Genomic DNA, 115,343 nt, shown 5'->3' with positions numbered 1-115,343 from the left:
TAAAAAGAGGGGTTATCGATGCCCTGAGCGAAAGCGGATTCCGTGAGATCCCCGGTGTTTTTGCCGGCGGTGACTGTGTGACCGGCCCCGCTACCGTTATTCGGGCCATTGCTGCGGGTAAGGTCGCCGCAGCTAACATTGACGAGTATCTGGACTATCATCACATCATTAGCTGTGATGTAGAAATCCCTCAGGTGAATTACGAGGATAAGGAGCCCTGCGGCAGAATCAATCTGAGGGAGCGCGAAGCGGGCAAACGAAAGAATGACTTCGATGAAATAGAATGTACCATGACGGAGCAGGAAGCGGAACAGGAAGCGGGCAGATGTCTGCGCTGTGACCATTACGGTTATGGAAATTTGAAAGGAGGCCGGGCTGCGATATGGTAAATTTGAAAATTGACAATCGGAATATCTGTGTGGAAGAAGGAACCACTATCATGAAGGCAGCGGCCCATGCAGGAATTATGATTCCGCACCTGTGTTATCTGGAGGGAATCAATGAAATCAGCGCTTGTAAAGTCTGCGTGGTAGAAATGCAGGGGAAGGGGAAGCTCATCACAGCCTGCAATAACGCGGTAGAGGAGGGAATGGTAATCTATACCAACTCACCTAAGGTGCGTGCAGTCAGAAGCATCAATGTAGAACTGGTTCTTTCCCAGCACGATTGCCATTGTGCGACCTGTGTCAGAAGCGGCAACTGTAACCTTCAAAAGATGGCTAACGACTTGGGGCTTACTGAAATATCCTATCCGAAAGTAGTAGAGGATGCGCCCTGGAATCAGGATTATCCTCTGATAAGAGATTTTAAGAAGTGCATTAAATGTATGCGCTGTGTACAGGTTTGTGATAAAGTTCAGGACTTACATATCTGGGATGTGCAAAATACCGGTTCCCGTACTACGGTTGATGTGTCCGGTCATCGCAATATCGAGGATACCGACTGCAGCATGTGCGGTCAGTGCATCTCACATTGTCCCACCGGCGCACTTAGAGAGCGCAATGACATTCCAAAGGTGTTCGATATCCTGGCCGATCCGGAGAAAATTACCATAGTCCAGATTGCTCCCGCAGTGCGTACCGCATGGGGGGAGTCGCTGGGATTGCCGGAGGATGTGGCAACTGAGAAGAGAATGGCGGCGGCTTTGAAGCAGGTGGGCTTCGACTATGTATTCGATACCAACTTTGCTGCCGATCTGACCATTATGGAAGAAGCCAATGAGCTGTTAAAAAGGCTGCCCGAAATCAAGGAAAGCGGACTGCCTATGTTCACCTCCTGCTGTCCGGCATGGGTACGTTTTATGAAAAGCCAATATCCTCAAGCGGCAGGCAGACTTTCTACTGCAAAATCTCCCCAGCAGATGTTCGGTGCGGTGGCGAAGACATATTTTGCACAGAAGCTAAATGTGTCGCCGGATAAAATATGCTGTATCTCCGTCATGCCATGTGTAGCCAAAAAAGGAGAGGCAGCGATACCGGCAATGGATGTGACAGGGACAGGTCCGGATGTGGATATCGTGCTGACGACCAGAGAGCTGACGCGGCTGATTACGGCAGAGCATATCAAGCCGGAACTGTTAGAGGAAGTAGAATTCGATTCCCCGCTTTCAGAGAATACGGGAGCAGGGGTTCTGTTCGGAACTACCGGAGGTGTAATGGAAGCGGCGCTTCGGACTGCGGTATTTGCCTTGACAGGGAATAATCCTGACCCTAAGGGCTTTGGTGAGGTACGGGGCGGAGAGGGACAAAAGGAAGCGGTCTATTTCGTGGACGGCACTATGGTTCGGACCTGTACGGTAAGCGGGCTCAAGAATGCCAGACTTCTAATGGATGATATTATGGAAAAAAGAAAGGATTACGATTTCGTAGAGGTCATGGCTTGCCCTGGTGGCTGCGTAGGAGGCGGAGGACAGCCTATTTGGGAAGACGTAAAGATGACACCGCAGCGTTCTGCCAAGCTGTATGAGCTGGATGAGGAAAGGAGTCTTAGATATTCCCACGAGAATCCTACCATACAGCGGCTGTATGAGGAATTTTTGGGAGAGCCGCTATCGGAGAAGTCTCATCATTTGCTGCATACTAATTAGTATACTCATACTTAGAAAAAACATATGACAACCTATGCCCGGCATATACTGTAACAACAGTTATGCCGGGTGTTTATGCGTATGAAGCGATATGTGGAACGAATCAAAAAGAAAATATGGAAGATGCTTCCGAAACGAGAAGAGGGACAATCGGAAGAAGCGTATAGAAGTATGCTGATTATAAAAGGAGTGGAGGCGGCGGTTTTTGTGCTGGCGGCATTGGCTATCATAAAAGGAGCAGCAGCAGTCCTGCCGGGTTCCGTTACTGTCAGCAGCAGTGTGAATGGAAGAGAGCTTCCTATTTACTGTGTAGAAACGCAGAAGAAGGAGCTCGCACTTTCTTTCGATGCGGCATGGGGAAACGAGGACACGGAAAAAATATTGGAAATTTTAGAAAAACATGGTATTTATGCCACCTTTTTCATGACGGGCGGCTGGGTAGATGCTTATCCTGATGATGTGAAAGCAATTCTTGCGGCAGGGCATGATCTGGGAAATCATAGTGACAGTCATAAAAATATGTCTCAGCTATCAGAGACCCAGTGCGAGGAGGAAATCATGGAAGCCCACAGGAAGGTTCAGGAGCTTACCGGCTATGAAATGAATCTGTTCCGCCCGCCCTACGGAGACTATAATAATGAAGTTATAAGCAGTGCGGCAAAGTGCGGCTACTATTCCGTTCAATGGGATGTGGATAGCCTTGACTGGAAAGATTACGGTACAAACGCAATTATTAAGGAGGTTACACAGAACAAGCATTTGGGAAACGGCAGCATTATCCTGTGCCATAACGGAGCGAAGTATACCGTGGACGCTTTGGATAAATTAATAACGGAGCTGAAAAACCAAGGCTACGAATTCGTACCGGTTTCTCAGCTCATTTACAAGGACCATTATCATATGGATATAGAAGGCAGGCAGATTAAAAATTGATGACGGTATGACGCTTTTTGTCCACATTTTTCATGTGGGAAATACCTCTTCAATTTTTCGGGCCGGCCTCAGTGAATGATATATATGCAGGCGGTATCCCCTTTTGTATTCTTGTATGGTGCGATAATGTATGGTAATATGGTAAATATTGCAGCTGAATTATGGAAGAAAAAACCGGCGCCGTGCGGAGGAAACACTACATATGAAAAAGTTTGTGAAGATTTGGAAGAGATTGTTTATAGGCATATTCCTTTGCAGCGTTTTGGTCGGTATCTTATTGTTTTATGTGAATATATTGGAAAAAGAACTGAACGATGAAATCATAGGAGTTTTGAAAGAAACATCCGAGCAGAGTGTGGTCATACTCAATAAGGAGGTAGAGGGAGAATTCATTCTGCTGGAAGAGGTGTCTGACAGGCTCTCCGTAAGGAACGGCTTTAATCCGGAAGAAGCGGTTGCAGAGCTTGAAAAGGTGGCTAAGCGCTATTCCGTAAAACGAATGGGAATCATTATGCCCGATGGACAAGCTTATACTACGGATAAAAAGAATCTAAATCTGGGCGACAGAGAATTCTTTATGGATAGTTTGCGGGGAAAAAGGGGGATATCGGGACGGCTTCAGGATAAGGACAACGGAGAGGACATCGTCGTATTCAGTATGCCGATTTATGAGGACGGAAGTGTATGCGCGGTAGTTTTTACTACGCATAGAATTGCGGAGATACAGAATCTGTTCACTGTTTCTATTTTCGATGGAAAAGGATATTCCTATATCATAGAAGAAAATGGCGACATTGTGATGAACACCACCAATTCTACCGGATTTAAGGGATATGATAACATATATGAGGCGTTAGGCGCAGCTTCCGGTTCCAATGCGGAAGCGGTGGATGAGATGCACGCGGATCTGGAAAACCAGGAACGCGGATATATCCGGTTTCATAATAAGATAGATAAATACATGTATTATTCGCCGCTTCAGATTAAGAACTGGTATGTTCTGAATGTGGTCCCCTCCGGCGTAATGGACTCCACCAGAGATTTCATTATGCTTCTTACTTATGCCCTTTGCGGGGTGTTGGGGGCTATCTTCGCCTCCTTCATATTATATATCATAAAGACGGAGCAGAAGAAGAAAAAGGAGCTGTCCAATATTTTGTATGTGGACAATGTGACCGGCGGCTATTCTTTTGCGCGCTTTAGTGCCGAAGCCAAGAAACGATTGAAGGAGGCAGACACCAATACGGCGTATATCGTAATGGATGTGGATCAGTTCAAGATAATCAACGAGCTGTTCGGTTATGAGGAAGGGAATGAGACCTTGCGCTATATATGGCAGATGTGCAGAAGGTACAGCAAGGAAAATGAGATTTATGCGAGGCGTATAGCTGACAAGTTTGTGGCACTTTGGTACTTCGACAGCAGAGAAGAACTGGACGGGCGCATTAAGGGATTTTTGGAGGCCTTGCAGAAAAACTATCCCGATACGATAAATGATTATATACTGAAGGTTTCCTTCGGCATTTATATCGTGAAAGACAAGACTGAGGATATCCAGCACATGATGAACTATGCGACCATGGCTCATTCCTCTATAAAAGGGCAGGACGATGTGCAGTATGCTTTTTATGACGATGATTTCAGGCAAAGGATGCTTCAGGAAAAGCTGTTGGAGGACCAGATGAAGCTTGCTCTGCAGCATGAGGAATTCATTGTTTATTATCAGCCTAAGTACAGTGTGACGACGAAAAAACTGGTGGGAGCCGAGGCCCTGGTGCGGTGGCGGAAGGCGGACGGTTCTACCGTTATGCCGGGCAAATTCATACCCTTGGCAGAAAAGAAAGGCTTCATCAGTTATCTGGATAAATATATATTCGCGGAGGTATGTAAAAAGCAGAAGGAGTGGCTGGAGGCAGGTAAAGAGGTGGTTCCTGTTTCCGTCAACCTTTCCAGAAGGCATCTGTACAACGACAGCTTTATTGAGGAATATGTGCAGATGGTGGAGGATGCAAAGGTGCCTGCGAAGTATATGCAGCTTGAGCTGACGGAAAGTGCCATCTTTGAAAATCAGGAAGCGTTATGCCAGATCATCGACAGACTGCATGCGATGGGGTTCCGCATACTGATGGACGATTTCGGTACGGGCTACTCGTCTCTTATGATGCTAAAATCTATTTCTATCGATGTCTTAAAGCTGGATAAAAGTTTTGTGGATGATTTCGATGACCCTAAAGGGCAGAAAATCATTACCAGCGTTATCGAGCTGGCACAGGCCCTTCATATGGAAGTAACGGCGGAGGGGGTAGAAACTGAGGAACAGTATGAATTCCTTAGGAAACTGGGCTGCAACACTATTCAGGGCTTTTATTTTGCTAAGCCGATGCCGGAAGAGGAGTTTGAGAGGCTGTTAAATTAGCGATCTGTTTTCTCGTCTGTAAGCGATTGTTTTCCGAAGAAATAATGTTGTGGCCAATATATGGAATCAGGGGGATAGGGATGGAGAAGAAGAGAGATAATGATACATTTCGTATTCTTTCCGCTATAGGAATCATCTTAATAGTAGCGGGGCATGCGGACTTTCAGATATTTGATTTGGGAGGATTGTTCCCATATTATTCGTATCATGTGGCGATATTTCTGTTTGTTTCCGGCTATTTTTATAATGAAGACGACGAAGTGCATATTGGAGCATATATAAGGCGGAAAGCCGCACGGCTGCTTGTGCCCTATTTTTTATGGAACCTTTTTTACGGCTTTCTGGCAGCTGCGCTTAAGTATTTCGGGTTTATTATCGGAGACGGAATCAGCTTTAAGACGCTTTTTCTTGATCCGTTTCTCACCGGCCATCAGTTCGGTTATAATTTTCCGGCATGGTTCGTTCCTGCGCTGTTTCTTGTGGAGGTAATCAATGTTTGCATGCGCAGGGTTCTTACCGCTATACGGCTTAACAAGGAATATCTGATTATGGCCGCTGTTCTTCTGGCAGGAATACTGACAGTATGGTTTGCCATAGGAGGGCATGTCTGGGGATATTATAAATTTCCGGGAAGAATCCTTTTTATGCTTCCGGCCTTTGAACTGGGGAAGTTATATAAGAAAAAGCTGGAACGGAAGGATACGCTGCCAAATGGTATTTACTTTTCCGTTTTATTCATTGTACAGCTTGTTGTGGCGTTCTCTTGTGCAGGATTAGCCTATAGCACGGTATGGTGCGCGAGCTTTGCCAATGGACCGGTCATTCCCTTTGTGACGATGGTGACAGGTATTGCGTTCTGGCTGCGGGTATCAAAGATTCTGTCGCCCCTGCTGCCTCAACTTAGGGGAATCCGGCAAATAGGGGAAAATACCTATGGGATTATGATGCACCACATCTTAGCGCTTTTTCTCGTAAAGGAGGCGTTCTTTGCGCTATCCTTATTCACTCCGTGGTGCGCGGATTTCGATAAGGCGGCATTTTTAACGGACGTTAATTATATTTACCTATTGAATGGTATGGATGTGAGCAGATGGATTTATATGGCGGCGGGAATTGTAATACCGTTATTGATTGGTAAGGTATCTGAAAAGGGATACCATCGATTGATAAGGTAAAATATTTATTTATGTTTTAGTAGACGGTGGACCGCATACTGTGTTATATTTGTTCTATAACTATGTGCGGGATAAATTATAAACATTGTGAACCTATCTATTGGGAAATCAACTCCTGTAGATAGGTTTTTTGCGCCTATAAATATAGAAGTAAGCCAATGCGGCTCAGGAGGAAATAAATACCATGAAAGGATATATAAGATTAAGATTCATAGGGTTAGGAATTGGAACATGTTTTTTGGCAGCAGTGTTGCTATGCGCTTTACCAGTTCAGGTAAGAGCGGAGGAGAAGGAAAGGGTTACAAAGGAAATCCATCACATACACACGGGAGATGCTAAGGAGGGAACCGGTTGTTACAGGGAGCCGGTAAGTCATGTGCATGTGGGAAGTGCAGCAGAAGAAGGAGGGTGTTATACTGTCCCCGTATTTCATGTCCATACGGGGGATACCACGGCGGAAGGAGGCTGTTACAAGGAAGCAGTTTTTCACATTCACAGCGGCAGCTCTCAGACAGGAGGGGCATGCTATGCTACTCCGGTAAAGCATGTACATAGCGGAACGGCTGTTTCAGGAGGAGGCTGCTATAGTATTCCCGCCTACCACATACATTCCGGCAATGAAGGAAACGGCGGAGCATGTTATGAACCGGTATATCATCAGCATACCGGCACATGCTATGCTACGGAGGAATGTACGATGACCTTTGTGGGGAATCAGCAAGTTCTTCGGACGCAGAACGACTACTGCAGCCATCACGGAAATACGCAGTTCGCGGAAATAAGCGGAAATTACAGACATTCCTCATGCGGAGAGGGAATTACCAGCGCAACCCATTACATGTGCTGGACCTGCCAGCACTTCAATAAGTCCCATAGCTATCAGAGAGTGGTGTGCAGCAAGAACGAGGGCACAATAGAGGGTTACCGGCTGGTCTGCAGCAAGACGGCTCAGACGGTAGACTCGTGGGCTTTAGGATGCAGCAAGACGGAATCGACGGTGGAAAGCTATCAGAACAGCTGTGGAAAGACCGAAAAAAGTATAGACTCCTATAAAAGAAGCTGTGGAAAGGATGAGAAGAGTATAGACGCCTATACCCTTGGCTGTAAAAAGACAGAGGATACAATAGAGCATTATGTTAAGAGCTGCGGTAAGGAAGAAGAAACGGCCTATGCGTTTCTATCAATTATAAACAGCAGGAGCGGCTGGACCACAGAACCGAAGAAGTTGGAAGCATCCTGCATAGAGCTGGGAGAAGAAGGCTTTCTTCAGTGGGAGGAACCTCGGTTTATATGGGAAAAGAACGGAGTGAAGTTTAAAGAGGGCAGTTCCATTGCAGTAAGAGAAAATGGTGACTATACGGTCAGGCTGCAGGCATGCAATGAGGATATCGAACTTTCGGAGCTTAGCCTGTCCATACATATAGAAAAAATAGATATTACGGCTCCCATCATAGAAAGTGCCTGTTATGACAGCAAAACTAAAGTAGTGAGTATAAGCGCAAAGGATTTGCAGCCAGATGGAAATGAGGGGAGTGGCTTGGCAGATGAGGCGTATTCTTATGACGGCGGGAGAACGTGGAGTGCTGCGTATGAGAATGAGATAAGTGAAGAGAATGAGAAAGAGCGGAGCGAAGAAAGGAACCTTACAATAGCAGTTCGGGATGTCTGTGGGAATACTTCAAAAAAGGTGCTTATAATTGAAAAGAGTGAATCGGAGAAGCCGGAAGAGGAAACAGAACAAGGCGGTGATCAGGAAAATGGTAAAGACGATCACGGCAGTAGCAGCGGAGATAAAGCGAACAGCGTAGAAAATAAAGAAGAGATAAAGCCTCATGCCGAAATAAGAACTGCCGAAATTCCCGGGAAGAACAAATCAGGATCTTCCGGTGTGGCGATAAAAAAGAAGGCATCCTCTCAAGGTGAAAATCTTACAAAGCCTTTAACGAGGGAACTTCCGAAGGTACAAAAGAAAGAGGAAATCATAAAACAGGAACCTCTTGCTGCTGAGCCTGAAGAGGAGGAAATGGAAATTCAAACAATAAAGGATAAAAATACCGGCATGCCCGTTATAAAAGCAGCGGCATTCACTATGGGAAGCGTGGCAGGCACTGCAGGAATCCTATGGCTGATGTACCTTCTTATGGGAACTATCAGGATATATCACAGCGATGGAGAGGAAAAAATGCGCTATGCAGGAAGCTGCATCGTGAAAAAGAAGGAAGAGGGCTTTGAAGTAACCATTCCCCTCATGATATTGGAGCAATCCAATACCGGACAGTACAGCCTCAGACCGGGACATCTGTTTACCAAAAGGAATAAAGGCAAGGAACTGCTCGTTACAGCAGGAGGGAAGAGGATTTCTGTCTGGATCGATGAGGAAATACCTCTTAGGCTGCCAACGTATGTATAAAGATGCAAAAAAATCATAAAATACGCATATTAATTATTGATTTTAAGGAGTGAACATGCTATGCTGACGTATAGTTAAAGTGAAAATGTAGTCGCAGTGAGGAGTCTGCGGGCTACGGGAAAGGTGAGGTTATATTATGAAAAAATGGTTAGCAGCAATGATGGCAGCAGTACTTAGTATGTCCCTTTTGACCGCATGCGGAAGCACGGCGCAGGAAGCGGCTCCGGAAGAAACGGCACAGACTGAGCAGGCTGAAGAAACAGCGCAGGAGGAGACTCCCGCAGAGGATACAGCACAGGAAGAGACTTCCACAGAGGATACAGCAGCAGTGTCCGAAGCTTTAGCGGACGGAGTGTTAAATGTAGGTACTAATGCAGAGTTCCCGCCCTTCGAGTACGTGAATGATGCCGGGGAACCGGATGGTTTCGATATTGCGTTGATTAATGCAATCGGTGAGAAGCTGGGCGTTACGGTTCAGGTTGACAATATGGAATTCGCTTCCCTTGTTTCTTCCATCGGAAGCAAGATAGACGTATCTATCGCAGGCATGACGGTAACAGAAGAGAGAAAAGCCAGTGTGGATTTTTCCGATCCTTATTATACCGCCGTTCAGTATGTGATTTTGCCGGAAGGCTCAGCGATCGCAACTGCGGATGATTTGAAGGGTAAGGCGATTGGCGTACAGCTTGGAACTACCGGCGATTTCATTGCGGAGGAGATTGAGGATGCTACGGTATCCCAATATAACAAGGCAGTGGACGCTGTCAATGATCTGATTAACGGAAGACTTGACTGCGTTATCATCGACAAGAATCCTGCCATGGTATTCGAATCCAAATTCGAAGGCCAGGTAACGGCAGTGGACGGGGTGCAGTTCGGCTTTGAAGCAGAGGATTATGCGATTGCTATGCCGAAGGGAGATACCGTGTTAGTAGAGCAGATCAATAATGCATTGCAGGAATTGATTGACGACGGCACCTTCGATTCCTTAGTAAGCCAGTACATAGAAGAGAACTAATGTACCGGATAGGGCGGCAGATGTTGTATGATTTGGAGGATAGCGGAATACCCGCTATCCTCATTAAAATATAGAGTAGGTTAAAGGGGTACTGGATAAAATATCCGATAGGAAAGGATAAAGAGAAAATATGCAGGCATGGTTCGAGAAGGCTTCAGCAATGTTTGAGGCCGCATTTGTCACCGGAGACCGGTGGAAATTATATTTGAACGGATTGGGAGTTACGTTGGAAATCGCCTTTTTTGCGGCGATATTGGGTATGATTATCGGCACGCTATTAGCTTTTATGAAGCTGTCGGTCAGAAGAAATGGAAAGAAATCGATATTGGCAGTGATTGCCAATGTTTATATAGATATCATCAGGGGAACGCCTTCGGTGCTCCAGCTGATGATCATGTGGTTCATTATAATGGCGAATAGTAAGAATGGCGTAATTGTTGCGATTTTGTCTTTCGGTATTAACAGCGGCGCTTATGTGGCGGAAATCGTGCGCGCAGGAATCCTTGCCGTGGATAACGGACAGATGGAAGCAGGCCGTTCCCTCGGCTTATCAAAAGCGAAGACGATGATATACATCATCATTCCGCAGGCGGTAAAGAATGTGCTTCCGCCAATCGGAAACGAATTTATCGTGTTATTAAAGGAGACGGCAATCGTCGGTTATGTGAGTCTGACCGATTTGACAAGGGCAGCCAATCAGATCGCTTCCAGAACATACGAAGCGTTCATGCCTCTTATAGGTGCGGCGGTGATTTATTTTATCGTAATTAAGATATTGACAATTCTGCTCGCCAAATTTGAGAGGAGGCTGCGTAAAAGTGATAATCGTTAAGGACCTGCATAAAAAATTTGAAAATAATCACGTGTTAAGAGGAGTGAATTATCACGTGCACCAAGGAGAAAAGGTTGTGGTCATCGGACCGTCCGGTTCCGGGAAAAGTACCTTCCTTCGTTGTATGAATCTGTTGGAGACTCCTACCAGCGGAGAAATATGGGTGGACGGAGTTAATATTACCGATACGAAGACCGATATAGATAAAGTAAGGCAACATCTGGGGATGGTATTCCAGAATTTTAATCTGTTCGATAACCTGACGATTATGAATAACATTACTCTTTCTCCCATTAAGCTGAGGCTGATGAGCAAGGAGGAAGCCTCGGAGAATGCGCTGAAGCTCCTGGAGAGAGTAGGATTGACGGAAAAGGCGGATGCCTATCCCAGTCAACTTTCGGGAGGACAGAAGCAGAGAGTGGCAATCGTGCGTTCTCTCGCAATGAACCCGAGAGTGATGCTTTTTGACGAGCCTACCTCCGCACTGGACCCTGAGATGGTCGGCGAGGTTTTAGATGTTATGAAGGGGCTGGCGGACAGCGGCATGACGATGGTGGTCGTAACCCATGAGATGGGCTTTGCCAGAGAAGTAGGCACGAAAGTACTTTTCATGGATGAAGGAGTTATAATGGAAGAAAACACACCTCAGGAATTCTTCAATCATCCTAAGAGTCCGAGACTGCAGGAGTTTCTGTCAAAGGTGCTATAATGTGTAAAGAATACACACGGTCGGATAAGGGCAAATTTTTGTTCCTGCTACGTTACTTTCGTTCCGCGTACGCTCAGTACGCGTCGGTCAAGTGCCTTGCAGGGAGGGGAATTTGTCCCTTTCCGATTTTCCGCCCCTGAACGGTAAATTATATTATGTAGAAAATGGAGGAGGAACTGATGATAACGATAAGCCTTTGTATGATAGTAAAAAACGAAGAGAAGATTTTGGACAGGTGTTTGTCATGCGTTGCTGACTTAATGGATGAAATCATCATAGTTGATACCGGTTCCGATGATGGGACGAAGGAAATCGCGGCCAGGTATACGGATAAGATATATGATTTTACGTGGGTTCATGATTTTTCTGCTGCCAGGAATTATGCATTTTCCAAGGCTTCGAAGGAATATATATATTCTGTGGATGCGGATGAGTTGTTAGACGAGATCAATAGGGAAAGATTCCGTATTTTGAAACAGGAGCTGCTGCCGGAAATTGAAATCGTTCAGATGTATTATACCAACCAGCTTAAGCACGGATCGGTTTATAACTACGATAAAGAATATAGACCTAAACTGTTTAAAAGAGTGAGGAGCTTCACCTGGATCGACCCGATTCATGAGACTGTGCGAACGGAGCCGCTGGTTTTTGACAGCGAGATAGAGATCATTCATGAGCAGGAGGAAAGTCATGCGGCGAGAGATTTGGAGGCTTTTCGAAGAGTGTGCGGAGAAGGGCATTTATCGTCGCGTCTCCATAATCTTTACGCAAGGGAACTTTTTATCGCGGGCAGCGAAGAGGATGTAATTCTGTCAGGGCCTTTCTTTGAAGCCTCCTGTGAAGATACGGGGCGGTCTGTGGAAGAAGTACGAGAGGCGGCCTGCGTGGCGGCAAGAGCGGCACGGTTTAGGGGCGATAGGCTGAAGTTCCATAAATATGCGATGAAGGCGGTAGCCAGTAACGGGTGTGCGGAAATCTGTCTGGAGCTTGGATATTTTTATATGTCGGAGGAAGATTACCATGAGGCGGTGGTATGGTTCTATAATGCTGCTTTTGAATCGGAAAGTCTGTTGGACATCCGATGCAGAGGAGACAAGCCTTTGAATGGAATGGCGGAATGCTATAAGCGCATAGGAATGGAGGAGCAGGCCGCAGAGTATGCCCGTATGGCGAAGGAATGGACGGCCGGCTCTTGCGAATAACTGTTTGAGAGCATATAATAACTAAGGGCCCCCCAAAGTCATGTTTTTTCATGCAAGCATGAAACACATGACTTTTTGCCCCTTGTATCATATAATAGAAAAAAACGAGGTTGACAGAATATGAAATGGGAAGAGAATGTTAGAAGGGTGGAGCCCTACGTGCCGGGCGAACAGCCCAAACAGGCGAATATCATTAAATTAAATACTAATGAGTGTCCTTATCCTCCGGCCCCAGGTGTTCGGGAAAAACTGCGGCAGATTGATACCGACAGCTTCCGCTTGTATCCTGATACTTCAATAGGAGAGCTTGCCGGGGAGCTGTGTGCCTATTACGGCGTCTTGCCGGAACAGCTTTATATTGGGGTGGGAAGTGATGATGTGCTCGCCATGGCGTTTCTGACCTTCTTTTGTTCAGACAAACCGATTTTATTTCCCGATATTACTTATTCCTTCTACGATGTATGGGCGGAGCTTTACCGTATACCTTATGAGCTTCAGCCTTTAGATGATGAGTTCTTTATCCGTAAGGAGGATTATTTTAAGCCAAATGGGGGAATCATTATACCGAATCCCAATGCTCCTACCGGTGTTTTTGAAGAGGTGAGCACAATGGAGGAAATCATTGAGGCTAACAGGGACAGTGTGGTCATCATCGATGAAGCGTATATAGATTTCGGCGGGGAAAGCTGCCTTAAGCTGATCGATAAATATGATAATCTTTTGGTCGTACAGACTTTCTCGAAGTCTCGGGCGATGGCGGGAATGCGCATCGGCTTTGCCATGGGTAATCCGAAGCTCATCAGCTATCTTCAGAATGCGAAATTTTCCTTCAATTCCTATACGATGAATACTCCCGCTATTCTGCTCGGTGCGGAAGCTGTGAGGGATAAGGCATATTTTAAAGAAACTACGGAAAAGATTATAAATACACGAGAGAGTATAAAGCTGAGATTGAAGGAACTGGGCTTTTCTTTCCCTGATTCCAAAGCTAATTTTATTTTTGCGTCACATGAGAGAATACCGGCAAAAGAGATTTTCAATGATCTCAAAGAAAAGGATATTTTTGTCCGTTACTGGGACAAGCCGCGAATTGGTAATTATCTGCGTATAAGCATAGGTACGCCGGAGGAAATGGATATTTTGATGGAGAATCTGAAAGGCATGGTTGAGCATGATGGGGACATATACTGATTTTGCCGGCGTGTACGATACCTTTATGGACGATACTCCTTATGAGGAATGGGCGGCGTATCTTTTGGAGCTGCTTGGAGAATATGGAGTCGCTGTTCCGAAGATAACGGAAGCGGCTGCAGCGGAGCGCAGCATCGTGGTGGACCTGGGCTGCGGAACAGGTACGCTGACACAGCTTCTTGCAGAGGCGGGATACGACATGATAGGAATCGATAATTCGCGGGAAATGCTGAATATCGCTCTCACGAAAAGGGAAAAATCAGGGAAGGATATCCTGTATCTTCATCAGGATATGCGGGAGTTCGAATTGTATGGAACCGCGGGCGCAATCATATGCGTATGCGATTCCATGAACTATCTGCTGGAGGAGGATGAAATAGAGCAGACTCTTCGATTGGTGAACAATTACCTTTATCCGGGCGGTGTATTCATTTTTGATTTTAATACGATATATAAGTACGAGACAGTTATCGGCGATGCAACAATAGCTGAAAATAGAGAGGATTGCAGTTTTATTTGGGAAAATTATTTCGATTGCGACAGCGGAATCAACGAATATGACCTTACGGTTTTTGTGAGAGCAACGGAGCGCGGCGTTACGGAGGAGGACGGCGAGAGCTTTCGCCGTTTTACGGAGACTCATTATCAAAGGGGTTATACCTTAGATATGATGCGTTCTTTGGTAGAAAAGGCGGGAATGGAATTCGTGGCTGCCATCGATGCAGATACACGCGGCGATGTATGGGAAGAGAGTGAACGCATTTATGTAATAGCCAGAGAATGCGGAAAGGAACATGTTAATGAGTGACTATATGGTAAGAGCGACGGCAGCGGATGCGCAGATACGCGCCTTTGCGGCAACTACGAGAGAACTCGTGGAGGAAATGAGACAAATACATAACACTAGCCCGGTGGTGACGGCAGCTCTGGGACGGCTTCTAACGGGAAGCGTGATGATGGGAAGTATGCTAAAGAACGAAGATGATCTGCTGACGATTCAGGTAAAAGGAGACGGTCCATTACAGGGGATGACGGTGACGGCCGACGGGGAAGGAAACGTGAAGGGCTATGCTAATGAACCACAGGTCATCCTGCCCGCCAATGCAGTGGGAAAGCTGGATGTAGGCGGCGCGGTAGGAAAGGGCTATCTGAGCGTGATCAAGGATATGGGCCTGAAAGAGCCCTATATCGGTCAGACGGCACTGCAAACAGGCGAGATTGCGGACGATTTGACCTATTATTTCGTTACTTCCGAGCAGGTGCCTTCTTCCGTAGGACTCGGAGTTTTGATGGAAAAGGACAATACGGTAAAGCAGGCGGGAGGATTTATCCTGCAGCTGATGCCCTTCGCTTCCGAGGAAGTGATCCGCATATTGGAGGATAATCTATCGAAATTCAGCTCGGTTACTGCAGCCCTGGATGCCGGAAATACGCCGGAGCAAATGCTCCAAATGCTGTTAGCTGACTTGGATGTTCAGGTGACGGATACTATGGAGGTCAGATATTCCTGTGATTGTTCTAAGGAGAGAGTGCATCGTGCGATAGTGAGTATTGGGAGAGAAGACATTCAGGAAATGATTGAAGAGGGAAAAGAAGTAGAAGTGAATTGCCATTTCTGCAATAAGACATATTCGTTCTCGGTGGACGAGCTGAAGAAGATGCTCGATTAATATTTCATCAGACTGAGGTGTAAAGAAAAGAGAGGTGCGCTATGAAGCACGGTTTTATTAAGGCGGCAGCAGCTACGCCGCGGATTAAAGTGGCCGATCCCGCATACAATACTAAGCAGATTTGTGTGATGATGGATGAAGCAGTAAAGAGCGGAGCGAAGATCATTGTATTCCCGGAGCTTTGTATTACGGGTTATACGTGCGGAGACTTATTTATGCAGGAGCTTCTCTTACAGGAAGCAAAGGCTCAGCTTATGACTCTTGCTGACCATACGGCGGATAAGGATGCCCTTGTTTTTGTGGGACTGCCTTTAGTTAGAGACAATAAGCTGTATAATGTGGCGGCAGCGTTGCACCGTGGGAATGTAATAGGGCTGATTCCGAAGGCGAATATTCCTACTTATGCGGAATATTACGAGGGAAGGCATTTTGCACCCGGAAATGAAGAGGCGGTTCCCTTCATTCTGCAAAGCGAAAAAGGGGAAAAAACAGTTCCCTTCGGCACGGATATCTTATTCGATGGGGTCGCTATCGAGGGACTTTTGATTGGCTGTGAAATCTGTGAGGATCTGTGGGTCCCTGGGGCTCCGGCAGCTGAACATGTTATGGCGGGGGCAACTATTATCGTGAATCTGTCCGCATCCAATGAGACAGTAGGTAAAGGGGAATACCGGACGATGCTGGTGAAGTCTGCCAGTGCGAGAATGATTTCGGGTTATATCTATTCCAGCGCAGGTGAAGGAGAATCCACGCAGGATATAGTATTCGGCGGACATAATCTGATTGCGGAGAATGGGACTCTTCTGGCGGAGTCGAAGCGTTTTAAGAACGGAATTATTTACGCCGATATCGATATACACAGAATAGTTAACGAGAGGCGGAGGATGAGTACGTATACTCCGGAGAGCAGCAGAAAACATACGATAATTCCCGCAAAGTTTGAGAAGGAGGAGATTTCCCTGACTCGTTCCTTTGACAGCGCGCCCTTCGTTCCAAGCGATAAGGCACAGAGGGATACAAGATGTGAGGAAATTCTGTCCATTCAGTCTTACGGACTGAAAAAACGTTATGAGCACACGGGCTGCCAGAAAGCGGTAGTGGGGGTCTCGGGCGGATTAGATTCCACTCTTGCACTTCTCGTCACGGTGCGTACCTTCGATATGCTGTCATTTGACAGAAAGAATATTCTGGCGGTAACGATGCCTTGTTTCGGAACCACGGACAGAACATATGACAATGCGTGCAAGCTGGCAAAGGCTCTTGGAGCTGTTTTGGAAGAGATAAATATAAGGGAGGCTGTGACCTTGCATTTCAGGGACATCGGGCAGGATATGAATAACCATGATGTGACCTACGAGAACGGTCAGGCCAGGGAACGCACACAGGTACTTATGGATATCGCTAACAGAGAGAATGCTCTTGTCATCGGTACCGGAGATATGTCGGAGCTGGCGCTTGGATGGGCCACATATAATGGAGACCACATGTCCATGTATGGAGTGAACGCAGGAGTACCTAAGACTCTTGTCAGACATCTGGTGCAATATTATGCAGATACGTGCGGAGACGAAGGTTTGAAGAGAATATTACTGGATGTCCTTGACACTCCGGTCAGCCCGGAGCTGCTGCCGCCGGTGGACGGTATTATTTCCCAGAAGACAGAGGATTTGGTCGGACCTTATGAGCTTCACGATTTCTTCTTATATTACATGCTGCGATGCGGATTTGAGCCGGAGAAGATATATAGGATCGCGAAGGAGTCCTTTGCAGGACAGTATGATAAAGGGACAATTTTAAAATGGCTAAAGGTTTTCTACAGGCGGTTCTTTGCGCAGCAGTTCAAACGTTCCTGCCTGCCGGACGGGCCGAAGGTGGGAAGCGTTGCCGTGTCGCCGAGGGGTGATCTGCGCATGCCGTCTGACGCAAGTGCAAAATTGTGGCTCGAGCGATTGGAAAAAATGGACTAGGAAGAAATCCGTTTCACCGGATTCCTTCCCGGATTTTTATTGCTCCCCCAAAGCATTAGCTGCGGCAGCCGATTCGGCCTTTTGCAGAGAAGCTTTAATGGCATCCAACAGCACCATGGAGGTATATTTGTTATCGTCGGAATATGTAATGCCATCCAAAGACTGATTTTTGCATATCTGAGTTACGAGGTCTTCGAATGCCGGCTCGATAAGAGGGTACATGGTAGCAACCGCTTCGTCCAGGTTGACAATGCGGATACTATTGATATTGGTTTCGTCTACGGTAACCTCAATATCGACTATGTTATCGTTGAGCACGAGAGAAGTCGTATAAACGCCGGGCATATAAGAGTTCGCCGGCTTTATGATATTGGAGTCGTTATCCTTGTTCTTGGGGAGGAACATGATGATCAGAAGCACGATAAAGAGAATCCCCAGAACGGCAAAGATGCCGGTGTATATCAGTTCTTTCAAATGGAGCACAACTATTTTTGTTTTGGAACTCATAACAATATCCCCGTTAAAATTCTTTTTACTATCTTATTATTATGTGGTATATTTTATGCCACTTGTATAATAGAAAATTCCTAAGGAATTCGTTATTATACAAAAACTCTGCGGGCAATGGTGCGCAGTTTGTAATAGCTCAGCTGAAGGCTGAACTGCAACCGCATCTTCGCGCATGGATGTATTTGGGTATTGACAAAGGAGAGAAGCAGTTGTTATTATTAAACGGAACAAGGGCGTTCTTTTAGCAAAGGATTGCCTTTTTTTGTATTCAGACAATAGTAAAGGAAGGGAAGAAAGCATGATGAAAAATTACACGAAGGAAGATATTATAAAATTGGTAGAAGATGAAGATGTGGAATTCATCCGCCTGCAATTCACCGATATGTTTGGCAATATGAAGAATGTGGCAATTACAGCGAGCCAGTTGGAAAAAGCATTGGATAATAAATGTATGTTTGACGGTTCCTCTATTGAGGGTTTTGTACGTATTGAGGAATCGGATATGTACTTGTACCCCGATTACAATACTTTTCAGATATTTCCGTGGAGACCTCAGCAAGGAAAGGTTGCAAGGCTTATCTGCGATGTATACCGTCCGAATGGAGAGCCCTTTGAAGGCGATCCGCGGTATATATTGAAGCGCGCGGTAAAAGAAGCTGAGAAGCTGGGCTACCGTTTTGAAGTTGGACCGGAGTGCGAATTCTTCCTTTTCCATACGGATGAAAATGGGCTTCCCACTACGCTTACTCACGAGCAGGCAGGTTATTTCGATTTGGGACCGGTGGATTTCGGGGAAAATGCCAGAAGAGATATGGTTCTTACTTTAGAGGAGATGAATTTTGTCATCGAAGCCTCTCATCACGAGGTGGCTCCGGCACAGCATGAAATTGATTTCAAATATGACGAAGCTATGAAAACGGCGGATAATATTATGACCTTCAAGCTGGCGGTAAAGACGATCGCAAAACGCCATGGTCTTCATGCAACGTTCATGCCAAAGCCCAAGCATGGAATAAACGGCTCCGGCATGCACATTAATATGTCCTTGTCCAAGAACGGCAAAAATATTTTTGCGGATGCCTCCGATGATTTCGGTCTGAGTAAGGAAGCATATTATTTTATCGGTGGAATTATGAAGCACATGAAAGGGATGGCGGCGATTACCAATCCCCTTATAAATTCCTATAAGAGACTTGTTCCCGGTTACGAAGCGCCGGTATATATTGCGTGGAGCGCTACGAATAGGAGCCCTCTCATCCGTATTCCTGCCTCTAGAGGGGAAGGTACTCGGGTGGAGCTTCGGTGTCCGGACCCTTCGGCAAATCCCTATCTGGCGCTGGCAGTATGTCTGCGCGCAGGGCTTGACGGCATTCAGAACAAGATAATGCCGCCTGAGAGTGTAAGCCGCAATATCTTCGCCATGTCTGAAGAGGAGAGAGAAATGGAGAAAATTGAAGCGATTCCGGGAACTTTGATCGAGGCGGTACATGAGCTGGAAAAGGATGAGTTCATCCAAGAGGTTCTGGGTGAGCATATCTATGAAAAGTATATTAAGGCGAAGAAAGCAGAGTGGGCGGAATACAGTTCGCAGGTTACCGATTGGGAAATAGAAGCTTATCTGAATAAATATTAAATATTTCCGGAGGAAAGAATGTAATTGGACCGATGGAAATATAATAAGAAACAGCATAAGGAGGAGGTGAGTATATGACAAGCATTATCGTTGCGTTTCCTAAGCTGGAAGATGCGAAGAACATGAAGAATCTTCTGGTAAGAAACGGATTCTCCGTTGCAGCGGTCTGTACCACCGGTTCGCAGGCAATCGGTCATGCAGACCATCTGAACAGCGGTATTGTTATATGCAGCTACAAGTTGTCAGATATGATTTACTCACAGCTGCACGAATATCTTCCTCCCGGATTTGAAATGCTTCTGATGGCGTCTCCCCATATACTCGCTGGCTGTCGCAACAACGATATTGTTTGCCTGGAGATGCCGCTTAAGATTTATGATATGGTAAATACGGTAGATATGATGATACAAGCGTCGGAGAGACGCCGCAAGCATCAGAAATCCAGGCCGAAGGAGCGGGATGAAAAAGAGGAAGCCCTGATCGGGGAAGCGAAACAGGTTCTCATGCACCGTAATAATATGACGGAGGAAGAGGCTCACAGGTATATACAGAAGTGCAGTATGGACAGCAGCACGAATATGACGGAAACGGCACAGATGATTTTATTCATGAATGAGTGAAAGCAGCTAATGATCATAAAACGCTCATATAAAAACATAAAAAGCGGATTCGGATTTATGCCGGATCCGTTTTTAATATAATAGGAAAGTGATCCTATTACGTTTGATCCAAAAGCGTTTCGGTGGACATGAGAGCATTTTTTGCACAATTTTAGGCAATGATTACAATATATATGGTAAAATACATGTGTTATACTAATAAAAACTTTTGAGGTCTGTATGATAAGTTTCTGTGATGGGATGAAAGATAGAAAGCGGTGGGTCTGCCTGCCGGAAGGGAGCGGAAGCATGGAATTTACGAAGATGCACGGATGTGGCAACGATTACATTTATGTGAATGGTTTTACGGAGGAAGTACCGGCAAGGAAAAAGCCTGAGCTGGTGAGAAGACTGAGCGACAGACACTTTGGAATAGGCGGAGACGGGGTTATTTTTATTAACCGTTCGTCGCAGGCGGATTTCGAAATGGAAATGTACAACGCAGATGGCTCCAGAGCGGAGATGTGCGGAAATGGCATTCGCTGTGTGGCGAAATATGTTTATGATAAAAGTCTGACCGATAAGAAGTCCGTCAGTGTTGTCAGTTCTGGAAAGATAAAATATTTGGATTTACTCATAAAGAACGGGGTAGTGGATGCTGTGAAAGTTAATATGGGAAGCCCTATACTCAAAGCGACTGACATACCTGTCATTTCGGAAAATGAGGAAGTAATTTCCGAAACGATAGAGGTAGAAGGCAATGTTTACGAAATGACATGTGTGTCGATGGGGAACCCCCATGCGGTCGTCTTTATGGAAGATGTGGAGAATCTGGATATAGAGAAAATCGGGCCTTATTTTGAGAACCACGTTCGTTTTCCCAAAAGAGTCAATACGGAATTCGTAAAGGTAATCGACAGGAATACGGTTCAGATGCGGGTATGGGAACGCGGGACGGGAGAAACGCTGGCCTGCGGTACAGGAGCCTGTGCCACGGTAGTGGCATGCATATTAAATGGTTTGACGGAGGAGAAAGTTACTGTTAAACTATTAGGTGGTGAACTGCATATACGATGGGACCAAGCAGAAAATCTCGTATATATGACAGGGCCTGCAGAAACTGTTTTCGAAGGTGAAATCAAGATATAAAATAAGAGATATGGAATGCGTGAGAGGAGAAACATAATGTTTAAGATCAATGACAATTATTTAAAGTTGCCGGGGAGTTATCTTTTTTCTACAATAGGTAAGAAGGTGAATGCTTATTCACAGGCGAATCCGGATAAAAAGATCATACGTCTCGGTATCGGCGATGTGACCCAGCCTTTGGCGCCGGTCATCATCGAGGCGCTGCACGGGGCAGTGGAAGAGATGGGAAATGCAGAAACCTTTAAAGGCTATGCACCGGATCTGGGATATGAATTTTTGCGAAGCGCGATTGCAGATAACGATTATAAAGCGCGAGGTTGTGATATAACGGCAGATGAAATTTTCATTTCGGACGGAGCGAAATGCGACTCGGGAAATATTCAGGAAATCTTTAGCTTGGACAATAAAATCGCGGTATGCGACCCGGTATATCCGGTTTACGTGGATACTAACGTAATGGCTGGAAGAACAGGTGTTTACGATGAGAAAAAGGAGACGTGGAGCGATGTGATTTATATGCCATGTCTTGCAGAGAATAATTTCGCTCCTGAGATTCCAAAAGAGACACCGGATCTTATTTATCTCTGTTTCCCGAACAACCCTACCGGTTCCACCATCACGAAAGCACAGCTTCAGGAGTGGGTGGACTATGCGAACAGAGTAGGAGCGGTCATTATCTATGATGCGGCATATGAAGCTTATATCTCGGAAGCGGATGTGCCCCACACCATCTATGAATGCGAGGGTGCAAGGACTTGTGCCATCGAGCTTCGTTCTTTCTCCAAGAATGCCGGATTCACGGGTGTACGTCTGGGATGTACAGTGATCCCTAAGGATCTGAAATGTGGTGATGTGATGCTTCATTCTCTCTGGGCGAGACGTCACGGAACCAAATATAACGGAGCGCCTTATATCGTGCAGCGCGCGGGTGAGGCTGTTTATTCCAGAGAAGGCAAGGAGCAGCTTAAAAAGCAGGTCGCTTATTACATGAACAATGCGAAATACATTATGAACGGGTTAAAAGAGGCCGGCTATACGGTATCCGGTGGTGTGAATGCCCCTTATATCTGGCTTAAGGCTCCGAATGGAATGACCAGCTGGGAGTTTTTTGATTATCTTTTGGAAAACGCTAACGTGGTCGGGACGCCCGGATCAGGCTTCGGACCTAGCGGGGAGACGTATTTCAGACTGACTGCTTTCGGCAGCTATGAGAATACGGTTGCGGCGGTAGACCGGATCAAAGCGCTGTAGAAAAATGCAGGAATTGGAAAGGGCATGGATATAGTTATGAAGATTTATGATATTTCTCAGGAACTGTTCACAAGCCATGTGTTTCCGGGAGATCCCGTACCCTCCTATGAGAGGCGTTTACAGATTAAGAACGGCGACATCTGCAATTTGACCGAGTTTTCCATGTGCGCGCATAACGGTACTCATTTGGATGCACCGTATCATTTTTATGATGACGGTAAGAGAGTGGATGAACTGGACTTAAGCCGCTGCGTAGGAGAGGCCACAGTGACCGCTATGGAAGGGGATATAACTGCCGGACAGATACGCGAGGTAATGGAAGGCGCTAAAAGCCACAAGCGCCTGCTCATAAAGGGGAAAGCGACTGTAACCTTGGAAACGGCGGAGGAAATGAACCGTCAGGGAATCCTTCTCGTAGGAGTGGAATCCCAGACTGTGGGCCCTGAAGATGGACCTGCCAAAGTGCATTATGAGCTGTTAAAAAAAGAAGTGGTTCTGCTGGAAGGTTTAGTGTTAAAGGATGTGCCTGAGGGCAATTATTTGTTGAGCGCGGCCCCAATTAATCTGGGCGGTGCAGATGGAGCCCCCTGCCGTGCGATACTTATTAAGAGTGAATAGAACAATAAAAAAGCAGTACATTCATCGGTGAATAACCGATTATGTACTGCTTTTCTGAACAACGAACAATTCGCGAAGTATGCTGCCCGTTGTTCACATTCAACTAGTTATTATTATTCGGTCCCACATATTGAGCCTTGCCGAAGCCAAGAATCAATACAAAAATGGTGTTTAAGAACAATAAGCCGAAGCCGAAGGCAACACCCTGCCCAAAGGCTTTTGCCAGCTTGAAATACATCATGATACCTACTACGATGTTAACAATCGGAATAAGCATAAGTAAGAACAACCAGCCGTTGCCGAAAGAAATGTCGAATAAGCAGTAAATATTGTAAATTGGAACGATTGCAGCCCAACCCGGCTTACCTGCTTTTGCAAACATTTTCCACATTCCTACCAGTGTTATAACCGCGATTACCAAGATAACTACAAGGTACGCTGAAATAAAAGCCATGGCTGCTGCGTAGGATGCCTGATCATAATACAATTCATTATTCATTTTTATATCTCCCTCTCATAAGTATTCCTTATTATATTAATTGAACAACGCTATAAAGTCAATCCAATTTATGGTAAAGTTGAAAAAATAGTTATAATAAACTCTGTATTCAGTGCAAAAAAATATTTTTTGATATATTTTATCAATTGAATTATTATGAATAATGTGATAAACGATGCTATATAAAAAAATATTTGATAAATTTGTCGAAAGGATTATAATGATGTCGGGGCTAAAATACCTTTTGACCCCGACATCATTGTATAAACATAAAACAGGATTATAAAAACCTAAGCTAAGACAGGAGTGCCGATGATGAATGAAAATATGATGATTAGGGCGGCGAAGCCGGAAGACGCAGCACGGTTGCTGGACATATATGCGCCTTATGTGGACAATACAGCGATAACATTCGAATACGAAGTGCCGACTGTGGAAGAATTCAGGAATAGGATGGCTCATACTATGGAAAAATATCCTTATCTTTTGCTGCAGCAGGGAGAGGAAATCATGGGATATGCTTATGCGTCCGCATTTAAAGGGCGTTCTGCTTACGACTGGGCAGTGGAGACTTCCATTTATGTAAAAGAAGGAACACATGGGAAAGGCATTGGTAAGAAGCTGTATGCGGTGCTGGAGGAGATTCTTGCGGCTCAGCACATCATAAATGTCAATGCATGCATCGCTTATCCCAATCCTGAGAGCATTGCTTTTCACGAGAAATGCGGATATAAAACAGTGGCTCATTTTACGAAGTGCGGTTATAAACTGGGCAAGTGGTACGACATGATCTGGATGGAAAAGATGTTGGGCCCGCATCCTGAGAAGCCTCAGACTGTTTTAACGGCATCGAATGTTGAACTGTTATACAATAATACAAAAATTTGATAAAAGGTATTGCAATTGAACAAAAGTTATGATAGTATGTGGCTATTAAAAAATTTATTGAAATGCGTTGAAAGAGACTCTTGTTATGAAAAGCGACAGGAATACGGCGTCACCGACTGAGAGCGCTGTTTGTGGGAAGTAACAAAGGGAACACTCTGGAGCAGATTTTCCGAACTGCTGATGAAGGCACTAGGGAGATACGTTAACACGCGTTAAGTGTAAGAGTGGGCAAGGCGGTTCACACATCTTGATAGAGATGTCGGCTTGTCAATGCGGGTGGTACCGCGGATTATTATAATTTTAATTATCCGTCCCGGAATGCAGGAAACTGTGTTCCGGGACTTCTTTGCGCGCATAAGCAGAGTAAGGTTGCCGGAGAACCGCTGAACTGCTTGCAGCTCAGCGGTTCTCCGGCAATCTTACTAGCAACGCGAACTTTAAATTTCTCTGCCGAGAAATTTAAAGTCTGCTTATGACTCAGCCAAAGAGATTGGCTTATGACTCAGCCAAAGAGATTGGCTTATGACTCAGCCAAAGAAATTGGTCAATCCACAAATAAGCAAAGAAGTCCCGGAACGTCAAAAAAGAAAAATGAGCAAAGAACACTCATAAGGAGAGAGTAGTGTGAAAAATGGATTTTTCACACGCAAATTTGTGCCTGCGGCCCAAAGTTTGCAGGCTTTGAGAAAGGCATGGAGAGTATTATGATGACTAAAAACATTTACAGAGACATCACAGTAAAAGAAATCGACGAATCCTACATCGGAAAAACAGTAAAAGCGGCGGGATGGGTAGAAAATATTCGGGATCACGGAGGAGTATCCTTTGTCGATTTGAGGGATATGTATGGAGTATTACAAGTAGTAATCCGGACTCCTGAGCTTATGAAAGAGATTACAAAGGAAGCTTCCATATCGGTGGAGGGTCTCATAGAAAAAAGAGATGAAGAAACATACAATCCCAAGCTACCTACCGGAACCATAGAGCTGGAAGCTAGGTCCATTGTCATTCTGGGCAAGGTATACAAACAGCTTCCTTTTGAAATAATGACTTCCAGGGAAACAAGAGAAGATGTCCGGCTGAAGTATCGTTATTTAGATCTTAGAAACGCCAAGGTAAAAGAGAACATTATTTTCCGATCCCAGGTCATCTCCTTTCTGCGGGAGAAAATGACGGAAATGGGATTTCTGGAGATACAGACTCCGATTTTATGCGCTTCCTCGCCGGAAGGAGCAAGGGACTATATCGTTCCCTCCAGAAAATATAAAGGAAAGTTTTATGCGCTTCCTCAGGCTCCTCAGCAGTATAAGCAGCTTTTGATGGTGTCGGGATTCGATAAATATTTTCAGATAGCGCCCTGCTTCCGCGATGAGGATGCCAGAGCAGACCGCTCGCCCGGCGAATTTTATCAGTTGGATTTTGAAATGAGCTTCGCCGAACAAGAAGATGTTTTTCGTGTAGGAGAAGAAATTCTGAGCGCTGCTTTTGAAAAATTTGCTCCGGAAGGTTTTGAGGTAACAAAGGCTCCTTATCCCATTATCAGCTATAAGCAGGCGATGCTTGAGTTTGGTACGGATAAACCGGATTTGCGCAATCCACTCAGAATCATGGATATGACAGAGTTCTTCCAGGAATGCACCTTTAAGCCATTTATTGGAAAAACAGTGCGGGCCATTAAGGTACACGGAGAGATGACTAAGGGCTTCCACGAAAAGCTGCTTAGTTTCGCAGTGTCTCTCGGTATGGGTGGCCTCGGATATCTGGAGGTGGAGGAAGGCCTGACCTATAAGGGGCCTATCGACAAATTCATTCCGGAAGATAAGAAGATGGAACTGCTGGAAAAAGCCGGTCTAGCCGTGGGAGATACTATTTTTTTCATAGCAGACAAAGAGGAGAGAGCTAATTATTATGCCGGACAAATTAGAAATGAACTGGGCATTAAACTCGATTTGTACGAAAAGGATGCGTATCGCTTCTGCTATGTGAATGATTTTCCGATGTTTGAGCGGGATCCTGAGACGAAACGGATTGGATTTACACACAATCCCTTCTCCATGCCGCAGGGCGGGTTGAAGGCGCTTGAGGAGGAGAATCCTCTGGATATATTGGCATATCAATATGATATCGTATGTAATGGCATCGAACTATCCTCGGGAGCGGTGAGAAATCACGATATGCAGATAATGGTAAAAGCTTTCGAAATTGCAGGATATGATGAAGAAACCTTGAAAAATAAATTTGGAGCGCTCTACCAGGCATTTCAGTTCGGTGCGCCTCCCCACGCAGGAATGGCGCCGGGGATCGACCGCATGCTTATGCTGCTTCGAGGCGAGGAGAATATCAGAGAGGTGATTGCTTTCCCTATGAGCGGCTCTGCGCAGGATTTAATGTGCGGTGCACCTAATGATGTGACGGAAAAGCAGCTTCGGGAAGTGCATATTAAAGTCAGAGACTAAATGTGAAGTGGTTTAGGCGGGCGTTTGAGAAACTGTCAGGTTGTAAAATTTGATGTGCCCTTTGGAGTTTACTGGTAACTTTCCACGGTGGATTTGTTTTTTCTCCTACGCTTACGACGTTTCCCTAAGTATCATTGGTTTCTTTAAGAAAATGCAAATCCTTCGCTAAAAAAACTGAAACCTAATGCACTGAGGAAAGTCCTTGGAAGGCCGTGAAACTGTACATGAAATTAATGAAAGTAACGAGTTTCGCAATTACCTAAATGTACTGGGATTTGAAAGGAGCAAGTTCAAAATGACAAATATAATAAATGATGAAACAATTGAATATGTAGGCATTCTCGCCAAGCTTGAGCTTTCCGAAGAGGAGAAGGAGCAGGCCAAAAGGGATATGGGCAGAATGCTCGATTATATCGATAAGCTTAGCGAACTGGACACTTCCGGAGTGGAGCCGATGTCTCATGTCTTTTCCGTTCAGAATGTTTTTAGAGAAGATGTAGTGACGAACGGTGATATGAGGGAGGAAATCCTGAAAAACGCACCGGGGGAAAAGGATGGCATGTTTATGGTTCCCCCGACATTCGATTAGGAGGCGCTGATATGGATATTTTACAATGGACAGCCGTGGAGCTGTCAGCTGCGATAAAGAAAAAAGAAGTGACGGTAATGGAGGCGGCAGCTGCGGTGATAGACAGTATCGAAAGCCGCGAAGGGCGATATAACTGCTACATTACGGTGGACAGAGAAGGAGCATTGAAAAAAGCCGGGGATATTCAAAGAAGGATTGAAAACGGAGAACTGACCGGACCGCTGGCGGGAGTACCGATGGCAATTAAAGACAATATGTGCACGGAGGGAATCTTAACTACCTGCGCATCGAAGATTCTTGGTAATTTTGTTCCTGTTTTTTCCTCGGAGGCGGTTTTAAACCTGGAAAAGGCCGGTGCACTTATGATAGGCAAGACAAATATGGATGAATTCGCCATGGGTTCTACCACAGAGACCTCCGCTTATGGGGAGACGAAGAATCCTTGGGATGAAAGCAGGGTGCCCGGAGGTTCCTCCGGGGGCTCAGCCGCTGCGGTGGCGGCACAGGAATGCTTTTTTGCATTAGGCTCGGATACCGGTGGCTCCATTCGTCAGCCCTCGTCCTACTGCGGCGTGGTGGGAATGAAGCCCACCTATGGAACCGTATCCCGTTATGGCCTGATCGCTTATGGCTCTTCTTTGGATCAAATCGGGCCTATCAGCAAGGACGTAGCGGATTGTGCGGCAATTCTCGAGGCAATCGCTTCCCATGATGAGAAGGATTCGACTTCTGTATCCAGGGAGGCCGATTTCACCAGTGCCCTGATAGAAGATGTGAAAGGCATGAGAATCGGTGTGCCCAAGGATTATTTCGGAGAAGGACTGGATAGCGAAGTGAAGGAAGCTGTTTTAAAAGCGGCGCAGTTACTGAGAGAGAAAGGTGCTGTAGTAGAAGAATTCGATTTGAGTCTGGCAGAATATGCTATTCCCGCCTATTATACCATTGCTGCGGCGGAAGCCAGTTCTAACCTGGAGCGCTTTGACGGCATCAAATACGGACACCGGGCTCAGGAATACGAAGGGCTGCACAGCATGTATAAGAAATCCCGCTCCGAGGGCTTTGGGGCAGAGGTGAAGCGGAGGATTATGTTAGGCTCCTTCGTACTGAGCTCCGGCTATTATGATGCGTATTATCTGAAAGCGTTGAAGGTGAAGGCTCTTATTAAAAAGGCTTTTGACGAAGCCTTTTCCAAATATGATCTGATTCTCGGTCCTGTTGCACCCACCACGGCTCCACGGCTGGGAGAGAGCCTGGCAGATCCTATCAAGATGTATCTGGGAGATATTTATACGATTTCGGTAAACCTTGCAGGACTTCCTGCCATCAGCGTTCCCTGCGGGATGGATTCAAGAGGGCTTCCGATAGGGCTGCAGCTTATCGGAGATTGCTTTCAGGAGAAGAAAATCATTCAGGCGGCTTACACCTATGAAAAGGCCAGAGGTGTCTTTGGCGCTCCCACTATAAAAAACGTAGAAAAATAAGGAAAGGTGGTCTAGGATATGGCTAAGCAATATGAAACGGTCATTGGTCTGGAGGTTCACGTTGAGCTTTCTACCAAAACAAAGATTTTCTGCGGCTGCTCCACCGCCTTCGGCGGCGCGCCGAATACACATACCTGTCCGGTCTGCACCGGTATGCCGGGATCTCTTCCGGTGCTGAACAAGCAGGTATTAGAATATGCCATAGCGGTAGGGCTGGCTACCGAATGCACGATTACACAACATTGTAAATTTGACAGAAAGAATTATTTTTATCCCGACAATCCACAGAATTATCAAATATCCCAGCTCTATCTTCCTATTTGCAGAAACGGCAAGGTGGAAATCGAAACAGAAGGCGGAAGTAAAACGGTAGGAATCCATGAAATCCATATGGAGGAAGATGCGGGTAAGCTGATTCACGATGAATGGGAGGAATGCTCCCTCGTGGACTATAACCGTTCCGGTGTTCCTCTTATAGAGATCGTATCCGAACCGGATATGCGAAGCGCAGAGGAGGTAATAGCCTATCTGGAAAAACTCCGCCTGACGCTTCAGTATCTTGGCGTTTCCGACTGCAAGCTTCAGGAGGGTTCCATGAGGGCTGACGTGAACCTGTCCGTTAGAGAAGTTGGTGCGAAAGAATTCGGAACGAGAACAGAAATGAAAAACATGAATTCCTTCCGTGCAATAAAACGTGCCGTGGAGGGCGAAAGGGAAAGACAGATAGACCTTCTGGAGGCAGGAGCTGAAGTGATTCAGGAGACGAGAAGGTGGGATGATAATAAGGGAGAATCCTATGCGATGAGAAGCAAGGAAGACGCTCAGGATTACCGGTATTTTCCTGATCCTGACCTTGTCCCTATCAGGGTCAGCGATGAATGGATAGCCCGGATTAAAGAAACACAACCGGAAATGCGGGCGGAGAAGATAACACGTTATAAAAAGGAGTACGATATTCCTGATTATGATATAGATATTATTACCGGATCCAAACACATGGCGGATATTTTCGAGAGGACTGCAGCTCTTTGCGGGCAGCCGAAAAAAGCGGCGAACTGGCTTATGGTAGAAACCCTTCGTTTGCTGAAGGAGAATGGCATGGAGCCGGAAGACATCCGCTTTTCTCCGGAGAATCTGGCAAAGCTTATCGGGCTCACGGAAGAAAAGGTGATCAACAGCTCCGTAGCGAAGGAAGTATTCGAGATAATGTTCGATACCGATATTGACCCGCAGTTATATATAGAAGAAAAGGGCTTGAAGACGGTAAACGACGAAGGCGCACTGCGCAGGACGATAGAAGAGGTAATAGACGCCAATCCTCAATCTGTCGAGGATTATCGAAACGGCAAAGAAAAGGCGATCGGATTCCTGGTGGGACAAACGATGAAAGCGATGCAGGGCAAAGCGGAGCCGGGTATGGTGAATAAACTTTTGAAAGAACTTTTGTAGGACGAAATAATAAAAAAGCTGCCGATTGGTTAAAAAACTAATCGGCAGCTTTTTTATTATAACGGCATAGAACTTATAGCTATCGTGTTGATAGTGCCTTATATACATGCTAGAATATTGTATATATATTTACCATTTACCACATCAAAAAGGAGCAGGAGAAAGCATGGACTTAAAGCGTGAGCTCGTATTACCCAACGATGACCTCCCATTTAAAATGTTCATATTTGAGGGAAGAAACGGCAATTACCGCGTGACGAAGCACTGGCACGACAGTATAGAGATATTCCTCGTTTTCGAAGGAGAAATTGATTTTTATATCAATACCTCTTATTACGGGCTGTCCAGAGGAAAATTTATTATCGTCAATTCCAACGAGGTGCACTCCATTGACGTATCGAAGGAGAATTTCACGATTGTATTGCAGATTCCTCCGGAGGAATTCCACAAATATAAGGAAGAAGAATATCTTCTCTTCCGTCATACCTCTGAGGGCTACAAGGAAGAGGACGCGCAGTTCGTGAGGCTCATTCGCCGGATGTACACGGCATATGCGGAAAAAAGGTATGGCTATGAGCTGGAGGTGCTGAGCGATTACTATAAAATGATGCATTTCCTCCTGACACGTTATCGGGAGACAAATGTGGACAAGGAGAGGATGAAGCAGAGCAGACAGATGGAAAAACTGTTCAAGATCACTTCCTATATACAGGATCACTTCAGGGAAGATATAACACTCGAACATGTGGCGGAAATCTTCGGATTTTCCTCTACCTACCTGTCCCGAATCTTTAAAAAATATGCGAATGTGAACTATAAGACCTATGTTTTAAACGTGCGGGTGGAGTATGCTTTTAAGGAGCTTTTGAATACGGACAAATCGGTAAATAAGATAGCGGAGAACAACGGATTCCCCGATGCGAGAAGCTTTGCGAAGGCCTTTTCATCCCGTTTTGGAATATCTCCGGACAAATATAGAAGAGAAATGAGAAAAAGGCAAGAAAGTGCTATGAAATAGACAAGTTATTGGTAGAAAAGAGCAAAAAAAAGTCCTATAATAAAAACTATAATAAACATCTTTATAGAAGAATAGGAGGAGTGATACAAGGTGAAGATTCAATCGATTATGGATGAGGCATATAAAGCCTACGGACAGGTTTTCGATGGATTTGACGTCGCACAGCTGATAAGCGCCATGAAAGAGACAGATGCGCCGGCAGATGCGGTCGTATATTATCCGTCAATTGCGGAGCTTGAAAAACTGCCTGTAGCTGACGACATCAAGAACAGTCTCTTCGGAGGGCTGGAGATACAGCTTGGATATTGCAACGGCACGAACAACAAGCTGAACGCGATGGAGTATCATCGCAATTCAGAATTCGGAGTTGCGGCATCTGATCTTATTTTATTGCTTGGAAAACAGCAGGATATAGAAGAAGACTTTTCCTATGATTCCGCAAAAGTGGAAGCCTTTTTCGTTCCCGAAGGCACGGTATATGAAATGTATGCGACGACGCTGCATTATGCACCGTGCAGCGCCTCCGGAAAGCCCTTCCGCAATGTAGTGATTCTGCCCGCGGGCACCAATACGGAATTGGAGGCTTCCGACCGTGTATATCCGGAGGATAAATTGCTCACGGCAAAGAACAAATGGCTGATTGCTCATGCCGACGCCGCTATCGAAGGAGCGGTAAACGGCATCAGGGGCGAAAATATTGCGCTGTAAAAGCAGCAGAAAGAATGGAGGATAAGAATAATGTTTGATAATTTACCCAAAGTGAAAATCGGTATCGTAGCGGTAAGCCGCGACTGCTTCCCGGAAAGCCTCTCTGTGGAGAGAAGAAAAGCGCTCATTAAGGCTTATGAAGACAAATATGGAAAGAATGATATTTATGAATGTCCCATTTGTATCGTAGAAAGCGAGATCCATATGGTACAGGCGCTGGAAGATGTTAAGAAAGCGGGCTGTAACGCTCTCGTCGTATATCTTGGCAACTTCGGACCGGAAATTTCCGAGACCTTACTTGCAAAGCATTTTGACGGACCGGCAATGTTCGTAGCGGCTGCGGAAGAAAGCGGAGATAATCTGATCGGCGGAAGAGGCGACGCTTACTGCGGTATGCTGAATGCAAGCTACAATTTGAAGCTTCGCAATATCAATGCTTACATTCCTGAATATCCTGTTGGTACGGCGCAGGGATGTGCGGATATGATCCGTGAATTCGTTCCGATCGCACGCGGCATCATCGGCTTGTCCGACCTTAAGATCATCAGCTTCGGCCCCAGACCGTTAAATTTCCTCGCATGTAATGCGCCCATTAAGCAGCTTTATAATCTCGGCGTAGAAATCGAAGAAAACTCCGAGCTGGACTTGTTCGAAGCTTTCCATAAGCATGACAACGACCCTCGTATTCCCGATGTAGTTAAGGATATGGAGGCGGAACTGGGTGCAGGCAACCAGAAGCCTGAGGTTCTTCCTAAATTAGCTCAGTACGAGCTGACTCTGCTCGATTGGGTAGCGGAGCACAAGGGCTATAGAAAATATGTTGCTATTGCAGGAAAATGCTGGCCGGCATTTCAGACCCAGTTCGGATTTGTCCCTTGTTATGTAAACAGCCGTTTGACGGGAATGGGTATTCCGGTATCCTGCGAAGTAGATATCTACGGAGCACTCAGCGAATTCATCGGTACATGTGTGAGCGAAGATACAGTTACGCTTCTCGATATCAATAATACCGTGCCTGCGGATATGTACGAAGAAAGCATCAAGGGCAAATTCGCCTATACACATAACGATACGTTCATGGGCTTCCACTGCGGAAACACGAACTCTAAGAAGTTGTCTTCCTGCGCTATGAAATATCAGATGATTATGGCCAGAAACCTTCCCGAAGAAGTAACGCAGGGAACCCTGGAGGGAGATATCTTACCCGGTGAGATCACTTTCTACCGTCTGCAAAGTACGGCAGATTCCAAGCTGCGCGCTTATATTGCGCAGGGCGAAGTGCTTCCGGTAGCTACAAAATCTTTCGGCGGCATCGGCATCTTTGCGATTCCTGAAATGGGACGCTTCTACCGCCACGTATTGATCGAGGGCAATTATCCTCATCACGGCGCTGTTGCATTCGGACATTTCGGAAAGTCACTGTATGAAGTTTTCAAATATATCGGCGTGCCGGTAGAAGAAATCGGATACAATCAGCCAAAGGGAGTAAGATATCCTACGGAGAATCCTTTTGCATAATATTTAAATATTGCTTGGGAAGCTTAAAATCGGGCTTTCCAAGCAATAATTGATGCTTTGGCATCGTATTTAGATCGTATAGGAGGAAATAAAAAACATGTTTTATATAGGGATAGATTTGGGAACCTCCGCCGTTAAGCTTCTGCTTATGGCAGCGGATGGAAAAATAGAAAATATCGTATCCAAAGAATACCCCCTTTTCTTCCCGCATCCCGGCTGGTCTGAGCAGAATCCGGAGGATTGGTGGATCGCGGTTGTGGAAGGATTGAAAGAGCTGACCGTCTCTTGCGACAAGTCGCAGGTGGCGGGAATAAGCTTTGGTGGACAGATGCACGGGCTCGTTATTTTAGACGAGAAGGATGAGGTCATCCGCCCTGCGATTCTTTGGAATGACGGAAGAACGACGAAGGAGACGGATTATCTGAATCAGGTAATCGGCAAGGATAAGCTTTCTAAGTATACGGCGAATATCGCGTTTACCGGCTTTACGGCACCGAAGGTTCTCTGGGTCAAGGAAAACGAACCGGAGAATTTTGCCAGGATAAAGAAAATTATGCTGCCGAAGGACTACATCGCATATAAGCTTTCCGGCACATTCTGTACGGACGTATCCGATGCATCCGGCATGCTTCTCTTCGATGTGGAACATAAATGCTGGTCTGAGGAAATGATGGGAATCTGCGGAGTGACGAGCGAGCAGTTAGCGGGTATTTATGAAAGTGCGGATGTAGTAGGAACATTAAAGGCTGATGTGGCGAAGGAGCTGGCTCTTCCAGAGACGGTAAAGGTCATAGCGGGTGCCGGAGACAATGCGGCTGCTGCGGTAGGTACGGGTACGGTAGGAGACGGAATGTGCAACATTTCTCTCGGAACGTCAGGTACGATATTTATCTCCAGCAATCAGTTCGGCGTAGATAAGAACAATGCGCTGCATGCCTTCGCTCATGCAGACGGCTATTATCATCTGATGGGATGTATGCTCAGCGCAGCTTCCTGTAACAAGTGGTGGATGGATGATATCGTGGGCGAACACGATTATGCCAAGGAGCAGTCGGCGATTACGAAGCTGGGAGAGAACAATGTGTACTTCCTGCCGTATTTAATGGGCGAGCGTTCCCCGCTCAACGACCCTTATGCGCGAGGCACTTTCATCGGTCTTACCATGGACACGACCCGGGCGGATATGACACAGGCAGTGCTTGAGGGTGTTGCTTTTGCTATTCGCGATTCTTTCGAGGTGGCACGTTCTCTCGGAATCAATATCGAGCGCTCCAAAATCTGCGGGGGCGGTGCTAAGAGCCCTCTTTGGCGTAAGATTATCGCTAACGTATTGAATATAAAGATCGACAGGATAGAAAGCGAGGAAGGACCGGGATACGGCGGAGCTATGCTGGCGGCGGTAGGCTGCGGAGAATACGCGACAGTCGAGGAAGCGGCAGCGAAGCTTGTGAAGATCGTGGATACGATAGAGCCGGAACCGGAGATCGCAGCGAAGTACGAGGAGAAATACAGCAAATTTGCAAAAATATATCCGACGGTAAAAGAATTATTCCGTCAGATATAAGTGTATAGTGTAAAAATAATGAGCAGTGCGTCTGGCGGATTGCTCTCATATTCAATAAATAATATTCCGGGGATTAGAACATTTTCGTTTCTAGTCCCCGGAGTTTTTGTTCCGCACGCACAGTTTCGCATTGTTCGCCCGAAGGGCTTTTGTGTAACAGGCGCATTTTCCTATTACATAAAAAAGCGAATTACGTCTTCCATCCGCGACGTCATACTGGAAAAGAGCATATCTGTGACGGTCAGTGCAGCCATGGATTCAACCACTACCACAGCTCTCGGAACAATCACAGGATCATGGCGCCCTTTTATGTTTATGGAAATATTTTCTTTGCTTTTATTCACGGTCTGTTGGGTGGCGGCGATGGAGGGAGTAGGTTTTACTGCTGCCCGGAAAATAATATCGCAGCCGTCGCTCATTCCTCCCGTGATGCCTCCGGCATGATTGGTGATTTTACTGATGTTTCCTTGTTCATCCGCCTGATAGCTGTCATTATTTGACAGGCCGGTGGCGGTGGAAACTAAAAAGCCGTCGCCGATTTCAAAGCCTTTTACGGCACCGATAGAAAGAATGGCTTTTCCCAGATTGGCGTTCAGCTTTTCGAATACCGGATCGCCTATGCCCGCAGGCATGCCGTGAATAACACATTCAATAATACCGCCGGAAGAATTCTTCTCCTCCATACATTTCTCGAGATACCTGGCAGCCTTTTCGGCGGCAGCCATATCCGGCATGTAAAGAGGATTGCGCATGATGGCATCCTTATCAAAATTGGTTTTGTCAATGGAGACGGGACCGATAGACAATGTGTAGGAGGACAGGGTAATGCCCAGCTGCTTTAAAATCTTACAGGCAATGGCCCCGGCTGCCACACGTCCGACCGTTTCGCGTCCCGAGGAACGGCCTCCGCCCCGGTAGTCCCGAAAGCCGTATTTGGTATCGTAATTAAGATCCGCATGCCCCGGGCGATAGTACCCGGCAATCTCATTGTAATCGGCAGTATGCTGATCCTTGTTATAGACAACGAGCGAAATGGAAGTCCCTGTAGTCTTTCCGTCAAAAACCCCCGATAGAATTTCTACGGTATCGGATTCACCCCGCTTTGTAGTGTATCTGGATTGTCCGGGTTTTCTTCTGTCAAGGTACACCTGGATATCCTCCTCCGAAAGAGAAAGACCGGCAGGGCAGCCGTCAACAATAACGCCCAGACCTTTGCCATGGGATTCTCCCCAGGTGGTTATTTTAAATATATTGCCGAATGATGAACCAAACATAAAACATCTCCTTTGTATTATATATTATACACTAAAACTTCTCTAACCTTAGGGAAGTTGTTTGGTATTTTGTCCTAATATTTTTGTTGATATAATGTCAATATAGTAATAATAAACAACTCTATTTAAACTAAGAGGTTAAGATAAATGAATAATTTGAGTAAAAGAGAAGTGGATTTTATCTACTTGCTTCTTGGAGAAAGTGAATATCAGCCTATTTCATATTATGCCAAAAAATTGAATGTTTCAACTAAAACATTGCAGTCGGATTTAAAAAATATAAGAAATTATATGAAAAGGTATGAAATAAAAATAGATGCGCGGCCGGGCAGAGGCCTTTTGACTTGTGCCAAAAAAGAAAACAGCGAAAAGTTATTGAATGAGATAAGCCTGAAGATACCAAAGGCAGGAGAAGAATCGTCTACGGAAAGAAGAGAATTGATTTTAAAAGATATGCTTCTTAAAACGAATGAGATGACCTCCATACAAAAGCTTTCGGACTTGTATTATGTAGGAAAAACCAGCATCGTCAATGACATGAAATATATAGGGGAATGGATTCAGAAATACAATCTCACTTTTAAGAAGACAAAAGAGGGTACTTGTATTAATGGGAGCGAAACAGATATCAGGAAAGCGATTGCCGGCATTGCCATCCGTGAAAATACGAGAAATGGCCTGCTTGAATTATTTGGGAAGGAGGACATTGATTTTATAGAGAAGCTCCTTTCCGATATCGGGAAAAAGAATCTGGATATCGGTGATATCTATTACGCAAATTTGCTGACACATATTTTGATCTGTATTAAAAGGGTCAGGGAGAATATTCATATCGATGATAACGAAGAAAGCAGAATGATTCATGTCCATACACTGGAACAGTATGGAAAGGCGAAAGAAATAGCAGGGAAAATCAATGAGCATTATAACATTCAGATAGGGGAAGCAGAAACCTACTATATTTACCAGTATCTCATTTCTTCCGGTTTCGAAGGAAGAGGGGTAAAGGAAGGCAGGGAGCGGGGAAATGACGATAAGTGTACAGAATTTGCCAGTAAATTGACCAAACGCCTGTCGGAGAAATTTGGAATACGTTTTGAACAGGATACGGATATGATGCAAGGCCTGATCCTTCATATAAGACCGATGTTAAATCGATTGGAATACAACATCCAGATACAGAACCTGCTGAAGGAAGAAATAGGCAGGCAATACCCGCAAATGGTTGCACAATGCGGAGAAGTACTGAAAGAGCTGGCAAAAGAATATGGATTGCCTGAAATCAGCAGCGACGAAGTGGTCAATATAGCCATTTACTATCAGACTATGCTGGAAAAAAAGGCAATGAGAAAAAGGGTGCTTGTAGTATGCCACAGCGGATACGGGACATCGCAGCTGCTGGCAGCCAAGTTAAAAAATGAGTTTGCTTTTATTCAGATTGCGGATGTTGTTTCCGGCAGAAAAGTGAAAGATATGGATATTACAGGCATTGATTATATCATAGCGACCGTACCGATTGAAAGGGACGATGTACCTTATATCATAGTTTCTTCATTGTTGTCTGAGCAGGATATCAAAGCGATCAGAAACAGTTTCATGAATAGGGAACAAAATGAAGGGGAGTAGGTTGGCACATGGATATACGGGAAATTTTACTGGAAGAAAATATACAATTGAATTCAGATGCCGACACGAAAGAGCAGGCATTGAAGGTAATGGCCCAAATGCTCTTTCGAAGCGGAAAGATTGAAAATGCTGATATATTTTTACGCGATGTATGGGAACGGGAAAAAATGGGATTCACCGGGGCCGGCAATAAAATAGCTATTCCTCACGGAATATCCATGCAGGCGAAAAAGGTAGCAGTCTCTATCGTAAGGACCAAAAGAGATATATTCTGGGAATCGGAACAGGAAAATATTCCAAAAGAAGCAAAAATGGTGCGGTTCATAGTTCTTTTTGCAGTTCCCGGGAGGCCGCCTAAGACCGGGGAAATTAAATATATAGAAGCTTTAAAAGCTGTTTGCCGGAAGCTGGCAGACCGTCAGGCGACAGAAGGATTGCTGAAGGTGCAGGACGCATCGCAAATAATCGAAATCATAAATAATGATAAATAATAAACATACAGAAAGGAGAAGGGATGGTTGAAGTAATCGTAGTATCTCATGGCAGTTATGCGAAGTCGCTGGTAGAAAGCAGTGAACTTATCATGGGTGAGCAGGAGCATGTGCATGCTTTTGGATTTTTCCTGGGAGAAAATGTGGAAGAACTGCGGGAAAAGGTGGAGCAGAAAATCAAGGAAATCAGAGAGGAGGATCAAAATAAAGAAATTTTGATTTTGACGGATATGAGATCGGGAAGTCCTTTCAATGCAGTAACCCTGCTTATGCAAAATTATCATTTTTATCATATCGCAGGGGTAAATCTTCCGATTTTCCTTGAAATTCTCGGAACAAGAGAATTCCAAAAGGGGCAGGAATTGAAAGATATGGCAATGTCCATTGGCAGAGATACAATTGTGGATGTGAACAAAATGATGGAGGATTAATGTGGAAAGGATAGGTTATTAAGATGAAAAATATTGTACTTTGCAGAATTGATGACCGGCTCATTCATGGACAGGTTGTGACATCCTGGGTCAAACAGACAGGCGGCAATAAGATTATTGTAGTGGATGATGCTCTGACAAAAGATTTATTTATGCAGAAAATATTAAAAGCAGCGGCGCCTCCTGATGTGAAAGTGGAGGTTCTGGGCACGCTCGATGCAACGGATGTATTAAAGGAAGATGCGGCGAACGGGGAAAAGGTTATTATTCTTGTGAAAATACCGCAGATTCTGGAAAATTTAATAAAAGGAGGTGTAGCATTACCTAAAATTATTTTGGGGGGAATGGGATCCAAAGAAGGAAGGAAAAAGTTTAACAGGAATGTTTCCGCCAGCAGTGAGGAAGCGGAATCTATGAAAAGGATCATAGAATCAGGAACAGAAATCCTCTATCAGTTGGTTCCTACGGAAACCCCTACGGATGTACGTAAACTATTATCAGAATGATTATTATCAAACATGATAAGGGAAAAGGAGAAGGTAGAATATGAGTGTATTTCAAGCAATGCTATTGGGAGTTTTGTACTATTTGGGAAATAGTTCTATAGTGGCGGGACCGGTGGGTTATTATACCATTTACAGACCGCTCATCGGAGGCTTTTTGACAGGACTTGTACTGGGAGATCCTGTAACAGGAGTTATTGTAGGCGCAACAATTAACTTGATGTATATCGGTTTTATATCCGCAGGAGGTGCCCTTCCCGGAGATATGTGTCTTGCAGGTATTTTGGGTGCGGCGCTCGCTATTACGGGAGGACTTGATACAGAGGCGGCTTTGGCAATTGCAGTTCCGATAGGTTTGATCGGCACATTGCTTTGGTTTGGAAGACTGACACTGGATTCTTTCTTCGCACATTTGGCGGATAAGTATGTGGAAAAAGGAGAATCCGGAAAAATATGGATTGCCAGCGTGCTGCTGCCACAGTCCATGCTGTTTGTTATGACCGCTATCCCGTGTTTTCTGGCAGCATATTTTGGAGCCGGATATATTCAGGGAGCAATTAATGCGCTGGGCGGAACAGTACTGGGAGTACTGATTATTATCGGAGGTATGATGCCTGCGCTAGGTATTGGTCTGACATTATTATACATATTTAAAGGAGAAGCAAGAATATTTTTCTTCGTGGGATTTTTACTGGCGGTTTATTTTGGACTGAGTATGATTGCTGTCGGTTTCCTGGCACTTTGCAGTGCGGTTGTTTATACACAGCTTAGAAATGCAAAAGGAGGAGAAGCAAATGTCTAATATGAATCATAAAGAAATAAAAAAAGAAACTGAAGGTTCTTATATCTTATTATCGGATAAAGAAGTGAAACGTTCCTGGATCAACTGGTTATTTAATAATCAGGCAAATTACAACTATGAGCGAATGATGGGAACAGGTTTCCTTCATGCGATGGTTCCGATCGCAAAGAAATTATACAAGGACGACATGGAAAAACAGCGGGAAATGCTTAGGCGCCATACAGGCTTCTTTAACTGTGAACCCTGCCTTGGTTCGGCGATTGCCGGACTTACGGTAGCCATGGAGGAGCAAAAGGCTGCCGGAGGAGAAATCGAGGGCGAAGCGGTCACTTCCATTAAAACAGGGCTTATGGGACCTCTCTCGGGTATCGGCGACAGTATTATTCAGGGTGTTATTGTTCCCCTGCTCCTTGCATTTGCCATCGATATGGCAAGCGGAGGAAGCGTTGTGGCACCTATCGTATATTCACTTGTCATGATTGCGGTTGTGTTCGGTATTTCTTATACCTTATTTATGACCGGATATAAAAAGGGAAGCGGCGCTATTTTAAATATCCTTGAGAACGGTATTGTCAATAAAATCATTGCAGGCGCAAATATCATGGGATGTATGGTGCTGGGAGCTCTTGTAGCTAACTACGTATCCATGAGCTGCGGTATCCAGATCCAGCAGACAGCAGATAGTGTATTCAGTGTGCAGGAGCAGCTGTTCGATACGATCATACCGAAATTGCTTCCCCTTCTGCTGACGCTGGGAAGTTATAAAATGCTGAAAAAAGGCTGGTCATCCGTTAAAGTATTGCTGCTTATCGTTATCATCGGTGTGATTGGCGGCGTAACAGGAATTTTAGGTTAAACAAAAAGACAGGGAGGCATAAAAGATGCAGTATAAAATGTTTAAAACCACGCAATATGTGCTGGGAAATGGAAGTATCGAAAAATTAGGAGAGTACATAGACAAAAAGATAGCTTTCGTGGTAGACGAAGGAATCATGCGGGCATTGGAGCTTGATAAGATGATTTTCGACAATATGCTAAAGGAAGCAAACTATAAAATAGTATGTAATATGAAGGCAGAACCTCATATGTACATGCTGGAAACTCCTATAAATGAAATACGAAAATTTGAACCGGACGTAATTGTAGGAATCGGCGGCGGATCCGTAATGGATACTGCAAAAGCATTATGGCTGTTTTATGAACTCCCTGATTACGATTGGGAAAAAGCAACAAAAGCTTACGAGGTGGAGCCGTTCCCCGGTAAAGCAGAACTTATTGTAGTACCGACAACGAGTGGAACGGGATCTGAAACAACCGGCTGTGCCGTCATAAAAGATGAGCATAAGAAAAAGCGCATGATTTTGAGCGATGAAATCATTCCTGACCTGGCCATTATGGATTTTGATTTATTAAAAAGTCTTCCTTCCGGAAATATTGTATTTTCGGGAACGGATGCTCTGGCTCATGCGCTGGAAGCCGGCGTTAGCAAACTGGCGAGTACAATGGTCAGGATGCAGTGTATTCAGGCTGCGGTAACAATTATAAAAGAACTGCCGAAGTCTGTGCGAGGAGATATGGAGGCCAGGGAAAAAATGCATGTGGCCGCGACCATGGCGGGAGCGGGAATCAATAATTCTATTACGGGAATGGCACACGGTATGGATCAGGCGGGAGGGGATTTTGGAAAGCCTCATGGTCTGATGACAGGACTGCTGCTGCCTTATACGATGGAATATCTTATTCCGCAGCCTGTTTATGAAGAGGTGGCAGATCAGCTTCAGATAACCGGTTCTTCGGAGGAGAAACAAAAGAAGCTGGTAAAAAGAATTTGGGAAATGTATGAGGAAATCCAGATGCCTTTGACTTTAAAAGAAACGGGAATTTCCGAGCAGGAATATCTGGATAAGATTCCTTCTTATATAAAGGCGGCCTCTAAGGATGCAAACATTATGTTTGCGCCGAGAGAGCTTGCAGAAGAGGAACTCAATAATTTGTACCGTTCCTTTTATTACGGAAAATAGGGTCATATTTCATAATACAAAAAAGAAAAAGGAGATTAATCATATGGGTGAGAAAATGAGAGTAGTAGCAATCACAGAGGAAAGGAAAGTGGAGGTAAAGGAAGTAAGAATGCCGCAGCCTAAGGAGAACCAGATTCTGATGCGGATAAAAGCGTGCGCAATCTGTACATGGGAACAGAGAACCTTTACACGGGAATCACATATGCCGCTGCCTTTCGTGGGAGGACATGAAATTGCAGGAGAAGTTGCACAGTTAGGAAAGGGTGTTAGTCCGAAAGAGTTTCCTGTGGGAGGAAAAATTGTCGCGAGATTGATTAATGTATGCGGAAAATGCTATTTCTGCCGTAGAGGGGAAGAAAACCTCTGTGTGGAATTAAATAATCTGGACAGCTCGGAGATGGAAATTATGGGAACAGGCGGTATGGGAGAATATCTTGCCATTAATGCTTCTCAGGCTTACCGCATTCCCGATGAACTGCCGGATGTAAAAGCAGCCTTTGCCGAGCCGCTTGCCTGTGTTCTTAACAGTATTGAAAAAGGAAGAATTGAGCTTGGCGATGATGTGGTAGTTATTGGCGGAGGTATCATGGGTATGCTCCATGTTATGAGCGCCAAGCTGAGCGGTGCCAGAGTTATATTGAGCGAGCCTGATCCGGAAAGAAGAAGAATTGCCGAGGAATTGGGCTGTGATATCACTTTTAATCCTTTGGAAAAAAATCCGGTAGAGTATGTCCGCTCATTAACTGAGGGAAGAGGAGCAGAGGCGGTATTTAACACCACACCTATTTCGGCGGTTGCCAAACAGGCAGTGGAAATGACCGCACCTATGGGCCGCTGCATTATGTATAGCTCCCAGCATCCTGACAAGCCTTTTGAAATAAGCCCGAATTGGCTTCATAATTCGGAGACCATCGTTACCGGAGCGGTCAGCCCCAGCGTTCGTTCCTTTAACCGGTCGGTCAATCTGCTGGCGAAAAAGATTATCGATCCGGAGAAACTTGTGTCGGGAACCTATTCGTATGAAAACGCTCAGGATGCTTTTGAGGCTGCCGTACGTCCGGATACATACAGAATTATTGTAACCTTTTAATGGGAGGATGAAGTTATGGAAAAAAGAAAAGTAGTAGTAGTTGCAAAAGCAGGACTGCATGCCAGACCGGCGAACTTATTAACAAAAGAAGCACAGCATTTTCATTCCTCCGTTGAAATATCTGTAAGGGGTACACGTTACAATGCAAAATCTCTGATTGGTATTTTGGCGGCAGGTGTCGACTGCGGTACGGAAATAGAAGTGGTATGTGAAGGAACAGATGAAAAAGAAGCTTGTGAAGCAGTTACGAAATTGATTGCCGGCGGAATGGGCGAATAAGGGATAAAGGGGGCAAGTAGGTATGCACGGATATGGGGTTTCTAAAGGCTTATGCTACGCAAAAATTTTGGTACTGAATGAAGAAGCCATTGCGTTCCCCGTAGAAATCGGGAGTCCTGCGGAAGAAGAAAGAAAATTCCTGGATGCGCAAGCTGCTGTGCTCGAAGAAACGATCAAGCTTAGGGATAAGACAAATGAGACAGCGGGCGGAAATGCCGCAGATATTTTAGATGTTCATTGTTCCTTGCTAAGGGACAGCGGGTTAATAGAGCCGATTAAGGAAGAGATTGCCAATCAAACGGGTGCGGCACTGGCCGTAGAGAAGGTAATGAATGGAGTCATCGCACAGTTTGAAGCGATGGAAAATGAGTACTTTGCCCAAAGAGCATTGGACATGAAAGATATTAAAGATAATTTGATATGTAAAATATTGAATATAAAAAAGCCGGATGTCAGTTCATTGCCGGAACCTACGATTATTGTAGGAAGCGATATCGCACCTTCCACCACAGCCGGAATGGATTTGAAAATGGTTTCGGGCATGCTGATGGAATTGGGAGGAATCACTTCACATACTGCGATACTGGCAAGAACACTTGACATCCCGGCAGTTGTGGGAGTAAATGGCCTTCTGGCGAAAGTAAAAACCGGAGATTTGATCGGTTTTGACGGTGAGACAGGAGAAATATTCCTTAATCTGAAGGAAAATGAAATAAAATCTCTGAAAAAGAAAATTGAGGAGCAACACGAGGAAAAATCCAGATGGAATAAGTTCTCCGGAGAACCGGCTGTTACCAGCGACGGGAAAAAGTTTGATATCTTCGGAAATATCGGATCGCCTGATGATGTGGAAAAAGTATTGGAAAGAGGAGGGGAAGGGATAGGATTGTTCCGGTCGGAATTTCTGTATCTTTCCTCGAAGATTCTGCCTGATGAAGAAAAGCAATATGATGCTTATAAAAAGGTACTGGAGAAAATGGACGGGAGACCGGTCATTGTCAGAACTCTGGATATAGGAGGAGATAAGGATGTTCCGGCGCTTCGGCTGGCCAAAGAAGCCAATCCCTTCCTCGGACTTAGGGCGCTTCGGCTGTGCAGGCGGAAAGAAGATGTATTTCATACTCAACTGAGAGCTCTTCTTAGGGCATCGATATACGGTAACTTGAAAATCATGTTCCCCATGATATCTTCCATGGAAGAATTAATCTGGGCAAAAGAAAAGCTGAGACAGTGTCAGGAGGAACTACAGGAGGAACAGGTTCCGTTTAAAGAGAAAATAGAGATAGGCATTATGGTAGAAATACCCGCAGTGGCAGTGATGGCGGAGTGTTTTGCAGGAGAATGTGATTTTTTCTCCATAGGAACTAATGATCTATCCCAGTATTCACTGGCTGTGGACAGGGGAAATGAGACGGTTGCAGATCTTTATACGTATTACCATCCCGCAGTTATCCGCTTGATCAAAATGGCTATTGACGGAGCTCATAAAAATAACATTATGTGCGGAATGTGCGGTGAGGCTGCAGGCGATCCGAAGATGATTCCCCTGCTTATGGGGATGGGATTGGATGAATACAGTATGGCGGCGGCATCCATACCGGAAGTGAAAGAATGGATCGGTAAGCTAAACACGGAAAAATGCAAAGAACTTGTGGAACAAATTCTCAGGCTGAGTACAGCAAAGGAAATAGAAGAGATGCTGCGCAAATTCTATATACAAAATAAGTAAAGGAAAAGGAGAGATAAGATGTTAGTATCAATGGCGGAAATATTAAAAAAAGCAAGAAAAGGCGGGTATGGAGTTCCTGCCGTGGCAGCAGTAAACGAATTGTCTGCGAGAGCGTGTGTGGCGGCAGCAGAAGAAACGAATTCTCCGTTGATCATGCTCTGCGGCTATGGTCATAACCCTGATATGGATTATTTTGGAAGAATCCTGAATGATATGGCAACGAAAACATATGTGCCCGTGGCATTGATTTTAGATCACAGCGCTACTTATGAAGAAGCGGTAAAAGGAATACGTGCCGGATTTAATACGATTATGGTTGACCGCTCCAAGCTTCCGTATGAAGAAAACATAGCACAGGTAAAAGAATTGGTTCAAATAGCTCATGCTGCAGGTATTGGTGTAGAAGCCGAACTCGGTCATGTAGGAGTCGGGGAAAACTATAAAGTTGACGGAATCTCTGCCCTGACTGTTCCTGAAGAAGCGGTGAGATATGTGGAAGAAACCGGTGTTGACTGCCTCGCTGTTGCAATCGGTACGGCGCATGGTGTATATAAAGGGGAACCGAAATTAAGATTTGACTTATTGGAAGAATTGGCAGAGAAGGTACCCGTTCCGCTTGTTCTCCACGGCGGTTCCGGTACCGGAGATGCGAACCTTGCACTTGCATGCAGAAAAGGTATCAGCAAAGTGAATATAGCCAATGATTTGTTTAAGGGAGCATACGATAAGATTCAGGAAGTAGGAATGGAAGGCAATAATATCTATGCATTGTTTCCAATGCTTGAACTGGGATATAAGGAAACTGCAAAACACTATATGAAGACGTTCGGATGCGCCGGACAGGCATGGACGGGCAAACAGTACGTTTCCACGGATTCCATTCCTGACTTAAACGAAGCAAAGTAAGAGAAAGAATGAGAAGAACTGCCCTGCTGATTGAATTTAAGTCAGCGGGGCAGTTCTTGTACCGATAAAATGCGGCGGCTTATACGGCTGCTATTCATTAAGGCCGCCCGCCATAAGATTTTTCCACAATTCTACTAGTTCCGAATAAAGCTCCTGTGATAGTATTGAGTACCAGCCGTCTTTACCAGACTGCAAGACAGCCCGGCCATCCTCCAGCAGATAGGCATAGTAGTCATGGCTTTCATTTGCTTTCGGGAATGTCTGGTTAATTCGAAAGCACTCCTTCAGAGTGGAAATATCAACTCCATCCCATGCTGCTGACTTTACCATAACATCCATAATGACTGTGTCCGCAAGCTCGTTGCTCTCAAGTGTATACTCTGATATAATCTTTCCGTTTTCCAGCTTTGCCATGCTGTACAGTGGTGTCTCTGTTATAGAAAAGTTAATAAGTATCTGAATGTGCTCCGGGCTTTCAGCATATTTCCGCACGTCGCTGCCGACAAGTTCATCGGCCTGCTGGCGGGTATAATGATAGACGGTGTCGTCATCTGACAGATTGTCGATCGTCACATAAAAATCCTCCAGATTGTCGATCAGAGCAAAAAGGAGCAACGCATTTTTATCAAGCTGCTGAAGGCTATAGGAGGTATTGTCCTCTTCTATTAGAACCCACTCTACACCGCGTTCATTTCCAGCGGTGCGCAGTTCAAAGCGTTCATGAAGCAAACCGCTCGGGAGAGAAAGCAGACCGAGCAGCTTGCCCACCGCGGAACTGTCCCCCACATAGAGCGTTCTGGATTCCCATAGCTCTTGTGCATTTGTGGAGACACTACTATTTGCAGTGTAAATCTTTACGATGGCAGTGCTAGCTTCACGGGTTGTCTTATAAATTCCGACATAAGGCTCTTCAATATAGTATTTTTCATTATCGTTGTACAAGTAAAACCTGCGGTCGCTTGTGCTTTCGATGTTGATCTGAAAGTAATCGTTCCGGTTAGGCGCGTCATTGACGGACTCTTGAAGCGTCTTATCGGTGTTCGTCAACGCATTCAGTACGGCTTTCACATCCGCCTTTCGGGAGGTGTGGATCGTGCCGGAACTTTCTCCCTCGTTTATCTGTTCAATCGTAATGTTCGTTACTTCGCTGCTTTGCGGCAGGGGAACAGGAACCTTCCTCGCAGCGCCCCCAAAGGTTAAGGCAACTGCTGCCACGGCTATTATCACGACGACGAACAACGTTATCACAGGCGTATTAATTTTGTTTGCCATTATAAACCTCCACTGCACGACATCACCATCGTTTGACAAGGTCACACACGGCCGGATAAGACCTTGTCAAACGATGGCCGCCGTTCTTGTTAGCATAATATCACTTTGCATGGCTGCTGTCGAACTTTATATTTATTATATTTAGATACTGCGAACCAATATTGTTTAGTAGATAAATAATATTGACTTTTTGTTTGTTTGGACATATACTAAAGTCGAGCAATGGAACAGGAGGTATCGCAATGAACTGTAAAGTGACAGAAAAAATATTTGAGGTAATGAATATGCTTTTGGATGAACAAAAAAAGCCCAGAGAGTATGGCGGACAGCTATTGTATCATTCGGAGGTTGGTTTTTTAAATGTCGTCCACCGGTTTCCGGAACTGAATGTCAGCGAAATGTCCAGCCTTTTGCGAATTACAAAAGGAGCCGTCACTCAAATTTCTGTGAAGCTTTCCAAAAAAGAGCTTTTGGAAATTTATACAAAGGCCGGCAATAAGAAAGAAAAGTATTTCCGTCTGACAGAAGCAGGAGAAGAAGTTCGCAAAGAACATCTGCGTTTTCACGAAAACTCAAATAGAAATTTGTGTAATTATTTGAAAACTTTAGATGCGGATAAAACGAAGGTGATTTTTGATTTTTTAAGTCATTTAAAAGATTGCGTACCGTTTTGCGAATTTGATTGTATGTGCAGTTCTGGAAATGATAAAGGAGGAGAGAACGAAAATGAGTCAAACACTGTTGAACATAAACAATTTATATGCAACGCTTGAATCGGACATAGAAATTATCCGCGGACTGGATTTAAAAATAGGTCTTGGCGAAACTCATGTAATCATGGGTCCTAACGGCGCAGGAAAGTCGACTCTTGCCAATGTAATTATGGGGCATCCTGATTACGTTGTGAAGTCCGGCAGCATATGCTGGGAAGGCGAAGATATTGTCGGTCTGGCGACAAATGAAAGGGCCAAGAAAGGCATTTTTCTGTCATTTCAGACGCCGGAAGAAATCGACGGTATAACTATGAGAGATTTTTTGAAATCGGCGAAAGCGGCCGTGGAAGGAAGGCCGATGCCTATGCTGGCATTTAGGAAACAGCTGGAAGATACATTAAATCTGCTGCAAATGGATAAGGCTTATGCCGACAGGTATGTAAACTTTGGCTTTTCCGGCGGTGAAAAGAAGAAAAGTGAAATTCTGCAGCTTTTGATGATGGATACCAAACTTGCCATTCTGGATGAAACTGACTCAGGTCTTGATGTAGATGCGGTAAAAACGGTAAGAGAAGGGATTGTTCATTACAAGAATCAGGATAAGGATCCTTCTCTTTTAATTATTTCTCATAGTACGAAGCTGCTAAGGGATTTGCCGGTGGATTATGTTCACGTTTTGGTAAATGGTAAAATAGTCTATACCGGGGGAAAGGAACTCATACAGAAAATTGACCGAGAGGGATTTGCAGATTTCCTCCAAAAGTGAGGTGAATTAGGTTGGAAAAGAAAAAAACGCAAATAGAAGAATTTGAACGGAATATCTATGACATATATGATTCGGATAGTATTGATTATCAGGTAAAAAAAGGACTTACCGAAGACATCGTGACTGAAATTTCAGAAAGTAAAAATGATCCGGAGTGGATGCTAGGGCTTCGCAAGAACTCATTAAAGATATATAACGAAATGGAACTTCCGAAGTGGGGTCCTTCCCTGCACGAACTCGATATGGACAATATTGTAACTTATGTACGCCCTAAGGCTTCTATGACCGATGACTGGAGAGAACTGCCGGATGATATCCGGAATACGTTTGAACGTCTGGGTATACCGGAAGCGGAATGGAAATCTCTTTCGGGTGTCGGAGCACAATATGATTCCGAAGTGGTTTATCATAGCATGAGAGAGCAGCTGCTCGAACAAGGGGTAATTTATACGGATATGGAAACTGCGCTGCGCGAATACGAAGACATTGTAAAAGAGTATTTTATGAAACTTCTTCCGGCAACAGAACATAAATTCATGGCCTTACATGGCGCTGTATGGTCGGGCGGTTCTTTTGTATACGTTCCGGAGGGAGTTAAGGTAAATATGCCTTTGCAGTCATATTTTCGCCTGAATGCGCCGGGGGCCGGGCAGTTCGAGCATACCTTAATCATATGTGAGAAAAATTCCAGCCTGCATTTTATCGAAGGATGTTCCGCCCCGAGGCACAATACGATAAACCTTCATGCCGGCGGTGTGGAGCTGTATATAAAGGAAGGAGCGACACTTCGGTATTCCACTATAGAAAACTGGTCTAAAAATATGCTTAATCTGAATACGAAGCGTGCGCTTGTTGAAAAAGACGGGAAGATCGAGTGGGTTTCGGGAACGTTTGGTTCACACATCACCATGTTGTATCCGATGAGTATACTGAAAGGAGAAAACGCCAAGAGTGAATTTACCGGAGTCAGCTTTGCAAGCAGCAACCAGTATCTCGATACGGGGTCAAAGGTAGTTCATGCGGCACCCAATACATCCTCTACGATTTCTTCCAAGTCTATTTCCAAGAACGGCGGAAATACTACTTACCGCAGCGCGGTAACCATAATGCCGCAGGCGAAGAACAGTAAATGCAGCGTCATTTGCGAGTCCCTCATGATGGATGATTTGTCGCGTTCGGATACGATTCCTGTTATGGATGTGCGTAACGATAAGGCAGATATAGGGCATGAGGCTAAAATAGGAAGAATAAGCGAAAAGTCCATATACTATCTTATGACTCGCGGATTGAGCGAAGAAGAAGCGAAGGCCCTTATTGTAAGGGGATTTGTGGAACCCGTAACTAAAGAACTGCCGCTTGAATATGCGGTGGAAATGAACCGGTTGATCGGTCTTGAATTAGAAGGAAGTATTGGATAAAGGAGGAAGGACGTTGGGAATTTCATTTGAAAAAATTAATCAGCTGCAGGTGCCTACATGGAACTGGCTTAAAATAAACAGCGTTTCTCTCGATGTCGCAGAGAATGGCTTATACAGTTATTCGAAGGAAGCCAGGTTGACTTTACCGGAAAATGTGCGGGCAGAGCGTCTTTTTGTCCAACCTAAGTCCGCTAAGATTCCCAGTTCGATGAAACAAAATTATGATTTTATCTCAGAAAATCACAATAGCAGCGTTGCATTGACTATCCCGGAAGGTGCATTGCCGGACTCGCCGATTATCATAGATTATTTTTTGGATAAAGACAACAGCTTATTGAACGATTATATATACATCAAAGCGGAAAAGGACAGCGAGGCCACAGTGATCATAAAGTATGGCGGCGATAACTGCGAGGATGCTTTCCACTCCGGCTTTACATTTGTGGAGGCGGGAGAAAACGCGAAGGTTAAATTAATAAAAGTCCAGATGCTGCCTAAGAATGCCCTTCATATAGATGCGGTGGCAGTATGGTCAAAAGACCGGGCGGCCGCAGAAATCATACTGAATGAATTAGGGAGCGCACGGACAGTTGCTTCTTGCAATATCCTTCTGAAGGGAGAGCAAAGCAGCGGGAATCTTGGCGGAATATACATCGGTAAAGGTCAGGAAGAAATGGATTTCAATTATCGCATTGAACTGGCGGCGAAGGAAACAGAGGGTGACATAACGGTTAGAGGCACTTTGACGGATTCTTCAAAAAAGACACTGAAGAGTACTCTCGATTTTATGACCGGAGCCTCCGGCTCAAAAGGAAGTGAAGAGGAAACCGTGCTTACACTCAGCGATAAAGCAGTCAATCTTTCTGCACCGCTTCTGCTTTGCGGCGAAGATGATGTGGAGGGACGGCATGCAACTTCCACAGGAAGACCGGATTCGGGCAAGCTGCATTACCTTATGTGCAGGGGATTTGACAGAAGGGAGGCAGAGCAGTTGCTGGTAGAAGCTTCTTTTACACCGCTGCTAAGTAAAATTGAGATACCGGAAATCAGACAGGAAATCAAAGAGTATATTGGAGTGAGTATTCATGGATAATAATTATAGAATGGATTTTCCTTTGCTGCTTACGCGTAAAGAAAAGGACAAGAGGCTTGTATACCTGGACAGCGCAGCAACCAGCCAAAAGCCCCTTTCCGTGATAAAGGCAATAGAGGGATATTATAACAACTATACGGCAAACCCCCACAGAGGAGCCTATACTCTGAGCGAGGATGCAACAGGACTGTATGAAAAAGCAAGAGAAAAGGTGGCTCATTTTATCGGCTGCAATAATCCACAGGAAATTGTATTTACTGCAGGAACAACTGAGTCCATTAATATGGCAGCTCTGTCATTCGGCAGAGCAAATATAAAAGAGGGCGACGAGATATTGCTTACTGTTGCCGAACATCATAGCAACCTTTTGCCCTGGCAGCGTCTTGCAAAAGAAAAAAATGCGGTTTTGCGCTATGTATATGGAGACGAACAAGGACAAATATCCGTTAGGGAATGGGAAGAAAAAATAAACAGCCGTACAAAAATTGTGGCGCTTGGGCATATATCCAATGTGCTCGGAGGGATTAATCCGGTAGAAGAGATCGCCCGCATGGCCCACAGGCATGGAGCCGTTGTCGTGCTGGATGGAGCGCAGAGTGTTCCCCATATAAAAATAGATGTAAAAGAACTGGGTGTGGACTTCTTTGCATTTTCAGGGCATAAAATGCTGGCACCCGCAGGAATCGGCGTATTGTATGCCAGGAAGGACCTTCTGGACGCCATGGAGCCTCTTATGCTGGGAGGCGGGATTGTCGAAGATGTACAGGAGCAGTCGGTGGCTTTCATGGATGCACCATGGAAAATGGAGGCGGGAACCCCTAATGTAGAAGGTGTGGTCGGACTTGCGGCAGCGATAGATTATTTGAACCAAGTGGGATGGACCAATATCCATAACATAGAAAAACAGCTGCTTCAATATGCGCTGGAAAGATTAAACGGATTGAACGAAGTGGAGATCTATGGTTCGAGGCATCCGGAAAACCGGGCGGGAATCCTCTCCTTCAATGTCAAGGATGTGCATCCCCACGATGTCGCCAGCGTTTTAAACAGCTATGGGGTAGCAATTCGCGCCGGACACCATTGCGCTCAGCCGCTGATGAAGCATTTAGGTGTTTATTCGACCTGCAGGGCCAGTTTTTATTTGTATAATACGTTGGAAGATGTGGATATTTTTATAGATGCTTTATCAAAGGTAAGAGAGGTGCTTGGATATGGAACTTAGTGAATTATATTCTGAGGTAATAAAAGAACACAGCATTTCTGCCCATAATAAAAAGCATCTGCCGCATGCGACTATTGTGATGCCCGGCAGGAATCCCAGCTGCGGAGATGAAATAGAGCTTGAACTACAGGTGGAGGATGGTATAATAAAGAATGGAGCTTTTACCGGAGTAGGATGTGCGATCTCACAAGCATCTGTTTCAATCATGATAGATTTGGTGCGCGGCAGAACTGCCCAGGACGCCAGGAGACTGGCGGAGCTGTTTCTAAAAATGGCGCTTAGGCAGCCTCTTTTGCCCGAAGAATTGCAGGAGCTGGAAGATGCGGCTGCGTTACAGAACATTTCCGATATGCCGGCACGGGTGAAATGTGCCACTATGCCATGGCATACTCTGTTAAAAGTATTGGACAATATTTGACAATATGCGATAAAACCTACAGAAGGAGATTACAGAAAATGGAAGTGGTAAGAAATATTACACAGGACACAATATGGGTAGGCGGCGGTGATGTACGTCTGGCTTTGTTTGAAAATATGTTTCCGCTGGAAAACGGAGTGAGCTACAATTCTTTTCTTATATCGGATGAGAAAACGGCGCTGATTGATACGGTAGATGAATCGGTAGGAAGACAGTTTATTGAAAATATAAAGGCGGCATTGGACGGCCGGACGCTTAATTATCTTATCGTAAATCATATGGAACCCGACCATTGTGCTAATATAGATGAAATTTGCCGCTTGTTTCCTGAGGCTCAGATTGTAGGCAATAAAAAAACATTTCAAATGATACAACAGTTTTATGATATAGATATAGAGGGACGTACACTGGAAGTCAAGGATGGAGACAGCCTTACACTGGGTGTACATACTCTTCGTTTTATCTTTGCTCCGATGGTTCATTGGCCGGAAGTCATGTTTACCTATGATGCTTATGACAAGATGCTTTTTTCGGCGGATGCCTTCGGCACCTTCGGCGGATATACAGGAAATCTGTTCAGCGATGAAACCGATTATGAGGAAGTCTATTTAAGTGAAGCGAGAAGATATTATACAAATATTGTCGGTAAGTACGGAGTGCAGGTACAGGCCGCGATGAAGAAAACGGCAGATTTGGACATTCAAATGATCTGTCCGCTGCATGGACCTGTACTGCGCGGAGCGCAGATGAGAAAGCTGCTGGATAAATATGCTGTTTGGAGTTCTTACCGGCCGGAGGAAAGAGGCGTATTGCTGACGTATGCTTCCATGTATGGCAATACCGAAAATGCGGTAAGGCTGCTGGCGAATTTTCTCGCAGGGAACGGTGTCAAAAATATAAGGATTTACGACGTGTCCAAGACACATTTTTCTACGATCGTAGCCGATGCGTTCCGTTTCAGTCATCTGGTGTTCGCATCGCCCACCTATAACCTGAAGCTTTATGGAGCTATGGAAAATGTGATTAAGGATTTGGCCGCCTTAAATCTGCAAAACAGAGATGTCAGCGTTCTGGGCAACGGTTCGTGGGCGCCGGCAGCAGGCAAAGCCATGGCAGGTATGCTGTCTGAAATGAAGGACATGAGGCTTATCGGCGATGTCTTCGAAATAAGATCTGCACTTAAAAAAGAGCAGTATTCTGCGCTGGAGAACTTGGCAGAATTAATTTCATCATCAGTTTTATGTGTGGATGTGGAGTCTGCATAAGCCGGCAATATATATGTTACTGTTCACTCCGTTCACACCGCGATCAAATATATCAATTTAGTATTGATATATAGGACATTTTTTGATATAATGAAGTTAGTTATAACTAACTTGTGCATTATTAATTATTAGTATGTAAATTATAAAGGAGGTAACTTATGTATAAACAATACGAATTAACTTATGATTTTAATTCTTTGGAACCTTATATTGATACGCTGACCATGGAAACGCATTATTCCAAACACCATGCAGCATATACGAAAAATCTCAATGATGCTGTTGAAAAAGCAGGCATTGAAAATAAAAGCATAGAGACGCTGCTTGCTTCTCTCGGGCAGATCGGCGATGATAAGCTGCGTACTGCAATCCGCAATAATGGCGGCGGCTTTTATAATCATAATTTATATTTTTCAACGATGAGTCCTAACGGAGGAGGAGAGCCTGAAGGCGATTTAGCCGAAGCGATAGCTGACAATTTTGAGAATTTCTCTCTATTCAAAGAAAAGCTGACGGCTCTTGCATTAGGTCAATTCGGCTCCGGATGGGCATGGTTATCTGCAGGACCAAATGGTGAGCTGAAGCTTTCCGCCAGCCCGAACCAGGATAATCCGATAATCGAAGGAAGCAATCACATTCCTATTTTGGGAATTGATGTCTGGGAGCATGCTTATTATCTGAAATATAAGAATGTAAGGGCTGATTATGTAAAAGAGTATTTTAATGTTATTGATTGGAAGAGTGTAGCGGAATATTATAAACGTGCAAGAAATATCTAGAACAGTTTGTGTAAAACATTAAAACCTAAGGAGGTATGAATATGTCAAATAAATTATATGAAAAAATGAATTTGTATCTGGCTAATCAGGAAGTAAATTATATAAAACTTTTAAATTTACATTGGTATGTGAAAGGTCGTAGTTTCTTTACATTACATTCTAAGCTGGAAGAGCTTTATAATCATACAGCATCTGTGATAGACAGTGTTGCCGAACGACTGCTGGCTTTAGAACAAGCCCCTGTTGGAAACATGCAATCGGCACTGAAGATAGCGACTATCAAAGAACGCAGTGATACTCCTATTTCATCCGATGAGACGGTCGGACTCTTAATTACAGATATCCGGTATTGGATCAACGATACACAGGAAATTGTAAAGCTGGCAGAGGAAGCCGGTGATGGTGTTACGGCAGATCAGTTTAATGATTATTTGGGTGAATACCAAAAGTTATTGTGGATGCTGGAATCCTATGTTTCATAAGCAAATAAGTGCAAGCCTGATGCCCCGGTACATACCGGGGCATCAGGTTTCTATTACTTTATTTGGACTTTATTTTTAGAAAAAGTTCATATTTTTTATTGCCTTATTTTGTGTAATGTGCTACAATATCCTTCGTCGACACACAAGTGTCCGCGATAGAAAAACACTTAAATACAAGTGTGCATGGAAGGCGGACATGAGATTGGAAACGAAGGATGAAAGGCGTTTGTATGGATACGGCAAATGGGTATTTTGTTGTTAAAAAGAAAGCAATCCCGGAAGTGCTTCTGAAGGTGGTAGAAGCGAAACGTCTTTTGGAGACCGGAAAGGCACAGAGTGTGCATGAGGCTACCGAGCAGGTAGGTATCAGCAGGAGTTCATTCTATAAGTATAAGGACGATATCTTTCAGTTCCACGACAATGCGCAGGGAACGACGATCACGCTTACGTTTCAGATGGATGATGAACCGGGACTGTTATCGGATGTGCTGAAGGTAATCGCGGATTTCAAGGCGAATATCCTTACGATTCATCAAAGCATTCCCATCAATGGGGTGGCGTCCTTAAGCATCAGCGTACAAGTGCTTCCGGCAACCGGCGATGTATCGGAGATGCTGGAGTCGCTTGAAAAAAAGCAAGGAGTCCATTACGTGAAAGTATTGGCGAAAGAATAAAAGTCCGAAGACAGGACAGAGCGGAGGAAATTGTATGATAAATGTAGCGGTTTTAGGCTATGGCACGGTAGGCAGTGGGGTTGTAGAGGTAATTGGTAAAAATAAAGGGGAAATAAGCAAAAAAGCGGGAGAAGAACTGAACATCAAATATATTCTTGACCTTAGAGATTTTCCCGGAGATCCTTATGAAGACAAAGTTGTACACGACGTAGATATTATTTTGAATGATCCGGAAGTTAACATTATCTGCGAGACGATGGGAGGCATAGAGCCTGCATATACTTTTTCCAAAAGGGCGCTTACGAGCGGTAAGAGCGTATGTACTTCCAACAAGGAGCTGGTGGCGAACCACGGTCCGGAATTGATCCGTCTGGCGAAAGAAAACAACTGCAATTATTTGTTTGAAGCCAGCGTCGGCGGAGGTATTCCGATTATCCGTCCGATGAATTACTCCCTTACGGCGGAGAAGATCGATGCCATTACCGGTATTTTAAACGGTACGACGAACTATATCCTCTCTAAGATGGCGGCAGAGGGCGCTGATTTCAAAGACGTATTAAAAGAGGCACAGGAAAAGGGTTATGCAGAGCGCAATCCCGAGGCGGATGTAGAAGGCTATGACGCATGCCGAAAAATTGCAATTTTATCTTCCTTAATGACTGGAAAAAATGTTAGATATGAAGATATATATACGGAAGGCATTACGAAAATAACAGCGACAGACTTCGTATATGCCAGGGCTATGGGGCGCTCTATTAAGCTATTGGCCCTCAGCAGGGAAAATAGCGGTGATTTTTATGCGATGGTGGCACCCTTTATGATTCCGGTAAGCCATCCCCTTTACAGTGTAAACGACGTGTTCAATGCGGTGTTCGTTCATGGCAATATGCTCGGGGATTCTATGTATTACGGACGCGGCGCAGGCAAGCTTCCTACGGCGAGTGCGGTGGTATCCGACGTTGTGGACTGTGCACGGCATGCGGGTAAGACCATTATGTGCTTCTGGGATACGGAAAATGTGAAACTTATGGATGTAGCTCAGGTGAAGCATAAGTTCTTCGTCCGTACAAAAGCGGAGCTCGAAGAAAAGGCACTGGAGATATTCGGCTCCGTGGAGGCAATAGAAGCGGATGTGGCAGGAGAGTTTGCATTCGTTACGGACGAAATGACGGAGAAAGATTTTGCGGGAAAAGCGGAAGATTTAGGTTTTGTGCTTAACAGAATCCGCATAGAAAGTTAATAAGCACAGTGCTTGCCGCAATACGTAGAGAAAAGAGGATTTAGAAATGAAATATATTATCGTGCTGGGAGACGGTATGGCGGATGAGCCGATAGAATCTTTAGGAAACAAGACTCCGTTGGCTTATGCGAACACGCCTGTTATGGACAGACTCAGTAAGAAATCGGAAATCGGAATGGTACACACGATACCGGAGGGAATGAGCCCCGGCTCGGATACGGCGAACCTATCAGTACTTGGCTATGATCCGAAGATTTATTATTCGGGCAGGTCGCCGTTAGAAGCTTTAAGCATCGGCGTTCCTATGAAGGATACGGACATAGCGCTCAGGTGTAATATCGTAACGATATCGGAAGAGGACATTCCCTTCGAAGAAAGAACGATTATTGACCATAGCTCCGGCGAAATAAGCACCGAGGATTGTGCGGTTCTGCTGGAAGCCATAAGGAAGGAACTGGAGACGGACTTTTATAAATTCTATGTAGGAACGAGCTACAGGCATTGCCTGATTTGGGATAAAGGAGAAGTGGTGGAGCTGACGCCTCCCCACGATGTGCTGACTCAGGCCATTGGCAAGTATTTGCCGGAGGATGCGGTTCTGCGTGAAATGATGGAGAAGAGCTACCATATCCTGGTAAACCATCCTATTAATATAGAAAGAAAAAAGAAGGGGTTGAATCCAGCTAATTGCTGCTGGTTCTGGGGAGCCGGAACGAAGCCTATGCTCGATTCCTTCGAGGAGAAGACAGGGAAAAAAGGAATGATGGTATCCGCTGTGGATTTGCTCAAGGGAATTGCAGTGGGTGCAGGAATGGGAGTCAGCATTGTGGAAGGAGCTAACGGCGGGTTACATACGAATTATGAGGGAAAGACGCAGGCTGCGCTGAAGGCTGTTCTTGAAGACGGCTATGATTTCGTATATATCCATATTGAAGCGCCTGATGAAATGGGGCATCAGGGAAGCACGGAGCGTAAGGTGACGGCGATTGAATATTTGGATCAGAAAGTGCTTAAGCCTCTGACGCATAAACTGGACGAAGAAGGAACCGAATACCGTCTTATGGTGCTGCCGGATCATCCAACTCCGGTCCGCATAAGGACTCATACATCGGACAGTGTGCCTTATCTGCTCTATGACAGCAGGAGGCCCTGCAGTTCGAACTGGAATTATAATGAAGCGGAGGCGAAGGCCGGCGGTATATATATCTCGAAAGGGCATGAGCTGATAAATCATCTCTTTGAGCAATAAAAAGAATACATTATCAGGATAAATGCACATAGGTTTATCCTGATATTTATGAGATATGAGCTTTATAATAAGCATGAAACGAGGAGAAGAAAGAATTATGACGAAGGTAGTGAAGTTTGGCGGAAGCTCTTTGGCCAGTGCAGAGCAGTTTATGAAGGTAGGGGATATCATCCGTTCCGATGCAGAGCGGAAATTTGTGGTGCCGTCCGCACCCGGCAAACGCAATTCCAAAGACACCAAGGTGACGGATATGCTCTATGCCTGCTATGCGGCTGCCGAGGCGGGGGAGGATTTCAAGGCTCAGCTTAAAGCGATAAAGGCGCGCTACGAGGAAATTATTAAAGGACTGGGACTGGATTTGTCTTTGGAGGAGGAGTTCAAGACAATCGAAAAGCAGTTCAAGGAAAAGGCGGGCGACAACTATGCGGCTTCCAGAGGTGAATACTTGAACGGCATCATCATGGCAGCTTATCTTGGCTATGAATTCGTGGATGCGGCAACGGTGATTTTTTTTGGTGAAAACGGCGAATTTGACGGAGAAAAAACTAAAAAGATTTTATCAGAACGCTTAAAGAAAACGGAAAGAGCTGTTATTCCGGGATTTTATGGGGCATATGAGGACGGACGGGTAAAGACGTTTTCAAGAGGCGGCTCCGACATTACGGGCTCTATCGTAGCGGGAGCGGTAAAAGCGGATGTATATGAGAACTGGACGGATGTATCGGGATTCCTCGTGGCAGACCCGAGAATTATCGATGCGCCTCCCGGAATCGATACGATTACTTACAGGGAGCTGCGAGAGCTTTCTTATATGGGAGCTACCGTTCTTCATGAAGATGCTATTTTCCCGGTAAGAAAGGAAGGTATTCCGATCAATATCCGTAATACGAATGCACCGCTCGATGAAGGAACCTGGATTGTGGAAAGCACTTGTCAGAAATCGAAATACGTAATTACAGGTATTGCGGGAAAGAAAGGCTTCTGTGCGGTTAACATCGAGAAGGATATGATGAACTCGCAAATTGGCTTCGGAAGGAAAGTTTTGCAGGCTTTCGAGGATAACGGGATTTCTTTTGAACATGTTCCTTCGGGAATCGATACGATGACGGTATTCGTCCATCAGGATGAGTTCGTGGATAAAGAGCAGAAGGTGGTATCGGCGCTTCATAGGCTGGCAGATCCGGATATGGTCGATATCGAATCGGATCTGGCCTTGATTGCGGTAGTTGGTCGGGGAATGAAATCAATGAGAGGAACTGCGGGCAGGATATTCTCTGCACTTGCACATGCGAATGTGAATGTCAGAATGATCGATCAGGGGTCCAGCGAGCTGAATATTATTATCGGAGTTTCGGATGAGGATTTTGATAACGCGATACGGGCTATATATAATATTTTTGTAGAAGTGCAGCTGTAAAAAAGATATCATAAAGAGTGTCCGGGGAAAGCAGATTTTGTGGTCTGCTTTCCCCGGATATTATTCTTCCATTAAGTATTGTAGAAAGAGGTGGGAGTTTTCTTTTTTCTCGGAGGAGTAGACGAAGCCCAGGACAGGGGGAATTTCGTCGGTAACGTAGCATTGATACCCGGCCAGCTTGGGTGAGTCCTTGAGATAGATACCTACAGGTATCGGGTCTGCCATGGCGGAAGGATCCGAGTGGTCAATGGATTCATCGGTGACTACAGGCATTCCGTTTTCGTCATAGACGAGTTCATCGTCGGAGTCCAGAGCGGCGGCATCGATGTAGAAGAAATAGGGCTCGTATTTTTCGTATTCCGCGGCGGTCAGTTCTTCGCGCAAGTCGACGAACATCATTCCCTCCGCGAAGTTTGTGAAGGGGGCAGTGTCGCTGATGAGAACATCGAGGCCGTCAGTCTGGGACATAGCTGTTATTTTTTGGGAGACGGCGAGGTCCATCTGGGACATAGAGTCGTAGGATAGGGTGGAAGCGGTATCGATGTAGCAGTCGTACGTATTTAAATCGATATTCGCATACCCGGCGAATTCTGTTTCAAGCATTTCCTGGCTGTCGCTGCCGAAGGAGTTGAGAAGAATGGCGGAAAAAGCATGGTCTTTGGCAGTTACAGCATCATGGATAAAGACACCCCCGACAATGACTACGACAAGGGTTACAATTGTGTGAACCTTGTAATAATCCCAGAAATAACTGAGCTTTTCTTTAAAGGTCATATCTTTCAGTTTCTTTTGCTGATCCCGGATTTCTTCATGTATGGACATAACATACTCCTCGCTTTTTATATATTCTCGTAATTACCGTCGATATACCAGGGCGTGTCTGAAAACTCATTGTACCATTCTGAACGCCCTAATAAACTTGTCACTTTGATAATGATAACGTTTTGGAAAATGAGTGTCAATGAGGCTGTGCCAATAATGTATGAAAAAAGAATAAACAATTTATAAACGTTAAAAAAACTGGAAGGGATGCGGGTATATCCCTTGAAACTTTAGGGAATTTGTAATATGATATTAGCTAATAATAGAAAGAGGATGGTAAAGATAATATGATAAGTGATACCTACGTAGAATGTCTCGTTAAGAAAAAAACAAGTACGCTGTTTCTGCTGCTTCGGATTCTTTCGGTTATGCTTACCGTCGTTTTCATACTGCTCGGACTGATTCTTTGGCCGGCGCTGATCATCGGGGTATTGACCGGAGTTGCTGCATATTTCATCTATCTTAATTCTGATTTGGAATATGAATACCTTTATCTGGATAAAGAAATTACTATAGATAAGGTTATGGCTAAGACGAGAAGGAAAAGAGTGGCAAAGTACGATGTGCAGCGCATGGAGATTCTTGCGCCCATGAACTCTTATCATTTGGGCGATTATAAGAATAGAACTGCTAAGACCAATGATTACAGCTCCGGCGAAGTGAAGCAGCCGGAGGTCAGATACGTGATGTATTATGAAGGCGGGCAAAAGGTTATTCTGGAGCCTGGCAGCGAATTAGTGAAAGCGATTAAAAATGTGGCGCCCAGAAAAGTATTTACTGATTGACATAACGATGTAAGTTTGGTAAACTTTTTCAAACTTACATCATTTATTATGAGTTTTTTGCTCATTGATTACTGCACAAATAAAGTTACTGTGAACGGAGTGAACAGTAACCAAATAAAAAAACAGGAGGAAGAAAAATGGGTCAGATAATTGGCGAAGGAATTACATTTGACGACGTACTGCTGGTGCCAAGCTATTCGCAGGTAATTCCCAATCAAATCGACTTAACAACATGGCTAACAAAGAAAATCAAACTCAACATTCCGATGATGAGTGCCGGAATGGATACCGTTACCGAACACCGCATGGCAATCGCTATGGCAAGGCAGGGAGGTATCGGCATCATTCATAAGAACATGTCTATCGAAGAGCAGGCGGAAGAAGTAGACAAAGTAAAACGTTCGGAAAACGGCGTTATTACGGATCCCTTTTCATTGACTCCAGATCACACGTTGGCAGACGCGGATGCGCTCATGGCCAAATTCAGAATATCAGGTGTGCCTATTACCGAAGGAAGAAGGCTGGTAGGTATCATCACAAATCGTGACTTAAAATTCGAAACAGATTTCACCAAAAAAATTAAAGAATCCATGACCTCTCAGGAGCTGATTACGGCCAGGGAAGGCATTACATTAGAAGATGCGAAGCAGATTCTTGCAAAGGCGAGAAAAGAAAAGCTGCCGATTGTAGATGAGAACTATAATCTGGTAGGGCTTATTACTATAAAAGATATAGAAAAGACGATCAAATACCCTCTGGCGGCAAAAGACGGTCAGGGAAGACTTCTTTGCGGAGCCGGTGTAGGAATTACGGCGAATGTTTTGGACCGCGTAGGCGCGCTGGCCGATGCGAAGGTGGATGTGGTCGTACTGGATTCCGCACACGGGCATTCTGAAAATGTGCTCCGCTGTCTGCGCATGATCAAGGAAAAATATCCGGACATGCAGGTAATTGCGGGTAACGTGGCGACGGGAGAAGGCGCGAAAGCGTTGATCAAGGCAGGAGCGGACGGCGTAAAGGTCGGCATCGGACCGGGCTCCATCTGTACTACCCGCGTTGTAGCCGGTATCGGTGTGCCGCAGATTACGGCGATTATGAATGCATATGAGGTGGCAAAAGGGTACGGCATCCCGATTGTGGCCGATGGCGGCATCAAATATTCCGGGGATATGACGAAGGCCATCGCAGCCGGCGGCAATGTCTGTATGATGGGCAGTATTTTTGCGGGCTGCGATGAAAGCCCGGGAACCTTCGAACTGTTCCAGGGAAGAAAATATAAGGTATACCGTGGTATGGGTTCTATCTCAGCTATGGAAAACGGAAGCAAGGACCGCTATTTCCAGTCGGATGCCAAGAAGCTCGTACCTGAAGGAGTGGAGGGAAGGGTCGCATATAAAGGGACCGTGGAAGACACCGTATTCCAGCTTCTGGGGGGCCTGCGTTCCGGTATGGGATACTGCGGCACGTCTACAGTAGAAGATTTGAAACAGAACGGAAGATTTATCAAGATATCTGCAGCATCATTAAAGGAAAGCCATCCGCATGACATTCATATCACGAAGGAGGCTCCGAATTACAGCGTGAATGAATAGAGGAGAGCGAAATGTATTGAGGCTTGGGAGGTAACATGTGCAGAACTTAATCGATGAGAAGGCACTGAAGAGATGGCAGGATAAGTTTTGTAGTGCAACGAATGTATACGCTTATTGCATTGATTCGGATGGACAGCCAATTACGGAAATATCGGGAAGAGATACGGATATAGAGCAGATAAAGCGGGCGGTTTCGGAGGAAGCGCTTCGCAGCATTTTTAAGAGAGTCACGGAAGGCGGCCTGGAGGAGCAGGCAGTGGAGGAAACCGCCGCCGCGAATCTGCGCCTTGCGGCAGTTTCTATCATGCTGGAGGGAAAGGTTGCGGCGGTCTGGATTGTCTTCGGGATTCTTACAAACGAGGAAGAAAGCGGCGGCGAGAACGAGCCCTCCTATGACTTCGAATATGGAGTGACGGAACGAGAATTTTACTATGCGTTGGATTTGCTGAGAGATACCACATATGCTCTTTTGAAAATCAGATTTTCCATGCTGGATGCGGAAGCGGAGACGAGAAGAAGCCGCTACTCGGAGCATGAGATGAGCGCTTCTTTAAAGCGGGGTGAAGCGATAGCTGATGTGGTGCAGCTTCTCGAAAGCGACGACACGATTGAGGCGATTATGACAGACGTGCTTAGAATATTGGGAACCTATCTCGATATCAGTACGGCTGTTCTTTGTCGTATTCATAAAAGTGGAGGACTGATGGATATCGCCGGGGAATGGTGTAACAAAGGGGTCGTGTCGAATTTCGACAAGACGAAGGACCTGTCCTGCGGCGAGGTGCTGAAGACGGACAAAGTGCTGGTACTCTCCGCCGGCAGCGTGTGGGATGCAGCGGAACGGGACAAAATGAAGTTTTTCGGCGTAAAGGCGTTGATCGTTATTCCTATCGTCGTTGGCGGAACGATAAACCTCTATGCATGCTTCGGAGAAAATGCAAAGGAAAGGCAGTGGCGGGTGGAGGAAGTCAAGTTCCTCAATGACGGCGTTAAAATATTGCAGGGCATTATTACCAAGAGGATACAGAAGAATTCTCTTGCGGGCTCCTATGCTTCATTAGAGATGATTCTGGACAATGTAGGAAGCTCTATTTATGTAAGGGATATGCATACGAGGGAGGTGTTGTTCGCAAACAGAGGCCTGCGCAACAACTTTTCAAAAGAAATTAAGAACCAGACGCTCGACCTTCTCTTTGAGAAGGATCTGATTAAGGGCAACAGAAGGGGAAAGCAGGAGGTTTACCAGGAGGAGCGGGAGCGCTGGTACGACTTGTACTATACCCATATCACATGGGTGGACGGCAGACCGGTCACTCTTTTTGCTATTTATGATATTACGGAGAAAAAAGTATATCAGAAGAAGATCGAACAGCAGGCCTACACGGATTTCCTTACCGGTCTGTACAACAGATTGTGCTGTGAAAGAGATTTGGCACGTCATATCGATGAGGCGAAAAAGGACGGAAGTAAGGGAGCGCTGCTCTATTTGGATCTGGATGATTTTAAGCATATCAACGACGGTTTGGGCCATCAGTACGGAGATGTCTTGCTTAAGGCGATTTCCCACAGCCTTCAGCGTGTGGAGGAAATCGAGAATTCCTGCTATCGTGTAGGCGGAGACGAGTTCATCATCATCATTCCGCCGGAAAGCCGGAGCAAATTCGATCAGATTATCGCAGATATCAAGCAGATTTTCGTTAAGCCCTGGTTTTTGAAGGATGCAGATTATTACTGCACCATGAGCATGGGTATCGTAGACTTTCCTGATGAAGGGGAGAGCGTCCACGAGCTCATAAAAAAAGCCGATATTGCCATGTATGAGGCGAAGAAGTTAGGAAAGAACAGGGTGGCGCTGTATTCTGACAAGATAGATTCCAGCTCCAACAGACGCCTGGATATGGAAAAGAATATGAGAGACGCGGCCGTCTCCGGCTATAAGGAATTCGAGGTTTATTTCCAGCCGATCATGGATATACAGCTGCCGGGAACGCCCTGCACGGGCGCAGAGGCGCTCATCCGCTGGAACAGCGAGGAGCTGGGGTTCATTACCCCTGCTGAATTCATTCCTTTGGCGGAATATCTTGGGCTCATCAATCCTATCGGCAACTATGTGCTGAGAGAATCCTGCTTTTTCTGTAAACAGTGGAATGATAACGGGCACCCCAACTACAAGGTGAACGTGAATTTATCGGTGGTGCAGCTGCTGCAGACGGACATTGTGGAAATCGTCGCTCAGACCTTGAAGGATACCGGCATTAACCCGAGGAATCTTACCTTGGAGGTGACCGAAAGTCTTGCAATCAACGACATGGAGCGTATGAAGTCTATACTCGCTAAGATTAAGAAGCTGGGTGTGCGCATCGCTCTGGATGATTTCGGCACCGGCTACTCGTCTTTAAATCATATAAGAGAGATCCCCTTTGACGTAATAAAGGTAGATCAGAGCTTTGTGAAGGATTTGGCGGGTGATGCTTATTCTCAGTCGTTTATCCGCATGGTGGCGGAGCTTGCTGATGCCATAGATGTGTCCATTTGTGTGGAGGGCATCGAGACAAAGGAGCAATATAAAGTTTTAGAAGGCATGAAGGTACGTCTGGTGCAGGGCTATTATTTTGACAAGCCATTGCCGAGGGCGGAATTCGAGAATAGATATGTGAAGATTGATAAATACGAGGAGGAGAAGAAATGAGAGCATTGATCAGTGTTTCGGACAAAACGGGCGTGGTGGAGTTCGCCAAGGAGCTTGCGGGCTTGGGAGCTCAGATTATTTCCACTGGCGGTACCTATGCAAAGCTGAAAGAGGAGGGGGTTCCAGCGGTAGAAATTTCAGAGATTACCGGTTTTCCGGAGTGTCTGGACGGAAGGGTAAAAACGCTTCATCCGGCGGTACATGCAGGACTTTTGGCGATGCGTTCCAATCCGGAGCACATGAAACAGCTCGAGACTTTGGACATCCGGCCCATAGATATCGTGGTCGTGAATCTCTATCCCTTTAAGGCGACGATTTTGAAAGATGGAGTGACAAGAGCGGAAGCGGTAGAAAATATTGATATCGGCGGGCCGACCATGCTTCGGAGCGCAGCAAAAAATTATCAGGATGTTGCGGTAGTGACGGATCCCTCCGATTATGAAAAGGTGCTTTCCGAGCTTAAGGCGGAAGGCAGCGTATCTCTGGATACGAAGTTCTGTTTGATGCAGAAGGTGTTCATGCACACCTCCAACTACGATACGATGATTGCGGATTATTTGAAGAAGGAGAGAAATGATCACGGATTCCCGGAGACGCTGACCATGACCTTTGAAAAGGTGCAGGAGATGCGATACGGTGAAAATCCTCATCAGAAGGCAGCTTTTTACCGGGAAATCGGCAGGAAGAAGGGCTCTCTCGTGGATGCGAAGCAGTACAACGGAAAAGAACTTTCCTTTAACAATATTAACGATACAAACGGTGCACTGGAGCTTTTGAAGGAGTTCTCGGAACCTACTGTGGTAGGCTGCAAACACGGCAATCCTTGCGGCGTAGCCAGCCGCGACAATATTTATGATGCGTGGGCCGGCGCTTACAGCGCGGACAAGACATCCATCTTCGGCGGTATCGTAGTGTGCAACAGAGAAGTGACGAAGAAAATGGCGGAGGAGATGAACGAAATTTTCCTTGAGGTGGTGGTAGCGCCCTCATATGAAAAGGAAGCTTTGGAGACACTCTGCTCCAAGAAAAACATTCGCGTGCTCGAGCTGAAAGATATTGAAATTAGCCAAGACCCTAATGCATATGATATGAAGAAGGTAAACGGCGGTTTGATCATCCAGACCATAGATTCAGAGCTTTACAGAGAAGAGGATTTCAAGGTAGTTACGAAGACACAGCCGACCCAGAGCCAGCTGGAGGATATGAAGTTCGGCATGAAGGTAGTAAAGTTCGTCAAGTCCAACGGTATCGCCGTAGTGACGGATAAGCAGAGCATCGGCATCGGCCCCGGTCAGGTGAACCGCATATGGCCTACGAAGCAGAGCTTCGAGCATGCAGAGGAATTAATCGGACCGGACGCGACCAAGGGAGCGGTACTTGCTTCGGATGCCTTTTTCCCTTTTGACGATATCGTGGAGGCGGCTCACCAGGCAGGAATTACAGCTATCATTCAGCCGGGAGGAGCGATGAGAGATCAGCTCTCTATCGATAAGTGCGACGAATATGGCATCGCCATGGTATTTACAGGAATGAGACACTTTAAACATTAATAAAAATGAATAAATCTAGAGGAGAGAACATGCGGCTGAGGGAATTGGAGGGGTATGAGCACATCGCGATACAATGTCACGATAACCCGGACGCGGACGCCATCGCTTCGGGCTATGGCCTTTACTGCTATTTCAGGAGCATAAATAAGGACACGGCTCTCATTTACAGCGGAAAGAACCGGATACAGAAGAAGAATCTGGAGCTTATGATAGAAAAGCTTCAGATTCCCATTCAATATTGGGATAAGGACGAGGCGGTGGAAGGGCTGCTCATCACGGTGGACTGTCAGTATGGAGCCGGTAATGTGACGAAGCTTAAGGCTTCGCAGGTAGCGATTATCGACCATCATCAAATTGAAATCGAGGATGTCCGCCTCAGTGAGATCCGTTCCAACCTCGGAAGCTGTTCTACCTTAGTATGGAAAATGATGAAGGACGAAGGCTTTGATTTTGCGGGACAAAAGAGCCTTGGAACTGCTCTGTATTATGGTCTGTATTCCGATACGAATCAGTTTGCGGAGGTCTACAACCCGCTGGATATGGATATGAAGGACAGCGTGCCATATGAAAAGAGTCTGATTAATTTATTCCGGAATTCCAATCTGTCGTTAGAGGAGCTGGAAATAGCGGGCATTGCTATGCTTCGCTATATCTATAACGATGATTATCTGTACGCCATTATCAAATCCCAGCCCTGTGACCCGAATATTCTCGGTTTGATCAGCGATTTTCTGCTTCAGGTGGATGGGGTGAATACCTGCGTTGTCTATAACGAACAGGAGGAGCGGTATAAGATTTCCGTAAGGAGCTGTATCAAGGAGGTTAACGCCAGCGAGCTGGCAGCTTTTTTGACAGAAGGTATCGGCTCCGGCGGCGGACATAGAGAGAAGGCGGGAGGAGTCATATCCAAGAAGCTGTACTGCGAGCATTTTCCCACCCTTCATTCAGAGGCTTATTTCGGCCAGCGGATGAACGAATATTTTAAAGACTGCGAAATTATAACGGCAGGAAAAGTGTCCGTGGATTACGGCCTAATGAAAGCCTATAAGAAAAAGAGGATTCCGGTGGGGTATGTGAAGGCCGTATGGATATTGCCCGAGGGCACTCCTATCATGATCCGCACGCTGGAGGGCGACATAGATATGGTGGTGGAGCCGGATTTGATCATTATGATAGGCGTTAAGGGTGAGGTTTATCCCATAAGAGAAAAGAAGTTCCTGAAGTGCTATCAGGCACTTGATGAAAAATACAATGCTTCGATGTATACGGCAGGAAATGAATACGTCCCTACCGTTAGAAATATACTGGACGGAAGCAGTAAGATTTTGACCGATTATGCGAAGACCTGTATTACCAGCGGAGAGACCTACATCCATGCAATGGCTTTAGACCATAGGGTGAAGATATTTACAGCATGGGACAGTGAGAAATATATTCTGGGAAAGCCCGGTGATTTTCTGGCAGTCAGAAGCGAGGATGAGACCGATATTTATATTGTGGAAAAGGATTTGTTCCACAAAAGCTATGAGGAGATAATGTGATTTATTCCCGCGAAAGCGGGAATTATTACATTTAAAAGGGGAGTTTTTACATGGAGAAAAAAACGGACGAAATATGTGGTAATATTTTGGAGGTTCAATTGTTTATTATTTTTATTCTTAGAGCAGTATGAGCAGACGGAACAGGCAGAGTTTCCTCCGTTTGCAGGCGGGGGGAAAAGGACTGTTTAAACAGACAAAACAGTCCTTTTTTCATTACTATACAGCCTTAAATACCGCGAAGCCAAAATTGCGTCTCTATGCAATTATGCGAGGGCTGCAAGCGCCAAAATGCAGTTCTATCGCATTTTGTGTGCATACATGTTACAGTTTAGCCGAAGGTTGAACTGTAACCTTTTTTCGTGTGGAAGAAGGAAAGTCCTTTATTATTTCTTTTTTTTGTGCTAAGATAGGTGTGTTAGCAATTTTGCTTGCAGTCAGCATTGAGGAGGTAGCCTGTTGTAAATATTTATATCATAATATTTTTATAGGCAGAGAGTGAAACATGAGCGAAATAATAAAGGCAGAAAGTAAAGACAACAGTTCCAGAAATTTTATCGAACAGATTATAGATAAGGATCTAGCGGAGGGCGTTTACGATACCGTACACACAAGATTTCCTCCCGAGCCTAACGGTTATCTGCATATCGGACATGCCAAGAGCATTCTTTTGAATTACGGACTGGCACAGCAGTATAACGGCAAGTTTAACATGCGCTTCGACGACACGAACCCTACGAAGGAGAAGACGGAATTCGTAGAATCCATTAAGGCGGACATCGCATGGCTGGGAGCGGACTGGGAGGATCGTCTGTACTTTGCCTCCGATTACTTCGAGCAGATGTACGAAGGCGCCGTGAAATTAATTAAAAAGGGAAAGGCATATGTTTCCGATTTAACTGCGGAACAGATGCGTGAATACCGAGGTACTCTTACGGATCCCGGCAAGGACGACCCCAACAGGGACAGAGGTGTAAGTGAGAATCTGGAGCTGTTTGAAAATATGAAAAACGGCCTTTACAAGGACGGAGAAAAGGTGTTGCGCGCGAAAATCGATATGAAGTCGCCTAACATCAATATGCGGGACCCGATCATTTACAGGGTGGCACACATGACACATCACAATACGGGAGACAGATGGTGCATCTATCCGATGTATGACTTCGCTCATCCCATCGAGGACGCTATCGAAGGCATTACTCATTCCATCTGTACGCTGGAGTTCGAGGACCACAGACCTCTTTATGACTGGGTGGTGAGAGAACTGGAATATCCTAACCCTCCCAAGCAGATTGAATTCGCGAAGATGTATCTGACCAATGTGGTAACGGGAAAGAGATATATCAAGAAGATGGTGGAGGACGGCATTGTGGACGGCTGGGACGACCCGAGGCTTGTATCCATCGCAGCTTTAAAGAGGAGAGGTTTCACGCCGGAGTCCATTAAGATGTTTGTTGACCTGTGCGGCGTTTCCAAGAGCAATTCTTCTGCTGATTACGCGATGCTGGAATTTTGCATCAGAGAAGATTTAAAGCTTAAACGGCCGAGGATGATGGCGGTGCTGGACCCCGTGAAACTGATTATCGATAATTATCCGGAGGGTCAGACAGAGATGATGACCGTTCCGAATAATTTGGAAAATGAAGAACTGGGAACGAGAGAAGTTCCTTTCGGCAGAGAGCTCTATATTGACCGTGAGGACTTTATGGAGGAACCGCCGAAGAAATATTTCCGTCTGTATCCCGGCAACGAGGTACGTCTGATGAACGCTTACTTCGTTACCTGTACCAGCTTTGTCAAGGACGAAAGCGGCAAGGTGACAGAGGTTCACTGTACCTACGATCCCGAGACGAGAAGCGGCTTGGGCTTTACCGGAAGAAAGGTAAAGGGGACCATTCACTGGGTACCGGCAAAGCAGGCGGTAAAGGCCGAGGTTAGATTATATGAGAACATTATAGATGAAGAAAAGGGCGTTTATAATGAAGACGGCAGTCTCAATCTGAATCCTAACTCCCTCACCATATTGAAGGAATGCTATTTGGAGCCGGCATTAGCGGCGGCGAGGCAATTAGAAAGTTTTCAGTTTGTGCGTCAGGGGTATTTTTGTGTGGACCATAAGGATTCAAAGCCGGACGGTCTTGTATTTAATAGAATTGTATCCTTAAAAAGTTCTTATGTATTGCCTAAAAACTAAAGGAAAAATGGATATTGGAGGTTGAGTATGTCTGGATTATTATCGGGATTGGAACAATTTGGTCTGAGCGGCTTGGAGAATATGGATCTGTATGAGAAGCCGAAGCAGGAGGAAGAAGCGAAGGCGGATGCCCCGCAGGTCGTTCAGGAACAGGACTTTTTATTTGATAAGACCTTTACCTGTCCTATTTGTGACAAGGAGTTTAAGACGAGGACTGTTAAAATAGGTAAGGCTAAATTAATAGGAACGGATATGGACCTGCGTCCAAAATATGAGCATGTGGATTTGCTCAAATATGATATTATCATGTGCCCCAGTTGCGGCTATGCGGCGCTCAGCAGATATTTTAAATTTATCACATCACCGCAGGCTAAGAGAATTAAGGAGGCGATTTCCAGCAAGTTTAAGCCGATTACGGAATATAAGGAGATCTATACCTATGATGAAGCGTTAGAGCGCTACAAGCTGACGCTGGCTAATGCGATCGTAAAGGTTGCTAAGCCCAGTGAAAAGGCGTATATCTGCCTGAAAACGGCATGGCTTCTGCGCGGAAAGGGAGAATGTTTGGATAAGGGGTCTCCGAATTATGTTGCGGAGAGGAAGAAAGCAGACACAGAAGAGGCTGAATTCTTGAGAAATGCGTTGGATGGTTTTCTGGCAGCAAGACAGACGGAAAGCTTCCCGATGTGCGGTATGGATGAGCCTACGGTAGACTACCTGATTTCAGTAATCGCTATTAGATTTGAGCAGTTCGATGTAGCGTCGAAGCTGATTTCTCAGATTATCGCGTCTCCTACTACGAACCCTCGAATGAAGGAGAAGGCACGTACCCTGAAAGATCAGATTGTAAAGCAGATCAAGCTGAAAAATGCAGGAAAGTAGTAAGAAAGACAGGAAACGATGAACGATTTGACCATTGAACTTCGTCAGGACGGCGAAACACATTTATATGAGCAAATCTATGAACATATCAGGCAAGAGATAAGAAAAGGGAAGCTTCTCAAAGATGAAAAGCTTCCCTCTACGCGTTCTTTGGCGGAATTTCTCGCAGTATCGCGAGGTACGGTGGAAATTGCCTACGGACAGCTTCTGTCCGAGGGATATATAGAGTCCAAACCTTACAAAGGCTATTTCGTATGCGGGATGGACGAGATATTTTTTCTGGAAGGAGAAAGCGGAAGGAGGCCGGGAGAGCTGCCTAAGGCGAGATTCGAACAGGATGAGAAGAAAATGCACTATTTATTTGATTTCTCGCCTAATGCTATCGACATGACGGCTTTTCCATTCGCCACCTGGAAGAAAATAACGAAAAATATTCTTGTAGATGCCAACAGTGAGATGTTCGCTTCCGGCTCCTCTAAGGGTGATTGGAAGCTGAGAGAAATCATCAGCCGCTATCTGCATTCCTCCAGAGGAGTGAACTGCATGCCGGAGCAGATTATTGTGGGTGCGGGCAATGATTACCTGCTCATGCTTTTGGAGAAGATATTAGGGCGGCATGTGAAGATCGCCATGGAGAATCCCACTTATAAGAGAGCGTACCGCATCTTCGATTCCTTTGCGTACCAAATCAGCCCTGTAGAGCTGGACGGTGGAGGAATGAGCGTGGAGAGGCTTAGGGAAAGCGATGCGCAGGTGGCTTATGTAATGCCCTCCCATCAGTATCCTACGGGAATCGTCATGCCCATCGGGCGGCGTATGGAGCTGCTTAAGTGGGCGGAGGAGAAAGAGGAACGATATCTGATTGAGGACGATTACGACAGTGAATTTCGATTCAAGGGCAAACCGGTACCGTCTCTTCAGGCTTCTGATTGGGCTGGAAAGGTGATTTACATCGGAACGTTTTCTAAGGCTATCGCACCTGCCATTCGTATCAGCTACATGGTTCTCCCGCTGCCCCTGCTGGAGAGATATGAGAAAAAGTGTTCTTTTTATTCCACCACGGTGTCCAGAATCGACCAGCGGATATTGAGTGAATTTATTGAAAAAGGGCATTTCGAGCGCCATTTGAACAAGATGAGGAAAATATACAGGGAAAAGCACGATTTGCTTCTTAGTGAATGCAAGGATATGGAGGAACGCTTCCAACTATCCGGAGAGGGAGCAGGGCTTCATATTCTCCTTAGCGATAAGTCCGGACGGGGGGAAATGGAGCTGTTAAAGTTGGCAGCGGCAGAGGGCGTGAGAGCATATGGGCTTTCAGAGGCTTATATAGGCCAGGATGTGCCGAAAGGAAAAGAGGATATGGTGATCTTGGGATATGCTGCCCTAAGCAAGACGCAGATTAGAGAAGGGCTTGAGTCATTAAAAAAAGTCTGGATGTGATACGAGACTTTTTTGTGTAATAGGATTAGGGTGTCAAAAGGTCCTTTTTACGAACAGCCCTAGACAATATGTCCAAAACAAAAAGACTCCTGCGCCGGATTCCAATATATAAGAAGTTCTGATTCTCAGTCCATCCCCGCCAAACATAGCAGAAAACATATATCCGGAGAAAGAACTTCTAAATATTTTCATGGGCGCAGTCGTTATTTTTGTTTTAATTATATGGAATTTTCACTGTCGTCGTCAAAAAATTCTTCTACCTTGGACTCGGCAGTTTCAACCGCGTCCTTCACAGTATCCTTTACGACCGTCTTAGCGGTATCAGCAGCAGTGGCAGCGGCGTCACTCAAATGGTTTACGGCATCGGAGGCTGCATTTTCCGCTTTTTCCAAATGAAGGTCAACATAATTGCGCTTGCTGTCCTCTTTTTCTGTATCGCTGTCAAGGTCGTCGCTAAAGTCATCGAAATCATCATCATCCAAATCGTCGGAATAAGAAGAATTCTTATTCTGTAAATAATAATAAACACCGGCTGCGGCAGCTCCTGCGACAGCAGTAAACATCAAAAATTTACCGAATTTTTTTGCCATATAAGTACTCCTTTCAATTTCGAGGTTATAGAAACATATTAATACTATTTTGTCAAATTGAAAAGAGAATATGTATAAAAAAACCATAATTTTTTTGTTAAATATAAAATATCAAACTTTATTGTATCTATTGTGAAAATATGTTATATTAAAAATCGACCAATAAAGTCAATAACTGCGGAAAAAGGACCTGGAAAATACTGTGAATGAGAAATTTTTTGATCTAAAAAAAGAAAAACAAGATAGAATGATAAACGCTGCTTTGAAAATATTTGCGAAGAACGGCTATAGGCATGCCAGTACGGACGATATCGTGGCAGAGGCTGGAATAAGCAAGGGATTGCTGTTTCATTATTTTACGAGCAAGCTGGGACTTTATGAGTTTCTCATAGATTACAGCGTACGCTTTATGTCTTTGGAACTTTCAACCCGCGTAGGTAAGAAAGAAGAGGACTTTTTTCTCCTGTTGAAGCAGATAGAAGCGGCTAAATTCCAAGTGCTCAAGAATTATCCTTATATGCAGAAGTTTATAGATCGTACCGGATGGGAGGACGTGAAGGAGGCGCTGTTAGCTGCCGAAGAGAAGAAGAACGTCCTTAAGGAGGCGAGGGAGGCTATTATGAATAGGGCAGACCTATCTCCCTTTAAGCATGGCGCGGACCCGGCAAAGCTTTCATGTATGATCGAATATACGATTCAGGGTATAATGAACAGGAGCTTTTTTGAGGGGGCCTTCCATCCCGATATGTTAAACGAGGAGATCAACGGCTATCTGGACATGATAAAGCAATTAGCCTGCAAGTAGGTGAGGAACCCTGCTGGAATTACTTGTTACTTGTTCATTTTATAGGGTGGGTCGGCCGGATAGCCCCCCTTTAATTTCTGCATTCCCCTTTGGACAGCATCTTTGGAAGCCTTCCAATCCGCATCCTTATTCCTGTAATCGAATTTTTCTACGAGCCAAGCTACGTCATCAGCCATGCGCTTCATGTTTCTCTCCATGAGAGAGAACATCGCAGGGTAGAATGACGTTTTTTCTTTATTGCTGAGCTTGCTTTCAGCAGCCTCGCACAAATCTCCGAAATGGTGAAGGCAAAAACCTTTGCTGTGTTCTATTTTTTCGCGAAAAGCACTGTCTTTCTGATATAGAATGAAGAAGGTATCCATGTATCTGCCATAGGTTTCGTTAAACTGCTTGCAGATATAGCAGGAATTCTCTTTTTCCGCCGCCCAGATGCCGATGGAATTCTGACGGCCCTCGCCTTTCCCCCGCTTGTTTAAGAGAGAGGATTTTTTGGGTGAGAAGGCTTTGAACTGCTCCGACATCTCCTGATTCATGCGAACGTAGTGAGTCTTCAGGATCCAGCCGTTTCCGAGAGTGTTTCCATATTCGAACATTTTCTTGAAATGATTTCGGCAAAAGCCTTCCTTGTCCGTCATGCCGCGCACGTCACTTTCCATATAGGAAGAGCCGGAGCCCAGTACGAAATCCAATAAATCCTGTTCAACATTTCTTTCGATAATGCAAAAGGGGCATTCGTCATTTGCGTTTACCGCATCGTTTAGGGGGATCGTATATAGTTTTTCTTTCATATGTTACAGCCTCCAGCTATATTTTCAGACCTAAGATGTCTGCTTTTTATAATAAATGGAATTGTATATAAATTATATTTTGATTATATATTTTCAATTATACATGAAAAATTCGTTCTTTGTCGACTATATTTGGAACATATGGTATAATATTTATAAAATGTGTAGCGGAGAAGGGGCAGGTATGAGTAAATTTTTAGTGGCGGGAATTGTACAGAAAGAGACGATCATTAAGGTGGATAAGATTCCGATCGAATACTGTGGAGTGACGAATAAACCTGGTACCATCTTTATAAACGCCGGAGGGGATGCTTATAATGAATCCCTAGCGTTAAAGTGGCTGGGAAACTCAGTGGATTTCATGTCCATGGTGGGCGTCGATGAAAGCATGGAGCTGATTAACCCCAAGGGAAGCGAAGTAACACTGGTAACCGATTATATATTACCCCTGCTTCAGAATACACCTACTGCAGCAGTATTTTATGATGAAGAGAGGAAACAGCAGATTTTTGAGGATATTAAGGATTTGAGGGAGACTTCTTATGATTTGCATTTATTCGAGGAGCGCGCAGCGAGAGCGGAGATGCTCGTATTGTCCAACGCTAATTTCTGTCGGCCTCTTATTGGAATCGGTAAGGAACTTCGCAAGCCTATCGCAGTAAATATCAGAGAATATCAGGAAAGCAAGATCTGCTATAACGAGGATTATTTGAAGGCTGCCGACATTCTGTATGTCAGCGACGATCATCTGATTGAAGAACCCTATGAATTCGTGAAGTCTCTTGCGGCAAAATATCGGCCGGAAATCATTATCTTAGGTCAGGGAGCGGAAGGCCTCATATTATATGATAAGAACAAAAACATCATCGCTCATTATAATACGGTGAGGACCCACGGACTGGTGAATACGGTTGGTGCCGGTAATGCGCTGTTTTCCTGCTTCCTTCATTTTTATAATAAGACACAGGATTCAGTGTTCGCGGTGAAGAACGCGCTCCTTTTTGCTTCCTATAAAATAGGTTTTATGGGAACCTCTAATGGATTCTTGACAGAGGAGCAAATTGTACAATGGCGCAATTTGATCTGGAGGGACGGAAGATAGGAATAAGGCAGAAGTGAGGGAATAGGAAAATGAAGGCTGTAGATATGCACTGCGACACGATTTCCGAATTATATAAAAGGATAAAAGAAGGTCAGGACGAGAGCCTGCGCAGAAACAACTGCCACATCGATTTGACGAAGCTGAATAAGGGTGATGCCCTTTTGCAGAATTTCGCCATCTTCATCCATAAGGAGAGGGCTGAGAATCCTTTGGAAGAATTCCTGCGGATGGCGGACCTGTATTATAATGAATTGGGAAAAAACAGGGACATGATTGCTCCTGTTTTTTGTTGGAAGGATATTGAGAAAAATATTGCAGAAGGCAAAATATCAGCGCTGCTCACGGTAGAAGAGGGCGCTGTCTGTAAAGGAAACCTCGCCTATCTTAGAGATATGTACAGACTTGGTGTGCGCATGATGACTCTGACGTGGAATTATCCTAATGAAATAGGCCATCCCAATGTGCGTGCGGGGAACTATGAAGGCCGTCAGATAGAGGGTGAGAGTGTTCCCTTCTATAAGATTGCGGATACGGAGAACGGACTGACTGAGCAGGGGGTAGAAATCGTGACGGAGATGGAACGTATCGGAATGATCATCGATGTATCTCATCTGTCCGACAAGGGCTTTTACGATGTGCTTGAGACTACGAAAAAGCCTTTTGTGGCCAGTCACTCCAATGCCAGAGCAGTTTGTCCATGGGTAAGGAATCTAACGGATGAAATGATACGTAAGATAGCATTGCGCGGCGGAGTGATAGGGCTTAATTTCTGCCCCGATTTTTTGACAGAGGTGTCAAAAGGGGAAAAGAATACAGGTACAATTGCTTCAATTGTAGAGCATGCGAAATATATCACTAATGTCGGAGGCATTGACTGCCTCGGTCTTGGAAGCGACTTTGACGGGATAGAAGGGCATGAAGAGCTGCCCGACTATTCGCATCTTCAGGAACTCTCGGAAGCCCTTTGCATGGCGGGATTTTCTAATGACCAGGTAGAGAAGATCTTCTATAAAAATGTTCTGCGGCTTTACAAAGAGTTATTGTGAGCGGTAAAGCAATCGAACAACAAAATACAAATATTAACATACTTAGCAATGTGCCCGTTCTCCTTGGCGATATATAATCTAAGCATAGAAGGTTACGGATATATCCTCTGACTCTGCTTGGAGGTATACCGATTAGATTAGGAGGATGAAGTGGATGCAGTACGGACATTTTGACAACGAGAAGCGGGAATATGTAATCGACAGAGTGGATATACCCACATCGTGGACCAATTACCTCGGCGTACAGGATATGTGCGTGGTGGTGAACCACACGGCCGGAGGCTATATGTTCTATAAGACTCCGGAGTACCATCGAGTAACGAGATTTCGCGGAAACAGCATACCCATGGACAGACCGGGTCACTACGTATACATAAGAGATAATGACAGTGAGGACTACTGGAGCATATCATGGCAGCCGGTAGGAAAATCACTGGAGGAAGCGAAGTACACATGCCGCCACGGTATGTCTTATTCGATTTACGAATGCGGCTACAGCAAAATAAAAGCGACACAGACCCTGGTCGTGCCGCTTAATGATTCGGTGGAGCTATGGGATGTAACAATTAAGAATGAGGACGATAGACCGAGAGATTTAAGTCTGTTTTCTTATTGCGAATTCTCCTTTCACCATGTAATGATCGATAACCAGAACTTCCAGATGAGCATGTACTGCGCCGGCTCCTCCTATGAGGACGGCATCATCGAACATGATTTATTCTATGAAGAATTCGGGTATCAATATTTTGCGTCCAATTTCGAGCCGGACGGTTATGATTGCTTAAGAGACAAGTTTCTGGGGCTTTACCATACGGAGGACAATCCGGCGGCAGTGGAGAGAGGTAAGTGCAGCGGCTCTCATGAGCTTGGCAATAATCACTGCGGCTCCTTACAGAAGAACATCGTATTGCAGCCGGGAGAAGAAGTCAGAGTGGTATTCATGCTGGGGGAAGGCAGAAGGGATGAAGGAAAGAAAGCGAAGGCAAAGTACAGCGACTTTTCCGCAGTCGATAAGGTATATGAGGATTTAAGGAAATACTGGAACAATAAATTTGAGAAGCTTCAGATCAATACTCCGAATGAAGGCATGAATACGCTGATCAACACATGGACCTTATACCAAGCAGAAATCAACGTAATGTTTTCCCGGTTCGCATCTTTTATCGAAGTGGGAGGACGAGTGGGATTGGGATACCGCGATACGGCGCAGGATGCCATGACGATTCCCCACTCCAATCCGGAAAAATGCAGACAGCGTATCGTAGAACTGCTGCGCGGTCTCGTATCGAAGGGATACGGACTGCACTTGTTCCAGCCGGAATGGTTTGAACCGGATCATGAAGAAAAGCCGTTCAATTCGCCTACGGTCATTCCTTCTCCGGATAAGGATAATATCATACACGGCTTAAAGGACGCCTGCTCCGACGACGCGCTATGGCTGGTATCCTCTATTGTGGAATTTATAAAGGAAACGGGAGACAAGGCCTTTGCAGATGAAGTGATTACCTATGCGGACGGCGGCGAAGGCACTGTTTATGAGCATATGATGCGGATTCTGGACTTTTCGGCCGAGCAGGTAGGAGCTACGGGAATCTGTAAGGGACTTCGTGCGGACTGGAACGACTGCCTGAATCTCGGCGGCGGTGAAAGCGCCATGGTATCCTTCCTCCATTACTGGGCTATCGAGAACTTCCTGGAGCTGGCAAGATATTTGGGCAGAGAAAAGGAAGTTGTAAAATATACCGAAATGTCAGAAACGGTTAAAAAGGTATGTAATGATGAGCTGTGGGACGGAGAATGGTTTATACGCGGTATTACTAAGAACGGCAAAAAAATTGGCACTCATTCCGATAAAGAAGGAAAAGTTCATCTCGAGTCCAACTCATGGGCGGTTCTTTCGGGAGCGGCTGATCATGAGAAGGGAATCCGCGCCATGGACAGCGTAGACGAATATCTTTATACGCCTTGGGGAATCATGCTGAACGCTCCTTCCTATACAGTGCCGGATGAGGACATCGGTTTTGTAACGAGAGTATACCCTGGCGTTAAGGAAAACGGCGCAGTATTCTCCCATCCCAATCCCTGGGCATGGGCGGCGGAATGCAAGCTTGGACGAGGCGATCGTGCCATGAAGTTCTATAATGCATTATGCCCTTATTACCAGAACGATAAAATAGATATAAGGGAGGCAGAGCCCTATTCCTATTGCCAGTTTATTATGGGACGGGACCATACTGCCCACGGACGCGCGAGACATCCGTTCATGACAGGCACGGGCGGCTGGGCCTATTTCTCGGCAACCAGATACATACTGGGCATAAGGCCGCAGTTCGAGTATTTGGAAATCGACCCTTGTATTCCTGCTGAGTGGAAGGAATTCTCTATGCTAAGGCAGTGGAGGGGCGTGGATTATCATATCGAGGTGGTAAACCCTGATGGTGTCATGAAAGGGGTAAAGGAGCTTTACCTGGACGGTGAGAAAGTAGAGTGCATTCCGCTCGTGGATAAAGGAACGGCCCATCGGGTAAAAGTGGTGATGGGGTAACAAAAGAAGGGAGAGACGAAATGATTAAATTCGGAACGGGCGGCTGGAGAGCTGTTATTGGGGATGAATTTACAAAAGCGAATATTCAGCTTCTGGCAAAAGCGCTTAGTGATAAGATGAAGGCAGAAAATGCGGCGGAGGAGGGAATTGTCATCGGATATGACAGAAGATTTCTGGCAAAGGAAGCGATGCAGTGGGCTGGCCGTGTATTTGCCGCGGAGGGCATTACCGCTTATCTGATCAACAAATCTTCGCCGACGCCGCTTATCATGTTTTATGTGATGAAGCATGAGTTCCCTTATGGAATGATGGTTACCGCCAGTCACAATCCGGCCGTTTATAACGGAATAAAGGTGTTTACGGCGGGAGGCAGAGATGCTAACGAGGAACAGACTAAGGAAATAGAAGAATATATAGACAGGCTTTCACCGGAAGATGTGAAGGAAATGGAATATGACGAGGCTGTGGCGGCAGGCTTGATTCGAGAGATTTATCCGTTGAACGAATATCTGGATGATATCATCGCGGCAGTAAATATGGAGGCGATCAGAGGCTGTGGTCTGAAGGTAGTGCTGGACCCGTTATACGGCGTAAGCGAGACCTCTCTTTCTACCATACTCCTTACTGCAAGATGTGAGGTTATCACGATACACGATAGGCACGATACATTGTTTGGCGGAAAGCTCCCCTCGCCTTCTGTTGCGACGCTGCGCCCTTTGCAGAACGCAGTTATCGATAATAGGGCGGATATCGGAATCGCTACCGACGGTGATGCCGACCGCATTGGCGTTATCGACGATACGGGCCGTTTCCTCCACCCTAATGACATTCTTGTACTGCTTTATTATTATCTCGTAAGATATAAGGGCTGGGAAGGACCGGTAGTAAGAAACATCGCGACTACCCATATGTTAGATAAGGTGGCTGAGAAATTCGGGCAGAAGTGCTACGAGGTTCCCGTAGGTTTCAAGCATATTTCCTCTAAGATGTATGCCACAGGCGCCATCATCGGAGGAGAATCCTCCGGCGGTCTGACGGTGCGCGGCCATATCAACGGCAAAGATGGCATCTACGCGGCGGCGCTTTTAGCAGAGATGATTGCGGTCACAGGAAAGAAATTGTCCGATATTTATAAAGAAATCGAAGAGGAATGCGGCAGCATTTTCATGGAAGAGCGGGATTATAAATTTACGCAGGAGAAGAAGGAACAGATGCACAAGCTTCTCATGGAGGATAAGCAGCTTCCCAAATTGCCTTTCGAGGTGGAAAAGGTGTCCTATCTGGACGGAAGCAAGGTGTATTTCAAGAATGGCGGCTGGGTAGTGGGAAGGTTCTCAGGAACGGAACCGCTGATTAGAGTGTTCTGTGAGATGCCCAATTTAGAGGACGCTAAGAAGATATGTGATATTTATGAGGATTTCCTTGGATTGAAATAAAAGGTCTGCTCAGAAATTAAGAAGGGATTGCTCGAAAGAGCAGTCTTTTCTTGCTCTATGAAAAATGGCATGTTACTGTAAAGGAGTAGGCGGAATTTGCACGGGTAATATAGCTGGAATAAGGAGTGCGGGATGGGCGTTTCATCGGGTAAGAATATAAATAAAAAAGCGGAAAAGAAAGCAGAAAAGAATGCACGGCGGGAGCAGAAGAATACACCGCTTAAATGGAGCATGATCATGATCCTTATTTTGTGCTGGATACTGCCGCTTTCTATCATAGCGTATGCAATGCTGTATGTAACGACGAGCAAGATCAATAAGCAGATTGAGAGGACGATCGTCACTTCCGCGGATAATGCGATAAAAATAAGCGAGATGCAGATGAACGCTGCGATTACCGCGTCGAAGAACGCTTCTTATCTGCCTACGATAAAGGAAAGCTGGCGGCAGTATATGACGGATGGGAATAAGACGGCGCTTTACGGAGAGGTAATACGATTTTTGGAGCAGCATTACCGATATGATGAGCACTTTCTATTCACTACCTTGATGTTCACAGAGCAGCCCTACGAGCCCTATTTTACATCATTTTCAGGAAGTGCCAACAACGTCGCCTACCGGACGAATCTGTATTTTATGGAAAAGGTGCATCCGTTAGTCATGGAGATATATCCTGATCTGGATACGGATGTGAAGCTGCTCAATGTGGAAGGACATATTTATATGATCCGCAATATGATGGATTCGTCTTACCATCCTTTCGCGGTGCTTGTCATGGAGCTGGATAAAGACAATATTTTCGGGAGTCTGGAAAGTGCATGGGGTTATACCGGCAGTCAGGTCTATGTGGACGGAGAATTGCTGGTGGAAGATGAAAACAACGAAATAGAAGCGGATACTGAGAATTTTCAGACAAACAGCAGAACGTCGCGGTTGATTCAGGAGGATGGAGAATATAATGTTTATACGGTGAGAAAGCCGGACATACATTATATGGGATATGTTATATCGCTGAACAAGCAGCTCATCATCGATGAGACGGCAGCAATCAAATATGTCTGCGCGTTCTTTGTTATTTTCATGATACCGCTGACGGCCATCGTATTCATCTTCTTCCATAGGAAAGTAACGAGGCCCATAGAGGGCATGATTAAGGCCTCCCATATCATAGAAGAAGGGGAATTCGGTTATCAGATAGAGAGGGCAGGGAACAGTAAGGAGTTTAAATATCTGACAGAAGCGTTCAACAGTATGTCAGAGAAGCTGAAGCATCAGTTCGAAACCATATATTCGGAGGAGCTGGCTCTTAAGGATGCCAGGATAATGGCGCTGCAGTCGCAGATTAATCCTCATTTTCTCAATAACACTCTGGAGATCATCAACTGGGAAGCGAGAATTAACGAAGACTATAAGGTAAGCCAGATGATAGAGAATCTGTCCATCATGCTGGAGGCTACTATGGACAGAAGACACAGACGATTTGTCACCTTGGTGGAGGAGCTGTCCTATGTGGATGCCTACCTGTTTATCATTTCTAAACGCCTCGGAGAGCGTATGCACGTTGAGAAGAATACGGACGATACGCTGTTTAACGTGAGAGTTCCGAGGCTGATCATACAGCCTATCATCGAGAACGCGGTGGAGCATGGAATCATCGGTCAGCCAAACGCGAAGGTGACCTTAAATGTATTTGCGGATGGAGATAAGCTGGTAATAGAGGTGCGCAATACCGGTATGATGTCAAAGGAAGATGAAGAGAAGATAGAACTGCTTTTAGGAGATGAGCAGGAGATGGACGAACTCAGCTCCACGAGCCTGGGGATAAAGAATGTGAACAGGAGAATCCGGATCATATACGGAGAGGAGTGCGGACTTACTGTAAAAAACGACGAAAATAACGAAACAGTGAGCAGAATTACTGTCAAATTGGATATGACAACAATAAAAGACAATAAATAGCAATTCTGGCAATTTTACTATTTCTCAAGTTTTAATAGAATAAATAGTGTAGGGAAACTGAAATTTGCTATGAATAAATCAAAAAAATCATCGCATATCCATATATATATGGGGGGTTTCAGATATGAGAAAGGTATTAGCAGCGCTAATAGCAGGAGCAGGTATTTTGGGGGTGACGGCCTGCGGTACGGGTTCGGCAAAGACAGCACAGGCGCCTGCCGTAGAGCTTCCGGTTACCCTTAATGTGGTTACCACGTTTGCAGGTGAGGATACCAATGCGGCGAACTATCAGGAAGCGATTGCCAAATGGCAGGAGGAAACCGGAAACTCTATCAACGATGCTTCCGGAACTGTAACAGAGACTTTGAAAGCCAGAATAATATCGGATTTTGAAATGGGCTCTGAACCGGATGTGCTGTTCTATTTTAATGGTATGGATGCCAATCCCTTCGTAGAAGGAGGAAAGGTAATTTCTATCGATGAAATCCGGGAAACATATCCCGATTATGCGTCCAATATGAAAGATGGCATGATGGGGGCGTCGCCGGTGGACGGCAGGAATTACTCCGTACCGATGAACGGCTATTGGGAAGGCTTATTTGTTAATAAAGCGGTATGCCAGGCGGCCGGGGTCAAAGTGCCTGCCGGAGATACCACATGGGAGGAATTCATGACGATATGTCAGACCATCAAGGATGCAGGATATACTCCGATTGCAGCTTCTTTTGCGGAGGTTCCCCATTACTGGTTTGAATTCTGTATTTATAATTATTTGGACACGGCATCGCATAACATACTCCCGAAGAGTATTGATGACGAGCAGGGGACGGCATGGGTTAACGGTATCATGGATATGAAGAACCTATATGACAGAGGATTTCTGCCTGCTAATACATTGTCTGCTACCGACGGGGAAACTTTTCAGCTATTTGTGGACGGAAAGGCGGCATTTTTGATCGACGGCTCATGGAAGGTGGGAGGAATCGAGGAAGCGACGGATGATATCGACAATTTTACGGTTACATATGTACCTGCTAAGGATAAGCGCAAGTCTACGGACATTGTAGGAGGATTGTCCTCCGGTTGGTATATTACGAAGAAAGCATGGAACGACCCGGAGAAACAGAAGGCATGTGTGGATTTTATTACTTATATGACCAGCGATGAAATGGTAACCAGATTCGCATCGGTGGCTGCCACCGCTTTGAAGGAAGGTACGCAGGTGGATAAGAGCAGGCTGTCTTCTCTTGCAGTAGCCGGATTGGAAATGGTGGAAGGCGCTACCGGTATGGCTTCGGCGCTTCAGGACCAGCTTACACAGGAACAGCGGGCTCCGGTATTCAACGCTATGGCGGACATTCTGACGGGCAAGGAGGAAGTGACCGATGCTGTGGCCCAGCTCATCGATTTGGTGGCGGCGGCGCAGAGGGAGGAATTGCTTTTCAGATAACACTTTTTCGTTTTTATGGGTGCTTTTCTTGCCGTATTTTTTGTGATAGAATCCATATATGATTATGGAGGTATCGCATATGTATAAAGTAGTGATTATTGATGATGAACCCATTATTGTAAGGGGTCTTAAGAAAGCGGTAAAGTGGGAGAGTCTTAACTGTCTGGTAGTAGGAACTGCGGGGGACGGTGCGGAAGGCTTGGAAGTAATCAGAAGAGAAAAGCCGGATATACTCATATCCGATATTTCCATGCCTAAAATGGATGGGCTTAGCATGATAGCTGCCTTGAAATCGGAGTTTCCCGATATGGAGGTTACAATTCTTACGGGCTTTCGTGATTTCGATTACGCACAGGAGGCGATTCGGCTGGGGGTATGCCGTTTTTTGCTGAAGCCTTCCAAAATGGAAGAACTGGATGAAGCCCTTTCCACTATGCTGAGTAACCTGAAGAACAATCCTTCGGTAGCGAACCGCCTGCCGGAAGGCCAGGATGAGACAGCGGATGAAAATGAAGAGGTGTTAGACAGTGCGGCCAGCAGCTTTATTGTCAGAAACGCCCTCGCATACATAGAGAAGAATTATAAAGAGAGGCTCAAGCTGGCGGACGTTGCGGACAATGTATACGTGAGCCAGTGGCATTTGAGCAAGCTGCTAAATAAATATACCGGACAGAATTTTTCCGAGATACTGAACAATGTCCGGATGGAGCAGGCGAAGAGGCTGCTTACCAATCCATCTTTGCGGATTGGGGATATTGCGGAAGAGGTGGGCTTTTTAGATATGGCTCATTTTTCCAGAGTGTTTAAAAAGCAGGTGGGGATATCTGCAAATGAATACCGCAATACGGTATTGTGTGAAGGCAAGGATTCATAAAAATTCCTGACGCGAAGGATTTCCCCCAAGCCGTAAGATTACTATTGGGAGGAAGCAAAATGCGTAAAATTTCTACATCGATTATTGTTTCTATCATCGCTTGTATTCTTGTGGCGTCCATCGCGGTGGGGGCTATCAGCACAAATGTAGCGGTGAAGGAGATCAATACGGAAGCAAGAGAAAAGCTGAATGCGATGTCTCTGCAATATGCGGGCGACATCAATATGAAGTATCAGAATCTGGAAAGCCTTGCGGAGAGCATCTCTTCGTATATCGTGGGTACCTACGAGCCGATAAGGCTCAGCGATAAGGCGTATAACAAAGCATACATGAAGAAGCTGGGCGGATATCTGGAGCGCATTACCCAGCTTCATCCCGAGGTTGCGAGCATGTATGCCTACAGCGACCCGGAGGTACAGCTAGGGGTTACCGGAACATGGTATAGCCAGGGAAAACTGGTGGAAACAGATGCCGTTTCGGAGTATGAGAATTATTTACAACGCGCTGCGAACTGGGAATGGTATTATCAGACGAAGGAAGCGGGAGAAGCGATTTGGCTGGATCCTTATGAGAAAGAGATTTTCGACAAGTCCTGTGTGAGCCGCTGCGAGCCGGTATATGTAGAGAATAAGCTGGTAGGCATCGTTGGTGTGGATGTGGATTTTAATGAAATATCAGATATGATACGCGGGATTTCCGTATATGATACGGGAAGGGCGTTTTTGCTCAATACGAAGCAGCAATTTCTTGTGGATGAAAGCTATACGATAGCGGATACGCTGGAAAGCGTAGGCTATACCGGGCTGACGGAGGCTCTTAAAGAGAGCAGCACCGGGGTAGTGGAGATGGATCTGGGCGGCACCAAGTCGTTAGTGAGCTTCGTAAAGCTGAATAACGGATATACGCTGGTTCTCCTGGCGCCGGTTTCGGAAGTGGAAAGCGGGATTGCCTCTATGCAAAGAAGTGCAGTCTTTGTCGTACTGTTCGTGAGCCTGTTCATATGTATCTTTGCTTTTATGATAGGAAGCAGAATATCCAATCCTCTGAAAAAGATGGTGGTGGACCTGAAGAAGATGCAGGAAAGCGATTTTACCGGCAATGAATATGTGAAATACTTGAATAAGAAAAATGAGATCGGCAAGATTGCCATCACCATAAACAAGGTGCAAAGATCCATGGGACACGTTATTGAAACGATGTCCGGGGAGGGAAAAGGGATTAGAGAAGCGTCGAGCAATCTGGGCAGCATTATCGACGATTATAATAATATGGTCACAAATATTTCCTCCGTAGCGCAGGAATTGGCAGCAGGTATGGAGGAAACCTCTAACATGGCGGACCATCTTGGAGAGACCTCCAAACGCATGGAGGAATATGTTGCTGTCATGGGCAGGAAAAATGAAGAAGGTATTGAAAATATAGCGGCGATTTACGATAGAGCCAAGAGGCTGAACAAAGAGTCGAAAAATGCAGAAAAAGAAAATGAGATTCTAATCGATACGACCAAGAAACGCTTAGGAGAGGCAATCACGGATTCAGGTCAGGTAGAGCAGATCAACGAGCTGACCAAGGCTATTCTCAGTATCTCCGATTCCACCAATCTCCTCGCCCTCAACGCATCCATTGAGGCGGCCAGAGCGGGGCAGGCAGGAAAGGGTTTCTCGGTGGTTGCCGAGGAAATCAGGAAGTTGGCAGAGAACTCCAAGAATACTGCTGGAGAGATACAGCGTATTACCCAAATGGTAACGGAGAGCGTAAAGCATTTGTGTGACTGTGCTACGCAGGTCCTCTCCTATATGGATACTAACGTTAGAAAGACATATCAGCATCAGGTGGAAATCAGCCAGCAGTACCATGAGGATGCGGAAAATATTGACGGCATTTTAAAACAGTTCTCTGAAGTGGCAAGTAAAATAAGCAGAGAGAACGACATTATTATGGAGGTTATCAATAGCTTACAGAGGGCCACCTCGGATGGGGCTGCCGGTACGGAGGAAGTGGCTCACAGCGCGGAGAGAATGCTCCACGGTACACAGGGTCTGCAGGAAGCGGGTGTGAAGCTTCAGGAAATAGTACATGAGATGGAAGAGACTATTGCAGCCTTCCATGTGCCGAGCATCGAAGCGTAATATTGCTTGTGAAGATACAAACCGGACATCCTAAATAATAAGAAATACATAATTAAATAGCAGGAAACAGGTAAGAGGGTGGTGTCACCCTCTTACTTGTTTTTTGGGGCAGGGGAACGTATAATGAAGTGTAGCGGTGCAAAATGTTTATATTTGGCGGTGGGTGAACGTAGGGTGAATTTTATGTACAAGCTGGAAGGTTATGGGTCTTATAATGATCACAAAAGGCAGGAGATAATAAGAGATGAGCGATTTGACGGTACTTCCCGAGGTAAACAGGGATGAAGAGGGAATTCTTGCAGGCATTGAATGTTTTGCGCTGGATATGGATGGAACGGTCTATTTAGGAGAACGCTGGATAGATGGGGCGAAGGAATTTTTGAGGGAAATTGAGGATTCGGGAAGGAGCTATGTGTTTCTGACTAATAATTCCTCCAAGAATTCTCAGGTATACGTGGAAAAATTGAGCCGCATGGGTCTTGTGGTAAGCAAAGACAAAATAGTGACATCGGGGCAGGCGACCATATATTACCTTAAGAAGAGCTTTCCGGGGAAGCGGGTGTTCTTGTTAGGGAACGATATGCTCACCGCGGAATTTAAGGAGGAGGGAATCGTGCTTGTGGATGAGAACCCCGAGGTGGTAGTAACCGCCTTCGATACTACCCTCACCTATGAGAAATTGTGCAAGGTATGTGATTTTGTGCGGGAGGGACTTCCTTACATCGCTACCCATCCGGACTACAACTGTCCTACGGAAACGGGATTTATTCCAGATGTGGGTGCGGTTCATGCGTTTATTCATGCCTCCGCGCTGCGCTATCCTGACCGCATTATCGGCAAGCCGAACGCAGATATGATGGACTATCTGATAGAGCGGACCGGAGCCGACAGAGGAAAGACTGCCATGGTAGGGGACAGGCTCTATACGGATATCGCCGCGGGAAGAAACAACGGCTTATGGAGCATTCTCGTCCTCAGCGGTGAAGCTACCATGAAGGACGTGGAGGAATCGGAAGTAAAGCCTCATCTCATTTTCGACTCAATAAAGGAGATCATGCGGTATTTGTAGTCAGTGCCAAATTGCGTTACCGAGAACGGAGTGAACAGTAACAACAGGAGAGGAGTGTGGCGGATGGGATTACGTTTTTATTTCGGTGCTTCGGGCGGAGGAAAGAGTACGAAGCTGCATGAGGAAATAGTGAGGCGCGGGATGGAGGAGCCCGACACTAATTTCCTCATTATTGTGCCGGATCAGTTTACCATGCAGACGCAGATGGACCTGGTAAAAGCTCATCCGAAGAAAGGAATCATGAATATCGATGTCCTTAGCTTCGGAAGGCTTTCCCACAGGATATTAGAGGAGGTAGGGGCGGACAGGCGCGCGGTGTTAGACGACACCGGAAAGAGTCTCGTCCTTAGAAAGGTAGCGGAGAATATACAAGAGGAAATGCCGGTCATCGGAAGCAATCTTCGTAAAATAGGGTATATTCACGAGGTAAAGTCCGTAATCTCGGAGCTCATGCAGTACGGAATCGGAGAAAAGGAACTTGGCGAGCTTGCGGCCTACGCTGAAAAACGGGGGGCGCTCTATCATAAGCTGAAGGATTTGGAGCTGCTTTATAAAAACTTTCTCGAATATATACAAGATAAATACATCACCACAGAGGAAACTCTGGATCTGCTTTGTGGGCTGCTGCCAAAATCCAGGATGATAAAGGGGAGCGTGATAGCTTTCGACGGCTTTACGGGATTTACACCGATTCAGAACAGACTGATCCAGCGTTTGATGATGCTGGCGGGGGAGGTAATCGTTACGGTGGTGCTGGATGCCGGTCTGGATCCTTATAAACTGGACGGAGAGCAGAAGCTCTTTTACTTGAGCAAAAAGACCACGGCGGACTTAAGGAAGCTTGCGGCTGAGGCGGGCGTACCCTTTGGAAAGGACGTGTTTTTAAAGGAAGAGAGGCTGCCCAGATTTCAGAACAACGAAGAAATGCAGCATTTGGAGAAATATTTGTTCCGGTATCCTGCTAAGGTATATGGGAAGGATAATGAAGCGCTGCATCTTTTCGAGACCTCTTCGCCGGGAGAAGAAATGAGGCAGGTATGTATAGAGATAAAACGGCTTATTAGAGAGAAGCATTATTGCTATCGGGATTTCGCTATCGTGACGGGAAATATGGAGACTTATGCGGGACATGCCCAGACGGAGGCGGCGAAATTCGAAATTCCTGTATTTATCGATCAAACGAAGGGAATTCTTCTGAATCCCTTTATCGAATATATCAGAAGCGCACTCAGGATCGTTATGGAGAACTTTTCCTATCAATCCGTATTTCATTACCTGCGCAGCGGTCTTGCCGACTTTACGAGGGAGGAAACGGATCTGCTGGAAAACTATGTGATTGCCCGGGGAATCAAGGGCAAAAAAAGGTGGACTGACATTTTCACGGGGAAGGACGATGAAGGGGGAGCAGAGGAGCTTGCCAGACTAAACGGCATACGGGAGAGGTTCGTGGAGCAGTTAACTCCTCTTACCCTGAAAGCGGGCACTGCCGGGGAAAAAATAAGGGCGTTGTACGGGTTTATAACGGAGAACAAGGTTCAGGAAAAGCTGGCGGCATATGAAAAAATGTTCGAGCGGAGAAATGATGCTGCCAGAGCCAAGGAGTACGGCCAAATTTACCGTTTGGTCATAGATCTGCTGGATCAGATAGAAAGCCTTCTTTCGGATGAAAAAATGAACATGAAGGAGTTTGCCGATATTTTAGACGCAGGTTTTGGAGAAATAGAAGTAGGAATGATTCCTCAAAATGTGGACCGGGTGGTGGTAGGCGACATCGAGAGAACCCGCCTAAAGGAAATAAAGGTGCTCTTTTTCATAGGGGTAAACGACGGAAATATACCCAAAAATGCGGGAATGGGCGGAATTATATCCGACATCGACAGAGAATTCCTTCAGGAATCGCCTTATGCGCTGGCGCCTACGCCAAGGCAGCAGATGTACATACAAAGGCTGTATCTATACATGAATATGACGAAGCCTTCGGAGCACTTATATCTTTCCTACTGCAAGGTGGGAGGGGAAGGAAAGAGCCTGCGCCCTGCATATCTGATCGATACGGTAAGCAAGCTGTTTCCCCGATTAAAGGCGCAGAAGCCGGAGCTTAAGCATCCTGAGGAGAAGCTGGAGACGAAGCGGGCAGGGCTGGACTATCTGACGGCCATGTTAAGGGAATATGCGGCGGGAAGGCTTGGAGAGGAAGACAGAAGACGATTCTTTACGGTTTACCGCGCTTACCTGGGGGATGAAGCATATAAAAGCCGTACCGGCGAGCTCATTGAAGCTGCGTTTACTTATTACCGGGAGAAAGGGCTTGGCAGAGAAATTGCCGGGGCCTTATACGGGAATCTCTTGGTCAGCAGCGTGAGCCGTCTGGAAACCTATTCGGCCTGTGCCTATGCCCACTTCCTGAAATACGGCCTTTCCTTAGAGGAACGGGAAGAATACAGCTTCGAAGCGACGGATATGGGAAATGTGTTCCACGGAGTACTGGAGCTGTTTGCCGGAAAGCTGCAGGAGCGGGGCTATACATGGTTCGACTTCGGCGAGAAGGAAGCGGAGGAAATGCTGGCTCAGGCTATGGAGGGCTATGCGGCCGCCTATGGGAATACGATTTTATACAGCACTGCGAGGAACGAATATGCCATAGACAGAATGTACCGCATTTTAAAGCGTACGGTGCTCACCTTGCAGCACCAGTTGAAAAAGGGCAGTTTTATCCCCGAGAACTTCGAGTTGTCCTTTCAAATGGCGGATGATCTGGATGCAGTGAATATCGCTCTTTCGGGGGAAGAGAGGATGAAGCTGAGGGGGCGGATCGACCGCATAGATACCTATGAGGATGAAGAGCACGTGTATGTAAAGGTAATAGACTATAAATCGGGGAACAGGAAGTTTAATCTGGCCGCGCTTTACTATGGACTGCAGCTTCAGCTTGTTGTGTACATGAATGCTGCGGTTGAACTGGAAAGGAAGAAGAACCCGAATAAAGAAGTGGTTCCGGCGGCTCTTCTATATTATCATGTGTCCGATCCGATGGTAAAGACTGAGGTCGAGGTAACGCCGAAGGAAATCAATGAGAAACTTCTGAAAGAACTTAGAATGACCGGTGTAGTCACCGAAAATGACAAGGTCATCAGTTTGCTTGACGGGGAATTCTCGGATAAGTCCGACGTTGTACCTATAGAACGGAAAAAAGACGGAAGTTACAGTGCGAAATCGAGTGTCATAACCGGAGACGATATGGGAGAAATATCGAGTTATGTAAATCACAAAATCAAACAAATTGGTATGGATATTATGCGGGGAAACATAGAAATCAATCCTTATGAGCAAAGCGGGGGAACCTCCTGTGATTACTGTGAATATAAAAGCGTCTGTGGATTCGATGAAGGAATAAGCGGATACGGATACAGGAAGCTTGAGAATCTGGAGGAACAGGAGGCGCTGGAGAGAATCAGAACGGCGAATTCGAAATCCTGATATGAACTCGAAATTAGAAATAAATTCGAATTTCAAATATAGATTCGAAATTCAAATATAAATTTGAATAGGAGACAGAGGATATGAGCGTTACGTATACGAAGGAGCAGCAGGAGGTTATCGATACGCATGGATGCAATATATTAGTATCTGCGGCTGCCGGATCTGGAAAGACGGCTGTGCTTGTGGAGCGTATCGTGGAGATGATCAGCGACGAAACCAAGCCCGTGGATATCGACAGGCTTTTAGTGGTGACCTTTACTAACGCGGCTGCTGCCGAGATGCGGGAGAGAATCGGAAATGCCATAGCGGCGCGGCTGGAGGCAGAACCTCGGAACGAACATCTGCAGAAGCAGGCTGCGCTTGTTCATAATGCGCAGATCACTACCATCGATAGCTTCTGTATGTTTGTGATAAGGAATAATTTCAACGATATCGGGCTTGATCCCGGCTTTCGGGTGGCAGACGAGGGTGAGCTGAAGCTGTTGAAAAAGGATGTGATGGCTGAACTTTTGGAGCAGAAGTTCGAGAAGGGAGACGCATCCTTTCTGCACTGTGTGGAGTATTTCAGCACCGGTAATCATGATAGAGCCATCGAAGAGCACATTTTAAAGCTGTACCAATTTGCGGAAAGCTATCCCTGGCCTGAGGAATGGCTTCTTGAAAGAAAGGGCGACTATGAAATCGGCTCTCTGGAGGAGCTGGAAGAAAAAGGAGAAGGCTCTTGGATCGATTTTTGCATGGAGCAGATAAGGAGCTTGACGCAGGACTGCGTAAGGAAAATTGAGGAGTGTATTCTTATTTGTGAACAGCCGGACGGCCCTTATATGTACGGAGAGGTTTTGGAGAGGGAGAAGCAGCGGCTTGAACGGCTGACTTTGTTGACGCGCTATAGTGAAGGATACGAGCTTTTTGGAGGAATGGTTTTCGACAGGCTTCCTTCCAGGAAGGATGACAGCGTATCCGGTGCGAAGCGTGAAATCGTACAGGGGATACGGAAGGAAATCAAAGAGATATGGAAGGACCTGTGCGCCAAATATTTCCCGGTTCAGCCTGAGACAGTGCTTAAATATATGAAGGGAAGCAGCGAGGCTGTTGTGGCGCTGGTGGATTTGACGCTGGAATATAAGGAGGCTCTGGATAAGAAGAAGCGGGAAAGCAATATCATAGATTTTTCCGACATGGAGCACCTGGCGCTCTCTATCCTGATAAAAAGGAAAGACAATGGAGCAGCTGAGATAACGAAAACGGCTCTGGATTATCGTGCGTTCTTTACGGAAATACTGATTGACGAATATCAGGACAGCAATCTGGTTCAGGAACTTTTGCTGGAAAGCGTTTCGGGTGAGTCGGAGCGGGTGTTTAACCGATTTATGGTAGGCGATGTGAAACAGAGCATTTATAAGTTCCGTCTGGCGAGGCCGGAGATTTTTATGAAGAAGTACAATGATTATAAGGCCGGCTCGGATACGGAAAGGAGAATCGACCTGCATAAAAATTTCAGAAGCCGCAGGGAGATACTGGATAGCGTGAATTATATCTTCGCCCAGATTATGGGAAAGAGACTGGGCGGCGTGGAGTATGACGATAAGGCGGCGCTGTATCCGGGGGCGGTCTATCCCGATGTGGAACAGGATGAGGAGGGAATATCCCAAAACTGCACGGAGCTTCTGCTGATAAAAAAGCAGGAATCGGAGGCAGGCAAAATGTCCGTCCGTCAAAGAGAAGCCTACGCTGTGGCAAAGCGTATTAAAGAGCTGGTGGGACGCTTTCCGGTGATGGATAAGGAAAGCGGCACTCTGCGCCCTGCACGGTATCAGGATATTGTAATCCTGCTTCGCACCAATGCGGGCTGGGACGAGGACTTTAAGAGCGTGCTTAAGGAGGAGGGAATTCCCTCTCACGTGGCATCGAAGACGGGATATTTCGCGGCAAAGGAGATACAGACCTTGCTTCAGGTACTGAGAATCCTGGACAATCCTTGGCAGGACATTCCGCTGTTCGGTGTGCTGAAATCTTATTTCGGTAATTTCGAAGAGGAGGAGATCGCAAAGATACGGGCGGCCTTTTCCGATAAGAAGAAAAAGCTTTATTTTTGTTTAAAGGAATTCGAGTCTGAGGATGCAGTTCTTGGAGAAAAAGTAAGGAGCTTTCTTGAATTCCTGGAGGAATATAGAGACAAAACCGTATATATGCCTATTCATGAGCTGATGCGGGATATTGCCATAGAAACGGGCTATCTTCATTATGTAACGGCCCTGCCGGGAGGCGAGCAGCGTAAGGCTAATGTGGAAACGCTGTTAGAGCGTGCTTCGGCCTTCGAGAGGACCAGCTATTACGGTTTGTTTCATTTCATACGATATATGGAACAGCTTGAGAAATACGATGTGGATTATGGAGAAGCCAATATTTTGGATGAAAATGCGGATGTGGTGAGAATCATGAGTATCCATAAGAGCAAGGGACTGGAATTCCCCATTTGTTTTGTCCCCGGTCTGGCGAAGCGGTTCAATATGATGGATACAAACGGAAAAATGATTGCTGATATGGATATGGGAATCGGCGCAGATTACGTGGATGTAGAAAGCAGGCTGCAAAGCAGGACACTTCGAAAGAACGTCATAGCGGAAAAGATGCGTCTGGACAATCTGGGGGAGGAGCTGCGGGTACTCTATGTTGCGCTTACGAGAGCGAGGGAAAAATTGATAATGACCGGAGTAGTCGATAAAATGGAAAGCAAGTTGAATGCTCTTGTTCCCATGCGCATATCGAAGGAGCCCAAGCTTTTTTACAGCGAGCTTGCGGGAGCCGGAAGCTATCTCGATTTCATTTTGCCTGCGATTGTAAGACACTCCGCCTTTGATTCCATATGGAAAGAATTCGGATATGAAAATATCACAGACATCTCGGATGTTTCAAGGGCCTCAGCCAGAGCGGAACTGTATGCCGGTGATGCACAAATAAGAGTAAGGATTATCGGAGATGAAGAGCTGGCAGAGGCAGAAATAAAAGAGCAGATACAGGCGGAAGGAGCCAGGCGGAGACTATATCTTTCTGACAGACAGCTTCCCGTAGATGAAAAGTTAATGACACATATGTCAGAAATTTTTGGTTATACATATGAACACGAAAACCTAAAGGACCTATACACGAAGACTACGGTATCTGAGCTAAAAAAAGAGGGACAGGAGGAGGAAACGGACTTTGCGTTTCATCTGTACGAGGAGGAACAGGTGATTCCCTATATTCCCAGATTCATGCAGGAAGAGGAGGCTTTAGGCGGCGCCGGAAGAGGCAGCGCCTTCCATAAGGTAATGGAGCTTATGGATTTTGCAGGCGGAGAAGGGAAGATATCTGTGGAAGAACAGATTGAAGAGATGCAAAGGCAGGGACTTCTTAGCAAGGATTATGCCGCAGCGGTATCCGTTACAGCTATTGAGGACTTCATGAATACCGGTCTTGCTGTGCGTATGGCAGAGGCGGAGAAGCACGGCTGTCTGTACAGAGAACAGCCCTTTGTATTGGGCCTTCCGGCAAGTGAACTGAATGAAAAATTTCCGTCTGAGGAGCTGGTGCTCATTCAGGGAATCATCGACGTCTATTTCGAAGAGGACGGAGATCTGGTGGTGGCCGATTACAAGACGGATAAGGTGAATGTGCCGGGGGAGCTCGTAAAAAGGTACGAAAAACAGCTGGACTATTACGCAAAAGCATTGGAGCAGCTCACAGGAAAACGGGTAAAGGAAAAAATTATATATTCATTTGGACTTAGGAAAGAAATTATGATATGATAAGGCGTGGACTCATAGGAAGTCCGGAAAAGTTGATATATAACGAGTGAGGAGGAAGAAAGCATGAAGACAAGTTTTGGTGTAAAAGAAGTGGTTGCAGTCGGTATTGGAGCAGCATTATTTGTCGCTTTGACTCAGGTACAGATTCCGCTTGGAATCCCGAATACATATTTGCAGCCGAGAGCTGCTCTTCTGGCATTTCTGGCAGCGGTGTTCGGGCCTATAGTAGGCGCAGCGGTAGGTCTTATCGGGCATGCTGTGGGAGACATGTTCTTCTACGGAAGCGCATGGTGGAGCTGGGTATTTCCCGAGGCAGTATTCGGAATTATCGTAGGTGTGTTCGCGAAGAAGTATGCTATCAAAGAAGGCGGATTCGGCAAAAAAGAAATCATCCATTTCAACGTGGTACAGGTTATAGCCAACGCAGCAGCGTGGATTCTGGTAGCCCCCATTTTGGATCTTATTATTTACAAAGAGCCCGCAAATAAAGTATTTTTGCAGGGTGTGGCAGCATGGCTCGGCAACGTGGTGATTATCGCGATTCTCGGTACGCTGCTGGCTGTGGGATATTCGAAGGTCGGCGCAAAGTCCTCCAGCTTAACGAAAGAGGACTAGATGAAAAATGACACCGATTATCGAATTTAAGGACTATACATTTAAATATCGATCACAGGTAGAACCTACTCTCCGGGATATCAATTTAAAGATTTATCCCGGAGAAAAGGTCTTGATTGTGGGACCATCCGGTTCGGGCAAATCGACGATTGTCCACTGCATCAACGGTTTGGTTCCATTTTCATTTGCCGGCGATATCACGGGCACGCTGAGCGTCAAGGGGGAGGACCCCGCGAAGCTGGGCGTATTTGGAATGTCCAAAATTGCAGGGACCGTATTGCAGGATACCAACGGACAGTTTGTTGGTCTGACGGTAGCCGAGGATATCGCATTCGCCCTGGAGAACGATATGGTGCTTCAGGAGGAAATGTTCGAACGGGTAGAAGAGGCAGCGCAGGTGGTGGATGTGGAGACACTGCTCACCCATGCGCCGTGGGAGCTGTCAGGAGGACAGAAGCAAAGGGTTTCCATGGCAGGAGTCATGGTGGATGATGTGGAGATACTGCTGTTCGACGAACCCCTTGCCAATCTTGATCCGGCCACGGGAAAAAAAGCCATCGATTTGATCGACCGAATCAGCAGGGAAAGAAATACAACGATTTTAATTATCGAGCATCGTCTGGAGGATGTTCTGTACCGTGATGCGGACAGAATCGTGGTGGTAGGAGACGGCCGTATTGTGGCGGATTTGAAGCCTGATGAGCTGCTTTCCAGGGATATTCTCATGGAACAGGGAATCAGAGAGCCGCTTTATATCGCGGCGATGAAGCATGCGGGCTGTAGGATCACAGAGGAAAGCAGACCCCAGCATATAGAGACTATGGTTTTAGACGCTTATAAGGAGCGGGTAAAAGAGTGGTTTCGCACATCGGAGTATGAGAAGGGAAAAAGAGCGGAAGAAAGTGTGCTGACGGTTAAGGACTTGTATTTTTCCTATGTTGAGGGAAAGCAGGTGTTGCAGCATATTCATTTCGATATACATAAAGGTGAAATGGTAAGCATCGTGGGAAAGAACGGCGCGGGGAAATCTACGCTTGCGGGGATCATCTGCGGATTTATGAAGCCCACGAGAGGAAGCATTCTTTTGAACGGTCAGGATATGGAAGGCCTGTCGGTAAAGGAACGCGGGGAGAAGATCGGACTGGTAATGCAAAGCCCCGGTCAGATGATATCCAAGCCGATGATTTATGATGAGGTGTCATTAGGCCTTACGGTGCGTGGAGTGCCGGAGGAGGAAGTAAAGGAGAGGGTATACCGCACGCTAAAAATATGCGGACTGTATCCGTTTCGCAACTGGCCGATATCAGCGCTCAGCTACGGGCAGAAGAAGAGAGTGACCATTGCGTCTATTCTTGTTATGAACCCGGAGGTCATCATTTTAGACGAGCCTACGGCGGGTCAGGATTACAGGCATTATACGGAAATTATGGAATTTCTCAAGGAAATTAACGAAAGCTACGGCATCACGATTATCATGATCACTCATGACATGCACCTGATGCTGGAATATACGGATAGAGCTATTGTGATTGCGGACGGGCACCTTCTTGCGGACGACACTCCTGCCAATGTGCTTACGGACGGGGGGATAGCGGACAGAGCATATCTGAAAAAAACTTCTCTCTACGACCTTGCCATAAGGTGCGGCGTGGAGAATACTTCCGAATTCGCAGAACGTTTTATCCATTACGAAAGAGCTATGCGGGAGGAGGATAAATAGATATGGCCAGAATATTGACCTATGAAGAAAAGGATACGTGGATTCATAGACTTTCCGGCGTTACCAAGCTTATATTCTTCCTGTTGTGGACGATGGCAAGCATGCTGTCCTATGATACGAGGGTACTATTGGCGATGGTGTTTGGAAGTCTGATTATTTATAAGATGTCTAAGATTCAGTGGAGACAGGTAGGAACGGTTTTTATGTTCATCTTGTTTTTTCTCATCTTCAATTTGCTTGCCATTTTCGTTTTTTCACCTTATGAAGGAGTGAATATTTACGGCAGCAGGACGGATATTGTTCACATGTTCGGAAACTATTATCTGACAAAGGAGCAGCTTTTTTATGAATTCAATGTAATGATCAAATATGTTACGATCGTGCCGGCGGTATTTATGTTTATCATTACTACCAATCCCAGCGAATTCGCAGCCTCATTAAACCGTATTGGAGTCAGTTATAACGTAAGCTATGCGGTTGCTATTACCCTTCGGTACATACCTGATGTTCAGGACGACTTCACGCAGATAAAGCATGCGCAGGAGGCGAGAGGCATAGAGATGTCAGGAAAGGCATCCTTGTTCGGCAGGATAAAGAATGTTGCCTCCATTATATTTCCCCTTATCTTTACCAGTATGGAGCGTATCGACGTGGTGAGCAATGCCATGGAGCTGCGCGGTTTCGGAAAGCATAAGAAACGTACGTGGTATGCAGGGAAAAAGTTAAAAAGAGCTGATTATATCGTAATCGGTGTCACTGTGGTCATCGCAGCAGCGGCACTTATCATTACTTTTCACGATGGTAACCGTTTTTATAATCCCTTCGTGAAATAGAAAGGTTATTAGAAAATTGTATTTTGGAACAGGAGATGAAGTGTTGGAAAATGTAGGAATTATATTGGAAGGAGGGGCCATGCGCAGCATGTTTTGTGCAGGTGTGCTGGATTTTTTTCTGGACAATGATATACAGATTCCCAATGTAATGGCAGTATCGGCTGGCGCGTACGCCGGTATGAATTATGTGTCGGGACAGAGAGGGCGCGCAGTGAAAGCTATTATCGAGCCGATGGAGAAAGAGAAATATCTTGGATTTTCCACCTTTTTTAAAAAGGGTACTTTTTTTGATATGGATTTGTTGTTCGATGAGATTCCGAAACGGAGAGTGCCTTTTGATTTTGAGGCGTTTACCGCTTCTGCAAAGAGATTTATTACCAGTACGGTAAATTGTGTGACGGGAGAATCCGTTTATCATGAGAAATTCGTTGATGAGGACGATTTCCTGAGAATATGCAGGGCTGCTAATTCGCTGCCGTTTATCGGGAAAGTGACCCATATTGACGGGATTCCCATGTTAGATGGCGGTATGGCTGATGCGATTCCGATCGGGAAGGCGTTAGAAGAGGGATGGAAGAAGGTGATCGTAGTCGTCACTAGGAATACGAAATATCGTAAAAAACAGAGATATTTCTACCTTGCCATGATTAGGCTCTTGTATCGTAAGTATCCCAAATTCGTTCATCTGGTGGCCGGAAGGGCGGCCAGATACAATCAATCCCTCGATATGCTGGAGCATATGGAGAAGGAAGGGCGGGCTTTTGTGCTGCGTCCCTCGGACGACATCTATCTGATTAACAACGAGACGGATGCATCGCGGCTTAAGGAATATTACAGGCATGGATATGAAGTGGCGGAGGAAAAAAAGACAGAATTGAAGGACTTTTTGGCTGAGTAAGAACGCGATTCGGGAGATGATTTCTGCTTTGCGAAGCGAATTTAAATGCAAAAAGTTTGCATTGCAGAACATCATGCGTTACTGAGAACGGAGTGGACAGTAACAGATTATGAGAAAGACTTGACAAAGATATTGGTATGTCGTATATTGTAGACAAATTAAATAAATCGCTAGGGGAGCAATAGCTGAGACTGACTCCGTTCTGTAAGACGGATTCTAACCCTCATAACCTGAACCGGATAATACCGGCGTAGGAAAGCACTTTTTTTGTAAATACGAGTGTTGTTTTTTGTATATGCAAAAGAAAGATTTGAGCCCCTCCATGTGATTTAAAATTACAAGGGAGGTTTTTTTATGTCATTTTTTGCAAAGGAAGTAGTGGATCAAGAGTGGGGAAATTATTTCGAACTCACGGGAGCTGGCTATGGAGTGTTGGTAGCCGTTATGCTGGCAATTCTGCTGGTGGCAAGTTTTATTTCAGGTAAGGATGGGAACAAAAGGTTCAGCACGAGGCAGCTGGTGTTTTCCGCTATGGCTATGGCACTGGCTATGGTAACGTCGATGCTTAAAGTAGTAGATATGCCTATGGGAGGTTCGGTTACTTTCTTCAGCATGCTGTTCATCTGCCTGATTGGCTACTGGTTCGGCCTTAGGGGAGGACTGATGGCGGCTATCGCATATGGTTTTTTACAGCTTATTGTAGATCCGTATATTATCAGTATTCCTCAGATGCTGACCGATTATATTTTTGCTTTTGGGGCGCTGGGTCTTTCGGGAGTCTTTTCCAATGCGAAGCATGGATTGATAAAGGGATATTTACTGGGTGTGCTTGGGCGGTATTTCTTTACCTTTTTGTCAGGGATGATATTCTTTGGAAGCTATGCTTCGGCTTATAATATGGCAGCGCCGGTTTATTCGTTAGTGTATAATGGAGCTTATATTGGATTGGAGACGTTGTTTACGTTGGTGCTTATTGCTATTCCGCCGGTTAATAAGGGACTTGCCAGAGTGAAAGTGATGGCGGTTGGGGAAGGTTCATAAGGGATTGTGAGAATTTTACGTTTTTCTTAGATATGGTAGATTTCATTAAGTAAAATCATACGCATACTGACGGATTTAAAACGAAATAACAGAAGAAAGTCTGTAATATCAAAGAGCAGGGAATCTGAAAACAGGTTTCCTGCTCTTATTTTTTATAGAAAAATTTAAATTTTATTGGATAGTAATAATATGGGTTTGGACTAAGTATAATTCTAATTTGAATCAGAATTCGGATTGGGATACCATGAGGTATCCAGCTGCGAGCCGTTGAAAATGCGTTTAATGCCGTTGGATTTTTGCATATACATATTTTCATCGGGATAGTAGCATGTATCTTCACTTTCATTCGTTCCGGCATCTAAGATGACAAGTGTTTCCTCTCCGGAGTTATAGAAGGTATGTGCAATGTCCTTTCCCGCCGGCTTCGCTATAAAATCACCCTGCTTTATGCGATGCTCCGCTCCGTCTAAGCGAAGGGTTCCCGCCCCCGAGAGAATCAGAAAGAATTCCTCCTGTTGGGAATGGCTGTGGTATCTTGCGCTGTATGCTCCCGGAGGAACGTAGTCGATATTCACATAAATCTTCTGACTTCCAGCGGCCTCTCCTAAGGACTTCGATTGGAGCCCTGCGGAATCTTCCCATAGATATTCTTCAGCTAAGCTATCTATATTGTTAATATCCATTTTTAAAACCTCCCCTGTTTTTGACTTTCATTTGATTGCTGTTATTATTCATCATACAAGAAAATCTGTTAACTAACAATACTATATAAAAAGATAGATTGAAGTTGAAATAAGTATATAGAAAATTGTTTTTTATTTTGTATGTTTTTACTATTGCAATAACCGAACATATGTTCTATATTATGGTTAACACATGTGGAGGAACTATTAATTGACAAAATTTAAAACGAAAGGGAATTATTATGCAAAAAGGATTTCAGAAAGTGTACATTCATAGTTGTGGAGATGGCGTTATTGCAACGCCGGTTATAGGTGAAAATGGAAATTGGTATGTTGGAAATGAAGATACCGGTGTAAAAGCAGAAGGAATTGATGGTAAAGACGGCGAGATGGGCCCAGAAGGACCGCAGGGCCCGAAAGGTGAGCAGGGTGATGTTGGCCCGGAAGGTCCTCAGGGCTTAAAAGGTGATACAGGAGCGGAAGGCGCCCAGGGCCCGAAGGGTGAAAAAGGTGACAAAGGAGACCAGGGCGAGATGGGCCCTCAAGGTCCCCAGGGAGATACCGGTGCTACGGGTATCCAGGGCCCGAAAGGAGACACCGGTGCTACTGGTCCTCAAGGTCCGATAGGTGAAACTCCTGCGCTGGCTGCAAACCTAACCACGACGGTTACAGGTAAAGCCCTTGATGCAACAATGGGTAAGGTGTTGGACGATAAGATTACGACCACTAATAATAATTTAACTTCTAATATCAACGCAATTACTGGTACATGGCTTGGAAATAATAAGATATCTTTTGACGGTACAAATTTTTATGCTACAGCTTCAAACGGCGTAAAAAAAAAATTGGGTGATCCACAAATTGTATCTCAAACATGGGAGGGCTCCAATACGGCAACCTTAACATTCGGTTTTAGTACTGTAGCTGGATATGCAGAGAAAACAGCAGAAGATTTCTTTGTGCAAATCAATAGCTTTTCGCCCTTTCGTACAGGTGGATTATTAGGAACCAATACTTTTACGCTTAATAAAAGTTATAATGCAGTGACTGGTGTTTTAACGCTAACAGGACTCTACAAATCAGGAGTTGAAAATAATTTTTACGTTAGTTCAATAACTGTGTATACTGTAGCAGCTTAATAATCTACATTACAGTCGTTTTCAAGGATTATTGTGGCACTTTTTCCCAGTATTGAGCAATATATACATTTGTATTGAGTGATTATTAGCTTGTACTTGTGAAGATAAAATACCAGTTAATTGGTTGTAGGAAAATGTTTGCGTAATCAATCCGGCAGAGCCTATATATAACATTACTAAGTAATTATAACAGATATTTAAAAAGTACGTCAAAGAGCCGGCTAGAGAGCAATCTTTACCGGCTCTAAGGCTTAAGGAAAGAAGGGAGTAGTCGAAACAGTAGCCCAGACGGCAGTAGCCACCATAGGTATCGCCGCAATCATGTCGGAGGTAAACTGGACGGTGGTAGCATCCGTATTGGCATAGGCGAACAGGGAGGATTTGGACTGGATTATCAGTATTCATTTCAGCGTGTCGCCAATCCCACACCGGACAAGGTGTAGAGGTCTATACCTACGAGAGCAGGCAGTATCAGGATGTTTTGAATTTTTGCAATAACCTCTCTGCTTTTGTGATAACGAGCAGGACGCTGTTCTTTATAATAGCATAGGCAGCTTTGACACCAAAGAGCAGGCTATTTTAATGGTATTTGTGATTATACGATAACACTGGAGGAATCTGTAATTTAAAATAATATAATGCAAAAGAGTAGAAGAATGCCCGAGTCTGTGAATTTTTCATGGTTTGAGGTTTTTTAATTTTATAGGCTTTATCCATCGGAAACAGAACGAATATTCTGTTTTAATATTAAGGAGAGTATATTTGAATCAAAGTGTAGTAAATAGGCCTAACTTTATTGCCCAAAGTAATAGAATTTCTATTTTCACCGGAACATGTAGAATTAATATAGTATCTGAGATTATCACAGATGAAAATATATTATATCTCAAGTAACTCAATATGCAAAATAAATTTTAGTATATTTACTATTGCAATAATCGAACATATGTTCTATATTATCATTAACACATGTGAGGAACTTATTAATTAGCAACTTTTATAGTGAAAGGAAATTATTATGAAAAAAGGTTTTGAAGTAGTAAACATACACGGTAATGCCAGCGGCATTATTCCTGTACCAATTATAGGTGAAAATGGAAATTGGTATGTTGGAAATGAAGATACCGGTGTAAAAGCAGAAGGAATTGATGGTAAAGACGGTGAGATGGGCCCGGAAGGACCTCAGGGACCGAAGGGTGAAAAAGGTGAGCAGGGTGATGTCGGACCGCAGGGCCCGGTAGGCGAAACTCCCGAGTTGGCTGCAAACTTAACCACGACAATTGAAGGTAAAGCATTAGACGCGATCATGGGTAAAGCGCTTGACGATAAAATTAAAGATTTAGATACTGAATTTGAAGGATTTAAAACGTCTTTTCAGAATGGCTGTAACACAATTGCTGGTAAAGTGACAGAATTGGGATGTGCTACAGCCGGTAATGCAGGTCCCAATGTCATTGCGGAAAATATTGAGATAGTGGCAAATAAAAAATACAATGATGGAGTAGCTGCTACAAAAGTCGGAACTGCAACGCCAGGGCATGTATTAAGCGGATATACCTTTACAAATAATAATGCTGTAGGAATATCTGGAACAATGGCAGATAGAGGGGCAGTTAATGCTTCACTGAATGCAGGACAATCTTACACTATTCCGGTCGGATATCATAACGGGAGCGGTAGTATTACTGCTAATTCGTTGGCAAGTCAGACAGCTGCCACAGCTACAGCAGATAACTTAAGTACAGGCAAGACGGCATGGGTAAATGGAGTAAAAATAACAGGAACAGGTGTGGATAATACGGCTCAATATAACGCAGGGTATAATGCCGGACAATCCAGGATACTTGCAGAAAAAATTACAACAAATATTTCAGCAGGAAAAAACGGTATAACATTAGATATATCGAAGTCCGGTTATAAAGCTATATATGCAGGTGTTTTATCTGCTCAATATGTGGCATCTGCCAATTCAAATACGGAATTAGGAACGTTAAGTACGTCGGTATCATCATCCGGAAATACTGCGACATTTACTTTCACGACTAATGCAACTGTTGGATATGATATGTTAAGTATTTTAGAAATAGTTGTAGTATATACTGCTGTATAATTTGTATTATACCTTAAAGCACAAATATAAGGGATGAGTTAATATTATAGGAAATTTATAAACAGAATTAAAGAGCCGGCTAGAGAGCAATCTTTACCGGCTCTAAAACTTAAGGAAAGAAGGAATGCGATGGAAACAGAAATCGCGGTAAAACTGGAAGCGCACGAACACGAAATAGCCTCTCTGAAACACCGGGTCAAGGAACTTGAAGCGGAAAGCAAAGTTATTCAGGAACTTGCCATATCCGTCAATAAAATGGCAGTGAACATGGAGAACATGCTGGAGGAGCAAAAAAAGCAGGGAGTTCGTTTGGAAATGCTGGAAAAGGTGCCGGTAGAGACCAACCGTCAAGTAAAGGCGGCTATCATTACGGCCTTTGCAGGCGGGATTGTGGGGGCCTTTATAACAACAATAGCAACAATTTTTAGATGATTGCAGAACTATAGTCTTACATAAATTTTTATATATAATGACTGGGGCGTCAAAGGTCCTTTTTTCAGATATCGAATCGACTGAATCAAACCCAAAAGACTCCTGCGCCGAATTCAAATATATAAGAAGTTCTAATTCACTGAACATCCCCGTCAAACATAGCAGAAAACAAAAACTCGCTGCTCTTAAACAGTTTTGTTTTCTACTATAATTATTTTGTAGGAAAAGTTGCTTTAATATCATGGAATCATACATAGAATTAATAAAAGTCAGGAGTTCCACAATCGTCTAATAACAATCTTATAAAAAAGGAGAAAGAATATGAAAAATAATGAACTCATAAACTGGTTAAAGGCAGCAGGCATAAGAGCAGTCAAAACAGTAGCCCAGACGGCAGTAGCTACCATAGGTACCGCTGCAATCATGTCGGAGGTAAACTGGACGGTGGTAGCATCCGCATCAGTACTGGCCGGGATATTATCCCTCCTGACCTCAACAGCAGGGCTGCCGGAGCTGAAATAGTAAGGAGTGTATACTATGACAATAGGAGTAAACTGTGGGCATACGATAAGCGGTGCCGGTTATGGCGCTGTGGGCCTCATCAAGGAATCTAACCACACGAGGCTTGTCGGATATTCTCTCATGGAGAAATTACGTGCCGCAGGTGTAAAAGTGGTTGATTGTACGATAGATGAAGCGGGTACACAGAATGAATATCTTGCGGCAGCGGTGGCGTTAGCGAACAGGGAAGATCTGGACTGGTTTATCAGTATCCATTTCAATGCTTCGGCGTCCCACACCGGACAAGGTGTAGAAGTCTATACCTACGAGGGCAGACAGTATCAGGATGCGTTGGACGTTTGCAATAACATTGCCGCTTATGGATTTAAAAACCGCGGAGTGAAAGCCGGCAGCGGGCTTTATGTCATTAACAAGACAAAAGCAAAGGCCATGCTGATTGAGGTATGCTTTTGTGATAATCAGGCAGATGTAGATCTCTATAATAAAATAGGTGGCGCGGATACTATAGCACAGGCCATCTTTAACGGTATCTATGATTATGCGGTAACGCCGGAGACGGTACCGGAAGAAGAGCACGACATGCCCCTGGATGATTTTATGGAGTTCGTAGGCGAAGTCGCAAGGCAGGACTGGATAGACAGAAAAATAATGCTGCCCTCTGTGGTGTTGGCTCAAGCCATAAAGGAATCCGCAAGAGGTACTTCGGAACTAGCACAGAAGGCGAATGCTTTGTTCGGAATCAAAAAGAATGGCTGGACCGGCAAAACCTATATCAAGGCTGCCACGGAACAGCGGTCTGACGGAAGCTATTACATAGTTGACAACACCGAATGGCGTGCATATGGAAGCTGGGAAGAGTCCATTCTGGACCACAACACCTACATATCCGAAAGGAGCACGGACGGCGGAAAAACGCTGCGCTATGGGCCTATAATCGGTTGTGCGGAATATGTACTTGTATGCCAGTATTTGCAGGATTTGGGATATGCTACTTCCTTGACTTATGCGGAGTCCCTTATCAATGATTACATAGAAAAATATGATCTTACAAGATTTGATGCAGCAGATGATGAGATTGCCCCGGGAGGAAAGAAATGGATCGTGCAGCTTGGTGCATATAAAAGCCGAAACAAGGCGGAGAGTCTTGTTAAAAAGCTTGAAAAGATCGGTGTGATCTCTATGTTACAATTATATGATACGAATGAGGAATCTTCTATGTGATAAGGGATGATTCGGAGTATATTTCTTCAAGCCATACGCATACTATTCCAGAGGTGAATCGCATGGACAAGAAAAAGCAGGAAAAGCAAAATCGGCAAAAGAATCATGATAAGTACAATAGTATTACGCAAAAGTCAGAACCCGAAAATCAAAACTCAGGGCACAATGTCAGAGAAGAAGGAATACATCCCATTAACCAGAAAAGATAAGAAAAGGCAGCCCTGCGTAAGACGGTATAAGAAAACTATATTGTTTATGGGCTGCTGCCAAGGAAAAATGTTTAAAACAAGCGTATTGTTCAAAGTGGACGATACGCTTGCTTTTTTGCTTTTTCTGTCCCAATAATTAGAACGAGTTAAATGAATCATGGGGGCTAAAATATTATGTCAAAAAAAGGATTTTGCGGGTTCATATCATGATAATCCATGAAGAATTAGCTGCCATACGAGAGTGCATGGCGGAAGTGAACAGCCGGAATCAGGGCGTATTTATTCGCGAGCTTTCGTATAAGGTAGCTATATCATGTATTCTGCGTTTCATTTCTGTGTGGATATGTAACGGCTCTAAACACTCGCATTTATCCCCAAAACTGAAAAGAATATTGTAGTAGTATTCGTTCTCTATGAAAGGAAAACTAACAATGTAGTGCTCATCACCGTCTGGAGAAAAGTGTTCATAAGTGCAATAATCAAGTACCCTGTCCATGATAGATTTATGAATGCGAATCTTGATTATTGTTTGCATAGTTGCCAAAATATCAGTAAAATCGAACTGCGGTTTTTGATAATCTCGTGGTGTAAAAAATTTCTCTTGTATTTGCAAATTCGATGTGCGGGACAGCTTGAATAAGCGAAAATCATTTCTTTTATGGCAATACCCTTGCAGGTACCAGTGACTACTTTTCAATACAAGCTGATACGGTTCGGCTGTTCGTACGGTTTTATTTCCGTAGCGGTCCGCATATTCAAAGGTCAGCAGCTTACTTTCCTGTAAAGCTGTTTTGATAATTTCTAAATATGGTTGAATGTTCCGGTTGCCCATCCACGGACTTAAATCTATATATATTTGATTTGCTTTTAATTCAATGTCTTTCGCTCTGTCGGCGGGGATAAAACTCTTGACTTTCGCAAGGGCGTTTACCAGTTCATCACCTCGTATCATGTTGGAAAGACTGGAAAGCCCCATCAAGATAGCGGAAAGGTCGGCAGTCGAAAACACCTTTTTATCAATCTTGTATTTCTGCATGATTTCAAAGCCGCCGCCCACTCCCGATGCCCCGCGAACAGGAATACCCGCCATGTTGATAGTGTCTATGTCGCGGTAGATTGTGCGGGGTGAAACTTCAAACATATCTGCTAACTCCTGTGCACCTATACGTTCTTTATCAAGGAGTATCATAATAATACTAACAAGCCGGTCAACTTTCATCTGATAGCCGCCTTTCAAAAATTCTTTTTATCATTATAGATTGCTGCCATACTGTTGTCAACAATTGCGTGGTACAATAAAAAAGCAAACAAATCAATGTACCTGTCAGGAGGAGACACTATGCAAAAAAAAGCCTTAGTAATAATTGATATTCAAAATGACATAACAAAGAATTATAAGGATATTATTGACAATATCAATAAAGCTATTGATTGGGCAGTCAATAATAATATTCATGTTATTTATATAAGGCATGAAAATTTATCAGCCGGCACGAGGACTTTTAAACCAAATACATATGGGGCTGAATTAGTTTCAGATTTGAAAATAGTATCAAAAAATATTTTTACAAAATACAAAGGAAACGCATTAAGCAGTGAAGAATTTACAGACTTTATTGGTAAAAATGAAATATGCGATTTCTACATAACAGGAGCAGATGCTGTTGCTTGTGTTAAATCAACCTGTTACAACTTACGCAAAGCAAATTATAGCGTTAATGTATTATCAGATGGCATTACAAGTTATGATAAAAGAAAAATCGACGAAATGCTGCGCTATTATGAAAGTAAAGGCAGTAAAATAATTAGTTTAAATGATTTGTTAGCTAATCACATCTTTGAAGCACAGAAACACGGCTGAACTCCAGTCGATGAAGAAGGCCTGTTGACCTTGGATAGCGCCTGGCGGCAAACGATAAGACTTCGGGCCACTAAAGCATAGGCGGCTCCGGTTGTCTTGTTCATTTTTGCTTTATTATTTTTTATTCGAAAAGGCTTGACTTTGCTTAGTTGGTCTGGTTAGCGGAAAGCAAGACATTTTCAACTCGATACTCAAAGACATGGAGCATCGTTATCAGGAGGAAGTTTCTGCTTTTATTCCCCGTCATAAAGCCGATTATCGGTAGGTTTGCCTCATTGATAGTTAAATAAATAGCCGCCTTTTTCTCTTGACTATACACATACATAGTACTATAATTATTGCTGTTACAATTAATGCATATGCAACAATTGTGATAGCGATAATTTAGGAGAATCTATTATGAAGAGATTTTTAGTCTATGCCAAAGACTATAAAAAGGAACTGATTCTGGCAATTATTTGTATTGAGGTAGAGACGGTATTTGAGCTTATCATTCCTATGATTATGGCGGATATTATCGACGTTGGGATTGTGAACAGGGATAAAAGCTACATTTTGTGGAAGGGCTTCCAGATGGTGGCCTGCGCGGTAATTTCTCTATGGCTTGGAAACTTATATGCCAAATTTACTGCCGTCTGCGGCAATGGGATTGGAGCGGCTATCCGGGCTGCGGAATTTAAGAAAATGCAGACCTATTCCTTTCCTAACACGGATAAATTCAGTGTTCCGTCTCTGGTTACAAGACTTACCAGCGATGTTACGACCATTCAGAACTCGATTACCAACGGTCTGCGGCCGGGATTTCGATCTCCTGTCATGCTGTTTATCGCTATTTTTCTATCCTTTAAAATCAACGCGGCGCTGGCAGTAGTTTTTTTGATTGCAGCTCCTATGCTTGGAATCAGCCTGTTCTTTATTGTCAGGAATGTCCGCCCTCTATATGCGAGAATGCAGGCGGCGGTGGATTATGTAAATCGTATTATCCAAGAGAATCTGGCAGCGATCCGGGTAGTAAAAGCTTATGTCAGGGAGGATTATGAAATTGCCAAATTTGAAGAAGTAAATCAGAATCTTAGGGATAATTCTGAAAAAGCCTTTTCTTTGGCGGTTCTTAACATGCCTGCATTCCAATTCGTAATGTATGTAACGATTATAAGCATTCTCTGGTTTGGTGGAAATCTGGTGGCAATTGGAGGAATGAAGGTAGGAAGCCTCACCAGCTTCTTAAGCTATGTTCTCCAAGTGCTGAACTCCCTTATGATGTTTTCCAACGTGTTTTTAATGTTCACCCGTTCCTTGACTTCATGGAAACGAATCCTGGAAGTAATGGAAGAGGAGCCTGCCATTAAGGACGAACTGGCAAAGAATATCGAAATGAAAAGCGGGAGCATCCGCTTTGAACACGTATATTTTAAATACAAGGAAACTGCAAAGGAATACGTATTGTCCGATATTTCGCTGGATATTGAATCGGGGCAGACTGTGGGAATCATCGGGTCTACCGGTTCTTCTAAGAGCACTCTGGTTCAGCTGATACCGAGGCTTTACGATGTGACTGCGGGAAATATTGTTATCGACGGGCATCCTATTTATGAATTTACTCAAAGAAAGCTGCGGGATTCTATTGCTATGGTACTCCAAAAAAACACGCTGTTTTCAGGCACGGTAAGGGAAAACCTCTTGTGGGGCAAGGAGAATGCTTCTTTGGAGGAGATAGAGCGTGCCTGCCGTATTGCTTGTGTGGATGAATTCATCGGCCGTCTGGAAAATGGATATGACACTGAGCTGGGGCAGGGAGGCGTTAACGTATCAGGCGGACAGAAGCAGCGTTTATGTATAGCGCGCGCCATACTGAAAGCGCCGAAGGTATTGATTCTCGATGATTCCACAAGCGCTGTGGATACTGCGACGGAAGCAAGGATAAAGGAGGCGCTTGATAAGGAACTGCCGGGAATGACAAAAATCATTGTCGCCCAGCGGATAAGCTCTATCATGGATGCGGATCAGATCATAATTCTTGACGACGGTAAAATAAATGCCATAGGAACCCATGAGACCCTGCTGAAGGATAATGAAATCTACCGCGATATTTATTACCGTGAAGGCAACGAATCGGAGGCAGATTTGCCTGACTTTGGTGACTGCTTGCAGCAGCCGCAAGGAGGTAATTTATAATGGCCAGACCTACGTCTAATGTAAAACCGAAAAATGCGAAGAAAGCTTTGCTGCAGCTTCTTCGTTATTTAGGACGGCATAAAGCTTCTTTGCTTGTGATTGCGGTATTCGTCTGTATAAGCTCTGCTTCCGGTATCGCAGGTACCTATTTATTAAAAACCGTGGTAAACGATTATATTATGCCGGGAGATATACCGGGACTTATGAAAATGATAGTTATCATGGGAGTTATATATGGGGCGGGAGTGTTGACCTGCTATTTTTACAATAAGCTTATGGTCCATGTTTCCCAAAAGATAGTATCGGAAATCAGAAGCGATTTGTTTGAGCATACGCAAAAGCTTCCGCTGCGCTACTTCGACTCCCATACCCATGGTGATTTGATGAGCCATTTTACAAACGATGTGGACACCATATCGGAGGCCCTGAACAATAGTTTTACGCTGCTCATTCAAAGCTTTATAACCTCTGTTGGAACGATTGTTATGCTGATCATTCTGGATCTGCGTCTGTCACTTATCGTCATAGTGTTTTCGGCTTTTATGCTTCTGTATATCCGTCATAACGGCAAGATGAGCAAAGCGTATTTCTCCGCTCAGCAGAAGAATCTGGGAGCGATTAACGGCTATGTAGAGGAAATGGTAGCGGGGCAGAAGGTGGAGAAAATCTTCAATCACGAGGAGCAGGACTTTATGAGGTTCAGCGAGTTGAACGAAAAGTTGCGGGAAGCTTCTACGAAGGCCTTTACTTATACGGCAAAGACGATTCCCACCATCGTGGCGCTTTCCTACATCAATTACGCGGTTTCGGCATGTGTGGGAGGACTGTTTGCGCTGGCGGGTCTTACGGATATCGGGACACTGGCTTCTTATCTTGTATATGTACGGCAAAGTGCAATGCCCATGAATCAGTTTACCATGCAGATTAATTTCCTTATGGTGGCTTTGGCCAGTGCGGAAAAGATATTTGCGATGATGGAGGAAGAGCCTGAAATTGATGAAGGAACCATTACATTAAAAAAAGTAAGGAGAGAGGATGACGGCACGCTTCGGGAAAGCGATACGTATACGGGAGCCTTCGCATGGAGAATACAGCAGGCGGACGGCAGTTTTTCCTATGTGCCCTTAAAGGGAGACGTGCGTTTCCACGACGTCGTATTCGGATATACGAAGGAGCACACAATACTAGACGGAATCAATCTGTATGCAAAGCCCGGTCAGAAAATAGCTTTTGTGGGTTCTACCGGCGCAGGAAAAACTACCATTATCAATCTGGTCAACCGTTTCTATGAAATAGAGGAAGGGCAGATTACATATGATGGAATTGACATCAGGGACATTAAAAAGTCTGATTTAAGGCGCTCCATTTCTCTTATTATTCAGGATACCCGTTTATTTACCGGAACCATAGCCGATAATATCCGTTACGGAAGGCTTCAGGCAAGCGAGGAGGACGTGGTTAGGGCTGCAAAGTTAGCCAATGCACACTCCTTCATTCAAAGACTGCCGGGAGGCTATAATACTCTGTTAGAAAGTGACGGAGCAAATTTATCACAAGGACAGAGGCAGCTCCTGGCGATTGCGAGGGCTGCAATTTCTCAGCCGCCCGTGCTCGTAATGGATGAGGCTACCAGTTCAATCGACACCCGTACGGAGAAGCTGATCGAAAAGGGCATGGATACCCTGATGGAGGACCGTACAGTATTCGTAATCGCCCATAGGTTGTCTACCGTCCGCAATTCCAAGGCGATTCTTGTTCTGGAACAGGGCAAGGTCATAGAACGGGGCGACCATGAAGAGCTACTGTCGCAAAAAGGGCGATATTATCAGCTTTATACTGGTCAGTTTGAATTGAGTTGATGAAATTTGCTATAAGCGAAAGTAAGAGGAATACGGATATAAGAGAGGAAGTGGATTATAATGAGCAGCAGCATAAGAGAACTTTTTATACGTGAAGAAAAGGCGCGGAAACAGCTGATTTCTCCGGTGCTTCTGGATAATGGGCTGACGCCCGGCCAGGGTCAGGCCGGAATCTTGAATAATCTTCTAAAGGAAGATCATATAAGCCAGAAGGAGCTTTCCGTCCGCTGTCACATGGATACCACCACGATGTCGAGGGCTATCGATAATCTGGAAAAGCTGGGGCTTTTGAATCGTGAAATCAATCCTGAGAGCAGGCGCTCTACCCTCATCTGCCTGACGGAAGAGGGCAGGGGAAAGGCATTGAATATCCGGGCGGCTTTCGAACAGTTGGAAGGTATACTTGGCAAGAATATTCCCCGGGAGGATATGGAGACTTTTCACAGGGTTCTTATGAAGGTTTGTGAGAATCTTGAGAAGGGCATCCTTTCATAGTTATAGGAAAGGCATTATTTGGCTGGTTGCAGGAGGTTTTAATGGGAGAAAGTATTTTTTATCAATTATTGTGGCTGTTTCTTCTGTATTCCTTTATTGGATGGCTGGGAGAAACCTGCATAACGGTTATAAAGACGAAGGTATTTTCTAACAGAGGTATATTGAGCGGACCGTTCTGTGTCGTATACGGTATCTGTGCGGTCATTATGACTGTAGGTTTTAACGACCTAAAGGAATCGTGGATTTTCCTGTTTTTGGGATGTATGAGCGTTAGC

The 115,343-nt window shown here is 45.1% G+C and carries 97 protein-coding genes and 1 riboswitch (2 of these 98 only partly in view); of the genes, 88 read left to right on the top strand and 9 right to left on the bottom strand.

From position 1 onward, the window contains the following. From V6984_RS18020 to V6984_RS17955, 14 genes are all read left to right on the top strand, one after another. On the top strand, nt 1–389 hold the final stretch of the coding sequence (locus tag V6984_RS18020; RefSeq protein WP_342756987.1) for an NAD(P)-binding protein. The gene continues 1,462 nt to the left of window position 1, outside the view; the window shows 389 of its 1,851 coding nt (coding positions 1,463–1,851); its start codon lies off the left edge, out of view; it ends in the stop codon at nt 387–389. Next, on the top strand, nt 383–2,086 hold the full coding sequence (locus V6984_RS18015) for a [FeFe] hydrogenase, group A (RefSeq protein WP_342756986.1): 1,704 nt from the start codon (nt 383–385) through the stop codon (nt 2,084–2,086). The genes V6984_RS18020 and V6984_RS18015 overlap by 7 nt, the downstream gene beginning before the upstream one ends. Before the next feature lie 81 nt (nt 2,087–2,167). Then, entirely contained in the window at nt 2,168–3,019 is an 852-nt protein-coding gene (locus tag V6984_RS18010; protein WP_342756985.1) for a polysaccharide deacetylase family protein, read from the top strand. Nucleotides 3,020–3,221: 202 nt separating this feature from the next. Further along, the gene (locus tag V6984_RS18005) at nt 3,222–5,435 is read left to right on the top strand and encodes a GGDEF domain-containing protein (RefSeq protein WP_342756984.1); all 2,214 of its coding nucleotides are present in this window, start codon (nt 3,222–3,224) and stop codon (nt 5,433–5,435) included. Nucleotides 5,436–5,515: 80 nt separating this feature from the next. Continuing rightward, nucleotides 5,516–6,610, top strand: a complete 1,095-nt coding sequence (locus V6984_RS18000) for an acyltransferase family protein (RefSeq protein ID WP_342756983.1) — start codon at nt 5,516–5,518, stop codon at nt 6,608–6,610. Nucleotides 6,611–6,794: 184 nt separating this feature from the next. Then, complete coding sequence (locus tag V6984_RS17995) at nt 6,795–9,020, top strand: hypothetical protein (protein WP_342756982.1); 2,226 nt, start codon at nt 6,795–6,797, stop codon at nt 9,018–9,020. Between the two features lie 136 nt (nt 9,021–9,156). Further along, on the top strand, nt 9,157–10,038 hold the full coding sequence (locus V6984_RS17990; RefSeq protein WP_342756981.1) for a basic amino acid ABC transporter substrate-binding protein: 882 nt from the start codon (nt 9,157–9,159) through the stop codon (nt 10,036–10,038). A 130-nt stretch (nt 10,039–10,168) separates the two neighbouring features. Next, nucleotides 10,169–10,870, top strand: a complete 702-nt coding sequence (locus tag V6984_RS17985; protein ID WP_342756980.1) for an amino acid ABC transporter permease — start codon at nt 10,169–10,171, stop codon at nt 10,868–10,870. Continuing rightward, nucleotides 10,857–11,579: an amino acid ABC transporter ATP-binding protein gene (locus V6984_RS17980; RefSeq protein WP_342756979.1), complete on the top strand. Its 723-nt coding sequence runs from the start codon at nt 10,857–10,859 to the stop codon at nt 11,577–11,579. The genes V6984_RS17985 and V6984_RS17980 overlap by 14 nt, the downstream gene beginning before the upstream one ends. Nucleotides 11,580–11,758: 179 nt before the next feature. Beyond that, nucleotides 11,759–12,781: a glycosyltransferase family 2 protein gene (locus V6984_RS17975; protein ID WP_342756978.1), complete on the top strand. Its 1,023-nt coding sequence runs from the start codon at nt 11,759–11,761 to the stop codon at nt 12,779–12,781. 120 nt (nt 12,782–12,901) lie between these two features. After that, complete coding sequence (locus tag V6984_RS17970; protein WP_342756977.1) at nt 12,902–13,972, top strand: histidinol-phosphate transaminase; 1,071 nt, start codon at nt 12,902–12,904, stop codon at nt 13,970–13,972. Continuing rightward, a complete protein-coding gene (locus tag V6984_RS17965) occupies nt 13,956–14,780 on the top strand; it encodes a class I SAM-dependent methyltransferase (protein WP_342760045.1) in 825 nt (274 codons plus the stop codon). The genes V6984_RS17970 and V6984_RS17965 overlap by 17 nt, the downstream gene beginning before the upstream one ends. Beyond that, nucleotides 14,773–15,642, top strand: a complete 870-nt coding sequence (gene hslO / locus V6984_RS17960; RefSeq protein ID WP_342756976.1) for an Hsp33 family molecular chaperone HslO — start codon at nt 14,773–14,775, stop codon at nt 15,640–15,642. The genes V6984_RS17965 and hslO overlap by 8 nt, the downstream gene beginning before the upstream one ends. Nucleotides 15,643–15,683: 41 nt before the next feature. Next, nucleotides 15,684–17,609, top strand: a complete 1,926-nt coding sequence (locus V6984_RS17955; protein WP_342756975.1) for an NAD(+) synthase — start codon at nt 15,684–15,686, stop codon at nt 17,607–17,609. Nucleotides 17,610–17,645: 36 nt separating this feature from the next. On the opposite strand, the gene V6984_RS17950 is transcribed toward V6984_RS17955, so the two are convergent. Beyond that, entirely contained in the window at nt 17,646–18,116 is a 471-nt protein-coding gene (locus V6984_RS17950) for a hypothetical protein (protein ID WP_342756974.1), read from the bottom strand. Nucleotides 18,117–18,420: 304 nt separating this feature from the next. Here V6984_RS17950 and glnA point away from each other — a divergent pair, with 304 nt between their 5' ends. From glnA to V6984_RS17925, 5 genes are all read left to right on the top strand, one after another. Next, the gene (gene glnA, locus V6984_RS17945) at nt 18,421–19,752 is read left to right on the top strand and encodes a type I glutamate--ammonia ligase (protein ID WP_342760044.1); all 1,332 of its coding nucleotides are present in this window, start codon (nt 18,421–18,423) and stop codon (nt 19,750–19,752) included. A gap of 74 nt (nt 19,753–19,826) precedes the next feature. After that, entirely contained in the window at nt 19,827–20,372 is a 546-nt protein-coding gene (locus tag V6984_RS17940; RefSeq protein ID WP_342756973.1) for an ANTAR domain-containing protein, read from the top strand. A gap of 288 nt (nt 20,373–20,660) precedes the next feature. Continuing rightward, the gene (dapF, locus tag V6984_RS17935) at nt 20,661–21,500 is read left to right on the top strand and encodes a diaminopimelate epimerase (protein ID WP_342760043.1); all 840 of its coding nucleotides are present in this window, start codon (nt 20,661–20,663) and stop codon (nt 21,498–21,500) included. 36 nt (nt 21,501–21,536) lie between these two features. Beyond that, nucleotides 21,537–22,751: an LL-diaminopimelate aminotransferase gene (locus V6984_RS17930; protein WP_342756972.1), complete on the top strand. Its 1,215-nt coding sequence runs from the start codon at nt 21,537–21,539 to the stop codon at nt 22,749–22,751. Nucleotides 22,752–22,775: 24 nt separating this feature from the next. After that, the gene (locus tag V6984_RS17925) at nt 22,776–23,369 is read left to right on the top strand and encodes a cyclase family protein (RefSeq protein WP_342756971.1); all 594 of its coding nucleotides are present in this window, start codon (nt 22,776–22,778) and stop codon (nt 23,367–23,369) included. Nucleotides 23,370–23,472: 103 nt separating this feature from the next. On the opposite strand, the gene V6984_RS17920 is transcribed toward V6984_RS17925, so the two are convergent. After that, nucleotides 23,473–23,868, bottom strand: coding sequence for a DUF5684 domain-containing protein (locus tag V6984_RS17920; protein WP_342756970.1), 396 nt, complete (start codon nt 23,866–23,868; stop codon nt 23,473–23,475). 312 nt (nt 23,869–24,180) lie between these two features. On the opposite strand from V6984_RS17920, the gene V6984_RS17915 reads away from it, so the two are divergent. The 9 genes from V6984_RS17915 to xylB all read left to right on the top strand — a co-directional run bounded on the left by V6984_RS17915 (nt 24,181) and on the right by xylB (nt 35,539). Then, a complete protein-coding gene (locus V6984_RS17915) occupies nt 24,181–24,756 on the top strand; it encodes an N-acetyltransferase family protein (protein WP_342756969.1) in 576 nt (191 codons plus the stop codon). A 704-nt stretch (nt 24,757–25,460) separates the two neighbouring features. After that, a complete protein-coding gene (gene aspS / locus V6984_RS17910; RefSeq protein WP_342756968.1) occupies nt 25,461–27,212 on the top strand; it encodes an aspartate--tRNA ligase in 1,752 nt (583 codons plus the stop codon). A gap of 295 nt (nt 27,213–27,507) precedes the next feature. Next, nucleotides 27,508–27,801 carry an Asp-tRNA(Asn)/Glu-tRNA(Gln) amidotransferase subunit GatC gene (gatC, locus tag V6984_RS17905; RefSeq protein ID WP_342756967.1) on the top strand — a complete coding sequence of 98 codons (294 nt, stop codon included), beginning with the start codon at nt 27,508–27,510 and terminating at the stop codon, nt 27,799–27,801. Nucleotides 27,802–27,812: 11 nt separating this feature from the next. Continuing rightward, nucleotides 27,813–29,282 (top strand): Asp-tRNA(Asn)/Glu-tRNA(Gln) amidotransferase subunit GatA, encoded by a 1,470-nt coding sequence (gene gatA / locus V6984_RS17900; protein WP_342756966.1) that lies wholly within the window; start codon nt 27,813–27,815, stop codon nt 29,280–29,282. Between the two features lie 18 nt (nt 29,283–29,300). After that, nucleotides 29,301–30,731, top strand: coding sequence for an Asp-tRNA(Asn)/Glu-tRNA(Gln) amidotransferase subunit GatB (gene gatB / locus V6984_RS17895; RefSeq protein ID WP_342756965.1), 1,431 nt, complete (start codon nt 29,301–29,303; stop codon nt 30,729–30,731). Between the two features lie 166 nt (nt 30,732–30,897). Continuing rightward, nucleotides 30,898–31,749, top strand: coding sequence for an AraC family transcriptional regulator (locus V6984_RS17890; RefSeq protein WP_342756964.1), 852 nt, complete (start codon nt 30,898–30,900; stop codon nt 31,747–31,749). 90 nt (nt 31,750–31,839) lie between these two features. Continuing rightward, nucleotides 31,840–32,457 carry a DUF4867 family protein gene (locus V6984_RS17885; RefSeq protein WP_342756963.1) on the top strand — a complete coding sequence of 206 codons (618 nt, stop codon included), beginning with the start codon at nt 31,840–31,842 and terminating at the stop codon, nt 32,455–32,457. A gap of 30 nt (nt 32,458–32,487) precedes the next feature. Continuing rightward, nucleotides 32,488–33,975: an L-fucose/L-arabinose isomerase family protein gene (locus tag V6984_RS17880; protein WP_342756962.1), complete on the top strand. Its 1,488-nt coding sequence runs from the start codon at nt 32,488–32,490 to the stop codon at nt 33,973–33,975. A 97-nt stretch (nt 33,976–34,072) separates the two neighbouring features. Beyond that, nucleotides 34,073–35,539, top strand: a complete 1,467-nt coding sequence (gene xylB / locus V6984_RS17875; RefSeq protein WP_342756961.1) for a xylulokinase — start codon at nt 34,073–34,075, stop codon at nt 35,537–35,539. 173 nt (nt 35,540–35,712) lie between these two features. Here xylB and aroC read toward each other — a convergent pair whose 3' ends face one another. Further along, complete coding sequence (gene aroC / locus V6984_RS17870; protein WP_342756960.1) at nt 35,713–36,813, bottom strand: chorismate synthase; 1,101 nt, start codon at nt 36,811–36,813, stop codon at nt 35,713–35,715. Between the two features lie 147 nt (nt 36,814–36,960). Here aroC and V6984_RS17865 point away from each other — a divergent pair, with 147 nt between their 5' ends. Genes V6984_RS17865 through V6984_RS17815 form a run of 11 tightly spaced genes read left to right on the top strand, consistent with a single transcriptional unit; the run spans nt 36,961 to nt 46,691 of the window. Next, a complete protein-coding gene (locus V6984_RS17865; protein WP_342756959.1) occupies nt 36,961–38,439 on the top strand; it encodes a BglG family transcription antiterminator in 1,479 nt (492 codons plus the stop codon). An 8-nt stretch (nt 38,440–38,447) separates the two neighbouring features. Next, entirely contained in the window at nt 38,448–38,930 is a 483-nt protein-coding gene (locus V6984_RS17860; RefSeq protein WP_342756958.1) for a PTS sugar transporter subunit IIA, read from the top strand. A 23-nt stretch (nt 38,931–38,953) separates the two neighbouring features. After that, the gene (locus tag V6984_RS17855; protein ID WP_342756957.1) at nt 38,954–39,361 is read left to right on the top strand and encodes a PTS sugar transporter subunit IIA; all 408 of its coding nucleotides are present in this window, start codon (nt 38,954–38,956) and stop codon (nt 39,359–39,361) included. Nucleotides 39,362–39,384: 23 nt separating this feature from the next. Continuing rightward, nucleotides 39,385–39,867 carry a PTS sugar transporter subunit IIB gene (locus tag V6984_RS17850; RefSeq protein ID WP_342756956.1) on the top strand — a complete coding sequence of 161 codons (483 nt, stop codon included), beginning with the start codon at nt 39,385–39,387 and terminating at the stop codon, nt 39,865–39,867. Between the two features lie 40 nt (nt 39,868–39,907). Further along, entirely contained in the window at nt 39,908–40,666 is a 759-nt protein-coding gene (locus V6984_RS17845) for a PTS sugar transporter subunit IIC (protein ID WP_342756955.1), read from the top strand. Next, a complete protein-coding gene (locus tag V6984_RS17840; protein ID WP_342756954.1) occupies nt 40,659–41,522 on the top strand; it encodes a PTS system mannose/fructose/sorbose family transporter subunit IID in 864 nt (287 codons plus the stop codon). Before V6984_RS17845 ends, V6984_RS17840 begins: the two co-directional genes overlap by 8 nt. A 25-nt stretch (nt 41,523–41,547) precedes the next feature. Further along, nucleotides 41,548–42,687, top strand: a complete 1,140-nt coding sequence (locus tag V6984_RS17835) for an iron-containing alcohol dehydrogenase (protein WP_342756953.1) — start codon at nt 41,548–41,550, stop codon at nt 42,685–42,687. 43 nt (nt 42,688–42,730) lie between these two features. Then, nucleotides 42,731–43,777: a zinc-dependent alcohol dehydrogenase gene (locus V6984_RS17830; protein ID WP_342756952.1), complete on the top strand. Its 1,047-nt coding sequence runs from the start codon at nt 42,731–42,733 to the stop codon at nt 43,775–43,777. Nucleotides 43,778–43,792: 15 nt separating this feature from the next. Further along, nucleotides 43,793–44,056 (top strand): HPr family phosphocarrier protein, encoded by a 264-nt coding sequence (locus V6984_RS17825; RefSeq protein WP_342756951.1) that lies wholly within the window; start codon nt 43,793–43,795, stop codon nt 44,054–44,056. A gap of 22 nt (nt 44,057–44,078) precedes the next feature. Then, on the top strand, nt 44,079–45,785 hold the full coding sequence (gene ptsP, locus V6984_RS17820; protein ID WP_342756950.1) for a phosphoenolpyruvate--protein phosphotransferase: 1,707 nt from the start codon (nt 44,079–44,081) through the stop codon (nt 45,783–45,785). 18 nt (nt 45,786–45,803) lie between these two features. Then, on the top strand, nt 45,804–46,691 hold the full coding sequence (locus V6984_RS17815; RefSeq protein ID WP_342756949.1) for a class II fructose-bisphosphate aldolase: 888 nt from the start codon (nt 45,804–45,806) through the stop codon (nt 46,689–46,691). Between the two features lie 90 nt (nt 46,692–46,781). Here the strand turns inward: V6984_RS17815 and V6984_RS17810 are convergent, their stop codons facing one another. Continuing rightward, nucleotides 46,782–47,963, bottom strand: coding sequence for a DUF5301 domain-containing protein (locus V6984_RS17810; protein WP_342756948.1), 1,182 nt, complete (start codon nt 47,961–47,963; stop codon nt 46,782–46,784). A gap of 242 nt (nt 47,964–48,205) precedes the next feature. On the opposite strand from V6984_RS17810, the gene V6984_RS17805 reads away from it, so the two are divergent. From V6984_RS17805 to V6984_RS17745, 13 genes are all read left to right on the top strand, one after another. Next, the gene (locus V6984_RS17805) at nt 48,206–48,736 is read left to right on the top strand and encodes a MarR family winged helix-turn-helix transcriptional regulator (RefSeq protein ID WP_342756947.1); all 531 of its coding nucleotides are present in this window, start codon (nt 48,206–48,208) and stop codon (nt 48,734–48,736) included. Beyond that, nucleotides 48,690–49,442 carry a Fe-S cluster assembly ATPase SufC gene (gene sufC, locus V6984_RS17800; RefSeq protein ID WP_342756946.1) on the top strand — a complete coding sequence of 251 codons (753 nt, stop codon included), beginning with the start codon at nt 48,690–48,692 and terminating at the stop codon, nt 49,440–49,442. The genes V6984_RS17805 and sufC overlap by 47 nt, the downstream gene beginning before the upstream one ends. Nucleotides 49,443–49,453: 11 nt before the next feature. Then, a complete protein-coding gene (sufB, locus tag V6984_RS17795; protein WP_342756945.1) occupies nt 49,454–50,860 on the top strand; it encodes a Fe-S cluster assembly protein SufB in 1,407 nt (468 codons plus the stop codon). A 13-nt stretch (nt 50,861–50,873) separates the two neighbouring features. After that, on the top strand, nt 50,874–51,953 hold the full coding sequence (locus V6984_RS17790) for a SufD family Fe-S cluster assembly protein (RefSeq protein WP_342756944.1): 1,080 nt from the start codon (nt 50,874–50,876) through the stop codon (nt 51,951–51,953). Then, nucleotides 51,946–53,175 (top strand): cysteine desulfurase, encoded by a 1,230-nt coding sequence (locus V6984_RS17785; protein WP_342756943.1) that lies wholly within the window; start codon nt 51,946–51,948, stop codon nt 53,173–53,175. The genes V6984_RS17790 and V6984_RS17785 overlap by 8 nt, the downstream gene beginning before the upstream one ends. After that, nucleotides 53,165–53,593 (top strand): Fe-S cluster assembly sulfur transfer protein SufU, encoded by a 429-nt coding sequence (gene sufU / locus V6984_RS17780; protein WP_342756942.1) that lies wholly within the window; start codon nt 53,165–53,167, stop codon nt 53,591–53,593. The genes V6984_RS17785 and sufU overlap by 11 nt, the downstream gene beginning before the upstream one ends. 38 nt (nt 53,594–53,631) lie before the next feature. Beyond that, nucleotides 53,632–54,858 (top strand): FprA family A-type flavoprotein, encoded by a 1,227-nt coding sequence (locus V6984_RS17775; protein ID WP_342756941.1) that lies wholly within the window; start codon nt 53,632–53,634, stop codon nt 54,856–54,858. Between the two features lie 158 nt (nt 54,859–55,016). Next, nucleotides 55,017–55,637: a superoxide dismutase gene (locus V6984_RS17770; RefSeq protein ID WP_342756940.1), complete on the top strand. Its 621-nt coding sequence runs from the start codon at nt 55,017–55,019 to the stop codon at nt 55,635–55,637. Nucleotides 55,638–55,678: 41 nt separating this feature from the next. Beyond that, the gene (locus V6984_RS17765) at nt 55,679–56,119 is read left to right on the top strand and encodes a DNA starvation/stationary phase protection protein (RefSeq protein ID WP_342756939.1); all 441 of its coding nucleotides are present in this window, start codon (nt 55,679–55,681) and stop codon (nt 56,117–56,119) included. 230 nt (nt 56,120–56,349) lie between these two features. Then, nucleotides 56,350–56,793, top strand: a complete 444-nt coding sequence (locus V6984_RS17760) for an ACT domain-containing protein (protein WP_342756938.1) — start codon at nt 56,350–56,352, stop codon at nt 56,791–56,793. Between the two features lie 34 nt (nt 56,794–56,827). Next, nucleotides 56,828–58,033 carry a homoserine dehydrogenase gene (locus tag V6984_RS17755; protein ID WP_342756937.1) on the top strand — a complete coding sequence of 402 codons (1,206 nt, stop codon included), beginning with the start codon at nt 56,828–56,830 and terminating at the stop codon, nt 58,031–58,033. A gap of 46 nt (nt 58,034–58,079) precedes the next feature. Next, complete coding sequence (locus V6984_RS17750) at nt 58,080–59,282, top strand: cofactor-independent phosphoglycerate mutase (RefSeq protein WP_342756936.1); 1,203 nt, start codon at nt 58,080–58,082, stop codon at nt 59,280–59,282. A gap of 97 nt (nt 59,283–59,379) precedes the next feature. Continuing rightward, complete coding sequence (locus V6984_RS17745; RefSeq protein WP_342760042.1) at nt 59,380–60,699, top strand: aspartate kinase; 1,320 nt, start codon at nt 59,380–59,382, stop codon at nt 60,697–60,699. A gap of 60 nt (nt 60,700–60,759) precedes the next feature. On the opposite strand, the gene V6984_RS17740 is transcribed toward V6984_RS17745, so the two are convergent. Continuing rightward, on the bottom strand, nt 60,760–61,521 hold the full coding sequence (locus V6984_RS17740) for a hypothetical protein (protein WP_342756935.1): 762 nt from the start codon (nt 61,519–61,521) through the stop codon (nt 60,760–60,762). Between the two features lie 287 nt (nt 61,522–61,808). Here V6984_RS17740 and V6984_RS17735 point away from each other — a divergent pair, with 287 nt between their 5' ends. The 8 genes from V6984_RS17735 (at nt 61,809) to V6984_RS17700 (ending at nt 74,194) form a co-directional block, all read left to right on the top strand. Next, on the top strand, nt 61,809–62,306 hold the full coding sequence (locus V6984_RS17735) for a DUF6106 family protein (protein WP_342756934.1): 498 nt from the start codon (nt 61,809–61,811) through the stop codon (nt 62,304–62,306). Between the two features lie 137 nt (nt 62,307–62,443). Then, on the top strand, nt 62,444–63,898 hold the full coding sequence (guaB, locus tag V6984_RS17730; protein ID WP_342756933.1) for an IMP dehydrogenase: 1,455 nt from the start codon (nt 62,444–62,446) through the stop codon (nt 63,896–63,898). A gap of 37 nt (nt 63,899–63,935) precedes the next feature. Continuing rightward, nucleotides 63,936–66,587, top strand: coding sequence for a sensor domain-containing phosphodiesterase (locus V6984_RS17725; RefSeq protein WP_342756932.1), 2,652 nt, complete (start codon nt 63,936–63,938; stop codon nt 66,585–66,587). Further along, nucleotides 66,584–68,137, top strand: coding sequence for a bifunctional phosphoribosylaminoimidazolecarboxamide formyltransferase/IMP cyclohydrolase (gene purH, locus V6984_RS17720; protein WP_342756931.1), 1,554 nt, complete (start codon nt 66,584–66,586; stop codon nt 68,135–68,137). Before V6984_RS17725 ends, purH begins: the two co-directional genes overlap by 4 nt. A gap of 5 nt (nt 68,138–68,142) precedes the next feature. Further along, nucleotides 68,143–69,678, top strand: coding sequence for a DHH family phosphoesterase (locus tag V6984_RS17715; protein WP_342756930.1), 1,536 nt, complete (start codon nt 68,143–68,145; stop codon nt 69,676–69,678). A 502-nt stretch (nt 69,679–70,180) separates the two neighbouring features. Beyond that, on the top strand, nt 70,181–71,869 hold the full coding sequence (locus V6984_RS17710; RefSeq protein ID WP_342756929.1) for a glutamine--tRNA ligase/YqeY domain fusion protein: 1,689 nt from the start codon (nt 70,181–70,183) through the stop codon (nt 71,867–71,869). 27 nt (nt 71,870–71,896) lie between these two features. After that, the gene (locus V6984_RS17705) at nt 71,897–72,751 is read left to right on the top strand and encodes a DUF2225 domain-containing protein (protein WP_342756928.1); all 855 of its coding nucleotides are present in this window, start codon (nt 71,897–71,899) and stop codon (nt 72,749–72,751) included. Between the two features lie 18 nt (nt 72,752–72,769). Continuing rightward, on the top strand, nt 72,770–74,194 hold the full coding sequence (locus V6984_RS17700; protein ID WP_342756927.1) for a PLP-dependent aminotransferase family protein: 1,425 nt from the start codon (nt 72,770–72,772) through the stop codon (nt 74,192–74,194). Between the two features lie 218 nt (nt 74,195–74,412). On the opposite strand, the gene V6984_RS17695 is transcribed toward V6984_RS17700, so the two are convergent. Further along, entirely contained in the window at nt 74,413–74,784 is a 372-nt protein-coding gene (locus V6984_RS17695; protein ID WP_342756926.1) for a hypothetical protein, read from the bottom strand. 202 nt (nt 74,785–74,986) lie between these two features. Here V6984_RS17695 and V6984_RS17690 point away from each other — a divergent pair, with 202 nt between their 5' ends. Continuing rightward, nucleotides 74,987–75,589, top strand: a complete 603-nt coding sequence (locus V6984_RS17690; RefSeq protein WP_342756925.1) for a TetR/AcrR family transcriptional regulator — start codon at nt 74,987–74,989, stop codon at nt 75,587–75,589. A gap of 26 nt (nt 75,590–75,615) precedes the next feature. Here the strand turns inward: V6984_RS17690 and V6984_RS17685 are convergent, their stop codons facing one another. Further along, nucleotides 75,616–76,377 (bottom strand): DUF6062 family protein, encoded by a 762-nt coding sequence (locus V6984_RS17685; RefSeq protein ID WP_342756924.1) that lies wholly within the window; start codon nt 76,375–76,377, stop codon nt 75,616–75,618. Nucleotides 76,378–76,561: 184 nt separating this feature from the next. Between V6984_RS17685 and V6984_RS17680 the strand changes: the two genes are divergently transcribed. From V6984_RS17680 to V6984_RS17605, 16 genes are all read left to right on the top strand, one after another. Next, nucleotides 76,562–77,479, top strand: coding sequence for a carbohydrate kinase family protein (locus V6984_RS17680; protein ID WP_342756923.1), 918 nt, complete (start codon nt 76,562–76,564; stop codon nt 77,477–77,479). 29 nt (nt 77,480–77,508) lie between these two features. Continuing rightward, on the top strand, nt 77,509–78,525 hold the full coding sequence (locus tag V6984_RS17675) for a dipeptidase (RefSeq protein WP_342756922.1): 1,017 nt from the start codon (nt 77,509–77,511) through the stop codon (nt 78,523–78,525). A 154-nt stretch (nt 78,526–78,679) separates the two neighbouring features. Continuing rightward, complete coding sequence (locus tag V6984_RS17670) at nt 78,680–81,070, top strand: GH36-type glycosyl hydrolase domain-containing protein (RefSeq protein ID WP_342756921.1); 2,391 nt, start codon at nt 78,680–78,682, stop codon at nt 81,068–81,070. Nucleotides 81,071–81,090: 20 nt separating this feature from the next. Then, on the top strand, nt 81,091–82,506 hold the full coding sequence (locus tag V6984_RS17665) for a phosphoglucomutase/phosphomannomutase family protein (protein ID WP_342756920.1): 1,416 nt from the start codon (nt 81,091–81,093) through the stop codon (nt 82,504–82,506). A gap of 132 nt (nt 82,507–82,638) precedes the next feature. Continuing rightward, on the top strand, nt 82,639–84,465 hold the full coding sequence (locus V6984_RS17660; RefSeq protein WP_342756919.1) for a sensor histidine kinase: 1,827 nt from the start codon (nt 82,639–82,641) through the stop codon (nt 84,463–84,465). A gap of 124 nt (nt 84,466–84,589) precedes the next feature. Beyond that, entirely contained in the window at nt 84,590–85,915 is a 1,326-nt protein-coding gene (locus tag V6984_RS17655) for an ABC transporter substrate-binding protein (RefSeq protein ID WP_342756918.1), read from the top strand. Between the two features lie 79 nt (nt 85,916–85,994). Then, nucleotides 85,995–86,789 (top strand): response regulator transcription factor, encoded by a 795-nt coding sequence (locus tag V6984_RS17650; protein WP_342756917.1) that lies wholly within the window; start codon nt 85,995–85,997, stop codon nt 86,787–86,789. 59 nt (nt 86,790–86,848) lie between these two features. Next, nucleotides 86,849–88,918: a methyl-accepting chemotaxis protein gene (locus tag V6984_RS17645; protein ID WP_342756916.1), complete on the top strand. Its 2,070-nt coding sequence runs from the start codon at nt 86,849–86,851 to the stop codon at nt 88,916–88,918. Between the two features lie 244 nt (nt 88,919–89,162). Beyond that, a complete protein-coding gene (locus V6984_RS17640) occupies nt 89,163–89,987 on the top strand; it encodes an HAD-IIA family hydrolase (protein ID WP_342756915.1) in 825 nt (274 codons plus the stop codon). A gap of 63 nt (nt 89,988–90,050) precedes the next feature. Next, the gene (gene addB / locus V6984_RS17635) at nt 90,051–93,464 is read left to right on the top strand and encodes a helicase-exonuclease AddAB subunit AddB (protein WP_342756914.1); all 3,414 of its coding nucleotides are present in this window, start codon (nt 90,051–90,053) and stop codon (nt 93,462–93,464) included. A gap of 83 nt (nt 93,465–93,547) precedes the next feature. Continuing rightward, entirely contained in the window at nt 93,548–97,255 is a 3,708-nt protein-coding gene (gene addA, locus V6984_RS17630; protein ID WP_342756913.1) for a helicase-exonuclease AddAB subunit AddA, read from the top strand. 63 nt (nt 97,256–97,318) lie between these two features. Continuing rightward, nucleotides 97,319–97,870 carry an ECF-type riboflavin transporter substrate-binding protein gene (locus V6984_RS17625; RefSeq protein ID WP_342756912.1) on the top strand — a complete coding sequence of 184 codons (552 nt, stop codon included), beginning with the start codon at nt 97,319–97,321 and terminating at the stop codon, nt 97,868–97,870. 7 nt (nt 97,871–97,877) lie between these two features. Further along, nucleotides 97,878–99,590: an ABC transporter ATP-binding protein gene (locus tag V6984_RS17620; RefSeq protein ID WP_342756911.1), complete on the top strand. Its 1,713-nt coding sequence runs from the start codon at nt 97,878–97,880 to the stop codon at nt 99,588–99,590. A 2-nt stretch (nt 99,591–99,592) separates the two neighbouring features. Continuing rightward, complete coding sequence (locus V6984_RS17615) at nt 99,593–100,423, top strand: energy-coupling factor transporter transmembrane component T (RefSeq protein WP_342756910.1); 831 nt, start codon at nt 99,593–99,595, stop codon at nt 100,421–100,423. A gap of 43 nt (nt 100,424–100,466) precedes the next feature. Beyond that, entirely contained in the window at nt 100,467–101,321 is an 855-nt protein-coding gene (locus V6984_RS17610; protein WP_342756909.1) for a patatin family protein, read from the top strand. 162 nt (nt 101,322–101,483) lie between these two features. Next, a riboswitch (TPP riboswitch) is annotated at nt 101,484–101,595 on the top strand. Between the two features lie 80 nt (nt 101,596–101,675). Further along, complete coding sequence (locus V6984_RS17605; protein WP_342756908.1) at nt 101,676–102,362, top strand: energy-coupled thiamine transporter ThiT; 687 nt, start codon at nt 101,676–101,678, stop codon at nt 102,360–102,362. A 212-nt stretch (nt 102,363–102,574) separates the two neighbouring features. Here the strand turns inward: V6984_RS17605 and V6984_RS17600 are convergent, their stop codons facing one another. Next, nucleotides 102,575–103,045 (bottom strand): cupin domain-containing protein, encoded by a 471-nt coding sequence (locus V6984_RS17600; protein ID WP_342756907.1) that lies wholly within the window; start codon nt 103,043–103,045, stop codon nt 102,575–102,577. Between the two features lie 242 nt (nt 103,046–103,287). On the opposite strand from V6984_RS17600, the gene V6984_RS17595 reads away from it, so the two are divergent. The 6 genes from V6984_RS17595 (at nt 103,288) to V6984_RS17570 (ending at nt 108,678) form a co-directional block, all read left to right on the top strand. After that, nucleotides 103,288–104,184 (top strand): hypothetical protein, encoded by an 897-nt coding sequence (locus V6984_RS17595; protein WP_342756906.1) that lies wholly within the window; start codon nt 103,288–103,290, stop codon nt 104,182–104,184. A gap of 1,018 nt (nt 104,185–105,202) precedes the next feature. Further along, entirely contained in the window at nt 105,203–106,294 is a 1,092-nt protein-coding gene (locus V6984_RS17590) for a hypothetical protein (RefSeq protein WP_342756905.1), read from the top strand. A gap of 129 nt (nt 106,295–106,423) precedes the next feature. Then, nucleotides 106,424–106,726, top strand: a complete 303-nt coding sequence (locus V6984_RS17585) for a hypothetical protein (protein WP_342756904.1) — start codon at nt 106,424–106,426, stop codon at nt 106,724–106,726. Nucleotides 106,727–107,047: 321 nt separating this feature from the next. Continuing rightward, the gene (locus tag V6984_RS17580; RefSeq protein ID WP_342756903.1) at nt 107,048–107,248 is read left to right on the top strand and encodes a holin; all 201 of its coding nucleotides are present in this window, start codon (nt 107,048–107,050) and stop codon (nt 107,246–107,248) included. A 15-nt stretch (nt 107,249–107,263) separates the two neighbouring features. After that, nucleotides 107,264–108,469, top strand: a complete 1,206-nt coding sequence (locus V6984_RS17575; RefSeq protein ID WP_342756902.1) for an N-acetylmuramoyl-L-alanine amidase — start codon at nt 107,264–107,266, stop codon at nt 108,467–108,469. Nucleotides 108,470–108,531: 62 nt separating this feature from the next. Then, a complete protein-coding gene (locus V6984_RS17570; protein ID WP_342756901.1) occupies nt 108,532–108,678 on the top strand; it encodes a hypothetical protein in 147 nt (48 codons plus the stop codon). Nucleotides 108,679–108,946: 268 nt separating this feature from the next. On the opposite strand, the gene V6984_RS17565 is transcribed toward V6984_RS17570, so the two are convergent. Beyond that, complete coding sequence (locus V6984_RS17565; RefSeq protein WP_342760041.1) at nt 108,947–109,897, bottom strand: YafY family protein; 951 nt, start codon at nt 109,895–109,897, stop codon at nt 108,947–108,949. Nucleotides 109,898–110,017: 120 nt separating this feature from the next. Between V6984_RS17565 and V6984_RS17560 the strand changes: the two genes are divergently transcribed. From V6984_RS17560 to V6984_RS17540, 5 genes are all read left to right on the top strand, one after another. Then, nucleotides 110,018–110,539 (top strand): isochorismatase family cysteine hydrolase, encoded by a 522-nt coding sequence (locus V6984_RS17560; protein WP_342756900.1) that lies wholly within the window; start codon nt 110,018–110,020, stop codon nt 110,537–110,539. A 399-nt stretch (nt 110,540–110,938) separates the two neighbouring features. Then, the gene (locus tag V6984_RS17555) at nt 110,939–112,714 is read left to right on the top strand and encodes an ABC transporter ATP-binding protein (protein WP_342756899.1); all 1,776 of its coding nucleotides are present in this window, start codon (nt 110,939–110,941) and stop codon (nt 112,712–112,714) included. Further along, nucleotides 112,714–114,573, top strand: coding sequence for an ABC transporter ATP-binding protein (locus tag V6984_RS17550; protein ID WP_342756898.1), 1,860 nt, complete (start codon nt 112,714–112,716; stop codon nt 114,571–114,573). Before V6984_RS17555 ends, V6984_RS17550 begins: the two co-directional genes overlap by 1 nt. 60 nt (nt 114,574–114,633) lie before the next feature. Beyond that, nucleotides 114,634–115,068, top strand: a complete 435-nt coding sequence (locus tag V6984_RS17545) for a MarR family winged helix-turn-helix transcriptional regulator (RefSeq protein WP_342756897.1) — start codon at nt 114,634–114,636, stop codon at nt 115,066–115,068. Between the two features lie 41 nt (nt 115,069–115,109). After that, nucleotides 115,110–115,343: the 5' end (the start) of a putative ABC transporter permease gene (locus V6984_RS17540; protein WP_342756896.1), read on the top strand. 1,071 nt of this gene lie beyond the right edge of the window; 234 of the gene's 1,305 nt are visible here — the first part of the coding sequence; the start codon lies at nt 115,110–115,112; its stop codon lies beyond the right edge, outside the window.

The sequence above is a fragment of the Kineothrix sp. IPX-CK genome, assembly GCF_039134705.1.
GTDB lineage: Bacteria > Bacillota > Clostridia > Lachnospirales > Lachnospiraceae > Kineothrix > Kineothrix sedimenti.
Note: the sequence above shows the minus strand (reverse complement) of the source record. Positions and strands in the feature narration are given on the sequence as shown.

What these genes read in the sequence shown, in the direction of transcription:
- V6984_RS17810 (WP_342756948.1), bottom strand. Translation starts at nt 47,963, where the DNA reads ATGGCAAACAAAATTAATACGCCTGTGATAACGTTGTTCGTCGTCGTG.
- V6984_RS17840 (WP_342756954.1), top strand. Translation starts at nt 40,659, where the DNA reads ATGTCTAATATGAATCATAAAGAAATAAAAAAAGAAACTGAAGGTTCT.
- hslO (WP_342756976.1), top strand. Translation starts at nt 14,773, where the DNA reads ATGAGTGACTATATGGTAAGAGCGACGGCAGCGGATGCGCAGATACGC.
- V6984_RS17670 (WP_342756921.1), top strand. Translation starts at nt 78,680, where the DNA reads ATGCAGTACGGACATTTTGACAACGAGAAGCGGGAATATGTAATCGAC.
- V6984_RS17625 (WP_342756912.1), top strand. Translation starts at nt 97,319, where the DNA reads ATGAAGACAAGTTTTGGTGTAAAAGAAGTGGTTGCAGTCGGTATTGGA.
- aroC (WP_342756960.1), bottom strand. Translation starts at nt 36,813, where the DNA reads ATGTTTGGTTCATCATTCGGCAATATATTTAAAATAACCACCTGGGGA.
- V6984_RS18015 (WP_342756986.1), top strand. Translation starts at nt 383, where the DNA reads ATGGTAAATTTGAAAATTGACAATCGGAATATCTGTGTGGAAGAAGGA.
- V6984_RS18000 (WP_342756983.1), top strand. Translation starts at nt 5,516, where the DNA reads ATGGAGAAGAAGAGAGATAATGATACATTTCGTATTCTTTCCGCTATA.
- V6984_RS17740 (WP_342756935.1), bottom strand. Translation starts at nt 61,521, where the DNA reads ATGTCCATACATGAAGAAATCCGGGATCAGCAAAAGAAACTGAAAGAT.
- V6984_RS17575 (WP_342756902.1), top strand. Translation starts at nt 107,264, where the DNA reads ATGACAATAGGAGTAAACTGTGGGCATACGATAAGCGGTGCCGGTTAT.
- gatC (WP_342756967.1), top strand. Translation starts at nt 27,508, where the DNA reads ATGACAAATATAATAAATGATGAAACAATTGAATATGTAGGCATTCTC.
- V6984_RS17855 (WP_342756957.1), top strand. Translation starts at nt 38,954, where the DNA reads ATGGTTGAAGTAATCGTAGTATCTCATGGCAGTTATGCGAAGTCGCTG.
- V6984_RS17990 (WP_342756981.1), top strand. Translation starts at nt 9,157, where the DNA reads ATGAAAAAATGGTTAGCAGCAATGATGGCAGCAGTACTTAGTATGTCC.
- ptsP (WP_342756950.1), top strand. Translation starts at nt 44,079, where the DNA reads ATGCACGGATATGGGGTTTCTAAAGGCTTATGCTACGCAAAAATTTTG.
- V6984_RS17950 (WP_342756974.1), bottom strand. Translation starts at nt 18,116, where the DNA reads ATGAGTTCCAAAACAAAAATAGTTGTGCTCCATTTGAAAGAACTGATA.
- V6984_RS17645 (WP_342756916.1), top strand. Translation starts at nt 86,849, where the DNA reads ATGCGTAAAATTTCTACATCGATTATTGTTTCTATCATCGCTTGTATT.
- V6984_RS17710 (WP_342756929.1), top strand. Translation starts at nt 70,181, where the DNA reads ATGAGCGAAATAATAAAGGCAGAAAGTAAAGACAACAGTTCCAGAAAT.
- V6984_RS18010 (WP_342756985.1), top strand. Translation starts at nt 2,168, where the DNA reads ATGAAGCGATATGTGGAACGAATCAAAAAGAAAATATGGAAGATGCTT.
- V6984_RS17745 (WP_342760042.1), top strand. Translation starts at nt 59,380, where the DNA reads ATGACGAAGGTAGTGAAGTTTGGCGGAAGCTCTTTGGCCAGTGCAGAG.
- V6984_RS17865 (WP_342756959.1), top strand. Translation starts at nt 36,961, where the DNA reads ATGAATAATTTGAGTAAAAGAGAAGTGGATTTTATCTACTTGCTTCTT.
- V6984_RS17830 (WP_342756952.1), top strand. Translation starts at nt 42,731, where the DNA reads ATGGGTGAGAAAATGAGAGTAGTAGCAATCACAGAGGAAAGGAAAGTG.
- V6984_RS17595 (WP_342756906.1), top strand. Translation starts at nt 103,288, where the DNA reads ATGCAAAAAGGATTTCAGAAAGTGTACATTCATAGTTGTGGAGATGGC.
- V6984_RS17930 (WP_342756972.1), top strand. Translation starts at nt 21,537, where the DNA reads ATGTTTAAGATCAATGACAATTATTTAAAGTTGCCGGGGAGTTATCTT.
- V6984_RS17550 (WP_342756898.1), top strand. Translation starts at nt 112,714, where the DNA reads ATGGCCAGACCTACGTCTAATGTAAAACCGAAAAATGCGAAGAAAGCT.
- addA (WP_342756913.1), top strand. Translation starts at nt 93,548, where the DNA reads ATGAGCGTTACGTATACGAAGGAGCAGCAGGAGGTTATCGATACGCAT.
- V6984_RS17640 (WP_342756915.1), top strand. Translation starts at nt 89,163, where the DNA reads ATGAGCGATTTGACGGTACTTCCCGAGGTAAACAGGGATGAAGAGGGA.
- aspS (WP_342756968.1), top strand. Translation starts at nt 25,461, where the DNA reads ATGATGACTAAAAACATTTACAGAGACATCACAGTAAAAGAAATCGAC.
- V6984_RS17985 (WP_342756980.1), top strand. Translation starts at nt 10,169, where the DNA reads ATGCAGGCATGGTTCGAGAAGGCTTCAGCAATGTTTGAGGCCGCATTT.
- V6984_RS17995 (WP_342756982.1), top strand. Translation starts at nt 6,795, where the DNA reads ATGAAAGGATATATAAGATTAAGATTCATAGGGTTAGGAATTGGAACA.
- gatA (WP_342756966.1), top strand. Translation starts at nt 27,813, where the DNA reads ATGGATATTTTACAATGGACAGCCGTGGAGCTGTCAGCTGCGATAAAG.
- V6984_RS17660 (WP_342756919.1), top strand. Translation starts at nt 82,639, where the DNA reads ATGGGCGTTTCATCGGGTAAGAATATAAATAAAAAAGCGGAAAAGAAA.
- V6984_RS17570 (WP_342756901.1), top strand. Translation starts at nt 108,532, where the DNA reads ATGGACAAGAAAAAGCAGGAAAAGCAAAATCGGCAAAAGAATCATGAT.
- V6984_RS17715 (WP_342756930.1), top strand. Translation starts at nt 68,143, where the DNA reads ATGAATAAATCTAGAGGAGAGAACATGCGGCTGAGGGAATTGGAGGGG.
- V6984_RS17765 (WP_342756939.1), top strand. Translation starts at nt 55,679, where the DNA reads ATGTCAAATAAATTATATGAAAAAATGAATTTGTATCTGGCTAATCAG.
- V6984_RS17805 (WP_342756947.1), top strand. Translation starts at nt 48,206, where the DNA reads ATGAACTGTAAAGTGACAGAAAAAATATTTGAGGTAATGAATATGCTT.
- V6984_RS17545 (WP_342756897.1), top strand. Translation starts at nt 114,634, where the DNA reads ATGAGCAGCAGCATAAGAGAACTTTTTATACGTGAAGAAAAGGCGCGG.
- V6984_RS17700 (WP_342756927.1), top strand. Translation starts at nt 72,770, where the DNA reads ATGAACGATTTGACCATTGAACTTCGTCAGGACGGCGAAACACATTTA.
- V6984_RS17850 (WP_342756956.1), top strand. Translation starts at nt 39,385, where the DNA reads ATGAAAAATATTGTACTTTGCAGAATTGATGACCGGCTCATTCATGGA.
- V6984_RS17580 (WP_342756903.1), top strand. Translation starts at nt 107,048, where the DNA reads ATGAAAAATAATGAACTCATAAACTGGTTAAAGGCAGCAGGCATAAGA.
- V6984_RS17565 (WP_342760041.1), bottom strand. Translation starts at nt 109,897, where the DNA reads ATGAAAGTTGACCGGCTTGTTAGTATTATTATGATACTCCTTGATAAA.
- V6984_RS17975 (WP_342756978.1), top strand. Translation starts at nt 11,759, where the DNA reads ATGATAACGATAAGCCTTTGTATGATAGTAAAAAACGAAGAGAAGATT.
- V6984_RS17760 (WP_342756938.1), top strand. Translation starts at nt 56,350, where the DNA reads ATGGATACGGCAAATGGGTATTTTGTTGTTAAAAAGAAAGCAATCCCG.
- V6984_RS17695 (WP_342756926.1), bottom strand. Translation starts at nt 74,784, where the DNA reads ATGGCAAAAAAATTCGGTAAATTTTTGATGTTTACTGCTGTCGCAGGA.
- V6984_RS17755 (WP_342756937.1), top strand. Translation starts at nt 56,828, where the DNA reads ATGATAAATGTAGCGGTTTTAGGCTATGGCACGGTAGGCAGTGGGGTT.
- V6984_RS17940 (WP_342756973.1), top strand. Translation starts at nt 19,827, where the DNA reads ATGACAAGCATTATCGTTGCGTTTCCTAAGCTGGAAGATGCGAAGAAC.
- V6984_RS17890 (WP_342756964.1), top strand. Translation starts at nt 30,898, where the DNA reads ATGGACTTAAAGCGTGAGCTCGTATTACCCAACGATGACCTCCCATTT.
- V6984_RS17680 (WP_342756923.1), top strand. Translation starts at nt 76,562, where the DNA reads ATGAGTAAATTTTTAGTGGCGGGAATTGTACAGAAAGAGACGATCATT.
- V6984_RS17860 (WP_342756958.1), top strand. Translation starts at nt 38,448, where the DNA reads ATGGATATACGGGAAATTTTACTGGAAGAAAATATACAATTGAATTCA.
- V6984_RS17920 (WP_342756970.1), bottom strand. Translation starts at nt 23,868, where the DNA reads ATGAATAATGAATTGTATTATGATCAGGCATCCTACGCAGCAGCCATG.
- xylB (WP_342756961.1), top strand. Translation starts at nt 34,073, where the DNA reads ATGTTTTATATAGGGATAGATTTGGGAACCTCCGCCGTTAAGCTTCTG.
- V6984_RS17560 (WP_342756900.1), top strand. Translation starts at nt 110,018, where the DNA reads ATGCAAAAAAAAGCCTTAGTAATAATTGATATTCAAAATGACATAACA.
- V6984_RS17705 (WP_342756928.1), top strand. Translation starts at nt 71,897, where the DNA reads ATGTCTGGATTATTATCGGGATTGGAACAATTTGGTCTGAGCGGCTTG.
- V6984_RS17825 (WP_342756951.1), top strand. Translation starts at nt 43,793, where the DNA reads ATGGAAAAAAGAAAAGTAGTAGTAGTTGCAAAAGCAGGACTGCATGCC.
- V6984_RS17925 (WP_342756971.1), top strand. Translation starts at nt 22,776, where the DNA reads ATGGATATAGTTATGAAGATTTATGATATTTCTCAGGAACTGTTCACA.
- V6984_RS17955 (WP_342756975.1), top strand. Translation starts at nt 15,684, where the DNA reads ATGAAGCACGGTTTTATTAAGGCGGCAGCAGCTACGCCGCGGATTAAA.
- addB (WP_342756914.1), top strand. Translation starts at nt 90,051, where the DNA reads ATGGGATTACGTTTTTATTTCGGTGCTTCGGGCGGAGGAAAGAGTACG.
- V6984_RS17650 (WP_342756917.1), top strand. Translation starts at nt 85,995, where the DNA reads ATGTATAAAGTAGTGATTATTGATGATGAACCCATTATTGTAAGGGGT.
- V6984_RS17785 (WP_342756943.1), top strand. Translation starts at nt 51,946, where the DNA reads ATGGATAATAATTATAGAATGGATTTTCCTTTGCTGCTTACGCGTAAA.
- V6984_RS17655 (WP_342756918.1), top strand. Translation starts at nt 84,590, where the DNA reads ATGAGAAAGGTATTAGCAGCGCTAATAGCAGGAGCAGGTATTTTGGGG.
- gatB (WP_342756965.1), top strand. Translation starts at nt 29,301, where the DNA reads ATGGCTAAGCAATATGAAACGGTCATTGGTCTGGAGGTTCACGTTGAG.
- dapF (WP_342760043.1), top strand. Translation starts at nt 20,661, where the DNA reads ATGGAATTTACGAAGATGCACGGATGTGGCAACGATTACATTTATGTG.
- V6984_RS17615 (WP_342756910.1), top strand. Translation starts at nt 99,593, where the DNA reads ATGGCCAGAATATTGACCTATGAAGAAAAGGATACGTGGATTCATAGA.
- V6984_RS17620 (WP_342756911.1), top strand. Translation starts at nt 97,878, where the DNA reads ATGACACCGATTATCGAATTTAAGGACTATACATTTAAATATCGATCA.
- V6984_RS17880 (WP_342756962.1), top strand. Translation starts at nt 32,488, where the DNA reads ATGTTTGATAATTTACCCAAAGTGAAAATCGGTATCGTAGCGGTAAGC.
- V6984_RS17965 (WP_342760045.1), top strand. Translation starts at nt 13,956, where the DNA reads ATGGGGACATATACTGATTTTGCCGGCGTGTACGATACCTTTATGGAC.
- glnA (WP_342760044.1), top strand. Translation starts at nt 18,421, where the DNA reads ATGAAAAATTACACGAAGGAAGATATTATAAAATTGGTAGAAGATGAA.
- V6984_RS17665 (WP_342756920.1), top strand. Translation starts at nt 81,091, where the DNA reads ATGATTAAATTCGGAACGGGCGGCTGGAGAGCTGTTATTGGGGATGAA.
- V6984_RS17835 (WP_342756953.1), top strand. Translation starts at nt 41,548, where the DNA reads ATGCAGTATAAAATGTTTAAAACCACGCAATATGTGCTGGGAAATGGA.
- V6984_RS17605 (WP_342756908.1), top strand. Translation starts at nt 101,676, where the DNA reads ATGTCATTTTTTGCAAAGGAAGTAGTGGATCAAGAGTGGGGAAATTAT.
- sufC (WP_342756946.1), top strand. Translation starts at nt 48,690, where the DNA reads ATGAGTCAAACACTGTTGAACATAAACAATTTATATGCAACGCTTGAA.
- V6984_RS17735 (WP_342756934.1), top strand. Translation starts at nt 61,809, where the DNA reads ATGATAAGTGATACCTACGTAGAATGTCTCGTTAAGAAAAAAACAAGT.
- guaB (WP_342756933.1), top strand. Translation starts at nt 62,444, where the DNA reads ATGGGTCAGATAATTGGCGAAGGAATTACATTTGACGACGTACTGCTG.
- sufU (WP_342756942.1), top strand. Translation starts at nt 53,165, where the DNA reads ATGGAACTTAGTGAATTATATTCTGAGGTAATAAAAGAACACAGCATT.
- V6984_RS18005 (WP_342756984.1), top strand. Translation starts at nt 3,222, where the DNA reads ATGAAAAAGTTTGTGAAGATTTGGAAGAGATTGTTTATAGGCATATTC.
- V6984_RS17585 (WP_342756904.1), top strand. Translation starts at nt 106,424, where the DNA reads ATGGAAACAGAAATCGCGGTAAAACTGGAAGCGCACGAACACGAAATA.
- V6984_RS17750 (WP_342756936.1), top strand. Translation starts at nt 58,080, where the DNA reads ATGAAATATATTATCGTGCTGGGAGACGGTATGGCGGATGAGCCGATA.
- V6984_RS17600 (WP_342756907.1), bottom strand. Translation starts at nt 103,045, where the DNA reads ATGGATATTAACAATATAGATAGCTTAGCTGAAGAATATCTATGGGAA.
- V6984_RS17815 (WP_342756949.1), top strand. Translation starts at nt 45,804, where the DNA reads ATGTTAGTATCAATGGCGGAAATATTAAAAAAAGCAAGAAAAGGCGGG.
- V6984_RS17775 (WP_342756941.1), top strand. Translation starts at nt 53,632, where the DNA reads ATGGAAGTGGTAAGAAATATTACACAGGACACAATATGGGTAGGCGGC.
- V6984_RS17970 (WP_342756977.1), top strand. Translation starts at nt 12,902, where the DNA reads ATGAAATGGGAAGAGAATGTTAGAAGGGTGGAGCCCTACGTGCCGGGC.
- V6984_RS17770 (WP_342756940.1), top strand. Translation starts at nt 55,017, where the DNA reads ATGTATAAACAATACGAATTAACTTATGATTTTAATTCTTTGGAACCT.
- V6984_RS17845 (WP_342756955.1), top strand. Translation starts at nt 39,908, where the DNA reads ATGAGTGTATTTCAAGCAATGCTATTGGGAGTTTTGTACTATTTGGGA.
- purH (WP_342756931.1), top strand. Translation starts at nt 66,584, where the DNA reads ATGAGAGCATTGATCAGTGTTTCGGACAAAACGGGCGTGGTGGAGTTC.
- V6984_RS17915 (WP_342756969.1), top strand. Translation starts at nt 24,181, where the DNA reads ATGATGAATGAAAATATGATGATTAGGGCGGCGAAGCCGGAAGACGCA.
- V6984_RS17590 (WP_342756905.1), top strand. Translation starts at nt 105,203, where the DNA reads ATGAAAAAAGGTTTTGAAGTAGTAAACATACACGGTAATGCCAGCGGC.
- V6984_RS17555 (WP_342756899.1), top strand. Translation starts at nt 110,939, where the DNA reads ATGAAGAGATTTTTAGTCTATGCCAAAGACTATAAAAAGGAACTGATT.
- V6984_RS17685 (WP_342756924.1), bottom strand. Translation starts at nt 76,377, where the DNA reads ATGAAAGAAAAACTATATACGATCCCCCTAAACGATGCGGTAAACGCA.
- V6984_RS17675 (WP_342756922.1), top strand. Translation starts at nt 77,509, where the DNA reads ATGAAGGCTGTAGATATGCACTGCGACACGATTTCCGAATTATATAAA.